Origin of the sequence: Myxococcus qinghaiensis (assembly GCF_024198215.1) — a bacterium.
Taxonomy (GTDB): Bacteria; Myxococcota; Myxococcia; order Myxococcales; family Myxococcaceae; genus Myxococcus; species Myxococcus qinghaiensis.
Genome location: NZ_JAKCFA010000036.1, coordinates 1 through 87,855 on the forward strand (window position 1 = coordinate 1; position 87,855 = coordinate 87,855).

General features: G+C 68.1%; 69 protein-coding genes and 1 pseudogene. 35 read left to right on the forward strand and 35 right to left on the reverse strand.

The genetic code is table 11. The annotated features are described in order from the left end of the window. Positions 1-8: 8 nt before the first annotated feature. From LZ199_RS47050 to LZ199_RS42095, 6 genes and pseudogenes are all read left to right on the forward strand, one after another. A pseudogene (locus LZ199_RS47050) lies at positions 9-221 on the forward strand (Ig-like domain-containing protein); the annotation flags it as partial. 225 nt (positions 222-446) lie between these two features. Beyond that, positions 447-1,367 (forward strand): hypothetical protein, encoded by a 921-nt coding sequence (locus LZ199_RS42075; RefSeq protein ID WP_253999452.1) that lies wholly within the window; start codon positions 447-449, stop codon positions 1,365-1,367. A 133-nt stretch (positions 1,368-1,500) separates the two neighbouring features. Continuing rightward, positions 1,501-3,027 (forward strand): PEGA domain-containing protein, encoded by a 1,527-nt coding sequence (locus tag LZ199_RS42080; RefSeq protein ID WP_253999453.1) that lies wholly within the window; start codon positions 1,501-1,503, stop codon positions 3,025-3,027. A gap of 69 nt (positions 3,028-3,096) precedes the next feature. Then, positions 3,097-4,515, forward strand: a complete 1,419-nt coding sequence (locus LZ199_RS42085; RefSeq protein WP_253999454.1) for an IgA Peptidase M64 — start codon at positions 3,097-3,099, stop codon at positions 4,513-4,515. 153 nt (positions 4,516-4,668) lie between these two features. Further along, positions 4,669-7,536, forward strand: coding sequence for an Ig-like domain-containing protein (locus LZ199_RS42090; RefSeq protein ID WP_253999455.1), 2,868 nt, complete (start codon positions 4,669-4,671; stop codon positions 7,534-7,536). 162 nt (positions 7,537-7,698) lie between these two features. Then, complete coding sequence (locus tag LZ199_RS42095) at positions 7,699-11,046, forward strand: putative Ig domain-containing protein (RefSeq protein WP_253999456.1); 3,348 nt, start codon at positions 7,699-7,701, stop codon at positions 11,044-11,046. Between the two features lie 168 nt (positions 11,047-11,214). Here the strand turns inward: LZ199_RS42095 and LZ199_RS42100 are convergent, their stop codons facing one another. Continuing rightward, on the reverse strand, positions 11,215-11,757 hold the full coding sequence (locus LZ199_RS42100; protein ID WP_253999457.1) for a hypothetical protein: 543 nt from the start codon (positions 11,755-11,757) through the stop codon (positions 11,215-11,217). A 426-nt stretch (positions 11,758-12,183) separates the two neighbouring features. Between LZ199_RS42100 and LZ199_RS42105 the strand changes: the two genes are divergently transcribed. Beyond that, positions 12,184-12,990: a tetratricopeptide repeat protein gene (locus LZ199_RS42105; RefSeq protein WP_253999458.1), complete on the forward strand. Its 807-nt coding sequence runs from the start codon at positions 12,184-12,186 to the stop codon at positions 12,988-12,990. 67 nt (positions 12,991-13,057) lie between these two features. On the opposite strand, the gene LZ199_RS42110 is transcribed toward LZ199_RS42105, so the two are convergent. From LZ199_RS42110 to LZ199_RS42130, 5 genes are all read right to left on the reverse strand, one after another. Next, the gene (locus LZ199_RS42110) at positions 13,058-13,834 is read right to left on the reverse strand and encodes an SDR family NAD(P)-dependent oxidoreductase (RefSeq protein WP_253999459.1); all 777 of its coding nucleotides are present in this window, start codon (positions 13,832-13,834) and stop codon (positions 13,058-13,060) included. Beyond that, complete coding sequence (locus LZ199_RS42115) at positions 13,834-14,505, reverse strand: SDR family oxidoreductase (RefSeq protein WP_253999460.1); 672 nt, start codon at positions 14,503-14,505, stop codon at positions 13,834-13,836. Before LZ199_RS42115 ends, LZ199_RS42110 begins: the two co-directional genes overlap by 1 nt. A gap of 166 nt (positions 14,506-14,671) precedes the next feature. Then, entirely contained in the window at positions 14,672-16,462 is a 1,791-nt protein-coding gene (locus tag LZ199_RS42120; RefSeq protein ID WP_253999461.1) for a hypothetical protein, read from the reverse strand. 946 nt (positions 16,463-17,408) lie between these two features. Next, positions 17,409-18,152, reverse strand: coding sequence for an SIMPL domain-containing protein (locus tag LZ199_RS42125; protein WP_253999462.1), 744 nt, complete (start codon positions 18,150-18,152; stop codon positions 17,409-17,411). A 144-nt stretch (positions 18,153-18,296) separates the two neighbouring features. Continuing rightward, complete coding sequence (locus LZ199_RS42130; protein WP_253999463.1) at positions 18,297-18,935, reverse strand: hemerythrin domain-containing protein; 639 nt, start codon at positions 18,933-18,935, stop codon at positions 18,297-18,299. Positions 18,936-19,369: 434 nt separating this feature from the next. On the opposite strand from LZ199_RS42130, the gene LZ199_RS42135 reads away from it, so the two are divergent. Beyond that, positions 19,370-20,353: a PDR/VanB family oxidoreductase gene (locus LZ199_RS42135; protein WP_253999464.1), complete on the forward strand. Its 984-nt coding sequence runs from the start codon at positions 19,370-19,372 to the stop codon at positions 20,351-20,353. Here the strand turns inward: LZ199_RS42135 and LZ199_RS42140 are convergent. Continuing rightward, positions 20,304-24,473, reverse strand: a complete 4,170-nt coding sequence (locus LZ199_RS42140) for a two-component regulator propeller domain-containing protein (protein WP_253999465.1) — start codon at positions 24,471-24,473, stop codon at positions 20,304-20,306. The two genes, LZ199_RS42135 and LZ199_RS42140, sit on opposite strands and share 50 nt — an antisense overlap. Positions 24,474-24,984: 511 nt before the next feature. On the opposite strand from LZ199_RS42140, the gene LZ199_RS42145 reads away from it, so the two are divergent. Further along, a complete protein-coding gene (locus tag LZ199_RS42145) occupies positions 24,985-25,659 on the forward strand; it encodes a hypothetical protein (RefSeq protein ID WP_253999466.1) in 675 nt (224 codons plus the stop codon). 18 nt (positions 25,660-25,677) lie between these two features. Here the strand turns inward: LZ199_RS42145 and LZ199_RS42150 are convergent, their stop codons facing one another. Next, the gene (locus LZ199_RS42150; protein ID WP_253999467.1) at positions 25,678-28,218 is read right to left on the reverse strand and encodes a serine/threonine protein kinase; all 2,541 of its coding nucleotides are present in this window, start codon (positions 28,216-28,218) and stop codon (positions 25,678-25,680) included. A 472-nt stretch (positions 28,219-28,690) separates the two neighbouring features. Here LZ199_RS42150 and LZ199_RS42155 point away from each other — a divergent pair, with 472 nt between their 5' ends. Further along, on the forward strand, positions 28,691-30,427 hold the full coding sequence (locus LZ199_RS42155; protein WP_253999468.1) for a S8 family serine peptidase: 1,737 nt from the start codon (positions 28,691-28,693) through the stop codon (positions 30,425-30,427). A 167-nt stretch (positions 30,428-30,594) separates the two neighbouring features. Then, positions 30,595-31,287, forward strand: coding sequence for a hypothetical protein (locus LZ199_RS42160; RefSeq protein WP_253999469.1), 693 nt, complete (start codon positions 30,595-30,597; stop codon positions 31,285-31,287). Between the two features lie 85 nt (positions 31,288-31,372). Here LZ199_RS42160 and LZ199_RS42165 read toward each other — a convergent pair whose 3' ends face one another. Beyond that, on the reverse strand, positions 31,373-31,831 hold the full coding sequence (locus LZ199_RS42165) for a DUF2267 domain-containing protein (protein WP_253999470.1): 459 nt from the start codon (positions 31,829-31,831) through the stop codon (positions 31,373-31,375). 411 nt (positions 31,832-32,242) lie between these two features. Here LZ199_RS42165 and LZ199_RS42170 point away from each other — a divergent pair, with 411 nt between their 5' ends. Both LZ199_RS42170 and LZ199_RS42175 read left to right on the forward strand, forming a co-directional pair. Beyond that, on the forward strand, positions 32,243-32,653 hold the full coding sequence (locus LZ199_RS42170; protein ID WP_253999471.1) for a hypothetical protein: 411 nt from the start codon (positions 32,243-32,245) through the stop codon (positions 32,651-32,653). Positions 32,654-32,809: 156 nt separating this feature from the next. Then, a complete protein-coding gene (locus LZ199_RS42175; protein WP_407667339.1) occupies positions 32,810-34,012 on the forward strand; it encodes a cytochrome-c peroxidase in 1,203 nt (400 codons plus the stop codon). A gap of 55 nt (positions 34,013-34,067) precedes the next feature. Here the strand turns inward: LZ199_RS42175 and LZ199_RS42180 are convergent, their stop codons facing one another. The 4 genes from LZ199_RS42180 to LZ199_RS42195 all read right to left on the reverse strand — a co-directional run bounded on the left by LZ199_RS42180 (position 34,068) and on the right by LZ199_RS42195 (position 37,821). Next, on the reverse strand, positions 34,068-35,480 hold the full coding sequence (locus LZ199_RS42180) for a M24 family metallopeptidase (RefSeq protein WP_253999472.1): 1,413 nt from the start codon (positions 35,478-35,480) through the stop codon (positions 34,068-34,070). Positions 35,481-35,653: 173 nt separating this feature from the next. Next, complete coding sequence (locus tag LZ199_RS42185) at positions 35,654-36,016, reverse strand: hypothetical protein (protein WP_253999473.1); 363 nt, start codon at positions 36,014-36,016, stop codon at positions 35,654-35,656. Positions 36,017-36,072: 56 nt separating this feature from the next. Then, complete coding sequence (locus LZ199_RS42190; RefSeq protein WP_253999474.1) at positions 36,073-37,323, reverse strand: Kelch repeat-containing protein; 1,251 nt, start codon at positions 37,321-37,323, stop codon at positions 36,073-36,075. Between the two features lie 171 nt (positions 37,324-37,494). Beyond that, positions 37,495-37,821 carry a DUF2171 domain-containing protein gene (locus tag LZ199_RS42195; protein ID WP_253999475.1) on the reverse strand — a complete coding sequence of 109 codons (327 nt, stop codon included), beginning with the start codon at positions 37,819-37,821 and terminating at the stop codon, positions 37,495-37,497. Between the two features lie 203 nt (positions 37,822-38,024). On the opposite strand from LZ199_RS42195, the gene LZ199_RS42200 reads away from it, so the two are divergent. After that, the gene (locus tag LZ199_RS42200; protein ID WP_253999476.1) at positions 38,025-38,222 is read left to right on the forward strand and encodes a hypothetical protein; all 198 of its coding nucleotides are present in this window, start codon (positions 38,025-38,027) and stop codon (positions 38,220-38,222) included. Between the two features lie 149 nt (positions 38,223-38,371). Then, positions 38,372-38,887, forward strand: coding sequence for an aminoacyl-tRNA deacylase (locus LZ199_RS42205; protein ID WP_253999477.1), 516 nt, complete (start codon positions 38,372-38,374; stop codon positions 38,885-38,887). Here LZ199_RS42205 and LZ199_RS42210 read toward each other — a convergent pair. After that, a complete protein-coding gene (locus LZ199_RS42210; RefSeq protein ID WP_253999478.1) occupies positions 38,884-39,903 on the reverse strand; it encodes an ABC transporter ATP-binding protein in 1,020 nt (339 codons plus the stop codon). The two genes, LZ199_RS42205 and LZ199_RS42210, sit on opposite strands and share 4 nt — an antisense overlap. A 390-nt stretch (positions 39,904-40,293) precedes the next feature. Here LZ199_RS42210 and LZ199_RS42215 point away from each other — a divergent pair, with 390 nt between their 5' ends. The 4 genes from LZ199_RS42215 to LZ199_RS42230 all read left to right on the forward strand — a co-directional run bounded on the left by LZ199_RS42215 (position 40,294) and on the right by LZ199_RS42230 (position 43,305). Continuing rightward, positions 40,294-41,364: an RCC1 domain-containing protein gene (locus LZ199_RS42215; RefSeq protein WP_253999479.1), complete on the forward strand. Its 1,071-nt coding sequence runs from the start codon at positions 40,294-40,296 to the stop codon at positions 41,362-41,364. A 141-nt stretch (positions 41,365-41,505) separates the two neighbouring features. Further along, on the forward strand, positions 41,506-41,805 hold the full coding sequence (locus tag LZ199_RS42220) for a hypothetical protein (protein ID WP_253999480.1): 300 nt from the start codon (positions 41,506-41,508) through the stop codon (positions 41,803-41,805). 109 nt (positions 41,806-41,914) lie between these two features. Then, entirely contained in the window at positions 41,915-42,904 is a 990-nt protein-coding gene (locus LZ199_RS42225; protein WP_253999481.1) for a C2 family cysteine protease, read from the forward strand. Then, positions 42,901-43,305 (forward strand): hypothetical protein, encoded by a 405-nt coding sequence (locus LZ199_RS42230; RefSeq protein ID WP_253999482.1) that lies wholly within the window; start codon positions 42,901-42,903, stop codon positions 43,303-43,305. Before LZ199_RS42225 ends, LZ199_RS42230 begins: the two co-directional genes overlap by 4 nt. Here LZ199_RS42230 and LZ199_RS42235 read toward each other — a convergent pair. Continuing rightward, a complete protein-coding gene (locus tag LZ199_RS42235; RefSeq protein ID WP_253999483.1) occupies positions 43,302-44,165 on the reverse strand; it encodes an SDR family NAD(P)-dependent oxidoreductase in 864 nt (287 codons plus the stop codon). The two genes, LZ199_RS42230 and LZ199_RS42235, sit on opposite strands and share 4 nt — an antisense overlap. A gap of 71 nt (positions 44,166-44,236) precedes the next feature. Here LZ199_RS42235 and LZ199_RS42240 point away from each other — a divergent pair, with 71 nt between their 5' ends. The 3 genes from LZ199_RS42240 (at position 44,237) to LZ199_RS42250 (ending at position 46,117) form a co-directional block, all read left to right on the forward strand. Continuing rightward, a complete protein-coding gene (locus LZ199_RS42240) occupies positions 44,237-44,938 on the forward strand; it encodes a TetR/AcrR family transcriptional regulator (protein WP_253999484.1) in 702 nt (233 codons plus the stop codon). Between the two features lie 57 nt (positions 44,939-44,995). Then, complete coding sequence (locus LZ199_RS42245; protein WP_253999485.1) at positions 44,996-45,337, forward strand: DUF2845 domain-containing protein; 342 nt, start codon at positions 44,996-44,998, stop codon at positions 45,335-45,337. 186 nt (positions 45,338-45,523) lie between these two features. Beyond that, a complete protein-coding gene (locus LZ199_RS42250) occupies positions 45,524-46,117 on the forward strand; it encodes a biotin transporter BioY (RefSeq protein ID WP_253999486.1) in 594 nt (197 codons plus the stop codon). A gap of 15 nt (positions 46,118-46,132) precedes the next feature. Here LZ199_RS42250 and LZ199_RS42255 read toward each other — a convergent pair whose 3' ends face one another. Together LZ199_RS42255 and LZ199_RS42260 are read right to left on the reverse strand one after the other, a co-directional pair. After that, positions 46,133-46,861, reverse strand: coding sequence for a YopT-type cysteine protease domain-containing protein (locus LZ199_RS42255; RefSeq protein WP_253999487.1), 729 nt, complete (start codon positions 46,859-46,861; stop codon positions 46,133-46,135). A gap of 272 nt (positions 46,862-47,133) precedes the next feature. Further along, positions 47,134-47,670, reverse strand: a complete 537-nt coding sequence (locus LZ199_RS42260) for a carboxymuconolactone decarboxylase family protein (RefSeq protein ID WP_253999488.1) — start codon at positions 47,668-47,670, stop codon at positions 47,134-47,136. Positions 47,671-47,785: 115 nt separating this feature from the next. On the opposite strand from LZ199_RS42260, the gene LZ199_RS42265 reads away from it, so the two are divergent. Both LZ199_RS42265 and LZ199_RS42270 read left to right on the forward strand, forming a co-directional pair. Continuing rightward, positions 47,786-48,358, forward strand: coding sequence for a MarR family winged helix-turn-helix transcriptional regulator (locus tag LZ199_RS42265; RefSeq protein WP_253999489.1), 573 nt, complete (start codon positions 47,786-47,788; stop codon positions 48,356-48,358). Positions 48,359-48,465: 107 nt separating this feature from the next. After that, the gene (locus LZ199_RS42270; RefSeq protein WP_253999490.1) at positions 48,466-49,671 is read left to right on the forward strand and encodes a hypothetical protein; all 1,206 of its coding nucleotides are present in this window, start codon (positions 48,466-48,468) and stop codon (positions 49,669-49,671) included. A gap of 171 nt (positions 49,672-49,842) precedes the next feature. Here the strand turns inward: LZ199_RS42270 and LZ199_RS42275 are convergent, their stop codons facing one another. Beyond that, a complete protein-coding gene (locus LZ199_RS42275; RefSeq protein WP_253999491.1) occupies positions 49,843-51,507 on the reverse strand; it encodes a carboxylesterase family protein in 1,665 nt (554 codons plus the stop codon). Positions 51,508-51,696: 189 nt separating this feature from the next. Between LZ199_RS42275 and LZ199_RS42280 the strand changes: the two genes are divergently transcribed. Beyond that, positions 51,697-51,993 (forward strand): hypothetical protein, encoded by a 297-nt coding sequence (locus tag LZ199_RS42280; RefSeq protein WP_253999492.1) that lies wholly within the window; start codon positions 51,697-51,699, stop codon positions 51,991-51,993. A 336-nt stretch (positions 51,994-52,329) separates the two neighbouring features. Here LZ199_RS42280 and LZ199_RS42290 read toward each other — a convergent pair whose 3' ends face one another. Then, a complete protein-coding gene (locus LZ199_RS42290; protein ID WP_253999493.1) occupies positions 52,330-53,985 on the reverse strand; it encodes an FAD-binding dehydrogenase in 1,656 nt (551 codons plus the stop codon). A 45-nt stretch (positions 53,986-54,030) separates the two neighbouring features. After that, positions 54,031-54,558, reverse strand: coding sequence for an ureidoglycolate lyase (locus LZ199_RS42295; protein ID WP_253999494.1), 528 nt, complete (start codon positions 54,556-54,558; stop codon positions 54,031-54,033). A gap of 167 nt (positions 54,559-54,725) precedes the next feature. Between LZ199_RS42295 and LZ199_RS42300 the strand changes: the two genes are divergently transcribed. Beyond that, positions 54,726-56,909 (forward strand): S9 family peptidase, encoded by a 2,184-nt coding sequence (locus LZ199_RS42300; RefSeq protein ID WP_253999495.1) that lies wholly within the window; start codon positions 54,726-54,728, stop codon positions 56,907-56,909. A 56-nt stretch (positions 56,910-56,965) separates the two neighbouring features. Here the strand turns inward: LZ199_RS42300 and LZ199_RS42305 are convergent, their stop codons facing one another. From LZ199_RS42305 to LZ199_RS42320, 4 genes are all read right to left on the reverse strand, one after another. Further along, positions 56,966-58,375 (reverse strand): M16 family metallopeptidase, encoded by a 1,410-nt coding sequence (locus LZ199_RS42305; protein WP_253999496.1) that lies wholly within the window; start codon positions 58,373-58,375, stop codon positions 56,966-56,968. Positions 58,376-58,388: 13 nt separating this feature from the next. Beyond that, a complete protein-coding gene (locus tag LZ199_RS42310) occupies positions 58,389-59,828 on the reverse strand; it encodes an insulinase family protein (RefSeq protein ID WP_256569826.1) in 1,440 nt (479 codons plus the stop codon). 92 nt (positions 59,829-59,920) lie between these two features. Then, complete coding sequence (locus LZ199_RS42315) at positions 59,921-60,229, reverse strand: hypothetical protein (RefSeq protein ID WP_253999498.1); 309 nt, start codon at positions 60,227-60,229, stop codon at positions 59,921-59,923. 136 nt (positions 60,230-60,365) lie between these two features. Further along, on the reverse strand, positions 60,366-60,923 hold the full coding sequence (locus LZ199_RS42320; protein ID WP_253999499.1) for a tenascin-X: 558 nt from the start codon (positions 60,921-60,923) through the stop codon (positions 60,366-60,368). 323 nt (positions 60,924-61,246) lie between these two features. On the opposite strand from LZ199_RS42320, the gene LZ199_RS42325 reads away from it, so the two are divergent. From LZ199_RS42325 to LZ199_RS42335, 3 genes are all read left to right on the forward strand, one after another. Then, positions 61,247-62,608 (forward strand): KamA family radical SAM protein, encoded by a 1,362-nt coding sequence (locus LZ199_RS42325; RefSeq protein WP_253999500.1) that lies wholly within the window; start codon positions 61,247-61,249, stop codon positions 62,606-62,608. A gap of 304 nt (positions 62,609-62,912) precedes the next feature. Then, a complete protein-coding gene (locus LZ199_RS42330) occupies positions 62,913-63,407 on the forward strand; it encodes a helix-turn-helix domain-containing protein (RefSeq protein WP_253999501.1) in 495 nt (164 codons plus the stop codon). An 18-nt stretch (positions 63,408-63,425) separates the two neighbouring features. Continuing rightward, a complete protein-coding gene (locus LZ199_RS42335; RefSeq protein WP_253999502.1) occupies positions 63,426-63,998 on the forward strand; it encodes a PIN domain-containing protein in 573 nt (190 codons plus the stop codon). Here LZ199_RS42335 and LZ199_RS42340 read toward each other — a convergent pair. From LZ199_RS42340 to LZ199_RS42355, 4 genes are all read right to left on the reverse strand, one after another. Next, a complete protein-coding gene (locus tag LZ199_RS42340; RefSeq protein WP_253999503.1) occupies positions 63,982-64,866 on the reverse strand; it encodes a DMT family transporter in 885 nt (294 codons plus the stop codon). The genes LZ199_RS42335 and LZ199_RS42340 overlap by 17 nt on opposite strands. Positions 64,867-64,979: 113 nt before the next feature. Then, positions 64,980-65,750: an aldo/keto reductase gene (locus LZ199_RS42345; RefSeq protein ID WP_253999504.1), complete on the reverse strand. Its 771-nt coding sequence runs from the start codon at positions 65,748-65,750 to the stop codon at positions 64,980-64,982. After that, entirely contained in the window at positions 65,747-66,373 is a 627-nt protein-coding gene (locus LZ199_RS42350) for a hypothetical protein (protein WP_253999505.1), read from the reverse strand. Before LZ199_RS42350 ends, LZ199_RS42345 begins: the two co-directional genes overlap by 4 nt. After that, positions 66,363-67,532 (reverse strand): NAD(P)/FAD-dependent oxidoreductase, encoded by a 1,170-nt coding sequence (locus LZ199_RS42355; RefSeq protein ID WP_253999520.1) that lies wholly within the window; start codon positions 67,530-67,532, stop codon positions 66,363-66,365. Before LZ199_RS42355 ends, LZ199_RS42350 begins: the two co-directional genes overlap by 11 nt. A 260-nt stretch (positions 67,533-67,792) precedes the next feature. On the opposite strand from LZ199_RS42355, the gene LZ199_RS42360 reads away from it, so the two are divergent. The 3 genes from LZ199_RS42360 to LZ199_RS42370 all read left to right on the forward strand — a co-directional run bounded on the left by LZ199_RS42360 (position 67,793) and on the right by LZ199_RS42370 (position 72,086). Next, on the forward strand, positions 67,793-69,379 hold the full coding sequence (locus LZ199_RS42360) for a hypothetical protein (protein WP_253999506.1): 1,587 nt from the start codon (positions 67,793-67,795) through the stop codon (positions 69,377-69,379). 449 nt (positions 69,380-69,828) lie between these two features. After that, the gene (locus tag LZ199_RS42365) at positions 69,829-70,395 is read left to right on the forward strand and encodes a hypothetical protein (protein WP_253999507.1); all 567 of its coding nucleotides are present in this window, start codon (positions 69,829-69,831) and stop codon (positions 70,393-70,395) included. 344 nt (positions 70,396-70,739) lie between these two features. Next, positions 70,740-72,086, forward strand: a complete 1,347-nt coding sequence (locus LZ199_RS42370) for a hypothetical protein (RefSeq protein WP_253999508.1) — start codon at positions 70,740-70,742, stop codon at positions 72,084-72,086. A 120-nt stretch (positions 72,087-72,206) separates the two neighbouring features. Here LZ199_RS42370 and LZ199_RS42375 read toward each other — a convergent pair whose 3' ends face one another. Together LZ199_RS42375 and LZ199_RS42380 are read right to left on the reverse strand one after the other, a co-directional pair. Beyond that, positions 72,207-74,387, reverse strand: coding sequence for a M4 family metallopeptidase (locus LZ199_RS42375; protein ID WP_253999509.1), 2,181 nt, complete (start codon positions 74,385-74,387; stop codon positions 72,207-72,209). A gap of 109 nt (positions 74,388-74,496) precedes the next feature. Then, positions 74,497-75,999, reverse strand: coding sequence for a hypothetical protein (locus LZ199_RS42380; RefSeq protein WP_253999510.1), 1,503 nt, complete (start codon positions 75,997-75,999; stop codon positions 74,497-74,499). A gap of 163 nt (positions 76,000-76,162) precedes the next feature. Here LZ199_RS42380 and LZ199_RS42385 point away from each other — a divergent pair, with 163 nt between their 5' ends. Beyond that, positions 76,163-76,750 (forward strand): GAF domain-containing protein, encoded by a 588-nt coding sequence (locus tag LZ199_RS42385; RefSeq protein ID WP_253999511.1) that lies wholly within the window; start codon positions 76,163-76,165, stop codon positions 76,748-76,750. Positions 76,751-76,835: 85 nt separating this feature from the next. On the opposite strand, the gene LZ199_RS42390 is transcribed toward LZ199_RS42385, so the two are convergent. Further along, positions 76,836-77,603 (reverse strand): polysaccharide lyase, encoded by a 768-nt coding sequence (locus LZ199_RS42390; RefSeq protein WP_253999512.1) that lies wholly within the window; start codon positions 77,601-77,603, stop codon positions 76,836-76,838. Positions 77,604-77,889: 286 nt separating this feature from the next. Between LZ199_RS42390 and LZ199_RS42395 the strand changes: the two genes are divergently transcribed. Continuing rightward, positions 77,890-78,687 (forward strand): ABC transporter ATP-binding protein, encoded by a 798-nt coding sequence (locus LZ199_RS42395; RefSeq protein ID WP_253999513.1) that lies wholly within the window; start codon positions 77,890-77,892, stop codon positions 78,685-78,687. 6 nt (positions 78,688-78,693) lie between these two features. On the opposite strand, the gene LZ199_RS42400 is transcribed toward LZ199_RS42395, so the two are convergent. The 4 genes from LZ199_RS42400 to LZ199_RS42415 all read right to left on the reverse strand — a co-directional run bounded on the left by LZ199_RS42400 (position 78,694) and on the right by LZ199_RS42415 (position 86,652). Next, entirely contained in the window at positions 78,694-80,226 is a 1,533-nt protein-coding gene (locus tag LZ199_RS42400; RefSeq protein WP_253999514.1) for a putative metal-binding motif-containing protein, read from the reverse strand. A gap of 101 nt (positions 80,227-80,327) precedes the next feature. After that, entirely contained in the window at positions 80,328-81,872 is a 1,545-nt protein-coding gene (locus LZ199_RS42405) for a putative metal-binding motif-containing protein (RefSeq protein WP_253999515.1), read from the reverse strand. A 102-nt stretch (positions 81,873-81,974) separates the two neighbouring features. Further along, entirely contained in the window at positions 81,975-83,615 is a 1,641-nt protein-coding gene (locus LZ199_RS42410) for a putative metal-binding motif-containing protein (RefSeq protein ID WP_253999516.1), read from the reverse strand. Between the two features lie 235 nt (positions 83,616-83,850). After that, positions 83,851-86,652 (reverse strand): hypothetical protein, encoded by a 2,802-nt coding sequence (locus LZ199_RS42415; RefSeq protein WP_253999517.1) that lies wholly within the window; start codon positions 86,650-86,652, stop codon positions 83,851-83,853. A 309-nt stretch (positions 86,653-86,961) separates the two neighbouring features. On the opposite strand from LZ199_RS42415, the gene LZ199_RS42420 reads away from it, so the two are divergent. Beyond that, the coding region (locus LZ199_RS42420) for an AraC family transcriptional regulator (protein WP_253999518.1) at positions 86,962-87,855 on the forward strand (894 nt) is incomplete at its 3' end.

Genomic DNA, 87,855 nt, shown 5'->3' on the forward strand with positions numbered 1-87,855 from the left:
TCCAGGCTGTGTTCTCCGAGCCGATGAAGTTGGACACCGTGACGAGCGCCTCCGTGCGACTCACCGTGGGCGGTGTGGACGTGGTTCGGACGGCGTCACTGTCGGGGGATGGGAAGACGATGACGGTGGTGCCGGGAGCCGCCATCTCGGCACCTGCCTCGGCGGCGATTGCGCTCACCTCGGCAGTGACGGATCTGGCGGGGAACGCAGTGAGGAACCCCTCGGAACCATGGAATTGGGCCTTGCCCTACTGGATTCCGTGGGGAGGAACCAACGTCCCCCTGCCTCTGGGACTCCACGACACCGGCGTTCACCGCATTGATTCATCCGGCAGACTTCTCGCGACGTGGTCCCTTCACACAGACCCTTCGGGAAGACCTCAGTTAAATCGATGGGGCGGCACTGATTGGGAGTTCTGGGGCGGAACCTATATCGACAGCGCCATCATGAGCCGCAACGAAGGTCCTCCTCTCTTGCTGGACAATACAGGCAATCCTGTCGTCGCCTGGGTGAGTGCCTACACTCATGACAAGACCCTGATTCACATCAGGCGATGGAACACTGGAGTCTGGCAGCAACTTGAATCCCCTACACCCGAAGTAACAGGTCTGCCACTCAAAATGCACCCCACTCTTCAGTGGACTCCTTCCGGCCAGCTCGCCATCGCCTGGGTCGAACACAACGCGACCCAAAGGAAGGTGTGCGTCAGCATCTTGAACGAACACCAATGGACCCCATTGGGAGAATGCCTTGCCGACACACTCGCAGGCCCTCTCAATCCGCATCTATCTCTGAACTTCACCTCGATGGGCATCCCGGTGGTGGCTTGGCTTGGAGAGGGATCCACTTCCGCTGTCACGGAAATCAAGATTCACTACCACTCCGAGGGGAAGTGGCAGGCTATTGATGACGACCGCGACACCGACTCAGGTAAATATATTCTCACCCATCCGGGGCCCAACAACAGCCTGTACCTTGTAGGATTCTCACCTCGTGCGACCCCTGCGACGTATGACCTGCATACTTATCACTATGCGCTGGAGCCCGACGCAAATGGGGGTGCCATCGGCGTCTTCCAGCCGGCATCGGAAACCGCCTCCATTCGGAACTTCTCGATCATCACGGACAAGGACGAGCGGCTCGTCATTGCTTGGGAGGAGGAGGTTCCTCAAGGCGGCACAAAGCTTCACCTCCGCCGCTGGTCTCATACCTCCTGGGACTCTCTAGAAGATGTAGCCCCCTTAGTAGGTTCGATCACGGTCCTACCCTCCTCTCTCCAGACCACACCTGATGGCAGCTTGGTCCTGAGCTGGATTGAGCAGACGCAGTCTGACACACGCATCCGCATCAAGCGATTCAACGAATGAGCCCAGCGTCTTGGCGAACAATCGTCCACCTCCGAACCGCAGTTGAGAATACGTCGACTCGACCACTAGCGTTCCCATGGCCCATGCACGCTCGCAGAACATCCGAGCAAACTCACCTTACGAAACCACTCCAATGACAGATTTTCGAATCATTGTTCTTCTCCTCGCGACCCTTCCGACACTCGGGCTCGCGGCACCTCGCCGTCTGGTCGTCGCGAGCGGAGACTGCAAGGACGCGGAGCTGGGCAGCCAAGCCAATGCGTTCCTCGGTGCCCTCGTCTCCCGCCCGGAGCAGGATGTCCTGAGCGCGTCTGGTTTCAGCGAGCGGCTCTTTCCACAACCTACGAAGAGCTACGAGGACCTCCAGCGGCAACTGGACTCCTCTCAGGACCACTTTTACGAGAGCCGGAACGGCAAGGCCGCCGTGGCCATCGACGAGGCCCTCCAGCAAATCAATCGACTGCCCGTGGGCGATGCGCGCTGGAAGCTCTACGTGAACGCCCAGCTCCTGCATGGCCTGAACTACCGCGCCATGGGCAAGCAGAAGGAGAGCGACACCGCGTTCCGGAATGTGTTGCGGCTCCAGCCCGCATACGAGCTCGACCCGGACTACTTCGCACCCTCGGTGCGCCAGGGGTTCGAAAAGCTGCGACGGGAGCTGAACCTCGCCCGCAAGGTGAAGCTCTCGGTGAAGTCCACCTTGCCTACCTCGGACGTGTATCTCGACGGCATCAAGATGGGCCAGACGCCCCTGACGCTCGACGTGTTGGCGGGCAGCTATGACCTCGCCCTGGTGAAGGGCGAGGCCATCAGCTTCCCTCGGCAGATTCAGGCGCAGGGGGCTGACACGCCGCTGCTCGTGGACCTCGCTTATGAGGGCTCTGTCTCCGCCACGCCGTTCCCTTGCCTCTCCGTGCCCGAGGCCAGCATGGAGCAGACCCTCAGTCATGCCGTCCGACTGGGCGGCACGCTCGGTGTCGAGGAGGTCATCGTCGTCCGCCTGGAGCGTCCCAGCAGTGGCCCCAAGTGGTTCGCCGCCACGGTGCTCAATGTCGAGGGCGGCCAGAAGCTTCGCGAAGGAGGCTTCAAGACACAGGGCCTGGATGCCCCAGCGGAAGCACTCTCGGCCCTGGTCGACTTCGTGACCACGGGTCGGTCTCCTTCGAACCTGGTGGTGATGAATGCCAACGGGCGTGCCCCCTGGGAGCAGGTAGTGACCTCTGACAAGCCTGGCACCCAGCATGGCGGCGGCATGGACGTCAGCGCTCCGGACCTTCTCTCAGACGGCATTGCGGACGCCTCAGGCCGACCCACACCGGCACTTCGCGTGGCGTCCTATGTCCTGCTCGGCACTGGCGTCGCCGCTTTGGGCGGAGCAGGCGTGGTGAGGTTCCTGGCCCAGAAGGATGTGGATGATCTTGAGAAACGGTTCGAGAACGGTCGAATCCTCTCCTCGGACCAGGAGGCGCTGCGGCTTCGCAACTCCCTGGTCCAAAAGAGCAATCTCCTCACGGGACTCCTCGTCGGCGGAGGCGCTGCCGTCGCAACAGGGGCCGTGCTCTTCCTCCTGTCGCCCTCGCCCCAAGCACCGCCGCCTGTCTCGGTGGGCGTCGCCACGAATGGCGAGGAGTTCTCGGCCAGCCTCTCGGGCACCTTCTGACGTCCACGCCTCCTAGGGAATTGCTCACCATCCGCGCCGACACCCTCGCCGCCGCATAGAGTGCCGCACATGACGCGTGCCCTTCTTGCCTTGCTCCTGGCCATGAGCGCTTCCGCCGCGGCCCCTCGAACCCTCCGGGTGGATTACTTCCACACCGGCAATGCCACCGAGGAACGCTTCAGCCTCGACAAGGTAGTCCTCGAGCCGCAGCCCTGGCCGGGCCATGCGGCACGCGCGGTCGACGACACCAACCTCGGCAAGTACCTCTTTGAGGTGAGGGACCGGGACACGAACCAGGTCCTCTTCTCCCGGGGCTTCGCCTCCATCTACGGAGAGTGGGAGCTCACCACCGAGGCGAAGAGCCAGCACCGCACCTTCCACGAGTCGCTTCGCTTCCCCACGCCCGAGCGCCCCGTCCAGGTGCTCCTCAAGAAGCGCGACGCGCAGAACGCCTTCCGCGAGGTGTGGTCACTCATCGTGGACCCGAAGGACATGTTCGTGGACCCGTCCTCGCCGCCCACTCCGGGCCCGCTGCTGAAGCTGCTGGAGAGCGGGCCGCCGGAGCAGAAGGTGGACCTGCTCATCCTCGGCGACGGCTACACCGAAGCGGAGCGCCCCAAGTTCGAGAAGGATGCCCGGCGCATGGTGGACATCCTCTTCACCTTCTCGCCCTTCAAGGAGCGCAAGACGGACTTCAATGTCTGGGGCCTGATGCCGGCCGCCGCGCAGTCCGGAATCTCCCGGCCGTCCACCGGCATCCACCGGCGTTCTCCCGTGGGCACCACCTATGACGCCTTCGGCAGCGAGCGCTACATCCTGACCTTCGACAACAAGGCCTTCCGCGAGCTGTCCGCCTTCGCGCCCTACGAGTTCGTCGAAATCCTGTCCAACGGCAACACCTACGGAGGCGGAGGCATCCTCGGCCTCTACGGCACCGTGGCGGCCGACAGCCTGTGGGCGCCCTATGTCTTCGTCCACGAGTTCGGCCATCACTTCGCCGGCCTCGCCGACGAGTACTACACCTCCGAGTCCGTCTACGTGCCCAGCGCGGACCGGCTGGAGCCCTGGGAGAAGAACGTCACCGCGCTCAAGGACCCGGGGCAGCTCAAGTGGAAGCATCTGATGACGCCCGGCACGCCCCTGCCCACGCCGTGGAGCAAGGAGGCGTATGAGACACACTCCAATGACGTGCAGAAGCGCCGCCGGCAGGTGCGTGCCCAGCGCAAGCCGGAGTCCGAGATGGACTCCCTGTTCGTGACTCAGCGCGACTGGGAGGAGAAGTTCCTTTCCTCGCAGAAATACTCGAACAAGGTCGGGGCCTTCGAAGGGGCCAACTACGAGGCCCGGGGGTATTACAGACCCCAGCTCGACTGCGTGATGTTCACGCGGGACCGCGTGCCCTTCTGCGCGGTGTGTCAGGACGCGATTTCACAGGTCATCGACTTGTACGCGGGTCCGAGACCTCAGGCATCCCGCAAGTCTCCGTGAAAACCTGACATTTCAAGGGATTCCTGCGTGACATGGCGGTGTCACGGGGGCCCCGCAATGGACCCTCTCCAGGTTCAGGTGTAAGGGGGGCGAGTTACTACCTGCATCCCTGGAGGGGACCGCATGCAGAAGCGAAATTGGCTTGCAGCGCTCATGACCGCCGTGCTCGTCACGCTGGGCACGGGCTGTGGAGACGAGTGCGTCGACCAGTTCGACTGTCGCGCTGACAATGGCCAGCCAGACCCGGGCAAAGAGTGGGCGTGCAACGACGGAACGTGTGAGCAGAACACCATCAACGTTCCGACGCCGGACTCGGGCACGCCGGATTCGGGCACACCCGACTCGGGTACTCCGGATTCGGGCACCCCGGACTCGGGTACTCCTGACGCGGGCGTGACCTGTACCCCGGCGTGCGCTGCGGGCGAACTGTGCGACGTCAGCTCCGGTACGGGCGTGTGCAAGACCTGCCGCGACTCTGCCACTGGCATCAACCAGGACGAGGGTTGCTCGGCTGCGGCTCCTGTCTGCGACACCACGGGTGCCGGAGGCAAGGGCGTGTGCACCGCGTGCCGCGACACAGCGCAGGGTGGAGCTCAAGACCTGGGATGCTCCGCGGCAACGCCGGTTTGCGACACCGCCGCCAGCAACGGCGTGGGCGTCTGCAAGGCCTGCACGGATTCAGCGCTGGGCAACGCCCAGGACAACGGCTGCTCGCCCACCGCGCCAGCCTGCGATCCGGCCGCCAACAGCGGCGCGGGCGCGTGCAAGGCATGCGTCGACTCCGCCACGGGCACGGGCCAGGACGTCGGCTGCTCGGCGACGGCTCCCATCTGCGACGCCGCGGCAAACAACGGCGCGGGCGCGTGCAAGGTCTGCGTCGACTCGCAGACGAGCCCCGACTTGGGCTGCTCTTCACCCACCAACATCTGCGACCCGACGGGCAACAACGGCGCTGGTGAGTGCAAGGTCTGCAACGCCACCGAGGGTTGCCAGGGTGGGCAGACGTGCAACGCCACGGGCACCGCCTGCGAGGGCTGCGCGGACAACGCGTCGTGCGCTCCGGAGACGCCGGTCTGCCGCACGGACACCACGCCGACGGTGTGCGTCGAGTGTACCTCGGACAACACCGCCCACTGCGATGCGACCAAGCCGGTTTGCAACGCCAACTTCCTGTGTGGCTGCTCGGACAATGTTCAGTGCGCAGCGGTGCCGGACAGCGCGCGTGACTTCTGCGACCCCTTGGCCAACAACGGTCGCGGTCAGTGCGAGGTCTGCCTGACGAATTCCGAGTGCGCGAACGCGGACCCCAGCAAGCCCATCTGCAACAACAAGACGGCATGCGTGCAGTGTCTTACGAACGCGAACTGCGGCATCACCCAGGTGTGCAACACCACGACGTTCGCGTGCGAGTCCTCCGGCCCTACGCCGGCGGACACCACCGCGCAGATTCAGGCCATCCTGACGGCCGCTCCTGGAACCATCAATCAGGCAGTGACCGGCGCGTTCGTCACGGCCATCAAGGCCGCCGCCCCGGGTCAGGCGGCTACCGAGCCCGTGGGCTTCTTCATCCAGGCCGAACCCAATGGCCCCGCTGTGTTCGTCTCCGACGCGGCGGCTCTGGCGCAGGTTGCTGTGGGTGACCGCGTGAACCTGACCGCCACGGCGAAGGCGGAACCGAACCTTCAGAAGACCGTGACAGCCGTCTCCGACTTCTCTCGCATCAGTCAGGGGCACCCGGTGAAGAACCTGGCAACCCAGACCCCCGCGGGTCTCGCCGTGGATGTCTCTGGCGCAAATGATCTCGTGACGGCATTGGGGAACTACGAGAGCGAGATCGTCTCCATCAGTGGCACCATCGCCAACAGTGGCGGTGGCGTTGGGGCTGGGTTCACCGGTTTCCAGTTCACGACCACCGGCATGACCGCTGCCAACAACAACTTCCGGCTTCGGATGCCCATTGCCCTGGGTCAGACGCTGGACATCGTCCAGGGTTGCACGTTCACCTTCGTGGGCCCCATGTGGCGGTTTGATGCCGCTGCGCAGCCCTCCGCGTCCACGGCGGCTGACCTCACGCTGAGCTGCGTGGCGCCCAAGCTGCTGAGCGCCGCGGCGTCCTCGCTGACCACCGTGACCCTGACGTTCGACCGCAACATCTCCGAGGCGAGCCTCACCAACCTGGCAAGCCAATTCACCTTCACTGAGGGGCTGACGGCCACCGCCGCGCAGGTGACTGGCAAGCAGGTCTTCCTGACCACATCCACCCAGACGGCGGGCACCTCGTACACCCTCACCGTCGCGAACACGGTGAAGGATACAGCTGGCGGCTCCGTGGTGGCTCCGAACAACACGGATGAGTTCAAGGGCTTCCGCACCGCCGCTGTGGTGCGGATCACCGAGGTTCAACCGAACATGGCGAACAGTCTGGACCTGGTCGAGCTCCAGGTTCTTACGGCGGGTACCACGGACGGATTGGTGCTCCAGCAAGATGTCAACGCGGCCGTGGTTCTTCTGACGTTCCCCGACGTCAACGTCGCGCAGGGGGACATCATCGTCGTCCACATCAATGAGGCTGCCGCGTACCAAGGCGAGACCACCGCCAAGGACCAGTTCCCCAAGGCCACCGTGGCCGCCAACTACGACAACGCCTGGGACTTCAAGGGCGGCGCGACGGGCATCACCTTCTCCAGCCGCATCTTGCTGGTCAAGGATGCTGCCGGAACGATTCAGGACGCGGTCTCGTTTGCACGTACGAGCGGTACTCCTCCCGGCGCGTTCCCTGGCAACCTGCAGGCCATCCAGGCTGCTGGTCAGTGGCTGCCTGCGGACTGCGGCGGCGCGCCCTGCTCGACGACCTCAACGCCGACGGCTGCGCAGGTCTCGGCCGACTGGACCACCATCCCGTCGACCGCAGCCTCGGTGACGCCGGAGACGGACACCATTCGCCGCGTCAGCGCGACCGACACCAACGCGGCTGCGGACTGGGCCGTCGGTCCTCAGTCGTGGGGCGTTGCGAACCCGTAGTCTGACTCGGTCCTACTGAGACATCCTGGCCGCGGTCCCTTCGGGGGCCGCGGCCTTTTTCTTGGCCGCATTACCTGACGCGCGCTTGAGCTGTCGTCAGCGCCACGGATTACAGTGCCCGCTCTCACCTGGGGCCTCGGCCCCTACCGGTCCGGAGTCTCCATGCGGTTCCACAGCGCCCTGGCGCTGCTGCTCGCCCTCAGCCTCTCCGCATGTCCCGGCTCCAAGCCCATCACGCCCCTGCTGCCTGAACAGGACGCCGGTTCGACGCCTGCCGACGCCGGTCCGACTCCCACCGACGGCGGCCACAACTCGCTCACCTTCGAGACCTCCACCCTCTCCGACGCCTACGTCGGTGACGCGTACGCCGCGCCCCTCGCCGTCTCCGGTGGCTCGCCGCCCTACGCGTGGTCCCTCGTCGGCGGCGCCCTGCCTCCGGGACTGGCCCTCCTCGACTCCGGCCGCATCGAGGGCACCCCTTCCGCTGGTGGCACATCCACGTTCAGCCTCCGCGCTACCGACGTCCACGGCGCCTCCGCCACGCACGAGCTCTCACTCATCACCTACCTGCCTCCCGCGCTCGCTCCCGTGAGCCCTCAGCTCGTCTATGTCCGCGACAACATCGCTCGCGCACTCGAGTCCTCGGGAGGCAAAGCCCCCTTCGTCTTCACCACGCCGGGCCCGCTGCCCCCAGGTCTCACGCTCGCTCCCGAGGGACTCCTCCATGGACAGCCCACCCAGGACGGCTCCTTCACCTTCGAGGTCCTGGCTCGCGATGCCAATGACCGCACCACGGCGCGCTCCGTCACCTTCACCGTCGCCGCCCTGCCCTCCATCTCCACCCTGTCGCTCTCCGATGCGACGCTGAGCGCCCCCTATCAACATGTGCTCAGCGCCACGGGTGGCCGGGGCTCGCTCACCTGGACACTCGTCTCCAGCTCGCCGCCTCCTGGCCTCACGCTCTCGTCCCAGGGCATGCTGAGCGGCACCCCTTCCTTCAGCGGCACCGCGTCCATCACCGTCCGCGTCTCCGACGAGTACGGACGCACCGACCAACGCACCCTCGCGCTCATCGTCTACGCCCCACCCGCCATCACCAGCACCCTGGGCGACGGCTACGCCACCACCGCTTACACCGCGTCCCTCACCGCCTCCGGAGGACGCGCTCCCTTCACCTGGTCCGTCGCCAGCGGCACCCTGCCCTCGGGCCTCTCCCTCGCGCCGAGCTCGGGCATCCTCTCCGGGACCCTCGGCTCCAGCGTGGGGACACACAACCTCACCCTTCGCGTCACCGACAGCTCCGGCCGCAGCAGCACTCGCGCCGTCACGCTCTCCGTCTACTCGCTGCCTGTCGTCACCGGCGCGGCCACCTCGCTCGATGGCTACGTCACCGTCCCCGTGAGCGCGGTCTATGGGGCTTCCGGTGGAAAGCCGCCCTACACCTTCGACATCCCCAGCCCCTTGCCCTCCGGCCTCACGCTCTCCAGCGACGGACGCCTCACCGGCACGCCCTCCGTGCCCGGGCCCTTCTCCCTCCAGGTCCGTGCCACCGACGCCAACGGCCGCAGCGCCCTTCGCCCCCTCGCCCTCAGCATCTACGCGCTCCCCTCCATCACCACGAGCACCCTCCCGGAGGCCGACACCGGCGAGCCCTACTCCGCCCCCCTCTCCGTCTCCGGCGGGAAGGCACCCTTCGCGTGGAGCATCGTCTCGGGCTCGCTGCCCACCGGATTGTCCCTCTCCAGCTCAGGCACGGTGAGCGGCACCACCACCTCCGGCAGCACCAGCTCCTTCACCGTGCGCGCCTCCGACACCAACGGCCGCGTCGCGGACCGCGTGTTGTCGCTCACCGTGTACGTGCCCCCCTCGGTGACGACGGCCACATTGCCCAATGCCATCTCCGGACAGCCCTACTCCGCCACCCTCGCCGCGAGCGGGGGACGCTCGCCCCTCACCTGGAGCCACGTGGGCACGCTGCCCACCGGCCTGTCCCTCTCCTCGAGCGGCGTCATCTCTGGCACTCCTACCGTCCAAGGCACCCGGTCCTTCAGCGCCGTCGTCCAGGACGCCAAGGGCACCTCCGCCTCGCGCTTGCTGTCGCTCACCGTCAGCAGCTCGGGACAGGTGCTCACCGTGGGCCACTGGAACATCGAGTGGTTCGGCGCGGATACCCAAGGGCCGCCCAGCTCCACCTCACCTGGCGGCGCAGTCGATGACCTGCAGATTGCTCACGCTGGCGACATCCTCACGGACACGGGCGCAAACGTGTGGGGCCTCGTCGAGATGGTGGACAGCGCGGACTTCGAGGTCCTCAAGGCCCAGCTTCCCCAGTACGACGGCTTCCTCGCCAACGACTGGACCTACGTCTCCAATGCCAACTTCTGGTACTCCGCCGGCGAGCAGAAGCCCGGCATCCTCTACGACAGCAGCCTCGTCTTCCAACACGCGGAGCTCATCCTCACCGCGAACGACTACTCCTTTGGAGGGCGCCCTCCCCTGCGCGTCGACTTCACCACCGTCATCAACGGCGCCTCGACTCCCATCACCGTCATCGTCCTGCACATGAAGGCCTTCGCCGATGTGGAGTCCTATGCGCGCAGGCAGGAGGCCAGCAGCGCGCTCAAGGCCTATCTCGATGCACTGCCCACCGCGCGTGTGTTCGTCCTGGGCGACTGGAATGACGACGTCGACCTCTCCATCACCAGCAGCGGCGGCGTGAACCTGCCCACGCCCTTCGAGAACTTCCTCGACGACCCCACGCACTACACCTTCATCACCCAGGTCCTGTCGGAGCGCTCGGAGCGCACCACCACCGAGTACTCCGACACCATCGACCACACGCTCGTCAGCAATGAGGTCGCTGCCGTCTACGTCCCCAACTCCATCCGCGTCGTGCGTCCCGACATCGGTACTCCTCGCATCGACAACTACAACAACGTCGTCAGCGACCATTACCCCGTCGTCAGTCGCTATGACTTTGGCGGAGGCGGCGAAAGCACCGACGGGGGAACCTCGACACCTCCGGCGATGCTCATCAACGAGGTGCTCGCCAATGAGCCCGCCTTCCCCAATGCCGACGGCGGCACCGTGGCCGATCCCGACTACGAGTTCATCGAGGTCATCAACACCGGCGGCTCCACCGCGGACCTGTCCGGCTGGTCGCTGTGGGACTCCAACGGGGTCCGGCATACCTTCGCCACCGGGACGCTCGTCGCGCCCGGCCGCGCGTATGTCGTCTTCGGCGGTCTCCGAGGCTTCCCTCCCAACACACCCGACACCGTGCCCGCGTCCACGGGAACACTGGGCCTCAACAATGGCGGTGATGGCGTGAGCTTGCGCGACTCCGCGAGCGCTCTCATGGACGTGATGACCTATACGGGCACCGTGGACAACGTGTCCCTCAATCGCTCACCCGACGCGTTCCCGGGCACCGACTTCGTTCTCCACACCACGCTCAATCCCAGCCTCGGCTCGTCACCGGGACGTCGCGCGAACGGCAACGCGTTCTGACCCAAGGTCCCCGGCACCCCGCATGGTGGGTTGAGGCTCGCGGGCGGCTCGCACGGTTCACGCGCGTCGCCACACACCGGGGTGCGGCCCTGGTGCCCGGAGGGCAGCTCACGGACGCGCAGAGGGCGCCTCGTGCTCACACGCCGGACCTCTTGCTCCGTCGTAAGCTCACGGGCGCGCGGAAGGCTCGTCGTGCTCGCGCTCCCGGACCTCTCGCTCCGTTGGAAGCTTCGGTGCCTGGGGCACCACCACGTCGACCTGTCGCGCCACCCAACCTCCGGGGCCGTCGTCGTACGTGACTTCGACGGAGTCTCCCTCTCGCATCGAGGCAAGGCCCACTGGATTCCCGTTCAACCGCAGCAGCGAGTCCGGCGTCACCTCGACATCCCGCTCCTGTCCACCCGTGTCGCGGATGAGCAGCTCGTTGTCGCCCACCCACTCCACGCGTCCCGACACGCGCCCCGTGGGCTCGGGGCGTCCCGAGCCCCCCTGTCCCATGCGGCCCTGTTCGTCCGGACCTTTCAGCGCCTCGGGGTCCGGCGCGCGCTCCCGGGAAGCGACCAGGTCTCTCAACAAGGCCGAGCGCACCTCACGGTCGTCCGCCGACGGACTCTGCGTCGTCACCTCGTCCTCCTGCCGCTCGCAGCCGCTCCCCAGCACGCCCGCCGCGAGCGCCAGCGCCAACCGCGTTCCTTGGCGTGTGCGGTCCATCGTCCCCCCGTGCTCCCGCATGCGCGTCAGTGCCAGCAGGCCTGGGCGCGACGCGCCCCGCCCGTTCACCCCCCCGTCAACATGCGGACGCTCCAGGCAGCCGAGAACCCGGGGCACCCGCGCCCCCAGCCCCGAAGCACGATGGGCAGGCAGCCTGGCGCCTCGCCACTCGTGCGCCAGGGCAAGGCTTCAACTGGAGACGGCCCGCTGGGGGCTTCTCTGGGAGAGCGCCCCGAGGAAATCCCAGACAGGGCCCCTGGACATGGGCCTCGGGTCGCTGACACCGCGCGCTGATGGCCTTCGAGGCCGCGGTCAGGCTACGAGGACGCCGCGACCTTCGACTTGTGAGTCCCTGTGAATCCGCTTCCCCTTCCCAAAGAGCGCCACCTGAGGCCGCTTCCCTTCTTCTCGGCGCAGAAGGGCGGCATGTGGCTGTTGCTCGTTGTCGTCTTCGTCATTTCCTACAACGCCACGTCTCGCACCAGCTCGCTGCGCGAGTACCTGACTCCTCCGGTGCTGGCCATCGGCGGTGTCTCGCTGTTCCTCGCGCTGTTCGCCTTCTTCTTCTGGCGCGTTCGCAAGTGGAGCGTGGCCTACAACCAAGGCGTCTCCTTCTTGAGCGCGGGTGACGAGCGAGAAGCGGCCCGCTGCTTCGAGGAGGCAGCACGCCGCAGCACCCAGGGCGCCCAGCGGGCTGTCTCCGTCGCCATGGTCGGACAGTGCGTGCTGGCCTTGGGGGAGGCCCCACGCGCGCTCGAACTCTTCGGCTCGGCGGAGCGCTCCGGCGCGTTGCGCAGGCCCGTTCCAGCCATGCACCAATGGCTGCCCAATCTGATTGCCCTGGCCTGGCTCATCCAGGGAGAGCCGTCCCCCGCGCGCGAATGGTTGGAGGAAGGGCGCAAACGGGCTGGGAAGTTGCCTCCTTCGTACGCGCTGCTGCCCGAAGTCGTTCTGCGCTGCCACGAGGGACAGAACAGCGCCGCGTTGGCGCTGCTCACGGCCCGAGGGGGCGAGGCGGACGCACTGGGGGGACGTGATGCCCGCCGGCTCAAGCTCGTCAGGGCCTTCGTGCTGGATGCCCTGGGCCCTACCACGCATGCGGCGGACATCGAAGCCACGCTGACAGCGGCACGGCTCGGTCGCCCCGATGACTTCGATGCACTGTCGGCCCAGTGGCCGGAGCTGCGCGACTTCATGGAGCGCAAGGGCCTGAAGACCGCTGTCGCCGCGTAGGTGGTGCACCGAAGCGAAGCTGGTGTCCTGAAGCGAAGCCGAGGCATCCAGCCGTTCCGGGAATGAGTCAGAACGCGGGCAGGTCCGACGCCAGGTGCGCCGACAGGCCGCCGTCCATCACCAGGGCACTGCCGTTGACGTAGCCGCTGAAGGGCCCGACGAGGAAGGACACCATGCCCGCGACTTCCTCCGGCGTGCCGAAGCGCTTCACGGGGATGCGCTCCAGCAGCCGCGCGCGCACGGCCGGGTCCGCCTTCGCCAACATCTCCGTGTCGATGTAGCCCGGACAGAGCGCGTTGCAGGTGATGCCATAGGCGCCCCACTCGGCGGCGATGGACTTCGAGTACCCCACCACCGCGTGCTTGGTCGCCGCGTACGTGGACGACTGCGCGCCACCGAAGAGCCCCATGATGGACGCGATGTTCACGATGCGTCCGTAGCCCTGCGCCTTCATGCGCGGCAACGCCCAGTGACACAGGTTGCGCACACCCGTCACATTCACGCCGAACAACTGGTCCCACTCCGCGGTGCTCACCTCGTCCACGCGGTGGAAAGGCCCGCCCACCCCCGCGTTGTTCACCAGCACCCGAGGCACGCCCAGCTTCGCCTCCAGTCGCTCCATCGCCGCGCCCACCGCGCGCTCGTCCGCGATGTCACAAGCCAGCGGCCAGACCCGCCCACCGGCCCGCGTCAGTTGCTCCTCGAGTCGCCCCAGCGCCGCCACGTCCCGCGCCAGCAGCGCCACCTCGAACCCCTGCCTCGCCAGCTCCGTGGCGATGGCCGCGCCAATTCCACGACTGGCCCCAGTGACAATCGCGACAGGGGCCTTCGACTGCGTCTCCATCAGAGGACACCTCGGGGAGGAACGAGGCGCACCTCGTCCACCCGCACGTTCAACGGCTTGGTGGAAATCTCCCAGATGCATTGCGCCACGTCGTCCACGGAGAGCATGTCCTCGGGACTGAACTCCGGCCGGGACTTCCAGAACGACGTGTACACCGCGCCCAGCGACACGAGCGTGGCGCGGATGCCCAACGCCTTGCCTTCTTCGTTCAACACGCCCGTCAGCCCGCGCACGCCGTGCTTGGACGCCGCGTAGGCCCCGTTCATCGGCAACGTCAGGTGGTCACTCACGGACCCGATGTGGATGAGCCGGCCTCCGCCTTGGGGCTTCATCCGCCGGAACGCCTCGCGCGCGCAGAGGAACGTCCCTGTCAGGTTCACCTCCAGGCTCCGCCGCCAGTCCTCCAGGGACAGGTCCACGAGCGGAGTGAAGACGCCGACGCCCGAGCAGTTGACGAGGACGGAGATGGGGCCGAGCGCCGCCTCCGCCTTGTCGAACATCGACACCACGGAGTCCTCACGGGTGACATCCACGTGCACCGCGTCCGCGGTCTCCGCCGCCACGTCGTTCGCGGCGCACAGGACGCGCAGGCCCTCGGCGCGCAGCTTCCGCGTGACGGCCTGGCCGATGTCGCCCGTGCCTCCGACGACGATGACGTTCCTGCCGCTCACGTGCCGTGCCCTCCCTCGGGCTCACCCGCGCGAGTCACGCGGGGCGGGGAGTATGTCGGACCGGCGGCGGAAAGGGGGCGCTCGTGTCGCCCCCCTGCTCACTGTTCGTCGCTGGGAGTCACCCCGAGAGCGGGCCACTCGCTCCCAGGGAAGCCCTGGCCACCGCTCAGGCGGCGTTGCTGCGCTGGCTCAGCCGGGTGCCCTCGGGCGAGTTGTCGATGTGCACGCCCATTTCGTCCCGGAACACATCCAGCAGATAGGGCAGCACGCCGATGGTGCCCGCCCGCATGCGGTGGTGCAGCGCCAGGTCCTGGTTGGTGAACCGCCGCTCCGGGTGGGGACGCTGGAGCAGCGCGTTGACCTCACGCTGGACGTTCTCCAGCGCGAGCAGCGCCGAGCGCTCCAGCGTCAGGTACTCCGCGGTCGCATCCGCGATGGCGTCCGCCTGCTCCATCCGAGGCCCCGAAGTCGCACCCGCGCGCTCGCGGACCAGGGCCCGGAGCTGCTCGCGCGTGGACTGGTACACCGCGTCGTGCACGGGCGTGAAGATGTCCTTCAGGCGGACCAGCGACTCCTCCTTGAAGTTGCTCATGCCCCGCTGGGCGCGGTCGAACATCTCGACGTAGCGCTCCTCCGCCCAGTCACGCTGCGTCGCCGTATGCAGGCGCGTAATCTTCATCATCGACCAGTCGTGCTCCACCCGCTCCTTCATCCGACTCCAGAACCCACCGGGCGCGTCCTCCACCTGGCCCACCGCCGAGCGGATGTGCCCATAGGCGCGGCACATGTAGCTCCACAGGTTGAACTGGAGCGAATAGAGCTGGAGCCCGAGCTGCCCGTAGTCCACCCCCGGCACGATGTCCTTCGCCCACGGGAAGTCCGACGACGGAGCACCCACCACCGGCCTGCCGTCCATCACCGTCTGGAAGTACTCCTCCATCAGGTTCGGCGGACCGGCGCACACCCCGCGCGAAGACAGGTAGTGGTTGTCGCGGTCCGACACATAGAGCAGCTCCGCGGAGGAGATGGGCGTCTCGTACGTCATCGGCTCCTCCGGGAGGAAGAGCATGTACGCCGCCACCATCCGCACGCCGTCCGTCACCCGGTAGATGTTGGAGAGCACCGGGTCCAGCGTGCCGTTGGGCACCGGGTCGTTCGCGCGCATCAACATGTAGGACGGCACCGCAAGCACCGCGCACGCCACCGCGTGCAGGTCTCCCAGCCGCCAGCGTCCATCCGGAAGCACCGTGTCGGGGCGGAGGAACGCCTGCCGCACCGCGAGCACCGCCTGCATCATCGGCTTCCAGTGCTTCATCATCGACTTGAGCGCCGTGACGTTCATCGGCGCGTTGTTCCGGTAGCGACTGCCCGGGAAGTGGCAGGCCTTGAACTCCGTCTCCACCTTCATGCGCATGGACTCGGGGAAGGTGTTGCTCTCCCCGATGTGCCGACCCTCCGCGTCCAGCGCCGGGTGGGCGATGCGGTACACCGGGAGCACCGCCTCCATGAAGCCCAGCTCCAGCGGACTCCCCGAGAGCCGCTTCATGATGCTGGCCGAGTCCGGGTTCCACCACAGCGGCTCGGTGGGCGCGTCGCGCCTGGCCTCCGCCTCCAGGTACTTGCGGTGGCTCTCGCTCTCGAAGGTGAGCGTCGGGGCCTCCCGGGTGACGATGCCTTCGGCCAGCAGCGCCTCCAGCAGCTCCTTCATGCGCTCCCAGGGATAGGGCTCGCCCGGCGTCCACCGGGTGGCGGCCCCCGCCATGAAGGAGTCCTCGAGGCAGAGCTGCTCTCCGAAGGAGTGCAGGTCCTGCTCCTCGATGTAGATCTCCTTGGTGCCGTAATAGATGTGCAGCTCGGGCTGGCCCTCCGGCGAGTTCAGGTACTCCTTGATGAAGCGACGCCGCATGGGCACGTACAGCGTCTCATGGGGGTCCACCGGCACCGGTTCCTGACTCACGTGGAAGCTCCTGGAAGGCCTTGAATGAAACAGTCGCCAGCGAGCCGGTTCTCGGCCCACCGGCGACCGGTGTCAGCTCACCACTGGAAGACTACTCGAGCGGGGTGGCGATGATGACGCCACCGGCACAGCCACGGCCGCCACCTGAGGGCGCCGCAATCGGACCTGCACGAACGCGAGTCTTGATCTTCATGGACTGCTCCTTGTGTGAGTGAGGACTGGATGTACGAACGAGACGAGCAGACTACTCGAGCGGGGTGGCGATGATGACGCCACCGGCACAGCCACGACCACCACCGCTGCCAACGCCAGTATCCATCGGACCTGCACGAACGCGAGTCTTGATCTTCATGGACTGCTCCTTGTGTGGGGTGAGGATTGGCTGCTCCGCTTCACGCAAGGAACAACCCATGCGGAAACGGAGTGACAATTGAAGCGGGATTGCTTCTGCCGGTCAAGCTGCGACAGTTACGTGAGTTTCAACTCAACACCCGTGACTGTAATTATTGCATCGCGGTTTCAGGCTGGGAAATGGCGCAATGCGCCACATTCCCTTCGCGATACACGCACCGCGGCATCGACGTCCAGACTACTCGAGCTCGACGGCGACGATGACGCCACCGGCACAGCCACGGGCTGGGCCAGCACGAACGCGGGTCTTGATCTTCATGGACTGCTCCTGGGTGAGAGAGCACTGAAGCTCCGGTTCACGCGAGGAGCAAACCTCACGGACTCGGAGAAACAATTGAACCGGGATAAGTCCGCGAGGTCAAGTTGGAGTTCACAGCGCTTTCGCCGGAATTCCCGTGTCATGGATTCAAGCTCCCGGGGAATACCACCCAGCGGGTGATATCGAGACAATGACACGACCCGTCGCAATGCCTCTCCAATCCATCCGCCTCACAGCGAGGGCCCGCCGCAAGCAGGCCCTCGCGAGACGTCTGACTCAGCGCAGCGGTTCGATGACGTAGATGAGCGTCACCTTGGCCTGCACGGTCTGCTCCTCCGGCTGGATGGGCGTGGCCACGCGGGCATCCGCGGACTCCGCCATCGCGAAGCGCGCCGGGTAGAGCTGCGGCGACTCCGTCACCGTGCTCGCATCCACCACCGCGCCCAGCTTCACGTTCAGCGCCGCCGCCAGGACTTCGGCCGACTTGCGCGCGCGCGCCACCGCCTGCCGCAGCGCCTCACCCTGGACCGCGTCCTGCTTCGCCAGTCCGAAGCGCACCTGGTCCACCCGGTTCGCCCCCGCCGCCAACGCCTGGTCCAGCAGGCTGCCCACGCGCGACAGCTCCGTGAGGTGCACGCTCACCAGGTTGCTCACCCGGTAGCCCCTGAGCTTCGGCTCCGTCTCGTTCGGCGCCGGAGGCCCGTAGTCCGGGTACACCGAGTAGTTGCGCGTCTGGATGTCCTTGCGCGCGATTCCCGCCGACGTCAGCGCCGCAATCACCTTCTCCATCTTCTTCGCGTTCTGCTCGCCCGCCGTCTTCGCGTTCGGCGCCAGCGTCTCGACGGCCAGGTCGATGAAGGCCTCGTCCGGCTGCGCCTTCACCTCGCCCGTGCCCTCCACGCGCAAGGTCCGCACCGCGGGGTCCAACGGCGGGCGCGGCTGGGACTGCGCGGACGCGCCCAGCGCGGTGAACAGCACGGCGGTGAGCAGCAGGGAACGAACGGACTTTGCGTGAAGCATGGTGCCTCCTCGGGCGGGATTCCGGTACGGCGGGGGTCGTGATGCCGCGGCCATACTCCTCGGGACGGGCCCCCACCCCCGACATTCACGCCCCCCTCGGCACGAGAGGGCGGAGCACGCCCCGCCCTCTCCCGGGAGCCGACGTCACGGACTCGCGGCGTCCCCTGCCTCGTACCCGGGGGCCGGGGGCTGCTTCGCGCCCCGCCCCGTGACTTCCCGCACCTTCGTCGTCGCCTTGCGCCGCGCGGCCCTCAGCGCGTCACGGCCGATGTCCATCACCGCCGACATCGCGCCCGCCACCAGGTTGCCCGGCGGCGTGTCCGGAGCCAGCGGGTGCGGCCGGGTGGGCGCCGCCTGCTTGGCGCTCTCCAGCAAGGCCCCCAGCTCCCTCAGCTCCTGCGGCTTGAAGGCCTTCTTCACCGCCGGGAAGAGCGTGGTCTCCTCCTCGAGCACGTGCGCCCGCACGTTCTCCATCAACACGTACACCTTGGCGTCGAAGCGCTCCGCCTCCGCGGGCAGCTCGTCCAGCTCCGACAGCACCCACTTCACCACGTGGTGCTCCTCCAGCGAGCGCAGCACCTCCTCCTTCATCGACTCCGAGCGCGTGCGCACCGCCGGGTAGAACACCTGCTCTTCGATTGCGGCGTGCACCGACAGCTCCAGCACCATCTGCTCCACCAGCTTGCGCTTGAGCTTGTGGGCATTGGCTCCCGCCTTCTCGAACCTGCGGAAGAGCTGCTCCACCGTCTTGTGGTCCGTCTTCAGCAACGCGATGGCATCCATGATTGATTGCCTCCCTGAGGTCCTGGGGGCCGCGCATCCCCTCCATGGAGCGCAAGGCTCCTGGCGCGACATGTCCTGGATGGTGGGGATGACCTCGCCACGATGCCGAAGCGACGTGGGGAAGGCCCGCTCCCCCGCGACCCCGGCAGGCGGCCAGGAGGTCCGCGCCCTGGAGAACGAGAAGGGCCACGAAGGCTCCCGCGCGAGAACTTGTGGGAAGGTTCTAGCCCCCCGACAGGAGAACCTGTTGCCCAGATGAGGCAGCGGCGCTCCCTGGGAGACACCTCCGCGCCCCCCCGAGGTCCAACCAGCGTCGGGGAAGCGACGCACCGACCGCCCCCTGGTTCAATCCCACGCGGAACCACCCCTGCTCAATCTCTCGTCGCGGTGGGTGATGGACTCGTCGCGGTCGCGGGAAGGGAAGAGGGGACGCAGTGAACACCTTGATGAATGATGCTCAGCGCGTGCGCGTGGCTCGGATTTCAAACGAGGCCGAGGCCGTCCTGTCGTACGAGCTGGTCGCGGAAGAAGGCGGGGCGCTTCCCCCGTTCGAACCCGGCGCCCACCTGGACGTGCGCGTCCCCGGCAAGGACTCCGTGCTGCGCTCGTACTCGCTCTGCAACGACGCGGAGGAGACGCACCGCTACGTCATCGCCGTGCAGAAGGACGCGCGAGGACGGGGCGGCTCACGCGGCATGCACGAGCGCGTGCGGGAAGGCGACGTGCTGGTGGTGAGCGCCCCGCGCAATGACTTCCCCCTGCTGTTCGCGCGCAGCTACGTGCTGGTGGCGGGCGGCATCGGCATCACCCCGCTGTTGTCCATGGCGCGCCAGCTCCAGCGGACCGGCGCGAACTACATGCTGTACTACTGCGTCCGCACCCCCGAGCGCGCCGCGTTCCGCGAGCTCCTGTCCACAGCGCCGTTCGCGGACCGGGTGCGGTTCCACTTCGACGGCGGAGACCCGGACAAGGGGCTGGATGTGTCGGGGCTGCTGGCCACGCGAGGCGCCGGCACGCGGCTGTACTGCTGCGGCCCCTCGGGCTTGATGAAGGCCGTGCGAGAGGCGACCACGAAGCACCGCTGGCCCTGGGAGAAGGTCCACTTCGAGTCCTTCGGCGCCGAGTGCAACGTCGCGGCCCTGGGCAAGGAGGACACCGACTTCGAGGTGACCCTCCGCAGCACGGGGCAGGTGCTCAGCGTGCCCAAGGGACAGTCGCTGCTCAACGTGCTGCGCCGCAATGGCGTGCGCGTGGCCAGCGACTGCGAGGCCGGCTCCTGCGGCACCTGCGTCACCCGCGTCTGCGAGGGACAGCCCGAGCACCGCGACACCTTCTTCCAGCAGGAGCCCGCCGGAGACGAGCGCATGCTCATCTGCGTGTCGCGCGCTCGCTCCAAGCGGTTGGTGCTGGACCTGTAACCAGGCGCGCACGGGCGACTTCGGCCCGGACCACTCCTCTGAGGGCCTCCGGGTCGAAGGGCTTCTCCACGCGCGGGTTCTCCACCCGCTCCAGGAAGGTGCGCGCCGTCGGCGTGAAGGCCCCGCCGGTGATGAAGACCATCCGCTCCGCCACGTCGGGCGCGGTGCGCACGAGGGCCTCGTAGAGGTCCATCCCCGTCATCTCCGGCATCATCAAGTCGCACAGCACCACGTCATAGCGCTGGGGCTCCAGGCCATTCAGCCGCTCCAGGGCCTGCCGCGCGCTCACCACCACGTCCACGTCGTTCTCTCGCGCCAGCGTGCGACGGATGGCCCCGCTCACCAGCGCATCGTCGTCCACCACCAGCACCCGCCCCCGCACCGGAGGCGGCGGGCTCTCCACGCGCGGGGCATCCGTCACCACCGCGCTCGTCCCCGGCAGTACGCCCGCGTCACCCACCGGCTCGGACCTCCGGGCCATGGACTCCAATGCAGCGGTGTCCACGCGGGAGGCGCGCGCCTCGGTACCCGGTGTCCCGGCGAAGGACGGTGGACCCGGAGCTCGCGAGGAGCCCCCGTCCAGCACACGGCTCGCGGCCGTGACGCTCGGAAGGGCGGTGCTGGAGGACTCCAAGCCGCTGGACGAAGCCGGACGCTCCGTCCCCCACCTGGCTTCAGGCGGCGGCTCCCACTGGGTCGGCGCGCTGATGGGCGACGCGGGCCGCTCCGCCGCGGGCCTCACGTGCACCGTCGGGAAGCCCAGCGGAGAGGTGTCTCGCTCCGACATGGGCCGCGAGTCGGAGGAGATGGTCGGATAGCCCGAGGGTGAGGAATCCCGCTCCGTCACCGGCCGTGCTCCTGGCGTTGACTCGGACACCCCGTCGCGCGTGCGCCCTCGTGCCTCCGACGTCAACGCCGCGCCCGCGTCCCTCGCGCGGCGCAGCGCCACCCGGAACACGGAGCCCTTGCCCAGCTCGCTCTCCACGGAGATGGTGCCGCCCATCGCCGTCACGTACGCGTGGCACAACGACAACCCCAGCCCCGTGCCCACGCCCACCGGCTTCGTCGTGTAGAACGGGTCGAAGATGCGCCCGAGCGACTCCGGCGAAATCCCACTCCCCGTGTCGCGCACCTCCGCCAGCACCCAGCCGTCCGGGCCGCCGCGCGTCACCAGGCGCACCTCGTTCTCCTCAGCCCGTCCCTCCGGCAACGCCTGCGCCGCGTTGATGAGCAGGTTGAGGAACACCTGCGCCAGCCGCGCCTCGTTCCCCTCCACCCGCGTCACGTCGCCGTAGTCGCGCACCACCTTCGCGCGCGGACGCAGCTCGCCCATGGCGATTTTCACCGCCGAGTCGAGCACCGCGCTCAAATCCACCGGCCCCTGCTTCTCATCGTCCGGCCGGGAGAAGGTCTTCAAGTCGCGGACGATGCGGCGCACCCGGTTGGCGCCATGCAACGCCTCGCGCAGCGCCTGCCCCACCTCGCGCAGTCGCGTCCCCGCGTTCCGCGCCTCTCCCAGCTCCTTCGCGAGCGCGTCCGACTCCTCGCTCGCGTGCTCCAGGTTCGACACGATGTACGCCAGCGGGTTGTTGATTTCGTGGCCCACGCCCGCGGCGAGCTGCCCCACCGCCGCCATCCTCCCCGCCTGGACGAGCTGCGCCTGCGTCTGCCGCAGCGTGCGCACGTTCGACTCCAGCTCCTCGTTCGCCCGCGCCAGCTCCCGCGTGCGCTCCTGCACGCGCGCCTCCAGCCACCGCTCGCGCGCCTTCAGCTGCCCTACCCGCAGCAGGTACACGCTGACGCCCAGCATCCCCAGCCCCAGCACGAACAACACCCAGAAGTCCGTGCGCTGCCAGAGGCTCGGTTCCAGCAGCACGTCCAGCGACACCGGCTCCGTCCAGCCGCCGTCCCGGCCCTCCGCCTGCACCTCGAAGCGATAGCGCCCGGGCCGCAGCCCCGTGTACGTCGCCCGGCGAATCTCCGCGCGCACCCAGCCGTCGTCGTGCCCCACCAGCCGGTAGCGGAACGGCAGCCGCACCGCGTCGCCTGGCGTGAAGGCCGTGAAGCGGATGTCCAGGCGCGAGCCATCCGGCCGCAGCTCCACCGGGCCCGTCACCGGCACCAGCTCGCCCTGTACCCGCACCTCCTCGATGCGCACCTCGGGAGGCTGCCGGCTGGCGCGCACGCGCACCGGGTCCACGACGATGGCGCCCTGGATGGTGGTGAACCACAGCCGCCCGTCCCTGCCCCGCCACCCCGACGGCTGCGTGTTCCCGTTGCACTCCGCGGTGCGCATGCCGTCAATCTGGTCGAACCCCATCACCGCCAGCCGCGAGCGGCGCCCGTCAGCCACCTCCTCCAGCTCGCGCAGCGACACCCGGGACACGCCCTTGTTGCTGCTCATCCACAGGTGGCCGTCCCCGTCCGGGACGATGCTGAACACCGCGTCGTCATAGAGCCCGTGCTGCGACACCGAGTAGCGCGTCCACGCGCCCTCCTTCCACCGCCCGAGCCCCGTCTCCGTGCCCACCCACACCGTGCCGTCCGGCTCCGCCAGCAGCGCCAGCACCACCTCGCCGGGCAGCCCGTCCTTCACCGTGAAGCGCTGGGGGCCCTTGCCCTCCTCGATGCGCCACAGCCCGCCCTCGGAGCCCAGCCACACCGCGCCCGTCGCGTCCTCGGCCATGACGATGATGGGCTCGGCCGACAGCCCCTGCTTCGTGCCGAACACCGTGACGTCGCCGCCGCGCACCCGCGCCAGCCCCTGCCGCGTGCCGAACCACTGCGTCCCGCGCGAGTCCACCAGGATGGACGTCACCACGTGGTCCGGCAGCCCCTGCACCCGCGACGACTTCGCGAAGCGCTGCCCGTCGTAGCGGAACGCGCCCGCCTTGGAGCCCACCCACAGCGTGCCGTCCGGCGCCTCGTGCAGCGCGGTGATGACCGGGTCCGTGCCTCCCTCGAAGTCCTCCATGCGGCGGATGTGCCCGTCGCGCAGGTAGAACAACCCTCCGCCCACCGTGCCCAGCCACACCGTGCCGCGCTTGTCCTCCAGCACCGTGCTGACCGTCTCGTTGTGCAGTCCCTCGGGGATGCCGTACGTGGCGAACGGGCCGTCACGCAGGCGGAACAGCCCCGAATAGGTGCCCACCCACAGCGCCCCGTCGCGGTCCTCGAGCAGCGAGAGGACTTCCGCGTCCGCGAGCCCCGCGCCGTGCAGCGGTGAGCTGAAGCCGGCCACCTCCCGCCGCACCAGCCCGCCGCGCCGCGTGCCCACCCAGAGGTTGCCCTGGCTGTCCGCCAGGAGCGCGGTGACGGTGGCCGGCAGCCCGTCCGTCGCCGTGAAGCGCGTGGCCACCACGCCATTCCACGAGACGAGCCCCGTCTCCGTCCCCATCCACAGCGTGCCGGCGACGTCCTGGAAGAGCGCGGTGACTTCCGGTCGCTCGTCGGGGCCCGGGACGGGAAAGGGCGTGCGCCGCACCTGCCCGCCCTCCAGCAACGCCAGGCCCGCCTTGGTGCCCACCCACAGCCGGTTGTCACCGCCCGCCCGCGCCAGCGCGGTGATGAAGGAGCCCGGCAGTCCGTCGGCCTCCGTGTACTGACGCGCCAGGCCCTCGCCCAGCGGCACCTGCCAGAGGCCCCCGGTGGTGCCCACCCAGAGGGAGCCCTCGCCCACGAGCAGCTCCTCGACGCGCACCCCCTCCAGCGGCGCGGAGGCACCGGGGGCGCGCTCGAAGCGGCCGTCCACGTAGGACACCAGCCCCTGGTCCGTGCCCACCCACAGCACGCCGGAGGCATCCTCCGCGAGCGCCTTGATGGTGTGGTTGCGCAGCTCCGGCGTGTTGCGCTTGTCGAAGACGACGAAGCGCGCGCCGTCGAAGCGCACCAGGCCCTCCCAGGTGCCGAGCCACACGTAGCCGTCTCGCGTCTGCGCGAGCGCCAGCAGGCTGTTCTGCGGAAGCCCGTCGTCGCTGCGCCACGAGTCCTGGCTGTACTGGGACACCCAGCGCTGAGGGTCCAAGGCGAGGCCCGGCCGCGCCAGGACGACCCCGGCCAGCAGGAAGATACCCACGAGCCCGCGCCAGACGGCGCGGAGCCGATGCCTCGGGACGGACATGACGTCCCCCAGTGTCCGGCAGAAACGCCCCAGAGGCCAAACCTCGGGCATTCACCCACAGTGGAACGTTGGCCGTTAACGGCCTCGGCGACAGCGGCGGGGGACGACCTGCCCCCCCACGACTCCCAAACTTCCCCCCGCCGCTGTCGCCTCGTACGCCACCACCGCCGGCACCCAAGAGCCGTGCTCCCGGGTGACCGGGGCCATGGCCCAGCGCTCCTCGCTTCGAGACCCCGGTGGTGGGTGGGGTCTCGCCGCATCGCGCTGAAACCAAGATGGGAGCCACCTGTGTCTCGCGCCACTGCGGGAAACAGACAGCAGTCACGTCCCGCGGTCGCCCCAGGGCAGTCCGTGGGCGCCTGTCCTCCCGGCTGGCGCCGCGCCATGAAACACCCCGAGCCCGCCTGCTCTCGCGGTGGCTTTCCGGACGAAGTCCAGGCGGCGGACAAAGGTGCATGACCCTCCGAGGTCCCCGAACGTCTATGCTCCGCGCGCCGAAGAGCGAGGGTGGATGAGCGACGGGGCGTTGTTCTCGACGGACACGGTGAGCACCGAGGCGCGGTACCAGTGGCAGCTGTGGGCCGCGGACGTGCTGGATGTGGCGACGGCGGCCCTGGTCGGCTGGGCCGCGCTGCGGGCGCTGGAGCACGAGCGGACGCCGGGGGCGATGGTGCTGGCCATGGTCCTCGCCTGGCTGGCGTGGTCCCTGGTGGGTGGGATTTGGGGACGGACGCTGTGGCGGCAGCTCGCGGGCGTGTGGCTGGTGCACAACGGAAACGCGCCGGGCGCGCAGCGGGGGCTCATCAGGGGCTTCACCACGCCGGTGGACCTGCTGGTGGCGCCCGTGCTGCAGCGCCGGCCCTTCGACGCGATGCTCGGGCTCTACGCGGAGCCGGTGACGGCGGGCGTGGGGCCCCGGCTGAAGGGCCTGGCCTCGCAGCTCCCCTGGCTGGCGGTGCTCGTGGGGGCGGTGTGGCTGCTCGTCACGCCCACGCGCGCGGAGACGCTCAAGTACCTGGGGCGGACGTTGACGGGCTGGCACTGCTGCCACGGCACGCGGGACGTGACGTGGGAGTGCCGCACGTCCCTGAACCGCGCGGTGCGCGAGGCGAGCTCCGGCCACGAGGACGTGCGCGCCGTCGTGGCGGACTGTCCGGTGGCCTCGGAGCGACTCGCGAAGCCGTGAGCCGGAGCGTGCCGGGGGTCAGCGCAGCGTGGTGATGAACTGCCCCTCTTCGCAGAACACGCCCACCTTGCCCTCCTCGACGAAGTGCTCGGCGCGGGTCGTGAAGTTCTTCACGGTCCGCTCCTTGCCGGCAAGCAGGTTGCCCAGCCTGCCCCGCTGACGGCGGTCCTTCACCACGGAGCAGTCGGTCCAGTCGAAGTCGTCGGTGTTGCGAACCAACACGTCGCCTCCGCCAAACGGGCCGATGCCACCCGCCTTCTTCACGATTCCCTTGAGCGTCTTGGACGGGGCAATCATCGGCGGTGCGGCAACGGCCGCGGGCCCCGCTGGGTCGGGTTCTTCGTCGGGGTATGACTCTAACTCGTTGCCCTGGTTGCTTCGGGTGCCGGACTCCGGCGTCGCGATGAAGGCATTGGTCTTCATCGTCTTGGTCTTGGGGTCCAGGGTGGACATGGCGGCGATGGCCGTCCTGGCCTTTGCGTTGATCTTCAGCAGGGCCGTGGTCTTACCAGCCTTGCCATGCACGAAGGCATTCCCGAGCAAGACCCGCTTCCCGTCGCGCCTGGGAGCACTCACGACCTGGAACTTCTGCTCGGGCTGCACGTTCAGGACCTGAGCGCCGGAGACGAAGAACCCACGGCCATCCTTCTGCACGGGAAATATCCCGCCGGTGGGCGAGACATAGATGACGCCCTTCTCGGACGCGGGCGTAGGCGCCTCGACGACGGCCACCGGCTCGGGCTCGGGCTCCGGAGCCGGCTTGGGGGGAGGCTTCGCCACGGGCGGCTTGGGCTTGACCGTCTCGCGGATCGCCACCTTCTCCGGCTCCGGCTTGGGCGCCGGCTTGTCGGGGGGCGGGGAGACCGGACGCACCTCGGCGGTGGTCGGCGGAGCGGGCTTCTTGTCAGGAGGAGCTGGCGGAACCGGCTTCGTGTCCGGGTTGGGGGGCGGCGGGTTCGTGGAGACAGCAGGCGGAGGCGTGGGAGCCTCGGGGCCGCCCGGACCCTTCACGAAGTGGGCCGTCGTCACCGCCGTGCCCACCATCAGCAGCAGCACCGTGAGCGCGATGACGAGCATCGTCGCGGTCTTCTTCCGGGAGGAAGCGGGCCGGGTGGCCACATCGCTCGCGGACTGGGAGACGGACACCGGCGCCACCGGGCCCGACGAGGCCGCCTGCGCCACCGGCCCCGACGATGACGCTTGCTGCGCCGCCGACTCCTGCACCACCACCTTGGCGGGTGACGGGTCCACGGGCCCCGAAGAAGCAGCGCTCGCGGAGGCCGCGGCCACCATGGCCCCACCCGCGACGGCTCCAGCTCCGGTGCCGGGACGCAGGGTGGTGGCGTCATTGCCCATCGCATCGTCGGCGGACGGAACATCCCGCCGGGCCATGCCGGCCACGCGCCGCTCGCTCGTGGGAGCAGCAGCGGGAGTCTCCGTCGGCGCGCGCATCATCGTCGGCTCGAAGCCTGACGGCGCGGTGTTCTCCGGAGCGGCCTGCGGCCCCGTACCGAACGCGCCCGTGCCCGTGCCACCGGCCAGGATTGGCATCGGCGTGGGCGTGCGGTGGTGGCTCCCGGACGACGTCACCTTGGAGATGAGCTGTCGCTGCGCGGCGAAGGCCTCCGGGCACAGGGCGCGCACGAAGTGGCCCACTTCCTCGGCACCCACGGCCGCGCCGGAGCGCACCAGCTCTCCGTTGAGCGCCCGCGCCAGCTCGTCCGCGCGCGAGTAGCGGTCATCCGGCTTGATGGCCAGCGCGCGGCGCACGACGGCGTCCAGCGTCGCATCCAGGTCACCACGCAGCCCCGTCAGCGGAGGAATGGTGGGCTGCGACATGGCCGCCATCATCTCCCCCACCGTCCCATGGGGGATGAGCGAGCGACCCGCCAGCATCTCCCACAGCACCACGGCGCACGAGTAGATGTCGCTGCGGTGGTCCAGCGCCTCCGCGCGCACCTGCTCCGGCGACATGTAGCCCAGCTTCCCCATCACCGTGGCGGGCAGGGTGTACTTGCTGCGCGCCGCGGACTTGGCCAGGCCGAAGTCGATGACCTTGACCTCGCCCTCGTACGACACCATGACGTTGTGGGGCGACACGTCGCGGTGGACGATGCCCAAGGGCGCGCCATCCGGCCCCACCTTGCGGTGCGCGTAGCCCAGGCCCTCCGCCATGCGCTGGCCCAGGAACAGCGCCACCGGCACCGGCACCTGCGCGCCCTGCATCCGCGCCTGCTCCAGCAGGTACGCCAGGTCCACGCCGGCCACGTACTCCAGCGCCATGTAGTACGTCCCGTCCGCCTCCCCCATGTCGTACACCTGGGCGATGGACGAGTGGACCAGGTGCACCAGCACCTTGGCCTCGTGGTGGAAGCGGTCCAGGAACTGCCGGTCCTTCAGCAGCGTGGGGAGGATGGTCTTGACGATGCACGGCTTCTCGAAGCCGGCCGCGCCGCTGATTTTCGCCAGGAACACCTCGCCCATGCCGCCCTGGCCCAGGGGGTGGACGAGCTCATAGCGCCCGAGGAAACGGGAGGACTCTGTAGGTGCGGTGCTCATGGCTTCTCCTGGCAGCGAAGCACCCGGACACACACGGAATCAAGCTGTCGAGCACCCTTCTCGCGTCTGTCCGACACCGTACGCCCCCGGAACATCCCGTCAACGGCCCCGGCCAGCATGTCAGACCGGTGGGGCACAACGGTGGGTGAAATCACCGCCTGGCAATACGGCCGAGCCCGCGCCTCGTTGATCGCCTCGGGCGCGGCAGTCCCGGGCCCATCTCCGACGAAGTGGGCGGGAGGAGCGGGTTTCGGGACAACAGCCCCCCACGCGGCCCGGGACGACAGCCAGTTTGAGACAGGCGGGCCACACAGGATGTGAACCCGCGCACCTCCCGCCGCCGCGCGCCCGGCACGGCCGTTGCCGCCGCGAAGGGGGATGCACTTCCTGGGGACAGATGGGGTCGACCGGCTGGAAGCCCTTCGGCCTGGCACCGCGATGTCGCCCGGGTGGTGACGGAAGGAAGTGGCTCATGAAGCGCTGGGGAGTCATCGGGCTGTTGACCTTGTCGGCCTGCATGCCGGACGAGTCCTCCGAGCGGGATGCCCAGCAGAACGTCTGCCCGGGCATCACCGCGGGCATGCTGCCAGGACAGCCCCATGGGAAGCTCGCGAACCGGGCGACGACGGACGGTGACGGACGTGAGCCGGTCATCATCCGCTACCGACGCCAGGGCGAGCTGACGGCGGGCCGGGTTCGCCAGCTGGGCGGACAGGTGACGGCGACCTTCAAGAACGTGCCGGCGGTGGCCGCGCGCGTGACGCCCGAGGAGCGGCGCGAGCTGGAGTTGGATCCGCTGGTGGAGAGCATCGAGCCGGATGCGGAGCTGCACTCGCTGGGGCCCTCCCTGCCGTCGGCGCTGGCGCTGGCGGGAGTCCTCGCGGGCACGGGCGCCACCGCGGAGTACACGCCCGAGCTGCGCCGGGTGCAGGCGCCCGAGGTCTGGGACCGGAACTCGGACGGCGTGCTGGACCCGGGGGCGGTGACGGGCGAGGGCGTGAAGGTGTGCGTCATCGACAGCGGCATGGACCTGGACCACCCGGAGCTGCGGGACGCGGTGGTGGCGGCCCGGGACTTCCTGGATGGGGACGACACGCCCAGCGACAGCCGCGAGGGACGGTGGGGCTCCGGCCATGGCACGCACGTGGCGGGCATCATCGCCGCGCGGCCGGGCCTGGGCGGCCAGGGCGGGCCGGTGCTGGACGAGCGCGGGCTGATGGGCGTGGCGCCCGGAGCACAGCTCATCATCGCGCGGGTGTTGGATTTGGAAGGCCGCACCCACATGAGCCTCGTCATGAAGGCGCTGGAGTACTGCATGGCCGAGGGCGCGAAGGTGACCTCGCTGTCGCTGGGAGGCGGCCTGGCCTCGCTCACCACGCAGGACTCGTTCAAGGCGGCGCTGGACGGCGGGATGCTGGTGGTGGCGGCGGCCGGCAATGAGGCGCAGGGCCTGGTGTCCTATCCAGCCTCGGACCCGTCCGTGCTCGCGGTGGGCGCGCTGGACAACCAGGACAAGCGCGCGGTGTTCTCCTCCTATGGAGAGGACCTGGCGCTGATGGCCCCGGGCGTGGACGTGCTGTCCACCTTCCCGCAGGGACGGGGCTCGCTCTCCGCGCTGGAGGTGGGAGGCAACCGGCCCACGTCGCGCTCGCTGCTGTATGCGCCCACCGGGGACACCGGGGGCTCGCTGGTGGACTGCGGTGACGGCAAGGGGCTGGACTCGTGCGGCGAGGACAGCACCTGCCGCGGCTTCGTCGCCTACGTGCACCCGAGCCCCTACGTGCGGCCCGACAAGGCCATCGTCAACGTGATGATGCAGGGCGCTCGCGCGGTCATCTTCGCCAGCGAGCTGATGGAAGGCGGCGCGGAAATCCTCTCGGTGCCGCAGCAAGGACACTGGGTGCCCGCCGTCACCATCACCCAGGCGGCCAGCACGCTGATGGAGCGGCAGATGGGCGCCACCGCGAAGCTCAGCCTGCATCCGGCGGACTACGCGTACATGTCCGGCACCTCCATGGCCACGCCGTATGTCAGCGGTGTCGCCGCGCTCCTGTTCAGCGCGCGTCCCAACGCCACGCCCGCCGAGGTGAAGGCGGCGCTCCTGAGCAGCGCGAAGGACCTGGGCGCCGGCGGCTTCGACGAGCAGTACGGCCACGGGATGGTGCAGGCCCGGCGGGCGCTGGAGGCGCTCATCGGCCCGCTGCCCTGAGTCTTTGAGCGTGCCCGCCCCACCCTCCGGGGTGGGAAGGACAACAGAGCGACGTGTCCACCGCCCCGCCGAGAAGAGGACGGGCGGAGGGCATGGCCCCCGGGAACATTGCCGGGATGGACCGCGGACTCCACGTTGCCTTCCGGACGCTCGGAAAGGAGTCCGACATGAAGGCATTCGTGCGTATCGCGGGATGTGTGGCGGCGCTGTGGGGATGCGCCGTGGGAGCCCAGGAGGACTACCGGCCCAGCGCGGAGCGGGCCCCCGGCAACCTGGAGCCGGTACAAGTCGAGGAGTCCAAGAAGAAGTCCTCATCGAAGCACGCCGACACCGGCCTGTACGCGCAGCTCGGCGGAGGCGCGGAGGGTTACACCGGGCAGCTGGCGCCGCGGCTCGACGCGGGGTTCACGTACGGCGCCGCCATCGGCTACCGGCCCATGGACTTCCTGGCGGTGGAGCTGGGCTACAACGGCAGCGTCAACAACGTGGACGTCGACGGGAACGGGCGGGCGGGCGGTCTGGGCGATGGCCCGGACGTGGCACGCAACGGCGGCCAGGCGCTCGTCATCGGCAACTTCACCGACACGCGGCTCCAGCCCTACGCGGTGACGGGCCTGGGCATCGACGACTACAACATCCGCCACGACGTGGTGGGCCGTCAGTTCGGCTTCCAGGACGACACCAGCGGCTACGTGCCGGCGGGCCTGGGCCTGCGCTACCAGATTGGCAAGCTCATCACCGCCGACGCACGCGTCAGCTACAACTTCCTCTTCGACCAGGACTTCGCGCCCACCTCCGCGACGCCCAACGCCCTGGACGGCCGCTACATGGGGATGCTCCAGCTGGGCGGCACCTACTAGCAGGCGGCACGACGTGAAGAAGCGTCCGGACCCGATGCGGGCGTCCGGACGCTTCATTCGTCCCACGAACGGACACGGCCTCGACTCAGGAAGGCCGGTCGATGCCCAGGCGCGACGCGGACCACGTGCCCTGGAGCCAGCGGGGCAGCTGGCTCTCGATTTTGTCCGCCTCCTGCTCCGTCACCTGCTCGCGCAGCGCCGCGAAGACGCCGTGCAGCACCAGGCGCACGTTCTCCGGCTCGGCGTTCAGGTGGTTGGCCACCTGGAGGTAGAAGTCGTCCCGGTCCACCTTCCCGCGCGTGCCGTCCGGGTGGCGAGGGCACGCATCCACCAGTCCCCTCAGGTCCTCGGGGAGCTGCTCGCGCAGCTGCCGCATCAGCCCGTCGGACAAGAGCTCCGCCAGCCCGCAGAACACCGCCTCCGCCGCCTGCTCCGCCACGAAGTCCGGGAGCTGCGCGGATACCGCGTCCATGAAGGACTTCCGGTCCGTGCCCACCCCCAGCCCCGACCACGACTGCGTCGCATCCTGTTTCTGAATCGACATGCGCGTCTCCTCTCGCGCTTTCACCGTGGGGGCGCGACGAGTGTCCGGCAGCAGGCGACAGGCCTGATTCCCGGCCGCACGCTCCGCGTCAGGGCTTGCATCCCCGCATTCCCACACATGGGATTCCCGTTCGCTCCTGGGACGTCCCAGCAGCCCTGCGCAGCGCGGTATGTCTGCCTTTGATTCGACCGATGAACTGGACTCATGGCACCCCACTCCAAGTCGTGGATATCGGCGACAAGGCGTCCGGAACCGCACGGAACTCCAGGAGATTTGCAGAAAACCCGGCACTTTCAGCGGGCGGGGAATGGGTGGAATGAAATCCCGTCGCAATTGTAGTGAGCGCGCGACGTAGGTCGCCTGTGCGGCAGTCGAGCCGCCTTCTCTTTCCCCCAAGAAGTGAGGATTTTCATGTATCGCATCGCCGTTGCCGCCCTGATTCTTGCCGCCACTGGTTGTGCCACCACGGGCGCTGGGAGCCGCGAGGGCAACGCCACCGTCGCCGGTGTCATCAAGCTGCCGGAGAGCGGGCTCGCGCAGGCGGGCAACCCGTGTGACCAGCTCCGCGTCATCGTCGCTCACGCCGCCAGGCCCTCGGAGGCCCTGGGCCACGCCATGGTGAAGTCCAGCCGTGGCAACCGCTGCTCGTTCACCATCTCCGGCGTGCCGAGCAACACCGACCTTCAAATCAGCGCGGCCGCGGAGTCCGGCCTGAAGTGCGACAACGGGTCCGCGCCCGCCATCACTCCGGAGCCGTCCACCATCAAGATGGTGAACTACGGCACCGGCACGAAGGACTTCACGGTGAGCTGCGGCGCCTGAAGTCGAAGTCGAAGTCAATGTCACGTCCCCCTTCGCTCATGTCCGGAGCGGAGGGGCCGGGCAGCCCCAGGACGTCCAGGAATTCCGGATTGATTCGCGCACAGAGGGGCGCGAAGCTCTCGGCAGACCGCCCGCGGGGCGGCACGAGGTACCGGAGTGGACCGGGCCGCGAAGGATGCGAAGAAGGACGACCCGGTGAAGATTCCAAGCAGTTGGCGCGCCGCCACGCTTGCCCTGAGCCTGGGCGGGCTGGGGCTGGCGTGCGAGTCGGAAGAGCCCTTTCCCACCCTCGACGAGTTGGACCAGCTTCGCAGCCTGCACTCGCTGTCGAGCCACCCGCGCCTGGACGCCACCAACAAGGTGGACGGCCTGCCGGTGGCCCAGGAGCTGGGGCATGACTTGTTCCGGGACACGGGCCTGTCCCGCTGCGGCACGGTGTCCTGCGAGAGCTGCCACTCCGGTGACGGCCGCACGGTGGAGACGGCGACGGCCGAGGGCTGTGGCGGCCAGCGCACGGAGCGCAACCCGCCCACGGTGCTGAACGTGCGGCACAACCGCTGGTTCATGTGGGACGGGCGGGCGGACTCGCTCTGGTCCCAAGCGATTCTGCCGCTGACGAATCCGGTGGAGATGGACTCGGACGCGGAAGTCGTGCGGGCGCGGCTGGTGGCGGAGGAGTCCTACCGGACGCGCTACCAGACGCTCTTCGGCGTGGAGCCCTCGGGCGTGGCCGCGCCGGTGCTGATGGCCAACGTGGGCAAGGTGATGGCGGCGTACGAGCGGGTGCTGATGCAGGTGGACGCGCCCTTCGACACGGACGTGAAGCGCTTCATCGCCGCGGTGGAGGCCGGCACGGCGGAGAGCGACCCGGCGTTCCTGGGGCTGAAGACCTTCGTGCGCAAGGGCCAGTGCATCGTCTGCCACAAGGGCCCCTCGCTGACGGACGAGCTGTTCCACAACGTGGGCCTGGAGGACCGGGGGCCGGGCGCGGGGGGACAGTGGGCGGTGCTCCCCCAGCTGCTGGACTGGGAGTTCAACGCGGCGGGCAGGCACAGCGACGACCCGAACGGCACGGACGCGATGCGGCTGCGCACGCTGCGCACGCAGGCGAAGCAGGAGGAGCTGGACGGCGCGTTCCGCACGCCGTCGCTGCGCAACGTGGCGCTGACGGCGCCGTACATGCACACGGGCGCGCAGGCCACGCTGGAGGAGGTCGTCGACTTCTACAACGACGGCGGCAACCCGGACGGCACCTTCACCGGCAAGCGCACCGTCACCATCGTCCCGCTGGAGCTGACGGACGCGGAGAAGCGCGCGCTGGTGGAGCTCTTGAAGTCGCTGACGGGCACGCCGCGCTGATTCACCCACTCCGGGCTCCCGCGTCCTTGTAGAGGGCGGGAGCCCGCGAGCCGCTTCAGCGCACCAGGTGGAACTCCGTCTGGCGCTTCCAGGCCCAGTGCACGCGCCCCTCCGCGTCGATGGTGATGTCCTCTTCCTGGGCAGAGCGCACGCGCTGGTTGTTCCACTCGGGCACGAGGCTCGTCGCCTGGAGCTCAATCGAGTACCACATGTTCGCCATGACCTTGTGGTCGCCGTTGCCGGGCACGCCCTCCTGCCGGTCCCACAGGCCCACCATGGCGCCCGCGCCGTGGCCGTGCAGGCCAATGGGGTGCGAGTAGATGGTGCCGTCGATGCCCTCCGACGCCATGCGCTGACGGGAGCTCTTGAGGACCTCGTTGCCGGTGCGGCCGGGGCGCAGCTCCTCGAAGACGATGTCCTGCAGGCGGTTGGACGTCTTGAGCGCGGCCTTCAGGCCGGCGGGTACGTCCTTCTCACCCTCGCGCAGCACGTAGCCCATGTGCTGGGTGTCGGTGTTGAGCCGCAGGGCGGTGACGCCGTAGTCGCAGTGGAGCACGTCGCCGCGCTGGATGACGGGGTCCTCGCCGAGCTGCTCCTCGGTGGCGCCCTGACGCTGCACGTCCACGGACGGCTGGAACCAGGTGTCCAGGCCCAGGTCCGCCAGGCGCTGGCGCATCCACCACTCCACATCGGAGATGCGGGTGACGCCGGGGGTGATGACCTGGTTGGAGAAGGCCGTCTCGATGATGTTCCAGGCGAGCTTCGTCTCGTCCTCGTAGAAGCGCACCTCGTCGGGGATGCGCCACGCGAGCAGGTCCACGGGCAGGCCTTCCGCGGGCTTGAAGCGCCTCACCCAGTCGGGGCCGAGCGCCTGGGCCATGCCCTCGTACTCGCCATGGGAGAGGCCGTCGGCGAAGGCGAACGTGCGGGAGACGTCGAGCGCGATGCTCTTGGGCTGGCGCTCCTCCAGCACCTGCTTGAGCACCAGCCACTGGTCCGGGCCCCACAGCTCCGCCTGGCGCAGGCCCTCTCCGCCGTGGTTCACCTGCTGCTGGGCGCGACGCGGAACATAGACGCCGCCCTGCGGTCCACCGCCGAGGGCCAGGCGCTCCACGCCCTTCTCCGGGCCCAGGTCATGGAACACGTAGATGGTGCGACGGCGCGCGGCGAACGTGGTGGGTGACACGAGCGCCTTGAAGACGGGGTCCTCGTTGTACTCGCGCATGGGGACGACCCACAGCTCGATGCCGTACTTGCGCATGAGCTGGGGGAGCGCCGTGTCCATGCGCTCGCGCAGCCAGGCCTGCTGACGCTCGGCCTGCTCACGCAGGGTGCCGAAGGGACGCTCCGGCACGGAGTCCTTCGCTGTCGCTGTCGCTGCGGCGGTGGCGTCCGGAGCTTGTGAGGAGACGGAGGCACATGCGGTGCTCAGCATGAGCGGTGCGAGGAGGCGGAGGCGGGTTCGCATGGGCGCGCAGTCTGGCATGCACGGACGGGGGCGTCTCGGCTGGTTGACGTGCGCGAGGGCCGGGGGCTTCGTGGCTTGCGAGGCTTTCCGCGCGAGGGGTGCTCAGCCAGTCACAGGAGGTTTCGCGCGGGGGATGGGCTGGCGCGATGCGCCACGGCTCTCACGCACGCAAGTCAGGGCGCGCCGGCACAGGCCTGCCGCTCGGGCCCACAGGCCGCGTCGATGCGCGCCGTGTCCATGGGTTGGCACTGGTTGGAGAGTGACGCGTGCTGCACCTCCATCCGGATGCGCATGCACCGCACGCAGCCGGCCTTCGCGCCCGAGCCCGCGTTCAGCACCGGCTCCACCTGTTTGTAGCGCTCATAGACCTCGGTGGTGCAGACCGCCTGGGCGCGCGTGTCTCCCAGGCACGCCACCGAGTGGGCACACTGCGCGGTGGCGGCGCGACCGGCCCACTCGTCATAGGAGGGCTCCGAGACGGCATCATCGCCACAACCGAGCCACGCCAGGGACATCGCGAACAGAAGCCAACGCATGGCCGCATTTGAGCGAGAATCGGCGGGACTGTCACCCGCGTCACGGCCGGCACCGCTCAGCGCTGCGTCAGTCCCCCGGCGCGGCACTGCTGGGCATCACAGCCCTCCACGACGCAGGGTGAGCACTCGAGCATCCCACCGCAGCCATCCGGCACCGCGCCGCACGCGTCCTCCCGCGACTCGCACGTCGCCGGGACGCAGCCCGTGGACAGGTATTTCTCGCTCGAGTCGAGCATGCCCGCTGCCTCGTTGGCACCGCCCACCAGCAGCACCGAGCCGTCGCGCAGCGTCAGCGCGCCCGGCAGGCCCCGAGGCTCCGTCAGCGTGGGAGCGGACACCCAGTGGCCCGTCATCGGGTCAAAGCGCTCCACCGACGCGAGCGCGCCCGACGTGAAGTGCTCGCCGCCCAGCACCAGCACCTGGCCCTCTGGCGTCACCACCGCGGCATGGTGCTCGCGCGGCACCGACGGCGCCGCCACCAGCGTCCACTGGCCCGTCAGCGCGTCGTACACCTCCGCCGTGCTCGACGCGCGCGCGGTACCGCCGCCCACCACCAGCACGCGCCCGTCCGGCAGCAACGTCACGGTGTGCCCCTGTCGATGCGTCCCCGCCGCGCCACCCGCGAAGCCCGCCTTCTCCCAGCGGCCGGTGGCCACGTCGTACAGCTCCGCCTGCAGGCCACTCACGAAGAGCGCCTTGCCCGTGGCCAGCATCACCGCCGAACCCGCGCCACCACGCACGAAGCCCGGTGGCATCGCGGGGGACCACGTGTTCGTCACGGGGTCGAACAGCTCGGCCGAGCGCAGCGGCCTGCGGTCCGCGTCAGTGCCGCCCGCCACCAGCACGCGGCCATCGGGGAGCAGCACCGCGGCCGGATCATTCCGGGCCTCGGCCATGGGAGCCACCTGCGTCCAGGCGCCCACCGTCGGCACATACACCTCCGCGTCCGCGAGCGCGCCCGGCGCCACCACCTGAGTGCCGCCGAGCACCAGCACGCGCCCATCCAACAGCCGCACCGCCGCGTGGTTGCGACGCGCCTTGTGCATGGAACCCGTGAGGTTCCACATGCCCGTCTCGGGCTCGAACACCTCGCAGCTCGTCAGGGTGCGCTGACCATCATGGCCTCCGGCGGCGAGCACGCGCCCGTCCTCCAGCGTGACGAAGGGCAGCAGCTTGCGCGGCGTCGTCAGCCTCAGGGGCTCGACGCTCGTGTCCAGCGCGCCCCCGTCCGCGCGCGGACCGGAGTTGCACGAGAACACGAGCGCGAAGAACGCCACGCCGAGAAATGAGGTCTGGACACGTCGCATGAGCTCCACTCGCCTCGCTGGTCGGAGGGAGCCCGTGTAGCCTGACGGTCTGACATTCCTGGGATGTCCGACCTGAGTGATTCCGGACGCTTGAGCTGCGTACCGGGTCGGAAATCCCCCACTCGCGCGGAGCCCGCACCGGCGCCGCCGAATCCTCGGGACGAGGGGTGCTCAGTGGCGCACGGAGTCCTCGTCCGACAGGGTGGAGTCGTTCACCGGCTCGGTGTCCATGCCGCGCGAGTGGCGGGGAGGCAGCGCGCCGCCATCGTCATCCACCTCCAGCGTCAGCAGCGGGTGGTCGGCGCGGGACAGGTGGACCTCGTCGCCGCTGACATGGTCCACGTCGCTGAACTCCACCAGGTAGTCGTGGCGGGGAATGGGGACCAGGCCCTGCTCCAGCTCGAAGTGGATGTCACCGACAGCGGCGACCCGGCCCACCTCGCGGCCGTTGGAGTCCTTCACCGTCATTCCCTCGCGCACCTCGCCGGACTGAATCATCACGACCTCCTCGCGGCTGCATGACGCCCGGAGCACCCGGGCCCTCGTCAGGAAGAACCTGCGGGCTTGGCGCGCGTGACGACAGTCCGACGGAGCAGGCAGGGAAGCGCTCGTCGTCCTGGCGCGGGCGAAGGGAGGCGCTGGGGCGGGTGGGCGGCTTGAGCGGAGTGGAGTGCCTAACATTCGCGACAGGAGGTGGCCGCATGTTGCTGGAACTGTCCGCGGAGGAAGCCCGCGAGCTGAAGCAGGCGCTGGACACGGCGTTGCTCGAGCTGCTGACCGAGATTTCCCACACGGACCAGCGCGCGTACCGCGACTTGCTGCGTGAGCGGTATGACAAGCTGGACCATCTCAACCGGCGCCTGGAGATGTCGCTGGAGGGCAGTCAGGTCTACGCCTGAGGTGGGGCTCGCGCATCGTCTGGGAGGACGGGGCGAGGGAGCCGGGCGCCGGGGTGGCGGCTCGCGAGGCGGGCGCGCGTGAGGCGGGGCGTGGTGTGCGAGCACGCGTGTACGCACCTTCTTCCGCGAGCACCGACGGAGGCCGCGCCATGATTCCGGAGAACATCATCCAGTACCTGGAGGGACACAACGTCCCCTTCGACCGCAGGCCCCACCTGCGCGCCATCACCGCGCAGGCGCTCGCGGCGTCACTGCACGTCAGCGGCTTCCAGGTGGCCAAGTCGGTCATCTTCCGCTCGGATGACTCGCTGTGGATTTGCGTGGTGAGCGCGCCGGACTCAGTGAACCTGGACCGGCTCGCGGAGGTGACGGGCGCGAAGAACCTGCGGCTCGCGGAGGAGTCGGAGTTCGCCCCGCTCTTCCCCGAGTGCGAGGTCGGCGCGGAGCCGCCCTTCGGCAGGCTCTACGGAGTCCCGGTGGTGGTGGATGAACACCTGCGCCACGCGGAGCGACTGCTGTTCCGCGCGGGCTCCCACGCCGAGGCCCTGGAGATGCGCTACGCGGACTTCGAGAACCTGGAGGCCCCCTTCACGGGACTCATCGTCCATGACCGCCAGCGCGAGCAGCTGCGCATCGAGAACGACAGCTTCTCGCTGCAGCCCTAGCCCTGGGCCCGTCCCGTCCGCGCATCGAAGCGTCGCAGCTTCGATGCATCGAAGCGCAGCGACACAGGGGTGCCCGAGGCGGCGCGGAAGTCACCGGGTGCACGGGCCACGAGCTGCTCGCCCGCCACGTCCACCGTCACCCAGCTCTCCGCGCCCATGGGCTCCACCAGATACACGAGCCCCGTCAGCGCGCCCGGTGACGTGGAGTCCCGAGCCATCACCTCCAGGTGCTCGGGACGCAGTCCCAGCACCACGTCCTCGGCCTCCAGGCCCAGCGTCCGGGGCTTCACCTGGTTGATGCGCGGTGAGCCGAAGAAGCCCGCCACGAACAGATTCGCGGGCGCGTCGTACAGCTCTCTCGGCGGCGCCACCTGCTGCACCTCGCCCTGGCTCATCACCACCACCCGGTCCGACAGCGTCATCGCCTCCGACTGGTCATGCGTGACGTAGATGAACGTGGCCTGGAGCCGCTCGTGCAGCTTCTTGATTTCACCGCGCATCTGCGTGCGCAGCGCCGCGTCCAGGTTGGACAGCGGCTCGTCGAACAGGAACACCTTGGGCCGCCGCACCAGCGCGCGACCCAGGGCCACCCGCTGCCGCTGACCTCCCGACAGCTCCTTCGGCCTGCGCGCAAGCAGCGCCTCCAGCCCGAGCACCGCCGCCACCTCGCGCACCCGCGCCTCGATGTCCGCGCGCGACAGTCCGGCGACCTCCAGCGGGAAGGCCAGGTTCCTCGCCACGTCCAGGTGCGGATAGAGCGCGTAGCTCTGGAACACCATGGCGATGTCGCGCTCCTTCGGCGACATGCCGTTGACCACCTCGCCGTCGATGCGCAGCGTGCCGCCGGACAGCTCCTCCAGCCCGGCAATCAGGTTGAGCGTGGTGGACTTTCCACAGCCGGACGGGCCGACCAGCGACACGAACTCACCGTCGGCGATGTGCAGCGTCACGCCCTTCACCGCGGCCACGCCGCCTCGATACACCTTGCGCACGTCCTCCAGGGACACCGTCGCCACGCGGCTACGCCTCCCCGGAGCCCGAGCCTCGGGCCCACCACGCGCGGGTTCTCTCCATCGAAGCTGTCTCTCGGATGATGCGCATGGCAACAGACAACCCCCACGCCGCCGGGCACGGCAAGCACCATGTCACGCCGCCGTGCACCCGCTGACAACCCGCGCCTGCAGCGCCACCGTCGATGACGAAGGCGGAGCCCGTCCGCCAGGGAGGGTCGTCGGAGGAAAGCCGCAGCACAGCGTCCGCCTCACAAGCGCCGCCGCATGACGCACCTGCCCAATCCCTGGCGTGAGCAGGATTATCGTCATGCAAGGGGTTGAGCATCTCAGGACACCTGACCCAGACTCGCCGCGCGCAACCCCTTGCGCCCCTCCCCCACGAAGAGGCCTCTGATGCGAAGCCCTCTGTTGCGGTCACCTCGATTCTGGCTGTTGAGCGCGGCGGTGGTCCTCGGAGGTCTGGGTTGTGGTGAGAGCGACGTGGGCTTGGGGTCCCCTGACTTCGCTTCGTCTCCCCGCGCGCTGGTCTCCCGCAATGATGTGGTGGCCGCGGGCGACGGACACATGCTGAGGCTGGGCCTCCTTGGCACCGTCGGGGCCTCGGGCTTCAATGCCGTGGGCCAGCTCGGGGACGGCACCCTCGTCGACCGGAGCACCGCGGTCCTCGTCCCAGGGCTCTCCGGGGTGGTGTCCATCGCCGCGGGCGCGCATCACTCCCTCGCGCTGCGCTCCGACGGCGTCCTCTGGGCCTGGGGCTTCAATGCCTTGCGCCAGCTCGGAGACGGCACGAGCACCGACCGCGCCTCGCCCGTCCCCGTGTTCGCGCCGGTGATGGGAATCGCGGCGGGCTACCTCCACTCCCTCGCCGTGCGTCCCGATGGCACCGTCTTCGTCTGGGGCGACGGATACTGGCGCGCGCCCGTCACGGGACTCACGCAGGTGGTGGACCTGGCCGCCGGAGAGGGCTTCTCGCTCGCCCTGCGCGCCGACGGCACCGTCTGGACCTGGCCCACCAGCACCACCACGGCCACCCAGGTCCCCCACCTCACCCAGGTGTCCATCATCGCCGCCGGAAGATGGCACTCCCTGGCCCTGCGCGCCGATGGCACCGTCTGGACCTGGGACGCCTCACGCCCGCTCACCCAGGTCACCGGCCTCTCCAACGTGGTCTCCATCGCCGGAGGCGAGGGCTACTCGCTGGCCACCCTCGCCGACGGCACCGTCTGGGGTTGGGGCGCCAATGGCTGCGGCCAGCTCGGGGACGGCACCACCACCGACCGCCTCACCCCTGTCCAGGCCGTTGGCCCCCGCTATGTCGTCGCCGTGGAGGGAGGCTGGCGCCACTCCGTCGCCCGGGCCTCGGATGGCACCCACTGGGTCTGGGGCTGCGATGACTGGGGTCAGCTCGGAGACGGCGCGAGCAACACAGCGCGTCATCTCCCCGTCCAGCTCCCCGCGTTCTAGGGCCACCCCCAACCACACGCACTCACAGTCAAAGCCATACGGCCCGCGCAGGGGCCCATGGTAGCGTCCACCCACATCATCCAGGGCGAGGACTGCTCCACGCGGCCTCGCCCTTCCTGACGACCCGGGGGAAACAGTCACATGGCATCCGACACCATCACACTCATCAAGGGCCAGGGGCCCGTCGCGCTTCCGGAGAAGCCCCACCTGCGCGTGGCCAGCGGCAACTTCTGGCCCGAGGAAGTGGAAGCCAAGGGGGGGCGCGAGAAGCAGCTCACCGCCGGCCTCTTCATCATCGACACCCGCACGTCGCCCTCGAAGCAGGAGCATGTGCGCGTCCACGCGTCCCAGGTGGTGGAAGTGGACGGAGCCTCGCTCGAAATCCTCGAGGTCAGCGGCGCCGAGGGCACCGAGCCCGCCATCCACCTCAAGGTCCGCTGAACGCCGCACGGACAGTGCGGGCACGAAGCAACTTTTGCGCTGACATCGCGATAATCCAGACATGCACTACTGACGCCCTTGGGGGGGCGACAGTCCAAGGGGAACATCCATGAGCTTCAAGATTGGGAATGAGGGGTCCCGCGTCACCCAGACCCTCCCGAAGGCCACCGAGACGGTCCAGCCGCAGGTCAAGACGCAGGAGGCCCGTCAGCAGCAGCCCGAGTGGGCGAGCGCCCGGACGCAGGACGGCATGATGCCGCCCAGCCGCCGCGAGCAGTTCGCCGCCGCGCTGTTCGGCGCCACTCCGCAGACCAGCGGCGCGGAGAGCCCGAAGACGAAGGACCCGAAGGCGCTCGACACCAACGTCACCTACGGCCCGGTGAAGAACGGCAGCCTCTTCGAGGCGGGCACCGACGGCGTCAACGCGCACTGGAACGACGTGCAGCAGGGGCAGATTGGTGACTGCTACCTGATGACGTCCATGGGTGCGATTGCGCGCGCCAACCCGGCCCTCATCGAGAACATGGTCAAGGGCCCGGACGCGTCCGGCAACTACAACGTCACCTTCCAGGACAAGGGCAAGCCGGTGACCATCACCGTCACCCCGGACCTGCCCCTGAACTCCAGCGGCAACCCGGCCTACGCCGCGACGCCCCAGGAGGGTGGCAAGGCGGAGCTGTGGCCGGCCCTCGTCGAGAAGGCCTATGCCCAGTGGAAGGGCGGCTACCCGAACATCGTCCATGGCAACAGCGCCAACGCGATGGAGGCCATCACCGGCAAGAAGAGCAGCAGCCTGGACGTCGGGGGCGCCACGCTGGCGGACCTGGAGAAGCGGCTGAACGCGGGCGAGGCCATCACCGCGGGCACGCACGACGACATCAAGTTCCTCGGCATCGACCTGCCGGACGGCACCGACAAGCCGCTCTACAAGAACGGCACGCTGGTGGCGGACCACGAGTACTTCGTCTCGGGCGTGGACACCAAGGCGGGCACGGTGACGCTGCGCAACCCGTGGGGCTCGGGCACGCTGGACATCGTTCTCACGGAGGCGCAGTTCCGTGAGTCCTTCCAGTACGCCAACACCAACCCGACGAAGTGAGTCGACGGGCGGCGGGCACGCGCGGGTGGACCGGACTGGCACTGGCCCTGGGGCTGGTGCTGTCCGGGTGCGCCCGTGAGACGCCCGCCGTGGCGCCCGCCTCGGCGGAGCAGCCCGGCACCTTCACGCTGACGAAGAACCACGGCCCGCTCCAGGTGACACCCCACCTGAGCCTGGCCACGGGCAACTTCTGGCCCGAGGACACGGATGCGGGCGTGCGCGGGTCCACCGCCGCCCTCTTCATCTACGACTCGCGAGTCGTTCCACCGGAGCAGCGGCACGTGCGCGTGCACGTGGGCCAGACGGTGGAAGCGGCCGGCGAGGTGTTCGAGGTCCTCGAGGTCATCGACCGCGGGGACGAGCAGCGCCTGCGCGTGAGGCTGCGTCCGCGTCAGCCCTAGACGGAGCGGGCGGGCAGCGCGGGGGCTTCACGCGGCTTCAGCATCCCGGCGGCCATGCGCACGGTGAAGGCTCGCGGCGCGAAGCGCGGCAGGTTGGCCTGGAGCCAGTTGCGCCAGCCGGCGATGAGCGAGGCCTTCCCCTGCTCCAGTCCTCGGAGGCCCGCGAGGGCCACCTGCCCTGCCGTGGCCACCGCCCCCACCGCCACCTGGCGGGTGCCCACCACGTCGAAGAAGGCGGTCTCCACGGGCCCGGGGCACAGCGCGAGCACCCGCACGCCCCGCTCGCGGTTCTCCGCCCAGAGCGCTTCGGAGAAGGACAGGACGAACGCCTTCGTGGCGCCGTAGATGGCCATGTACGGCAGGGGTTGATACCCGGCGGTGGACGCCACGTTGATGATGCCGCCGAGCCCCCGGGCGACCATGTCCGGCAGGAACAGGTGGCTGGCGTCCACGAGCGCGGTGACGTTGAGCATCACCTGCTCATGCTGTCGGGCCAGGGGAACGGCCTCGAAGGCGCCGTGGGTGGCGAAGCCCGCGTTGTTGATGAGCAGGTCCACGTGCAGGCCGCGCTCGCGGCACTGCGCATGGAGCTTGCGCGCGGCGCCCTCGTGACTGAGGTCCAGGCTCAGCACCTCCACCTGGACGGCGTGCTGCTTCACCAGCTCGGCGGCCAGGGCGCGCAGCTTGTCTTCCGAGCGGGCCACGAGGACCAGGTTCATCTTCCGCGCCGCGAGCAGGCGGGCGAAGGCCTCGCCGATGCCGGAGGACGCGCCGGTGATGAGCGCCCGGCGGCCCTGGTAGGGGAAGGGGCCCGAGGTGGGCGCGGGGGAGACAGTGGAGGATGTCGAAGCGGTGTGCATGGGTCCAGAATGTGAGCTAGGACTCACGTTCGCAACTCGCGTCGGTGCTCACATTTGAAGGAGGAAGGGTCATGCCACGCCGTCCCCCCGTTTCCCGTCGGAGGAAGCCCCATCAGGACCGGGCGCAGGCCACGTGTGACGCCATTCTCACGGCGGCTGCTCGCGTTCTCGTCAAGAATGGCTATGAGGCCGCGAGCACCAATCGCATCGCCAGCGAGGCCGGGGTGAGCATCGGGTCGCTCTACCAATACTTCCCGAGCAAGGAGGGTCTGGTGATGGCGGTGATGGAGCGGCATCGCACGCGCTCGCTCGAGGGCTTCGAGGCGGAGCTGGTGCGACTCGCGAGCCAGCCATTGCCCCAGGCGATTCGGGCGCTGGTCCGCCAGCTGCTGACCACGAAGCTGGAGAACCCCCGACTGCACCAGGTGTTGCATGAGCTGGTGCCGAGGATGCGGCAGTTGGGACAGGTGGACCCGCACGAGCAGCGGCTGTTCCGCCTGGTGCGCGCCTTCCTGGCGCCGAGAGTCGCGGCGCTGCGTCCCAGGGACCTCGACATGGCGGTCTTCATCCTGGTGCACTCGGTGGAGACGCTGTGCATCAAGGCGGTGTCGGACCGGCCGGACTATCTGACGAACGAGACCTTCCTCGACGAGCTGTGCGCGCTGATGCAGGGATATCTCCAGCCAGTGGGGGAGTCCGTGCGGCCCGCGCCGAAGCGGGCGACGGGACGGGGGAGAAGCCCGGCCTCGCGGGAAATCTCCCCGCGCTCTTGAATATCCTGGGCGCGCCTTCGTCCGTCGCACACCCCCGCTTTATTGGAGCTGCCCCGCATGCGTACCCTCCTTGCCGGCCTCGTCCTCGCCTCCCTCATCGTGCCCTTCCGTGGTGAAGCGGCGTCCATGCGCTGTGGCAGCAACCTCATCGCGGATGGCGCCACCCCGTCCGATGCGCGCATGAAGTGCGGAGAGCCCATGAGCACGCACGTCCGACAGGAGTCGACCTCCACGAAGAACCGGGTTCGCGAAGGCAAGGAGAACTCCTCCACCACGCAGACGGTGACGGTCCAGGTGGAGGAGTGGACGTACAACTTCGGGCCCAACCGCTTGATGCAGGTGGTCACCTTCACCGACGGCAAGCTGACCGACGTGCGCAGCGCGGGCTACGGAAAGTAGAAATCCGCACCGCCAGGGTGGAGACCACGTCCGGGCTCACCACGAAGCCGGACTCCGCGTCGCGAGAGCGAAGCGCGGAACGCTTCGCGACCTTGCATCAGCGTGCATCCTCACCGAGCATCGGTCCGTGTCTCCCCTTCTCTCCGTGTCGTCACGCGGCTCGCACTTCTCGCTGGTGGGCCGGCGGTGAGCGCGGACGCCCGTCCCTCATCGCACCGCGTCCTGGCTGACGTCTTCGTGCGCACGCGAGGCCAGGAGGCGGCGCTCGTCCTCGGCGCGGCGCTCTTCACGGCCTTGCTCGCGCAGGTCGCCATCGCGGCGCCGGGGTCGCCGGTGCCCGTCACGGGCCAGACGTTCGCGGTCGTCCTCACGGCCGCCGCGCTCGGGCCCGGGCGTGGCGTGGCCGCGCAGCTCGCCTATCTCCTGTTGGGAGCCGTAGGGCTGCCCTTCTACGCGAAGGCGGCCAGCGGCTGGGTCGCGCTCATCGGGCCGACTGGCGGCTACCTGGTGGGCTTCCTCCCCGCGGCCTTCCTCATGGGCCTCGCGGCGCGCCACGCCTACGACAGGCGCCCGAGGACGGCGGTGCCCCTCTTCCTCGTGGGACAGCTCGTCATCCTGGTCATCGGCGTGTGCTGGCTCAGCGTGGTGGCCTCGCTCGACCTCGCCACGGCCATCCACAAGGGCTTCGTACCGTTCATCCCCGGGGGACTGCTCAAGGCCGCCCTCGCTGGGGTCGTCACCGCCTTCGTCTGGCGACTCGTACAGACTCGCGAAGCCTGACCTCCCCCAGGAAGGTCATTGGCAGTGCAGCAGGTTCCACCGGTTCGTCTTGTAAGGACAGTCCGGGCCCATGAACTTGTTGATGACAAACGCCGCGTCCTCCTCGGTGGAGGCGAAGACCTCGCCGAAGTTGGGATCGAAGATGTAGAAGTAGGTCGAGAAGACTCCGCTCGAGCGATAGATGGCCAGGGCATGCTCCGAGGAAGTCGTGCCATGCATGGGCGTGACGACATAGGCGGACTTCTTCTTGATTTTCTCCGAGGCAATCGTCTGGGCGGCTTCGGCGTTCGTGACCGTGACGTTCGTCAAATCCGAAGGGGGGACCTTCAGCTTCTTCATCACGAGCAGCGCGCTCTTCTGAAGCTGGATGCCCTCCACGTCGACCGTGGAGAAGCGCTCCATCCTCTTCTCGTTCCCTCCCAAGAACTGAATCAGAGCGCTTCGCTCCTCCATGAACCCTGACTTGCCCACGAGGATGAGTGCTTCCTGCATGTGGACCATGTCCATCACCTTCTTTTGGCGGGCCACGTATCTCTGGTGGAGCGCGTGCAGCTCGATGGCCTCGTCCGTGAGCAGTTGGAGTCGCGTGTCCACGGCCTGCTTGGGGACGTCCCACTTGTCCTTGTCGCTGTCGAGGATGTGCCTCACCCAACGGCTGGCCAGGGCGAGACAGAACCCGCCAGCAGCAAGCCCCTTGCTCAGCGCGAGCTTCTTCTGACTGAACTCCGTCAATTTCCTGGTCATGGGCCGCCCTTGGTAAACCGACACCAAGAGAGCAACCCCTATGCCAATGCGCTCACGGGCGCGGACCACCCGGGGAGCTTCCTGACCTGTGTTTGGACGTCCCCGGGAGTGCGTTCGGAGACAACGGATGTGCGTCCTGGGGGGAAGCAAACCCGTGCTCGCGGCGCGGCAATCCCATCGACGTGCGAGCGTGGGAGCATCGACCCATTCCGCGGCAGGGTGTCTGAAGCCCCCGGGCGCCGCGACCGTGCCGGCGCCCGGCGCGTGGAGGCTCAGGCGACGCGAGGGAAGTCCACCTCGGTGCCAGCCACCACGTTGAGGTAGTTGGTGAGCACGTTCTGCGCGACGGCGGCCACCACCTCCACCAGCTCCGCGTCACTCAGCCCCACCTTGCGAGCCTGCGCGAGCTGCGGGCCCACGTCCGCCGCCCGCGTGCGAGCGATGGCGACGGCGAGGTCCAGGATGGCCTGCTCGCGAGGGTCCGCCGAGCGGCCGGTGCGGAATCCCGTCAGCTCATCCGCCTTCACGCCGTGCCCCTTCGCCAGCGCCGTGTGCGCGGAGAGGCAGTAGGTGCAGCGGTTCAGCTCCGCCACCGCGATGGCGATGGCCTCCTGCGTGCGCGGAGACAGCTTCGCGCCGCCCATGGCGTTGAAGTAGCCCGCCACGGCATCGAGCGCCGCGGGGGAGTGCGCGAAGGTGGAGAACATCTTGGGGACCGTCCCGAACTTCGTCTTCAGCGCGGCGAGCGTGGGCTCGGAGGCGGCGGGCGTGTTCGAGGGGCCAACAGGGGCGATGGTGGGCGTCGTCATGGGGTGCTCCTGGAGACAGCGGGTTGAGCGGCAGGTTGATTAGTATCGATTCGAAACTAAATGCGCCCGCCACCTCCGCTTGTCAAGTCAGTATCGACACGATACCTTTGTACCCATGGGTGGTGACCGTCTCTACGCATTGCTCGAGCGACTCGGGAACCTGCTCCGCACGGAGGAGCGGGCGGCGGGGCTGCCACACGGGTTGCAGCCGGTGCACCTGCAGGCGCTGCGCTACTTGCAGTCGTGCAACCGCTACAGCAACACGCCCGCGGCGCTGACGGAGTACCTGGGGCTCACCAAGGGCACCGTGTCCCAGACGCTGCTGTTGCTGGAGGAGAAGGGTCTGCTGCGAAAGCAGGCGGATACGGAGGACCGGCGCGTCATCCATCTCCTGTTGACGGAGGCGGGCCGCGCGGTGCTGAAGCAGGCCTTGCCGCCGGAGCTCTTCAAGCGGGCGCTGGCGAAGCTGCCGGGTGATGGCGCGGCGCTCGACGAGTCCCTTACGGAGCTGTTGCGCGCCCTGCAGGCCGCGAATGCCCAGCGCAGCTTTGGCCCGTGCGGTACCTGCAAGCACTTCCAGCGAGAGGGCTCGGGGCGCTTCCGCTGCGGCCTGACGCAGGAGCCGTTGTCGCGCGAGGACAGTCAGTTGCTGTGCCGGGAGCACGAGGGCATCTCTCCCGGTCACTGACGTCCGGCGAGCACCGCGTGCTCGGCCTCATGAAGGTGCGACAACTCCAACCCACCTCCGTTCTCTCATCACGATGAGCTCTCCGAGGAGCCCATTGCTGAAAGCTCATGCCCCAACGCCCCGAGCCCTCGTTGTCCCCCGATGACCTGGAAGCGCTGAACGACGCCAACATGTGGGTCGAGAAGCTCCGACACCTCGCCAACATCGAGGTCGAGCACCCTTCGTACCGTCCCGACTCCGCCGAGGGGCAGATTCCCACGCACAGTCAGGGTGTCTTCCATCACCTGGGCATCCGCCACCTTCGCTGGCGCGCCACGGATGGCTCTGGACATGGAGGTGCGCTCGCCCTCCTCCGGGGCCGGTGGTTCGAGAAGGACGCGGCCTACGATTTCCCGCCCGACGTCCACGCGATGATTGTGGACGTGCACAATGACCAGGCCATGGCCTTCCTCTCGTACAAGAAGGACGAGGACGTCGACCAGGCCCAGGTGGTGGCCGCCGCCGCGGGCGAGGAAGGCTCCGCTGTCTCCATCGCCCGGAGCATGGGTGAGTACCTCCGAAAGGCCGTGGCGGCCCGATTCTCCAACTACTGGTTCCTGGAGCCGGACCTGGGGAGAGCCACACGGGACTGGGTGGATGCGCAGCCGCTGCGCGACGAGCCCAACTTCGAGGTGAAGGTGGAGGCCGTGGAGCCCGCCGACGCAGGCGCGCTGCGGGCCCAGATGCTCGACTGGCTCTCCAGCCGAGGCCGCAAGTCCATCGCCGTCGCCGCGGGCTACGAGGGCACGGATGGAGCTGGCCTGTCGCGAGCCATCGAACAGGTGCTCGCCACGGGCAAGCCCGCGGCCCAGAAGAAGCTGACGGCCCGGCTGTTGAAGGATGGCGGAAATGACTATCGCCGGGACTTCTTCCTGGACCCGCTGCCCGAGGGGCTCTTGGCGGTGCGTCTGTACACCACCCGGCTCCGGTCGGCCCACCTGGACCCCTCGCGCTCCACGCTGTCTCCCTGGCCGCTCCAGCTTCTCCTGGATTGCTCGGGAGCGGAGGCGCTGCACCAGGCGGTGGGGAACCTCGACCACGTCCGCTTCTCCTCGGCGCGCTTCTTCGACATCGCCGAGCGGTTCATCGTGAACGCCTTCGCCAGGCAGCCCGAGAAGACGCTGCCCCAGGGGCGGGTCCATGGCCAGTTGCATCTCGTGGCGCTGCTCCCTCGGGCGCTGCTTCCCACGGGCTGCGAGCCAGGCGCGACGTTCCACTCCATCGCCCCCGCTGGCGACGGTACCTACGACGGCAAGGTCCTGAAGAGCATCTGAGCGCCTCGACCGTTCTGTCGCGAGCCTGTGGGCGAGGACCTTCAGTCTTCCCAGCAACCAGGACATGGGGGAGTCGCGGAGGTGGAGCATCTCCGGCGAGGCGCGCCTGATTCGCTGAACTCGTGCGCCCTGGGCGGCCATTCGTCAGGGGCGCCCAGGGCAGAACGGGCCTCAGGGCCTCCGCTGTGCGAGCAGCCACTCCCAGACCTTGGCGTCCTTGTAGACGGTGTCCCAGATGCCATGGCCGCCGGTGTTGTAGAGCGTGAAGAGGACCGGGTGCGCCGGCCCCGCGCCCGTCGTGTCCACGGACGTCTGTCCGCTGAGCCACTCCCACTTCTTCGTCGCGGGACGGAAGAAGGCCGTCTGCGCTTCGTTGGGCGCGGTGTAGGTGCTGAGCACGCCGCTCGTCCCGCCCATGGCGGTGCCGAACTGGTCGAACCAGGCGGCGGTGGCCGTGTAGCGGTACTGGCCGTCATTGACGGCGTGGAACGCCCAGACGCCGAGCCCCGAGGCAATCATCCCATTCGCGTAGGCCTGGTCTCCCGGCCAGGACGTCGGGCACGCGGCGACGACACCCGCGAGCCGCGAGGGGAACGTCCTGGCATAGGAGAGCGAGCCTCCGCCGCCGAGGCTCAGGCCCGTCATGTACACGCGGCGCGGGTCGACCTTGAGCTGCGAGACGATGTGGTTGAGGAAGGGGTGGAGCAGGTTCTCTGCCTCCCACGGACTCCAGGTGCTGCCGTTCGACGCCTGGGGCGAGACAAGGATGAAAGGAAAGTCCTTCCCCAGGTTGTCGATGTAGTTCTGCGGCCCATGCGCGCGGACCCGCTTGAGCTGCGTGGGCCCTCCGTCCCCTGTCTCCGTCTGTCCGTGGAGGAAGAAGACGATGGGCCAGTTCGAGCCCTCCTGATAGCCGGGCGGCAGGTACAGGACGTACCCGTAGTTGCCGGGCGAGGACGCCGTCCTGTAGACCTCCGTCGTCGTTCCGCGGCCCGTGGGCGCCGCAATCACAGTCACCGTCGTCTTGTTCGACGTGCTGGCGCCGTCGTCATCCGTCGCGGTGAGTTCGAAGATGTACGTCCCGGCCACCAAGCCCGAGACGCTCGTGGTGAGAGAAGTGGGGGTCGTGAGCGTGGCGGTGTTGGGGCCCTGCGTCTGGACCCACTGGCGCGAGACGATGGAGCCATCCGCGTCGCTGGCGGTGCCTGACAGCGTGGCTGTCGTCGTGGGCAGCGTCACCGTCTGGTTGGCGCCGGCGGAGACGGTGGGGGGCGTGTTCGCCGGGCCGCTCGGGTCCACGGGGCTGCCGTAGATGACCAGCTCGTTGGTGGCGCCGTACAGCGTCCGGGTGAAGCGCAGGTAGCGGGTGCGCTGGGTGATGGGGAAGAGCTTCCATTGCTCCCACAGGTTCGTGCTGAACGTGACGACGGGCGTCCACGCGCCGGGGGCTCCGACGTCGAACTGGATGGTCCCCGTGTCATACGTGTCGAAGACACCCAGCTCCGTGAGGTCGTGGGCCTCGCCCAGGTCAATGATGAAGCCCATGGGGTAGGCGCTGGCGTTGTAGACGACGTTGGCCCAGCTCGTCGCGGGCTTGAAGCTGGAGCCGCTGCGCGGGTCGCCGATGGCGGCCTGTTCGTCATAGAGCGCCGCGTAGTTGCCCACGGCGGGACGGACGTCATCCACCCGCACCATGGAAGGGGTGATGGGAATCTTCACGCTGGTGGCGAGTGACTGTGCGTGGGTTTGTGGCGCGGGAGTGGCGTCATCACTGGGGGCTCCGCAGCCCATGCTCCACGCCAACAGCGCCACGGCCTTCCACGAAGCGGTTCTCATCCGGGTGTCTCCTCGCAAGGGGAGCGCCCCGAAGAGGCAATGATGATGCCACTCGTGGATTATTGTAATTTCATGGATTTATGGGCGGGACCCTGAGGAGTCCACCCCGCATGATGAGGGGCCCGCCCCCAGCAGACAGACGCCGCCTGGTGCATGATTGGGTTCTCACTTCAAGCCAAGGAGTCGAGCATGCGTACGTCACGTCTTGTCCTCGCGGTCGCCTCGCTTTCCTGTTCGTGGCTCATGGCGTGTGGCGGTGATGATGCCCCCAACGGTGGAGAGCCGATTCACGAAGCCGTGGGCAATCAAAAGGAGGCGCTCTATCCGGACTACGACCCGAGCATTCACTGCCTGGTCAGTTCGGCCTACGTGCCCTGCGGCGATGGCCTGTACATGTACGCGTACTCGAGCAGTTCCTGGGGTTACTACATCGAGCGCAACGTCTGCGCCTCGCACCAGGGGCCCATCATCTGCCCGTATGATTGACGACGTCCATCCTGCTCGCGGAAGGTCTGTCGTCAGCGCGATGTTCGTGAGCACGTTGGCCTGACACCGAGGGCCTCGTAGGCTCGTCCACGAGGCCCATTCGGAAGGCGCCGCAAAGTCCAAGTGGCCATGGCTCTGAGCCAATGGTCAGCCTACAGCCCCTTGACCCATGAAGAGCGCCTCCGGCAGGCCAGTGCCGCGCTCCTCGCCACGCCTCCACCCGCCGGCTGGCGCCCGCTCAGCCACGACGACGAGTTCCTCCGCACCCTCCTCCCATACGACACCGCCTGCCCCACAGGCCCACGGCGGCCACACCGCCGAGGGCCCCCACACGCTCTACACGGTCTTCACCAGCGCCCGACCCGCCGCCCGACCCGAGAAGATGCACCCACCGAGGAACGTGCCCTCCAGCGCCCGATACCCGTGCACCCCTCCTCCACCGAACCCGGCCACCTCACCGGCCGCGTAGAGGCCGGGAATCACCTGTCCCTGCGCCCCGAACACCTGGCCTGACAGGTTCGTCTCGAACCCGCCCAGCGTCTTGCGCGTCAGCACGTTCAGCTTCACGCCGATGAGCGGCCCCGCCTTCGGGTCCAGGATGCGGTGCAGCTTCGCCGTGCGCACCAGCTGGTCCCCACGGTACCCGCGCGCCTGTCGAATCGCGGCAATCTGCAAGTCCTTCCCGAACGGGTTGTCCAACTGCCTGTCCCGAGCGAGCACCTCGCGCTCCACCGTCGCGAAGTCGAGCACCTGCTTCTCCGTCTTCGCGTTCATCCCCTCCACCAACGTCCGCAAGTCATTCGCGACGACGAAGTCCGCGCCGTGCTCCTTGAACGCCTCCACCGGTCCCATCGCCTTCTTGCCCACCGCCCGGTTGAGCACGCCCTTCCAATCCTTGCCCGTCAGGTCCGGGTTCTGCTCGGAGCCCGAGAGCGCGAACTCCTTCTTCAGAATCCACTGGTTCAACACGAACCACGAATACTCGTACCCCGTCTTCAGGATGTGCTCGAGCGTCCCCAGCGTGTCGAACCCCGGGTACAGCGGCGGAGGCAAGCGCTTGCCCGTCGCGTCCAGCCACAGCGAGCTGGGCCCTGGAAGAATCCGGATGCCGTGCCGAGGCCAGATGGGGTTCCAGTTCCTCAACCCCTCCGTGTAATGCCACATGCGGTCGCGGTTGATGAGCCGTCCACCCGCCGCCTCCGTAATCGCAATCATCCGCCCGTCCACGTGCGCCGGCACGCCCTGCACCATGAACTTCGGCGCGGGCCCCATGCGCTCGGGCCAGCTCTTGCGCACCAGCTCGTGGTTGCCGCCAATGCCTCCCGACGTGACAACCACCGCCGAGCCTCGCAGCTCGAAGTCCCCCGCCGTCTCCCGAGGGCTGCTCACCCCACGCTCCACGTCCGAGGGCACCAGCTTCATCCCTCGCACCCCCACCACCGCCCCCGCCTCGACGAGCAGCTCGTCCACCCGGTGCCGGAACAGGAACGTCAGCGTCCCCTTCTCCCGCGCCGCCTGCGCTCGCCGGATGAAGGGCGCCAGCACCCCCGGCCCCGTCCCCCACGTCACGTGGAAGCGAGGCACGGAGTTGCCATGCCCCACCGCGCCATAGCCACCGCGCTCGGCCCAGCCCACCACCGGGAACCAGCGCATGCCCTGCGCGTGCAGCCACGGGCGCATCTCCGTCGCCGCGAAATCGACGAAGGCCTCCGCCCACTTCCGGGGCCAGTGGTCCTCCTCGCGGTCGAACCCCGCGGTGCCCATCCAGTCCTCGAGCGCCAGCGCGTGCGAGTCCTTGATGCCCATGCGCCGCTGCTCCGGCGAGTCCACCAGGAACAACCCGCCGAAGGACCAGAACGCCTGTCCTCCCAGGTTCTGCTCGCCCTCCTGGTCGACCACCGTGACGCGCTTGCCCGCCTCCGCGAGCTCCGTCGCCGCGACGAGCCCCGCGAGCCCACCACCCACGACGATGACATCCGCCTGCTGTCCCATCCGGAGCCTCCCAGGTCCCAAACCAACGGAGGCCGGATGATAGCCTCAGTCGTCGACCTGGACGCGCACCCTCGACGCCTCGGCGAACTGACGCACCACGCAGTCCCCCGCGCTCCCGTCCTCCCAGGCCAGCATCGCGAACTCCGCCGGGGAGTCCAACGCGATGATGGGGTGGTGCCACACGCCCCGGTGGTAGTTCACGCCCTCCCCCGGCCCACACACGAAGGCCTCCAGCTTCTCCACGTCCGGGCCTCCCTCAGGCAGGCTCGGCGCGACACACACCAGGTACCGCTCGCAGCGCATGGGCAGGAACGCCTGGCTCGAGTGCGGATGGTGCTCCAGCAGCTTCACCGTGAAGGGCAGCCCCTGGGGCACCGAGCGGAACACCGCGAGGTTCGGCTTCGCCGAGTCCCGCCCGTTCTCCAGCCGCGCCGACCAGTCGAACCGCACCGCCGTGCCCTGATTCGCCGACGCCCCCGGCCCCAGCCCCGCGGAGACGACGTCACCAAAAGGGGCGAAGCCTTCCGGCGACAACTTCCGCGCGACGATGACTCGGGGCTCGTGCTCACTCATGCCTGAAGCATAGCCCCGGGGCCCCTCGACATTGCCATGGGACTGTCATGGTCAACCCCTCTCCACCCGACGTCCCGAGTGGTCTCCACGTCAAAGGGGACTTCATCTTTCGTTTACATCGCCATGGCATCTTGCACGAACTCAGAGCCGCCACGCCGAGCCCCCCCATGCGAATCCTTGTCGCCGCACTCGTCCTCCTGAGCGCCCCCGTCCTCGCGCAACCCCAGGCGCCAGCCAAACCCTCCAGCTTCTTCCGTCAGCTCCTGGAGACGCGCTACTTCAACGCCGGTCGTCCCGTCGGCGTGAATGTCACCCCGGACGAGCAGACGCTCTTCTTCCTGCGCAACCCCGCCACCTCCAACGCGCTCTCCCTCCACGCCTTCGACGTGGCCACCGGCCAGACACGGGAGCTGCTCACGCCCGAGAGCCTCCTCCAAGGCGCCGAGGAGACCCTCACCCCCGAAGAGAAATCCCGCCGCGAGCGCATGCGGATGACCGCGCGAGGGTTCACCTCCTACGCCCTGTCCGAGGATGGCGAGAAGCTCCTCATGGGCCTGTCCGGCAAGCTGTACGTCGTCGCGCGAGCCACCGGGAAGGTGACCGAGCTCAAGACAGGCCCCAGCGTCATCGACCCGCGCTTCTCCCCGGACGGCACCCAGGTGGCCTACGTCCGCGAGCACGACGTGTATCGCCTGGACCTGGCCACGAACACCGAGCGCCGAATCACTCAAGGCGGCACAGAGGAGAAGACCCACGGGCTGGCGGAGTTCATCGCCCAGGAGGAGATGTATCGCTTCAACGGCTTCTGGTGGAGCCCGGACGGCAAGGCCCTGGCCTACACGGAGTCCGACACGAGCGGCGTGGAGAAGCTCTCCCTCACGGACGCCCGCAACCCCGAGCAGGGCGCGCAGCAGCTCTCCTACCCGCGCGCCGGAAAAGCCAACGCCAGGGTGCGGCTGGGCGTCATCCCCGTCACCGGCGGGAAGACGACGTGGGTGAGCTGGGACGCGGAGAAGTATCCGTACCTCGCCACCGTGCGCTGGCCGGCGAAGGGCCCGCTGACACTCCTGGTCCAGAACCGCGCCCAGACGGAGGAGCTCCTCCTCGCCGTGGATGTGAAGACAGGGCGCACCCGCACCCTGCTCGTGGAGCGCGACGAGGCCTGGCTCACGCTGGACCAGACCTTCCCCTGGTGGCTGGACGACGGCAGCGGCTTTCTCTGGAGCACCGAGCGCAACGGCTCACCGGAGCTGGAGCTGCGCGACGCCACGGGCAAGCTCGTGCGCTCGCTCGTCCCGCCCGACGCGGGCTTCGAGATGCTTGCGGGCTACGTGGAGAAGGAAGGCACCGTCTACTTCCTGGGCGGCGCGAACTCCACGGAGCGCTACCTGTGGCGCGTGAAGCCGGGCGACAAGCCCACGCGGGTCACCACCGGAGGCCCGGCGCTGGAGTCGGCCCGCATCTCGAAGCGGGGTGGCTTGCTCGTGGTGACGTCGGAGGGCCCCAAGAGCATGCGGAATACCGTCGTCCTCAAGTCGGATGGCACCCGCGTGGGCGAGCTGCCCTCCGTCGCGAAGGAGCCGCCCTTCCAGCCTCGGCTGGAGGTGCGCCACGTGGGCAAGGAGCGCTACCCCACGGCCCTGCTGCGCCCGCGCGACGCGAAGCCCGGGGTGAAGCTGCCCGTCATCGTCGAAATCTACGCGGGCCCGGGCACCGCTATGGTCCGCCAGAGCATGGCGGCGAACCTCACCGCGCAGTGGATGGCGGACCAGGGCTTCCTCGTCGTGAAGCTGGACGGACGCGGCTCCTCGTCCACGGCCGACGCGAAGCTGCGCAAGCCCAAGTACCACTTCGCCCAGACGCTGATGGACGAACAGGTGGCGGCGCTGCGCGCGCTCGCGGCGGAGGTGCCGGAGCTGGACTTGAACCGCGTGGGAATCACGGGCGCCAGCCACGGCGGCTACATGTCAGCGCTCGCCGTGCTCACCCGGCCCGACGTCTTCAAGGCCGCGGTGGCGGTGTCGGCGGTGACGGACTGGCGCGACTATGACACGCACCTGACGGAGCGCTTCCTCGGCCTGCCCGACGAACACCCGGAGGCCTACGCCCAGAGCTCCCTGCTCACCCACGTGAAGCCGGGCCAGCCCATGGGCAAGCTCCTCGTCATCCACGGCACCGCGGACGACAACGTCTTCTTCTTCCACGCCCTCAAGCTGTCGGACGCCCTGCTCCGCGCGGGCCAGCCCCATGACTTCCTGCCACTCAGTGGCATGACACACATGGTGTCGGACCCGCTGGTGGCGGAGCGCGTGGGGGAGGCCACCGTGCGCTACTTCAAGCAGCATCTGTGACGGGCCCTGGGGGCGGAGGCGACAGCAGGCCTCCGCCCCAGCAGCACTCAGTCAGCTCAGCGAACCGGAGGCGGCAGCACCTTGAGCTGCGGCTTCACGACCTTCAGGTCGCCCACCACCACGATGGTCATCGCCTCGCGCGAGAGCGACTTCGTGGCCATCTGCCGCACCTGCTCCGGGGTGACGGCCATCACCGTCTGCACGTAGTCGCGCAGGTACGAGTCCGGCAGCCCGTGGAGGTCCACGAAGCGCAGCTTGCCGATGATGCCGTTGCGCGACGAGTTCTGGAGCAGGAAGACGCCCGCCAGGTAGTTCTGCACCTCGCGCAGCTCCTCCGCGGAGGGCGGCGTCTTGCGCAGCGTGTCCACCTCCTTGAGCACCTCCTTCAGCGACTCCCCGGTGACGGCCGTCGTCACGTCCGCGTTCTGCACCCAGGACGCATCCCCCACGTGCACGGAGACCGTGCTGTAGGGCGAGTACGAATAGCCCTTCTTCTCGCGGATGTTCGCGGTGATGCGCGAGCTGAAGTAGCCACCCAAGAGCGTGTTCATCACCTCCTGCTGGACGTAGTCGGGGCTCGTGGCCGGCAGCGCCTTCACCGAGACGCGCACCGTGGACTGCACCGCGCCGGGCCGGTCCAGGTACTGCACCGACTTCGCCACCTGCTGCGTCGGCGGGTTCTGGACTCGCGCGGGGCCCGGCTTCCAGCCGGAGAACGCCTCGCGCACCGCCTTCTCCACCGAGGCCGCATCGAACAGGCCAACGATGTAGAGCCGGGAGCGGGCCGCGCCGATGTTCGCGTCGTAGAACCCGCGCACGCCCTCTCGCGTGTAGCCCTTCAGCATCTCCTCCGTCGGGAAGAGGCGGCCATAGGGATGGTCGCCATAGACGGACTTCGCCAGCAGCTCGTCGGCGAGCACCTGCGGCTGGCTCCGGTAGATGGCCACGTCACGCAGCAGGTTCGCCTTCACCCGCTCCACCTCCGTCTGGGGGAAGGCCGGGTTCTGGATGACGTCCGCGATGAGCGCCACCGCCTGGGGCGCCGACTCGGAGAGCACCTCCAGGCCGACGAACGTCTGGTCCGTCGTGGTTCCGACGTTGAGCTGTCCGCCCAGGCCGGCGGCCGTCTGCGCCACCTGCTCGGCGGAGCGCGTGGTGGTGCCCTCCACCAGCAGCTTGCCCGTCAGGTCCGCGAGCCAGACCTCGTTGGCCTTCTCGTGGATGTTGCCCGTGTCGATGGCGAGCTGGATGGCGACCTTCGGCATGTCGCCGTAAGGCAGCAGGGAGACCTCCAGCCCGTTGTCGAGCTTGAACTCGGTGCGGACGGGGACCTTGAACGGCTTGGGGGCCGCGGGAGCCGGAGGGGCCTCCTTGGCGGCGGGAGCGGCGATGGCGGGCGCGTGGAGAAGCCCGAGCACCATCAGCGCGGGAGCGACAAGACGGCTGCGAAGTGAGCGCGTGTTCATGGGTCGCATGTCCTCAGCGGGCCTGGGCCTTGGTGGGGGCGGGAGTCACCGTGAGCACCGTGCGGTTCTCACGGCGCAGGTACTCGCGCGCCGTCTTCTGGATGAGCTCGGGTGACACCTTCATCAGCTCGTCCTCGAGCCGGTTGATGCGCTCCGGGTCGTCGAAGAAGAGCGCGAAGGAGGCCAGCAGGTCCGCGCGGCCGAAGCCGAGGAACGACTCCACGTGCTCGTACAGCCGCGAGCGCGCCTTCACCCGCGCCCGCGCCAGCGTCGCCGCGTCGATGGGCTTCTCTTGCAACTGCGTCACCACCCCGTCGAACTCCTGGAGAATCGTCTCCGTCGTCGTGCCCGCGTCGTGGAACAGATAGGCGGTCCACTGCATGGGGCCGTTGTAGTTCCACTGGTTGCCCAGCTCGTTCACCCCACCCTGCAGCTCCCCGGTGAGGCCCTTCTTCTGCACGAGCTGCTGGTAGAGCGCGCTGTCGTTGCCCTTGAGGAGCACCTCGTCCACCAGCGCCATGGCGTAGTACTCGGGCGTGCCCACCGCGGGCATGTGGTAGCCCACCGCGAGCGCGGGACGCTCGGCCAGCGGGTCCTTCTTGTCGTGGCGCTTCTCCTTCTCCTGGCGCGGCTCGGAGATGTCAGGCTTCTGCGGCTGCGCCACCGTGGGCAGCGGCCCGAAGTACTTCTTCACCCAGCCCTTCACCTGCTCGGGCTCGAAGTCGCCGACGACGACCAGCACGGCGTTGCTCGGCGCGTAGTACGTCTTGAAGAACGACTTCACGTCTTCCAGCGTCGCGGCCTCCAGGTCCTTGAGGTCGCCGTAGAAGTTGTGCGCGTTGTACCAGTTGGTGTTCGCCACCTGCGGCATGTCCAGCCACGGGAAGCCGCCGTAGGGCTGGTTGAGGACGTTGACCTTCACCTCGTTGGCCACCACGCCCTGCTGGTTCTTGAGGTTCTCCTGCGTCACCTCCAGGCCGCGCATCCGGTCGGCCTCCGCCCAGAGCATCGTCTCCAGCGCGTTGGAGGGGACAATCTCGAAGTAGTTGGTGAAGTCGAAGCGGGTGGAGCCGTTGAGGATGCCGCCGTTCTTCTGGATGAGGCGGATGAACTCCATCTTCCCCAGGTTCGTCGAGCCCTGGAACATCATGTGCTCGAACAGGTGCGCGAAGCCGGTGCGGTTCCTCGGCTCGATGCGGAAGCCGATGTTGTAATAGACGCCAATCGCCGTCTTGGGCGCCGTGGTGTCTCGCGAGAGCACCACCTTCAAGCCGTTGTCGAGCTTGAAGTAGTCCACCGGCACCTGGAGCTTCGGCGTCTCGGTCGGGGCAGGTGCAGCCACGGGCGTCGCCTCGGCGGGGGCCGGTGATGGGGCTTCTGGCTTCTGGGCTTCATGTGATGCCGCGCACCCGAGGAACGCGGCGGCTGTGAGCGCTCCAAATACTCTTCTCATCGACCCCTCCCAGGGACCTTGGCCATGTGTCGAAGGACGCCGACCCTTACGGCGAGCTGCGACCATCGATTGCGAGAACGTGCGGGCGACTTCTAGGCCACCATGAAGGGGGCCGAGCAGTAGGAGCAGACGACCTTGTCGCCTGGAAGAACATTGTCAGCGCCCACCAGGCCCAACACCCCGTGCGAGGCTTTCTTCCCGTCCTCCGGTGAGACGATTTCCATCACGCTCGCCACCAGCCCGAAGACCCCGAACGCCGCGCCCGCGACGCCCACCCACGCGACCACCAGGCCCACGGCCCTGCCGAGCCACTCGAGGGCGCCCGAAGCCCCACCGCGCACGGCGGCGGGCGGCAAGGCCACGGAGGTCAGCGGGGAGTCGTGACGACGAGGGGTGTTCATGGAGTCTCATGAGCCGCGGGTGCAACCCCGCATTCTATAGAGGCCACCCCGGCGTCGGTGTCCCAAGAAATCCGCCCCACCGGGCCCGGACGCACTCCGGGCACGGCGAGGTTGTCACTCAGAGAAGCTCAGCCCTTCAGCCCTGAGGCTCCTGCGGGCACGACGGGCACATGGGCGGGCAGTCCTGTGGGCACCACGTCGGCTCACCCGCGGAGCAGATGAAGTCACCGCACGGGGGCGTGTTGGGGCAGTCGATGGGGCAGGACCACGCATGCTCACCGATGTCGCAGACACTGTTCCCGCAGGAAGGGCTGCCGCAGTCGCCGGGACACGACACGCTGGTCTCCCCGTTGTTGCAGATGGCATCGCCACAGAAGGGCGTCGGCGCGCAGTCGGCGGGACACGTCCACTGGGTCTCCCCGTTGTTGCAGATGGCATCGCCACAGAAGGGCACCGAGGAGCAGTCCTCGGGACACGTGGAGCTGCTCTCCCCATGGGCGGTGTCACAGAAGTTGTCGCCGCAGATGTAGGCGCAGACCTCGCACGACGGCCAGCTGCCTCCGCACGGGCACTGCTCCAGCCCGGCCTCCACCTGTCCAGGCTCCGCCACGCGGGAGTCGGGCGATGACGCGCCACACGCGGAGAACAGTCCCAGCGCCAGGCTTCCCACGACGACCAACAGACGAGACTTCATGGACGGCTCCTTGAAAAAGGGGGTGTCCACGGTAACCCAGAATAACGCCGCAATAACAAACACAGACGATGGGTGACTGCGCAAGGCGTCATGGACGCGCGCTCTGCGAGAGGGCCCACGCCTGACACCCGGACACTCCGCAGGGGTCTCCCCTCACCCCGCAGCGTCGTTTGACGTTTCTTCGCTCGGGCGGGGTGACAGGTCCGCGTGCCGTGTGTTACCCCGAAAGACCACCTCCTTGGTGGTCAAACGGTACGTCTGGTTACCGACAGCCCCACTCCCTCCAGGGCCATGTCCGCGGAGCCATCGCGGAGGGCCCTGCCATGCCCGAAGCGAGGAACCGCGTGAGCGCTACATCCAACGCGGTGCGGCCCCTGTCCCTGGGACAGCGGTACCGTGCCTACACCCACAGGAACCTGGACGAGCTGACGGCGAGGGCACGCCTGTCATCGGACGAAAGGCTCGCCGTGCAGGCGGTGGCCCAGGTGCTCCCCTTCCGCGTCAACACGTACGTGGTGGACGAGCTCATCGACTGGTCCGCGGCGCCCGACGACCCCATCTACCGGCTCGTGTTTCCCCAGGCGGACATGCTGCCCGCCGCCGACGTGGCGCGCCTCGTCGACCTGATGCGCTCGGGAGCGCCCAGCCTGGAGCTGGCGGGCGTGGTGAGGGACATCCGCGCGAGCCTCAACCCGCATCCGGCCGGGCAGATGCAGCTCAACGTGCCGAAGCTGGCCAACGAGGAGCCGCTGCCGGGGCTCCAGCACAAGTATCAGGAGACGGTGCTCTTCTTCCCCAAGCAGGGACAGACGTGTCACGCCTACTGCACGTATTGCTTCCGCTGGGCGCAGTTCGTGGGGGACGCGGACTTGAAGTTCGCCTCGCGCGACATCGCCCCCATGGTCGACTACGTGCGGGAGCATCCGGAGGTCACCAACGTGTTGTTCACCGGTGGCGACCCCATGGTGATGAGCGAGGCGGTGCTGGCGCGCTACATCGAGCCGCTGCTGGAGATTGAGCACCTGGAGGCCATCCGCATCGGCACCAAGGCGCTGGCGTACTGGCCGCAGCGCTTCGTCACGGACCCGGACGCGGACGACACGCTGCGCCTGTTCGAGAAGGTGGTCGCCTCCGGCAAGAGCCTGGCCTTCATGGCGCACTTCTCCCACCCCAACGAGATGGTGCCGGATATCGTGCAGGAGGCGGTGCGCCGCATCCGCTCCACGGGCGCAATCATTCGCACCCAGGCGCCGTTGATTCGGACCATCAACGACGACGCGGCCACGTGGGAGCGCATGTGGCGTACGCACCTTCGCCACGGCATGGTGCCGTATTACATGTTCGTGGAGCGGGACACGGGGCCGCAGGACTACTTCGCCGTCCCGCTCGCCTCCGCCTACGACATCTTCCGCACCGCGTACCGGAATGTCTCCGGCCTGGCGCGCACGGTGCGGGGCCCGTCGATGTCCGCCACGCCCGGCAAGGTGTGCGTGGATGGCGTGACGGAAATCGCGGGCGAGAAGGTCTTCATGCTGCACTTCATCCAGGCGCGGGAGCCGGAGTGGGTGGGCAAGCCCTTCTTCGCGAGGTACGACGAGAAGGCGACGTGGCTGTTCGACTTGAAGCCGGCGCTGGGTGCCACGCACTTCCCCTGGGAGCTGCCCTCCAACGCCAGGACAAGCTGAGTTGCTTGTTCGCAACCGACCAGGTTGACCATCGGCACCGCACGACTTGTGAGGCAGCCACAGGAGGCCGCGCGCCAGGGCGCTCGCCCTCATCGGGTGGTCCATCGAGGCGCCCCCCCCCTCCCTCTCGCGGGAGCCAGGGGACACCCCATCGACGCATACACCCAAGCAAGCCGCACACGCCTAAGCATCTGAATTCACTATGATTCCATAGGCCGTCAGGTGCCGACGGGGTTGCGTTTGGGTCGAATATTGGTTGCGTTTGGGTCGACTGAGGCCTACCTTGAACCAAGGAGGTTCCAACATGACGACCGCTGCGGCGCAGCTCCTGGAAGACCGTATCCGCCGGATGACGCCCGTATCAGCCCCTCCGGACCAGCAGGCCGAGGTCGTGGCGCTCTCACGCCTGCTTGGTGGTGCCAACGCCCAGAGAAAACCAGCGACCCAATGCAAACTGGTTGGCCCGACAGGCGAGCATATCGCGATTCCTGAATCTGTATTCTACGTGCTGGAACGTGTCGTCGAGGTGATGGCACGCGGAGATGCAATCACGGTTGTACCCGTCGGCAAGCAGCTGACGACACAACAAGCCGCGGACCTGCTGAACGTGTCGCGGCAATACCTCATCCGCCTGCTTGATGAGAAGAGAATCCCCTACACGAAGACAGGGAAACATCGGCGGCTACGAATCGAGGATGTCCTCAGCTTCAAGGAAAAGCAGTCCAAAGCGCGCGGGGCAGCTCTCGATGAACTCACTCAGTTGAGCGAAGACCTGGGCGGATACGAAGAGCTGGATTAAATCGGCTCGCGGATCCGCATGATTCCTGCTCCCTTCAAAGTCGTTCTGGACGCGAACGTCCTCTACCCATTCTCGCTGCGCGATACGCTGTTACGCGCAGCGTCTGAAGGGTTCTTCCAGGTCTACTGGTCAGCAGAGATTCTGGATGAAGCGCTCCGTAATCTTGTCGGGACCCGCAACATGACTGAGCAACAAGCTGAACGGCTCCGGGCTGCGATGGACAGAGCGTTCCCGGAAGCGATGATCACGGGTCACGAGGACCTCATTCCCGCGATGAAGAACGACCAGAAAGATCGGCACGTCGCCGCGGTCGCGGTGAAGGCTGGGGCTCAAGTCGTTGTAACGAGCAACCTGAGAGACTTCCGCGATCTCCCAACTGGGATAGAGGCTCAATCGCCGGACGACTTCCTGGTCCACCTCTTTGACCTCAATCCCGACGGCGTGGTCGAGTTGGTGAAGGAACAGGCCAAGGCGCTCCGGAACCCGCCTCGCTCTTTCGAGGAGCTGCTTTCGGGCCTGACCAAAATGGTTCCCGACTTCGCTGCGGCTGTCCGCATGCATGCGAAGCAACGGTCTACCCTCCCAGGATGAGGATGGCCATGCCGAGGATGAGCACGGCGATCATCCCGGACTTCAGCAAGACATTGGCCTCGCGAAAGAAGAGGGCTGACAGGACAAAGCCCACGATGAGGCTCGTCCTGCGCAGCACCGACAGGTGCGTCACCATCGCCTCCGGCTCGGTGATGGCGACGAAGTAGATGAGCTCGGCCGCCACCCACGAGCAGCCCACCAGCGGAATGCCCCAGCTCCAGGTGAGGCCCAGGCCCAGGCCGCCTTTGCGCTGCATGTACGGCACGAAGACCAACGCGGAGAGGATGCAGCGCTGGAACGCGGAGCTGGCTTGCAGCTCCAGCACGGGCAGGCCCAGCCGCGAGACGAGGAACTTGTCATACACCGTGGTCGCCGCCGACAGCGCGGTGGCGGACAGCATCCACCACACGGAGCTGTTCTTCGACAGCACCAGCCCCTCCTTCCGGCCGACGATGGAGAGCACGTAGTACGAGCAGACCGTGAGCATCAGCCCGAGGAACTGCACGGGCGTCAGCAGCTCGCGGAACATCAGGAAGCCGCCCGCCAACGTCCACAGCGGGCCGGAGGCGCGCACCGCTCCGGCGATGGAGATGGGCAGCTCGCGGACCGCGTAGTACGCGAGAATCCACGACGCCGTCATCGCCACGCCCTTGGGCAACAACCACGCCTGTTCCTGCCATGTCAGGCCGAACGGCTCGACGTGGATGGGCAGCGCGCCCGGAATCAACACCGGCACCCAGCACAGCGCGCCGAAGAGAGAGGACCACATCACGACGGGGATGACGCTGTTGCCCGTCATCGCCTTCTTCGTCCAGACATCGTAGAGGCCGAGCATCACGCCCGCGCCCAGGCCATACGCAATCCACATGGTTGAGGTCTTCGAGGCAAAGAGGTGCCCGCCCGGGGCCACGGCTTCGCGGACCCCAGGTCAGGAGCACGGCGGAGCCACGACGAGGCCCCGCCGGCGAGAGAGTCTTCCCGTCAGCCTTCGAGCGAGCGGAAGGCGTCCAGCGTCTGCCGCAGGTGCTCCGGAGACTTCGTACCCGTCAGCACGTAGCCGGAGAAGCGCTGCTGGAGGATGTGTGTCAATGACTCGCGCATGGACAGCCGCGTGTCCCTCCCCTCCTCCTGGAGCAACTGGCCCATGGCGAAGGGCCGGTTGACCAGGACCCGCAGCCCATGTCGCGCCGCCAGTTCGAAGGCCGGCTCCAGCGCCCGGTGGAGCAGGTTGTACGGAAACTGGAGGAAGGAATAGACGCCCGCGGCACAGGCCGCCTCGGCGCCAGCCCCATCACTCACACTGGCTCCCACGCGGGAGATGCCAAGCGTCCCCGCGTACTCGAGCACGCGCAGCACGTCGGGCGAGCCCACGTTGGCGGCCGTCGCCTTGTGCACCTGGAGCAGGTCGATGTGCCCGAGCAGCCGCACGCTCTCGTCCAGGCTCCGCCGTAGCGCGTCGGGCGAGTGGTCCGTGAAGGACGTCTGCCGCTCCGCATCCCAATGTTCCCCCAGCTTGGTGGCCACGAAGACGGAGCTCCGCGCGGAGCCGAGCCCCGACAGGAACGCACCGAAGCGCTGCTCGCTGGAGCCATACGCGGGCGCGGTGTCGAAGCAGCGCACGCCCAACTCCAGCGCGGTGTCGAGCAGCCGTCGCCCATCGGCCTCCGACGGAGGCGGCTCGGAGCGGTAGCCCCACGTGCGCCCGAGCGAGAGCAGTCCAAGCCCCAGCTCCACGGGCCTCGCGCCGCTCATGACTTCACCTTGGGGTGATAGAACGCCTGCGGCTTCACGTCCTCGGCGCGGAAGCCGCCGTTGCCCAGGATGACCTGCCCCACGCCCAGCACAAGGCCCCGCGCCGTGCCCGAGCCCTTCAGCACCGCCGCGCGCAGGTCCGGGTCCGGGTCGCTGAAGGCCGCTCCCGCCGCGAGCTGACAGCTGTCCACGGTGATGGCCCCGAGCACCTGCGTCCCGGAGCCAAGCACGCTCTCTCCGAACACGGACGCCCCGCCCAGATACCGTCCCCCGTCGCCCACGGTGATGCGCGCACCGGCGCGGTTCGCCTTCGCGGTGAAGCCGCCCTCTCCGAACTGGTTGCCGTCACCGACGACGATGCTGCCCGTCTCCGCCGCCAGCAACGTGCCGGTGTGGAGGATGTTCCGACTGCCCAGCTGGAACTCCGCCGTGGGCGCACAGGTGAGCGTAACACACGGATGGATGACATTGCCCTCGCCGATGCGCAGGTGCCGCGAGATGAGCACGGAGAACGGGTCATAGATGACGTTGCCGGAGTCCGCGAGCGCGAGGACCTCCTCCACGGTGAGCAGGCCCGCCGAGCGCCGGGGCGCATCCAGGGCCGCGAGCAGGTCAAGCCGCATGGGTGGCCTCCCGCACGAGGGACGTGAGGCTCGCGTGCAGCACGTCACACGGCCGCTGCGCGATGAGCCCATCCTCCAGTCGCTCATAGAGCCGCGCCGTCAGCACGTCCGTGAGGAACGGCGCCTCCGTCATCTTCCCAGGGAGGATGCAGATGTGGCCGGGCACCGGCTCGTGGATGGCGATGTTGAGCGAGCGCGCGGAGCCCGCGTCGGGCGCGAAGTCCACCTTGGTGCAGGCCACGTCGCTGTGAGGCCCCGCGTTGCGCCAGCCCGGCACCAGCCGCTCCAGCGCGCGGTGGAGGTTGTCCGCCCGCTCGGGCACGACGTTGTAGTCGGGATTGGCGCACAGGAGCGCGTCCTCGTTGAGCCCCACGACGCTGTAGTCACCGTGGTGCATCATCGCCGCCTCGTGCGGGTCCACGTAGAACAGCCCGTGCCCGCCCAGGCGCGGCACCACCACCAGGTGGCTCTTCCAGTAGCGGATGGGCAGCTCCAACCCGAAGAACTGGCGGAACAAGTCCCGCGCCCCGAAGCCCGTCGAATAGACGAACAGCCGCGATTCAATCTGGAGCGACTCCCCGTCGGCGGTGATGACCGTGGCCTCCGAGCCGCTGACGCGCTCCAGCCGCGAGCCCGTGAGGACCTCCGCTCCGCCCTGCTGCGCGGACGTGTACAGCTTGCGATACAGCATCCGCGTGTTGATGCTGACGTCCGCCACTTCGAACACGGCGGACGCGCGAGACAGGTCCGCCGACGGGAAGCGCGCCTTTGCCTGCGCCTGCGTCAACGGACGGTGGATGACGCCCGCCTCCTCCCAGCGCGAGACGAGCTCCTGGAGCCGGTCCGCGTCCCGAACCAGCACGAGCGGAGGCCGGTCCGCGTCCTCCACCGCCTCCGGCGCGAAGGCGCGAATCTGCTCGTGCCCGTAGATGCACCGCCGCGCCACCTGGATGGCCGCCTGCCGGTCCTTCACGGAGCCGGCGTGATAGCTGCCCCGATGCAGCCAACCCTCGTTCCGCGTCGACGGGCCACTGGCCAACGTCGGCTGCTTCTCCAACAACAACAACCGCAGGCCGAGCCGCGCCAGCTTGTGGCTCGCCATCAACCCCGTCACGCCTCCGCCCACCAGCACCACGTCATATCGACGGATGTTTCGCATCACGTAGCTCTCCCCATGTCCTGTCACACCGTCACGAACCCCCCGTGACAGAGAATTTTCACAATCGTGACTTTCATGATTAACTTGATTTGCTACTATTGACGCTTTGCGTCTGACTTAGGAAGGACGCGCCGGGTGTGGCGCCACGGGGGGCGGGAAGCACCATCCCGGGTGGGCTCGCGTGAAAGTCCCCGAGCGAAGGTCACCGAAGCAAACTCGCGAGGGGCGTTCTCCTGGAAAATCATCAGGAGGCTGCAACCGTGCGACGGATGTTCAGGCTGCTGTGCTGTGTGGGAGTGCTGGCGGCGTGTGGTGGCCCGGAGACGGACGAGGAGCTGGAGCAGGAGAGCGACCCGGGCACGCGGCTGGCCAGCGTGAAGCTGTCGGACGGCCAGTCGGTGACGTTCTACGAGGTGCCTGACTACGGCATCGTCACGGTGGTGAAGGGCCCGCGGGGCACGCCGATGCCGGACGCGTCCGCCTTCGACGGCATGCCCATCCCGGACATCTACCGCAAGCTGTCAGGGGGCGAGGAGCCGCCCGCCGCGCTGGTGGAGGCCGCCGGCCGCGTGCCGTCCGCCCTGGCGCAGACGTCCGTGCGCGAGGCGAGGGCCCCCGAGGGCACCGCGCAGATGTCCCCGCCTCCCTCGGGGAACGGCGTGAGCCAGCAGGCGGTGCCGGACACCGCGTGGTGGTCCGCCAACTTCTGCCAGGGCCTCAACACCGAGTACGACGAACTCTGGTGCCCCCTGAATGTCTACAGCTGGGCGCACACCGGCTGGGGGCCCGTGCAGAAGTACTACCAGGCCTGTGCGACGACGGGTGAGGCCACGGGCTCCCTGTGGATGGACAAGTGGGCGAGCGGCGCGTGGCAGCGCCTGCAGACGGCCACGCTGCCCAAGTGGTGGTGGACGTGCGTGTGGGGCGTGGGCGCGGCGCAGTACCGCTCCGGCCTGGACGCGACGGCCAACGCGCTCTTCGTGGCGCGCTCCCGCTACGCCATCCCCAACATCATCGCCAGCGCGACGGACTTCCCGGCCGACCGCAGCTACTCGAACTTCTCCGACAACCTCCAGGGCATCACCCACAACTACACGCACTGGTTCCAGACGCGAAACAGCACCAACTTCTGGAAGGACGAGGCCACGAACGGACTCATCGCCAAGCAGCCGATGACGGCCCTCAACGAGAACCCGCCCGAGTACTACTTCATGCCATCCCCCTGGTACAACGCGGGCTTCCGGCACTACGGCGACCTGGTGCACGTCAATGGCTACCTCTACATCGCCATGGATGGACCGAGCCAGGGCGGCGCCGTGGGCGTCTTCAACACGAACATGCAGTACATCGGCTACGCGTCGCTGCCGAACTGGTCCGGCGGCGTGGCGTTCCTCGCGCACAACCCGCGTGACGGCCTGTTCTATGCGGCGACGAACGCCTTCGGGGCGACCTCGCTGCGCGCCTACTCGATTGCCCTTTCGGGCAACACCGTCACCGTCACCCACAAGCGCACGCTGACGCTGTCGAGCAGCATTCCGGTGGGTGCGTGGATTCAGGGCGGCAAGATTTCCGCGCGCGGCAACCTGTACATCAGCGTGGGCGGCGGCGGACAGACATCCGGCATCTACATGGTCGACGTGGTGAACGGCTACGTGCAGACGTATTACTACGTGCCCTATGGCTCCGCGGACGAGTTCGAGGGCCTGGACCTGTGGGATTTGGACGCGGACCAGCGCATCGGCGCCCGGGGACAAATCCACATGCAGAAAATCAACATCGACCTGCCGGGCTTCGCCGACGACTACTGGCTGTCGCACTACCGCGTCGACGACCCGAGCAAGCTGTAGGTCTTCAAGACTCACGGACGACGACACAAACAGACATCCGTGACGTCGGTGCAAAGGGAAGCCGGCGGCTGGAAGGTCTCACCCTCTGATATTCCGCGCCGGGAGGAAACTCCCGGCTGTTTCGTCGACTGGAGGCCTGGAGACACGAGCTTCCCGAACGGGGCCATTCATGTGTGTGCATGTGATTATTCCCCCAAGGACCCGGCGCCCCAGTACAGTTAGGGAATGGGATTTGCTGCCTCTGAGTCTTCGCGCTCGCGTCCAGCCCTCCCTCCTTCCCGGGGCTCCTCATGAACTTCCACGCACCCACACTTCTCATCACCTGCTTCGTGACCGCTCTGGCTTACGGCTGTTCCGAGCGGCCTCAACCCTCTTCGAATCCACCTGCACCGGCCGCCACGGCACAGGCTCCTCTCACCGACAGCCTCACAGGCATCTGGGTCGGCACCATGGCCATCACCGGCTCCACGTCCGCGTCGATTCGCTATGAAATCACCGACAACAACGGGCAGCTGTCAGGGATCGCCTTCGACCTGGAGCCCAGCCGGAATCAGTTCATCAAGACGGGGACCCTGACAGGCACTCGAACAGGCACCTCGGCGCAATGGACGAGCGGAGGGGACACCGTCTCCGGAACCCTGAGCGGCAACACCTTCACGGGCACGCTCGTCGTCGCGGCGGAGGGACCGGACGCGTCCCTGACGGCCCAGGTCGCGCTCGAGCGCACCGCCTGTGTCGCCGAATCCGACGCGGCCTTCTGCACGCGGGTCAACGCCAACTGTGGCCAGAAGGCGGACGCAGACAACTGCGGCGTCCGGCGCGTGGTCGACAACTGCGGAACCTGCACGAGCGGAACCTGTACGCTGAACCAATGCCAGCCCGCGGCATGCTCCGGGACGACCTCGACCACCTGCAACGGGGAGTCGGGCTGCAGATGGAACTCCAACTGCTGCGGTGGCCTGTGCCTGAACTTGAGCCAGTCGTGCCCTATCACCTGCCCGCCCAAGGAAGGGTGAGCCAGCGCACCCCGCGTTGAAACGGACCGGCGCGGCGGCGCCTCCCCCTTCGCCGCCACGTCGTCTGCATCGCCATGGATGGACCGAGGCTCGGTGTCGCCGTGGGCATCTTCAACACGAACCCGCAGACCACCCCGCACGGCGAGGGCCTGAGGCTCGACCCCGGAGCCAACGGCCCCGCCCATAATGAAACACAGGCCCTTCGCGCCGTCGCCCCCCGGACACCCCTTGTTCGGGGGCGCTGGTGATACAGGAACAGGGGAAGCGAGTCTGCCGGCGCCGCATTCAGCGGATGAATCGCAGCGGAGTGGCTGTCTATGAAGTGCGTCGGATTCAGAGTGTTCGTGAAGGGGCTGACCCTGGGGTCTCTGCTGTGGATGACGGCATGCAACGTGCCCATCGAAGCGGAAGAAGAGGCCGGGGAGCTCGTGTCTCTAGAAGAGTCGTCCCAGGAGTCACCGCTGGTTCCCGGTGTTCCGTGCGCCGACGGAACCATGGAGCAGATCTTCTCGGGGGGCATGGCGGGATGCGCGGGCAGGGTCTCCTGGGGCAGCCGCGCCTCGCTCTGCGCGCCAGGCTTCCGCCCCGCGAGCGCGCGCGAGTGGGACACGCTGTTCAATGGACTCGCGCCCGCGCACAACTACTGGACCAACGATGACCTGCGCTACAGCGGCGTGTCGGGGACCTGTAGCGTCGCATACGTGACGGGCACCGCCTGTCCCGCGGGTCAGCCCATGCGCGTGTGCACAGCCGCCGGCACCGACGCGGAAGGCAACACCTGCAACTGGACCGGGTGCGGCCTGCTGGCGAACAGCCCCAACCGGTTCTTCGGAGGCTGTGCCGGCAACGCCACCGCGGGCACGCTCTGCGTTCCCCGGGGATGCGCGGATGGTTCCATCGAGCAGACGTTCTCCAACGGCATGGTGGGATGCGCCGGGAGCATGACGTGGGCGGGGCGCGCCGCGCTGTGCGCCTCCGGGTACCGGGTGGCCACCGCCGCCGAGTGGGTCGGCCTCCGCGGCGGGAACGTGCCCACGCACCACTACTGGACCAACGACGACCTCCGGTACACCGGCTCGGCGGCGTCGTGCTACGTGAGCACGACGGTGGGGACCGCGTGCGCCGCGGGGCAGCCGATGCGCGTGTGCCGGTCCACGGGCACCGACGCCGAAGGCAACACGTGCAACTGGGTCAACTGCGGGTACGGCGCGCTGCCCCCGCCCAACCAGTACTTCGGCGGCTGCGCGGGCAACCCCACGGCGGGTGCGCTCTGCGTGCCGACGCGGGGCTGCGCCGATGGCTCCGTCGAGCAGGTCTTCACCAACAGCCTCGTGGGCTGCTCGGGTGTGGTGACGTGGCCCAACCGCAATCAACTGTGCGCCCCGGGCTGGACGGCGAGCGCCGCGAGCACCTGGACCAGCCAGCACGGCGCCGCGGCCCCCCGGTACAACTACTGGACCAGCGACAACCTGCGGTATCTGGGCACGGGCTCGTCCGCCTGCGCGGTGTCGACCACGTCCGGAACGGCCTGCACGGCGAACCAGCCCATGCGCCTGTGCACGCCGACCGGGACAGATGCCCTGGGCAACCAGTGCACCTGGACCCACTGCGGCTACCAGACCAACACCCCCGACCATTACTTCGGCGGCTGCAACGGCAACACGACGGCCGGAACGCTGTGCAGGCTGTGACCCACGGCCCCGTGTAGCCCCTTGAAACGGACCGGCGCGGCGGCGCCCCTCCCGTCGCCGCCGCGGCGTCAGTCCCCCGGGCGCGAAGTCAAAGTCGCGCCCGGGCCCTGAACGTCTGGACTACTTCACACCGACGGCGGTCCAGCTCTCCTTCACCTTCGCCACCTCGGTGGAGTCCGCGCCGTAGAGGTCCGTGGCCGCCTGGATGGTGGCGGTGCGGGCCTGGGCGAACGTGGTGCTCGGCGTCATGTAGTGGGCCAGGGCGCGGTAGTAGATCTTCAGGCCCTTGTCCATGCCGACGCCGTCCTTCACCTCGAGCTTGGACGTGCGGTTCGTCCCGCCGTTGGCCAGCAGGTAGAAGGCGTTGTTGGCGATACCGCTGGAGCCGTGCACCTCCGTCTGCTTCGGGTAGTCCTTGTAGTTGTCGATGGAGTACCCGTCCTTCGTGGGGTCGTTCATGTAGCGAAGGCCGTCGTTGGGGTCGCCGTTCGTCGGCGTCCAGGCCGTCTCGCCAATCGTCCAGTTGAACTTCACCTCGGGGTTCTTCGTGGACGCGTACCACTCCACGCCCGCGCCCATGATGTCGCTCATGGCCTCGTTCAGACCACCGGACTCGCCGCGGTAGACCAGACCGGCGGTGCGCTCGGTGAGGCCGTGGGCGATTTCATGGCCCGCGATATCCAGCGCGGTGAGCGGACCGGAGTCCACGCCGTCGCCGTCGCCGTAGGACATCTTCTCGCCGTCCCAGTACGCGTTGACGTAGTTCTCGCTCACGTGCACGTAGTTGACGAGCTTCTCGCCCTTGCCGTCGATGGAGTCGCGGCCGAGCACGTCCTTGAGGAAGTCGTACGTCATCGCCGCGCCGTAGTGCGCGTCCACGGCGGCCTGGTTGCGCTTCGGGTCCGTCGCCTCGCCCCAGACGTTGTTGTCGTCCTTGAAGGGCGTGGTGCCGCTCGCCTCTTCCTGGTTCTTCGCGTCGTAGGTGGAGATGCCCTTGCCGCGGGTGTTGTCCTCCAGGGTGAAGGTGCCGTCCGAGCCCTGCTTCGTCTTCAGGTCCACCTTGCCGCTGTAGAGCGAGGTGTCATCCGCGGTGCCACCGGGGACGGGCGGCTTCGGGGGCTCGGTGGGAGGCTGGGTGGCCTTGGGCGAAATCGCCAGGCCCCAGCTGTTGAGCTTGCCGCTGTCGCCCTTGGCGTTGTCCTTCACCGTCAGCGTCCACTCGCCCTTGGCCTTCTCGCCGGCGAAGGCGCTCAGGTCGAAGTCGCCCTTCACGTTGTCCGTGCTGCCGCCGGTGCGGTTGTGCACCACCGCGCTCTTGCCGGAGGGGCTCGTCAGCGTGACGGACAGGTCGCCCTTGTACGTGTGGCTGATGTTCAGCGACAGCTTGAGCTTGTCGACGGTGACGTCGTCGGCCACCTTCACCTTGGAGGTGACGGTGGCGTTGTCCTTGATGGCCGCGTTCGGCGTGGTGGAGACCTTCACGTCCGCGGGCGTGGCGGCGGCGGCCTTGGTGCTCGTGCCCTTCGCGGCGGCGGTGTCACCCGTGCCGTGCGTGGCGCAGGGGCAGTTCTTGAAGCCGTCGATGGTGTTGAACTTCTCGTAGATCTTCCCGCTGTTCGCGTCGACCAGGTAGTTCATCCGGCGCGGGTTGTCGGTGCCGTTCACATTGGCGACCTCGACGCGGTAGGCGGAGCGGTACTCGCCGGACGGGTCCTTGTAGATGACCCGCTCGGAGTTCGGCTGGCGGTCCGGCTTGCCCGCGAAGTCCTTCAGCGCGATGTCCAGCACCTGCGCATGCGACAGCTGGGGCTTCTGCGTGCCCAGGCCGGCGGGAATCGTGGACTGGTCACCGGTGACGCTGCTGACCTTGCCGTCCTTGCCCAGGTGGGACACCACCTGCTCGGCGTAGACCTTCACGCCCTCGTGCTGCCGGTCCAGGCGCACGTGCGTCATCCCCAGCTCGTCGCGCTCCACGTTCTTCGGGACGAAGGCCGGGTACTGGATGCCGCCGCGCAGGCCCTGCGTCGCGGGCTTGCTGGAGGCGGGGGTGAGGTGCTCCAGCGAGGTCTGGATGGCGGACTGCGCCTCCTTGCTCTCCAGCGACAGGCGGCCCACGGGCGCCGGCAGCGGCTTCAGCGTCTGCTCGGCGCGCGCCAGGTCGGTGGTCTTCGCCGCGGGACCGAAGCCGTCCTTGATGACGTTCGGAGCCGTCGGGGTCTTCGCGGTGTTCTTCGGCTGAGCCTCAGCGGAAATGGTGGGGAGGACCGTCGGCTTCGAACCATCAGTGCGGCGAATGCTCATGGGTCTCAGGACTCCGTACGAGGTGGCTAAAGAGTTATCGCCACAGTGTACCAGGAAGTTACCGGTTGATTTCCACCCCACCCCCCCTGGAGCCATGTGTCTGAATGTTTCAGTCCGCGAGCCAGCGCGCCGAGGAGACCTTGTCTCCGAATCCCCAGGAATTGAGATTCACTTCTCTGAGTGAACCATCGCCGATGAGGTCCTGAGTCTTGCCGCTGTAGTTCGAGTCGGCGTGGAGCCGCACGCGGTGTCCGGGCGGGAGGCACCAGCGCACGGCGGAGACCTTGTCGTTGAGCCCGTCGATGTCCTGGAAGCGGGCCCAGTTCTTCGCGCCCCGGTCGGCGAAATCGAAGATGAAACCCCGGTCGCTGAAGTCGGAGTCGTCGTAGAAATCGACGAAGGCGCTCGCGAGGTGGGTGCCGCAACCGTCGTTCGCCCAGATGTTGCGGAACTCCACCATCTTCACGGAGCCCGAGGGCCCGTCATCGGCGTGCTCGGTGGCGTAGAGGATGAGCTTGCGATCCGCGCCCACGAAGACGCCGCCGGCCGCGTCGAGGTTGCACTGCCGCGCGCCGTCGTTGCTGCAGTACAGGTGTTTCGCGGCGACGTGCTCCAGGCGCAGGTGGCCGTCCAGGCTGACGCGGTAGAGGTGGGCATGGTCGTCGCTGACGGGGCCCCAGCGCAGTCCGCCGAGCAGCGTGCCCACCAGGTAGAGCTGACCGTTCTGGCAGTCGGTGACGAAGTTGAGGTTCTGGAAGGGGCCCCAGGTATCGGAGGGGATTTCCTCGCGGGCCCACTGGTCCACGCGCGTCCACGCGTTCATCGGTGAGCGGAGGTCGGTGGTGGTGGAGAGGAAGACCTCGAGCACCTTCGCGTCGTACTGGCCGAGGAGCAGCAGGTAGCGCCTGTCCGACAGGCGCGTGAGGGACGCGGTGCCCGCGTTCGCGGAGGCACCGTCGATGAAGGCGAAGGGCTCGGGGGACAGGCCCTGGTTGAAGTCATACAGGGCGATGCGTCCGGGGCCGGAGCCCTGCTCCATGGGGAGCGCGACGATGTTGCCCACGGCCTGCATGCCACCGCCGTGGGCGTAGCCGTCGACGAGGGGGAGCGCTGTCACCGCGCGGTCGTCGATGGGTGGGGCGGTGTCCTCGGGCTGGGAGATGGAGGGGGACAGCCGGTTGGAGCGAAAGCGGAGTCCCTCGCCGTTGCGCGAGGGCAGGTGCACCACGTGGCCCACGTTGCCGTTGTCATTGCCGTCCCGCTTGGACACCACGAGGTAGCGCCCGGAGCCGAGTGACAGGCGTTGAATCCCCTGCCAGTGATTGTCACCGGGATAGGCGACGTTGAAGTTGAACGGGCCGGGGCGGAAGCCGAGCACCTCGCCGTGGTCCCTGAGCTCATTGAAGCGCGCGGGGACATCGGGGACGCAGAGGTTGCAGTCCGGGCTTCCCCAGGCACAGGAGGTGTCTCCCTGGAGGGGGACGAGCGCCGTTGACGCGGTGGTGTCGGTGGGCTCGGTGGGCGTGGGCGAGGGGCCGCAGGCGGTGAGTGACAGGATTCCGGCCAATGCGCGGACCCACGTCAGGGAGGAGGTGCGGGGATGAAGGGGCATGGTTTCCTTGGGGAGACAGTGGGGCGGCTCGAAAGCAACGGAGGGTGTGGAACAGGTGCGTCCAGGAGCATGGCTTGACCCGAGGGTGCGGTGCCATGAGACGCTTTCCTTCTCGCGCTTCCCCCGGCGCGACAGGCCCGTCCCCCCTCTGGAGTTCTCCTTCATGGCCTCGCAGGCGTACGCCGCCCTCATGGATGTCTCGCGGTTGTTGTTGGACAAGGGCTTCGAGCCCGGGAATGTCTCGGAGGCGCTGGGACAGGTGGGCGCCGCGCTCGATGTCGACCGTGTCTATGTTTTCGAGAACAGCAGGGGCGCCGACGGGACGCTCTTGTGCAGTCAGCGCTACGAGTGGAACGCGGCGTGTGCCTCCGCGCAGCTCGACAACCCCGAGTTGCAGAACGTGCCGTACGACGAGGTGCTTCCGTCGTGGGTGCAGCCGCTGTCGTCTGGGCAGGTGGTGAAGGGAAGTCCGCGCGACTTCGCGTCGCCCGCGAGGGAGCTGCTGGAGAGCCAGGACATCCGCTCGCTGCTGGTGTGTCCCATCACGCTGGGCGGCGAGTGGTGGGGGTTCGTGGGCTTCGACGACTGTCGGACGGAGCGCGCGTGGCCCACGGCCGAGAGTTCGGTGCTGCAGGCGCTGTCCAACGCGCTCGCCGGCTCACTGCGACATGCGCGACTGCGCAGCGCGCTCACCGGGGTGCAGGCGCAGCTGCGCGCAATCATCGACCGCTGCGCGAGCACGACGTCCTGAGCGGTGGACGGCCTGGACCCTGGCTGTCCGCTTTGAAGCCCCCCGTGACTCCGACCACGAGTCACGGGGCTCGCTCAGTCGCTGACTACCACTGCGCGGGGTCGGCGTCGGCGAAGGTCGTGCCCACGCCAATCTCGTCGAACCAGATGCTCCGCGTCCCCTGGCTGCCCTGCATGTACCCGTTGTCGTACCAGCCATTGGCATACAGGCCGACGCGGAACTGGAAGTAGCGGTCGTCCGCGATGGTCGTGTTCAGGTTGTACTGCTCCAGGACCTTCGTCCCGTCGAACCACAGCTTGAAGAAGCCCGTCCCGTCCGTGGCCCACTTCGCCTGAATCACAATCTTGTGCCACTCCCCCGCCGTCACCGTGGCCAGATTGCCGAACGTCACCGTCTTCTGACTGCAGATGGTCCCCTGCTTCACCCGCGTGAAGAGCTGGTTGCCCGAAATCCACACCATCGTCGACGGCATGTAGTCGTCACAGCCCGTGTCGGAGAAGTCCGCGATGAACTGCGCGATGTTGTACGACTGCGGCTGGAACTGCCAATCCGCCTGCAACCGGAACGCGAAGCCGTAGAAGCCCGTGTCCCCTCTCCGGTACACATTGCTGCGCATCACCTCCGAGTGGTACCGGCCGCTGTACGCCGGGTCGTAGGTCTGCATCATCTTCAGGGCCGTCGGTCCTTCGTAGGTGACGTTCGTCACCTCGTTCACCGAACCTCGGTGCTCCCGATTGATGGAGTTCCAGCCAGACAACGTGCCCGTGTTGCTGAAGAGGGACGCCGCTTCGGCGACCAGCCCAAACGCCAACAACGTGGCACCGGCGACGACACCCAGATTCTTGGTTTTCATTGTGCTCGGGGGTGAGGGGTTCGGGGCCCGAGCCTGGCTCGGCCCCAAAGTCCTCTTAACCAGGAAAACGAGATAGCGCATGCCTTGGTGAACGGGACGTCATCTTTCGAGCGCTCGACCGCGGGGAAGCGGCGAGGGCCCACCAGGAGGCTGCATCAATCCAGGCTGGGTGGTGATTTCGCCGGGGCGCCGGGCAGGGGGACGAGGTGCCGCCTGGTGGTGGGACAGCGTGGGCGTGCGTCTTGGGAGGGGCGGAGTGGAGGGGCTCGCACTATGGTGAGGAGCGATGAGTGAATCGGGCAGTCAGGCGGCGGCGAAGCTGGTCATCGAGGTGAAGGACCTCCACAAGTCCTTCGGCGACAACGCGGCGCTGCGCGGGGCGAACCTCGTCGTGCCCGAGGGCACCACCTGCGTGCTGATGGGCGTGTCCGGCTCCGGCAAGTCCGTGCTGATGAAGCACGTCATGGGGCTGATGAAGCCGGACAGCGGCTCGGTGAAGGTCAACGGCGAAGAGGTGTCCGAGCTGAGCGAGAAGGCGCTGGACCAGATGCGCCGTCAGCAGGGCATCCTGTTCCAGGCCAACGCCCTGTTCGACTCGCTCAACGTCTACGACAACGTGGCGTTCCCGCTGCGCCAGCGCACCCGGATGTCCGAGGAGGAGATTCGCCAGACGGTGGACAAGACGCTCGCCAGCGTGGGGCTGTCCCACGCGACGACGCGCTTCCCGGGCGAGCTGTCCGGCGGCATGCAGAAGCGCGTGGGCTTCGCGCGCGCCGCCATCCTCCAACCGAAAATCCTCCTCTACGACGACCCCACGGCCGGCCTGGACCCGCTCACCACGGCCTCCGTCAACGAAATCATCTTCACCGGCAAGCAGCAGCTCGGCGCCACGTCGCTGGTGATTACGCCCGACGTCGCGTCCGCCTTCGGCATGGCGGACCACCTGGCGCTGATGCACGAGGGCCGCGTCGTCGAGTACGGCCCCCCCGACGCCTTCCGCGAGTCCCAGCACCCCGCGGTGAAGGCCTTCCTCAACAACTACCTCCGACGCCGCTCCCAGCGCGGACGCACCGCCGGGAGCTGAAGCGCTTCACGGCGTGCAGTAGCGCACGGCGTCCAGGGAGCTGCCGTCGGGCGTGGTCGTCATGTAGAGCGCGCCCATGCGCCGGGGCTCCAGCTTCTCCAGCAGGACCCACTGGGCATACCGGTGCAGTGGCAGGGCTTCGGAGTCCGGAGACCTGTCCACCGCGGCCTGCCCCTCGTCCAGCGTCCACAGGCGTCCATTCCACCCGAGCCAGTCATCGCCACCCGGCGGCGGTGCCTGATGATCCTTGAACACGGAGAGCCACCCCAGCCGCAGCACGCCTTCGTCCGCGAGTGCGCTGTACCAGAGAATCTCGTTCGTGGGCGCCTCCGCCCACGTCTCGGGCTGCCCTCCGTTGAAGAGATTCTGGACCACTTGAAGCTTGTTGATCCAATCCGGGGCGCTGCTCGCACGCATCACCAGGACAGGCGACTCCAGCGGCCCACCACGAGTGGCCCCCAGGTCCACCAGGCGCGGGATGGGTTCATTCGTCGTATCGAAGGACCGCTCGCCATCCACCGGATCCAGGTTCGCATCGAAGCGGCGCAATCGCACGGTGAAGCTGAACCCGTGCGACTTCTCGTCACGGATGACCGCGAGGACTTCTCCATTGCGCAACCAGAGGGCATTCGAGGAATACGGCACGGAGTCTGTCGCGCTCGAGAACAACACCTTCGGCGCGGTGACCACCTGCCCCTGAGCGTCCGTCACCATCCCCATGACCTGCCTTGGCGGTGACCGTTCGGTCCCCGAGTTCCAAGTCACCAACAACCGGTCGCCCATCGAGGAAGCCGCGACCTGGGTCCCTCCTCGTTCGAGCGGCCTGTCGAAGAGCAGGTGTTCCACCAGGCCCTCTTCGGGCTCCGGGATGGGTGCACCCTGATTGTCGAGCGGGACAAGATAGGCCCGAAGTGGCGCATCTGAAGAACGCGAGGTGGTGGAGTAGTGCAGTGCGAGCCTGTCCCCCATGCGTAGAAGCTTTGCCGTCAGCAGGCTCCCCTCAGTCGCTCCCGTCCGAATCCACGGCATCGACACGCTCGCCGTCCCCTGGATGGACAACTCCGAGCTCAATCGCAGGATGAGGACCCTGTTGCCGTCTCCAATGCTCACGAACACGCCGCTGTCCGTCTTGAGACTGGAGAAGCGCCCGTACGCCGTCTCCAGGCTCGTGACGCGGGACCAGCTCGGAGGGTCCGTCACGCCATCGCAGTCGTTGTCGAGTCCGTCACAGCGCGTCTCCGCCGCTTCGTAGTCGGCGCCATACGAACGCGCCGTGCACTCTGGTTCGTAGGCCCCGTCCACCCACGCCCGCCTCGCTCCCGCGCAGACGCCCTGTTGCTTCTCACAGGCCAGCGGCTCCACCCCTGCATCCGAGCCACCATCGTCCGTCCCTGGACCTGCGTCCTCCCCCGAACCCGCGTCCTCCACCGCCGGGCCCGCGTCGTCCCGAGGCTCGTCCTTCGTGCCCGAGGACTCGCACCCCGCGACCATCACCAGCAGCAGGAGCCCCCATCCCGCCTGAATCCACTGTCGAGTCATGTCCCGCAGGGTGGCACAGGCCTCTCACCCAAAGCCAACACTACCTCGTGGGGATGGGCTCACTGTCTGTGTGACGAACCCAGGCAGGAGCCCCGTGAGCTTCACGGCGTGCAGTAGCGCACGGCATCCAGGAAGGTGCCGTCCGTGGTGGCGGTCATGTACAGGGTCCCCATGCGCCGGGGCTCAAGCTTCTCCAGCAGGACCCACTGCGAATAGCCGTGCAGTGACAGGGGTTCTGCCCCCGCGAACCGCTCCACCTGAGCGTGCCCCTCGTCCAGCGTACTCAGACGGCCACTCCACCCGAGGTTGATGTTTCCCCCCGGCGACGGCGCGCTGAAATCCTTGTACGAGGAGAGCCACCCCAGTCGCAGCACACCTTCATCCGCGAGCGCGCCGAACCAGGCGACATGGGGCGGAGGCGTCACAGCCCAGTCCTCCGGGACTCCTCCCGAGAAGAGGTTCTGGACCACCTGAATCCTGCGAATCCAATCGGGTGCGCCAGCCATGCGCATCACCAGGACGGGCGACTCCAAGGGCCCACCCCGAGCGGCCCCCAGATCCACCAGCAAGGGCATCGCTGCATAATACGCAGTCGTTTCAAACGACCGTTCCTCGCCGATGGGGTCCAGGTTCGCGTCGAAGCGGCGCAGACGTACGACCTCCCCCAGATACCCATTTCGCACATCCACCATGACGGCGAGGACCTCCCCATTGCGCAGCCAGATGACACTCCCCAACTCCAGACGGGAGTTCTCCGTGTGAGTGAAGAGCACCTTGGGTGCGGTGAGCACCTGTCCCTGGACATCCGTCACCGTCCCCATCACATCGATCGGCGGGGACTGCCCGGAACCCGAGCGCCAGAGAATCGCCAGCCGGTCACCCGTGGGAGAAGTCGCCACTCGCGTGGACTCCTGGTCGAGCGGCCTGTCGAGGAGCGGGTACTCCACCAGTCCACCCTCGGCCAGCGGTATCGGTGCGCCCAGGTCATCGAGTGGAACGAGATAGGCACGAAGCGGCGCCCCCATACTGCGCGCCAAGGTGGAGTAGTACAGCGCGAGTCCATTCACCGTGCGCACGAGCTGGGTGCGATAGAGCGCCTCGGGGGTACCTCCGGTCCGCATCCATGGCATCGGCACGCGAGTCGTGGCCTGGAGCACCAGCTCCGAATCCAGCCGCAGGATGCGGACCTCATCGAGGCTCGCCACGGTCATGAAAACACCATGCGCTGTCTTGAAGCTCGATGCGTTCGACGCGAACGACGGCGCATCCAGACGCGTGACGCGAGACCGGACCTCGGGGTCCGTCACGCCATCGCAGTCGTTGTCGAGCCCATCGCAGCGCGTCTCGGCGGCTTCGTAGGCGGTGCCATAGGAGCGCCCGGTGCACTCCTGCTCATAGGCGCCATCCACCCACGCACGCCTCGCACCCGCGCAGACGCCCTGCTGCTTCTCGCAGGCCAGCGGATCCACCCCTGCGTCCGAGCCACCATCGTCCGTCCCTGGACCTGCGTCCTCCACCGAACCCGCGTCCTCCACCGTCGGGCCCGCGTCGTCCCGAGGCTCGTCCTTCGAACCTCCAGACCGGCACCCCGCGACCACCACCAGCAGCAGGAGCCCCCATCCCGCCTGAATCCACTGTCGAGTCATGCCCCGCAGGATGGCACAGGCTTCTCATCCAAAGCCAACACCACCTCGCGGGGAGGGACTCACTGTCTGTGCGTCAAACCCCAGACAGGAGCCACGTGAGCGTCACGGCGTGCAGTAGCGCACCGAGTCCAGCGAACTGCCGTCCGGCGTGGTCGTCATGTACATGGCTCCCACGCGGCGGGGCCCGACCTTCTCCATCAGGACCCACTGCGCATACCGATGCAGTGGCAGGTATTCAGAGTCCGGGGACCTGTCCACCGCGGCCTGCCCCTCGTCCAGCGTCCACAGACGCCCGTTCCACCCGAGCCAGTCATCGCCTCCCGGGGGCGGCGCCTGAGGGTCCTTGAACTGAGCGAGCCACCCCAACCGCAGCACGCCTTCGTCCGCGAGGGCGCCATACCAGATGGTCTCTGTCGTGGGCGCCTCCGCCCACTTCTCCGGCAACCCACCGCCGAAGAGGTTCTGGACCACCTGAAGCTGGCGGGTCCAGTCAGGCGCGTAGCTCACTCGCAGCACCAGCACGGGCGACGCCAGCGGCCCACCGCGCGCGGAGCCCAGGTCCAGCAACAAGGGCATCGACGCATAGGAGGTTTCGAAGGAACGCTCGGCACCCACCGGGTCCAGATTGGCATCGAAGCGACGCAGCCGCACGGTGTCGCCCACGAGCCCCGACCGCTCGTCGCTCATGGCCACCAGAATCTCCCCGTTGCGCAGCCACAAGACATTCGCCAGCCTCTGCGTGACGGACCCCTCGCTCGTGAAGAGTGACTTGGGCGCCGTGAGCACCTGTCCCTGGGCATCCGTCACCGTCCCCATCACCTGCATCGGCGGGGACTGCGCGGAACCCGAGAGCCAGATGACCACCACCTTGTCCCCCGCGACGGACGTCGCCGCACGGGTGCTTCCACTGTCGAACTCCCTGTCGAGGAGCGGGTACTCCACCAGCCCTCCCTCGGGCAGCGGAGTCGGCGCCCCTCGGGCATCGAGCGGAACCAGGTACGCCCGGAGCGGTGCCGCCCGATTGCGCGCCACGGTGGAGTAATGCAGCGCGAAGCCGGCTTCCGTGCGCACAAGCTGGGAGGACTGGAGCGTCCCCTCGGGAGCTTCCGTCCGAAGCCACGGCATCGACACGCTCGCCGTCCCCTGGATGGCCAACTCCGAGTTCAACCGCAGGATGAGCACCCTGTTGTTGTCTCCAATGGTCACGAACACGCCGCTGTCCGTCTTGAGACTGGAGACCTGCCCGAACGCCGTCTCCAGACTCGTGACGCGGGACCAGCTCGGAGGGTCCGTCACGCCATCGCAATCGTTGTCGAGTCCGTCGCAGCGCGTCTCCGCTCCCTCCTCGTAGTCCGCGCCATACGAACGCCCGGTGCACACCGGCTCATAGGCGCCGTCCACCCAGGCCCGCCGCGCCCCCGAGCAGACGCCTCGCGTCTTCTCACAGGCCAGCGGCTCCACGCCGCCATCCGGCTCGGTCGTCCCTGCATCCTCGGGCGTGCCGGCATCCTCAGGCGTACCGGCGTCCTCGGGCGTGCCGGCATCCGGCTCGGGGGGGCCCGCGTCCTCGGGCCCGCCACCATCCGGTCCACCGTCGGTGACGGTGCCACCGCCATCCTCGCGCCCGCCCCCATCCCCTCCGGCGTCCTCCACCGCGCTCGGACCCGAGTCCCGCGTCCCCTCATTCTTCGAACCCGATGAGCCACACGCCGCCGCCATCACCGCCAGCAGCAGGAGCCCCACCCCCGCATGAACATGCCTTGCTTGCATAGCGGATAGGATGACACGGCGCATTCCAGGAAAGCCATGACCCAGACATGCACCGTGCAGGATGCTTTTCTCACGCAAAGATTTCACGAGGCGAGGTCAGGCGTTCCTCCCCATCCACGTCCCGTGCGCGGACTTCCGCACGGTGCGTCACCCTTTCGAGGCCCGCGAGGAGCCGGGATGCCTCCTCGCGGGTGAGCCCCTCCGACTGCTAGCGATTGAGGCCGATGCGCGGGCCCGAGCCCGGCGGCACACAGGTGTAGGTCACCTCCTGGCCCGCCGTCTTCGCGTAGTTGCGCAGCGTCGCGTCCGTCACGTTCGCCGTCGCCCCGTCATCCGGCGTGAAGGCATTCGCGGCCGGGCTGAAGAGGAAGCCCTTCACGCGGCCCCCCAGCGCCACCTTCGCCACCAAATCACACTCCGTCACCGCCCCTCCCAGGACCTTCGAGGTGAACGGCGTGCGCGCACGCTGCAACAGCAGGTCGACGCGCGGCCCCGCGCTCGCGGAGTTGGTGTTCGTCAACGTCACCTGCTGACCGACAATCGGCGCCAGGTCCGTGTCGAACGCGAGCAACAGCTGCTCCACGTCCCGCCGCGTCGCATCCGGGTTGTTCAACGGGAAGCCTACGCCGAGGCTCGGGATGAACACGATGGCCGACAGGAACCGCGCCGCGGTGTCCACCGCGCCGTCATGCACGAAGCCAAAGCCTCGCACCTGGTCCCCCTGCCACCCACTGTCCGGCGCCAGGAAGAAGGGCGTCGTCGCGTTCCCGAACATGCCGACCTTTTGATAGAGGTTGCGCAGGTGGGGGATCTTCACAATCTGGGGGATGTTCTCGAAGCTCACCCGACCATCCGTCCCGAAGAAGCCCTGGGATGCGTCGATGCGGTGACACCCTTCACACGTGAAGCCCAACCCCTCTCCAAACGGAATGCCGTCCGAGCGACGCGTGCCCGAGTAGAAGTTCAGGCCCCGCTGCTGCGCCGCCGTCAGCGTGTTGTCCAGGTTGCGCACCGGGTTCGGCGGCAACTGCACCTGCAACTGGAAGTCGGTGAAGCGCTGCATCTCCGCCACCGTGGGCATGCTCGCCCGGCCCAGGAGACCCTCGAACGCGACGATGAAGTTCATGAAGGAGAGGTTCGGGTCCAGCTGCCCCACGCCGAAGAAGCCATTCGAGCGGTCCCCGCGCCAGTGCATCGCACCGGAGTTGACCATGCCGCGCAGCGTCTGCGTCGTCATGGGGCCCTTCATCGGGTGGAAGTCCTCCACGTTGCCGGAGCCGTTGATGTGCGGCTTGAGCAGCTCCGCCGCACCCAACAGGCGCCCCTGAATCGGGTTCACCGTCACGTCCTCGTCCGGATTGCCCAGGTCCCACGCGAGGTCATCCATGTCGCCGAAGATGTGGCAGCTCGCGCACGAGGCCTCGCCGTTGGCGGAGAGCGTCGTGGCGTCGTAGAGCACCGGGCGCCCCTGCACCACCGACGCGGGCTCCGGGTTGGCCAGCACCTGCTTGCCCAGCTCCGCGCGCGTCGCCAGGTCGATGACCTTCACCGCGTTGTCGAAGCGGGTCATCACATAGAGCCGGTTGCGCGTCTCATCCAGAATCAGGCCGCTGGGCCCGCCGCCACTCACCGGGATGTACGCGGCGCTCGCGACCTTCGGGTTGAAGCTGTCCGCCTCCAGCGCCTGCGTGTCGAACACGCCCACCTTGCTGGAGCTGTACGCGGCCACGTAGAGCGTGCGGCCATCGCGGCTCACCACCATGTCCAGCGGCATGGAGAGGCTGTGCGCCTTCGCCGCCGGGTCGAACCCGGGCTCGTTCGCCAGCTTCGTGTAGTCCAGGTGCTTGTTCAGGTGCCGGGGCAGCACGCTGCCGCCGAGGATGGCGGTGATGCGCGTCTCCGCCAGGTGGCCCTGCACCGTGGTGCCGCCGTAGTTGCCGGGCCCCTCGAAGCGGACGTGGTTGAACGCCTCCGTGTTGGACACGTACACCGTGCCCGTCACCGGGTTGGTCACCATGTTGAACAGCGTGGTGCCCACGTGGGGATAGGCCGCCTTCTGGCCCAGCGTGTTCGCGTCGAGCGCGAAGACGTCCTGGTCCGGCAGCCGGAAGCGCACCGCGTTGTTCCAGTTGCGCCCCAGTTCGTCCCGCCACTGGTTGACCTGGTTGTTGTACTTCACGATGAGCGCGACCTCGGGCGCGCGCACGCCCTGGTGGTTGGTGGCCGGGCCCGGGCTGCCACCTGGATAGATGGAGCCATTCACCAGACAGGGCAGATAGGGATTGAAGCCCTCACACACCGTCTCCTCCAGGAGGGAGGTCGTCTGGTTGCCGGACTTGAACACGGCCGCGTACACCGTCTGTCCATCCGGGCTCACCGTCAGCGCCCGAGGCGTGTCACCGAACAGGTTGAGGATGCGCACCGGCGTGCCACCCAACGTCGTGCCCAGATTCGCCGGGTCGAAGACCCAGACGTCCGCGCGCCCCACGCCCGGCGTGGTGAGCTGCGGGTCTCCCGCGCCCGGCACCGCCGCAATCGACGAGTGCGTGCGGTGCTGTCCCCGGTGCGCCGTGGTGATGAACGCCCGGCCCCCCGTGCCCGCGAAGACGAGGTCGCGCGGCTCGTCGCCCACCAGCAGCGTGCGCACCACGCGCGGCGTGCCCGTGAGCGAGACGACGCTGACACTGTCCGACAGGTGGTTGACCACCCAGACCTCGTTGTTGCCTCGCGGCGCCACCGCGACGGGCTCCAGTCCCACCGGAACCTTCGCCTGCAACGCGAGCCCCGTGGCCCCCACCGTGAAGATGGACAGGCTGTTGTCCGGCGTGTTCACCGCGAACAGCCGCGTGCCATCCGGTGACAGCGCGAGCGGACGGACATGACCGCTCTCGAAGGCGAGGAAGGAGGGCGGCGCCGCTTCCGCCGGCGTGAAGGCCGACGACATGACAGCGAGCAGCGACAGGGCCGCCAGCACGGACTTCTGGATGCTTCTGAGTCTCGGGGGAGTCATGAGAAAGCCAGACCTCTGGGTATGACGAGGGGGACGACGCACACGCCGACCAAGGCGAGGCGGGGCAGCTGCCGACGGACGGGTGAAGCCGGAATGTGAGCGGGGTGGAAAAGCGTGGAGCCTTTGAACCGCTACGCTTGAAGCGGTCTACAGACAGACATAATGCGACGCGTCACAAAGAGGGCACACGAGGCGAGAGCAGGCATCCTCACCTCCGACATGGCAGGATTCTCAGGAAGACAAGGTACCGGGGGACGCGCCTTGGGTGCTTGCTCCGTTCCGCCAATTCCTTTGACCAAAGGCGACAACATGAGCTCTCCGGCGACCATGTTGACGAGCTGGGCGCTGGCGCTCCACCGGACGCTGGAGCTGCGCGGCGTGGACTCGCATGCGCTGTTCGTACAGGCGGGATTGAATCCAGGGCTCTTGGGAGACGCCAACGCGCGGTATCCGCAGGTCGGGATGACTCGGCTGTGGCGACTGGCGGTGGAGCGCTCGGGGGAGCCGGCCATTGGGCTGGAGATGGCGCGGCAGGTGAGCCCCACCACGTTCCACGCCGTGGGCTACCGGCTCAATGCGTCCAGCACGCTGCGGGAGGCGTTCGAGCGATTGGTGCACACGGTGGCGCTGGTCTCCGATGCGTTCCGGCCGGCCTTCACCCGAGATGGGGACTGCTATCAGGTCATCCTCTACGACGGGGGCGGTGGGCCGCACCTGTGCGAGGAGGAGACGGATGCGGTGGCTTACCTGCTCGTGCGCTTCTGCCGGGTGGTGTACGGCAAGGAGCTTTCACCGCGCGAGGTGCTGCTGCGCCGCCCGGCGCCGGCGGAGCTGACACCCTACGCGAAGTTGTTCCGGTGCAAGGTGACCTTCGGCGCGAACGCGGACGTGCTGGTGTACGAGCGGGCCCCGTTCGAGGTGACGCTGCCGGGAGCGAACCCGGAGCTGGCGCGCATCAATGACGAGCTCATCACCCGGCACCTGGCCCGGCAGGCGGGACAGGACGTGGTGGCCCGGGTGCGCGCGGTGCTGCTGGAGTTGCTACCTCAGGGTGAGCCTTCACAGGAGAAGGTGGCGGAGCGGCTGCACATGAGCGCGCGGAGTCTGCAGCGACGGTTGGTGGACTCGGGCTCGGGGTTTCGTGAGTTGCTCGCGGAGACTCGCCGGACGCTGGCCCTGTCGTATCTCTCCGAGCCGGGGCGG

Bases quoted from the DNA above. Each gene is read 5' to 3' on its own strand.
- LZ199_RS42270 (WP_253999490.1), top strand. From the start codon at position 48,466: ATGCCCCAACGCCCCGAGCCCTCGTTGTCCCCCGATGACCTGGAAGCG.
- LZ199_RS42075 (WP_253999452.1), top strand. From the start codon at position 447: ATGAGCCGCAACGAAGGTCCTCCTCTCTTGCTGGACAATACAGGCAAT.
- LZ199_RS42310 (WP_256569826.1), bottom strand. From the start codon at position 59,828: ATGAGAAGAGTATTTGGAGCGCTCACAGCCGCCGCGTTCCTCGGGTGC.
- LZ199_RS42140 (WP_253999465.1), bottom strand. From the start codon at position 24,473: ATGTCCGTCCCGAGGCATCGGCTCCGCGCCGTCTGGCGCGGGCTCGTG.
- LZ199_RS42275 (WP_253999491.1), bottom strand. From the start codon at position 51,507: ATGAGAACCGCTTCGTGGAAGGCCGTGGCGCTGTTGGCGTGGAGCATG.
- LZ199_RS42330 (WP_253999501.1), top strand. From the start codon at position 62,913: ATGACGACCGCTGCGGCGCAGCTCCTGGAAGACCGTATCCGCCGGATG.
- LZ199_RS42195 (WP_253999475.1), bottom strand. From the start codon at position 37,821: ATGATTCAGTCCGGCGAGGTGCGCGAGGGAATGACGGTGAAGGACTCC.
- LZ199_RS42095 (WP_253999456.1), top strand. From the start codon at position 7,699: ATGCGGTTCCACAGCGCCCTGGCGCTGCTGCTCGCCCTCAGCCTCTCC.
- LZ199_RS42280 (WP_253999492.1), top strand. From the start codon at position 51,697: ATGCGTACGTCACGTCTTGTCCTCGCGGTCGCCTCGCTTTCCTGTTCG.
- LZ199_RS42400 (WP_253999514.1), bottom strand. From the start codon at position 80,226: ATGACTCGACAGTGGATTCAGGCGGGATGGGGGCTCCTGCTGCTGGTG.
- LZ199_RS42235 (WP_253999483.1), bottom strand. From the start codon at position 44,165: ATGCACACCGCTTCGACATCCTCCACTGTCTCCCCCGCGCCCACCTCG.
- LZ199_RS42245 (WP_253999485.1), top strand. From the start codon at position 44,996: ATGCGTACCCTCCTTGCCGGCCTCGTCCTCGCCTCCCTCATCGTGCCC.
- LZ199_RS42105 (WP_253999458.1), top strand. From the start codon at position 12,184: ATGTGGCTGTTGCTCGTTGTCGTCTTCGTCATTTCCTACAACGCCACG.
- LZ199_RS42320 (WP_253999499.1), bottom strand. From the start codon at position 60,923: ATGAAGTCTCGTCTGTTGGTCGTCGTGGGAAGCCTGGCGCTGGGACTG.
- LZ199_RS42205 (WP_253999477.1), top strand. From the start codon at position 38,372: ATGATTCCGGAGAACATCATCCAGTACCTGGAGGGACACAACGTCCCC.
- LZ199_RS42390 (WP_253999512.1), bottom strand. From the start codon at position 77,603: ATGAAAACCAAGAATCTGGGTGTCGTCGCCGGTGCCACGTTGTTGGCG.
- LZ199_RS42350 (WP_253999505.1), bottom strand. From the start codon at position 66,373: ATGCGGCTTGACCTGCTCGCGGCCCTGGATGCGCCCCGGCGCTCGGCG.
- LZ199_RS42385 (WP_253999511.1), top strand. From the start codon at position 76,163: ATGGCCTCGCAGGCGTACGCCGCCCTCATGGATGTCTCGCGGTTGTTG.
- LZ199_RS42260 (WP_253999488.1), bottom strand. From the start codon at position 47,670: ATGACGACGCCCACCATCGCCCCTGTTGGCCCCTCGAACACGCCCGCC.
- LZ199_RS42290 (WP_253999493.1), bottom strand. From the start codon at position 53,985: ATGGGACAGCAGGCGGATGTCATCGTCGTGGGTGGTGGGCTCGCGGGG.
- LZ199_RS42200 (WP_253999476.1), top strand. From the start codon at position 38,025: ATGTTGCTGGAACTGTCCGCGGAGGAAGCCCGCGAGCTGAAGCAGGCG.
- LZ199_RS42145 (WP_253999466.1), top strand. From the start codon at position 24,985: ATGAGCGACGGGGCGTTGTTCTCGACGGACACGGTGAGCACCGAGGCG.
- LZ199_RS42255 (WP_253999487.1), bottom strand. From the start codon at position 46,861: ATGACCAGGAAATTGACGGAGTTCAGTCAGAAGAAGCTCGCGCTGAGC.
- LZ199_RS42415 (WP_253999517.1), bottom strand. From the start codon at position 86,652: ATGACTCCCCCGAGACTCAGAAGCATCCAGAAGTCCGTGCTGGCGGCC.
- LZ199_RS42090 (WP_253999455.1), top strand. From the start codon at position 4,669: ATGACCGCCGTGCTCGTCACGCTGGGCACGGGCTGTGGAGACGAGTGC.
- LZ199_RS42125 (WP_253999462.1), bottom strand. From the start codon at position 18,152: ATGCTTCACGCAAAGTCCGTTCGTTCCCTGCTGCTCACCGCCGTGCTG.
- LZ199_RS42220 (WP_253999480.1), top strand. From the start codon at position 41,506: ATGGCATCCGACACCATCACACTCATCAAGGGCCAGGGGCCCGTCGCG.
- LZ199_RS42345 (WP_253999504.1), bottom strand. From the start codon at position 65,750: ATGAGCGGCGCGAGGCCCGTGGAGCTGGGGCTTGGACTGCTCTCGCTC.
- LZ199_RS42340 (WP_253999503.1), bottom strand. From the start codon at position 64,866: ATGTGGATTGCGTATGGCCTGGGCGCGGGCGTGATGCTCGGCCTCTAC.
- LZ199_RS42395 (WP_253999513.1), top strand. From the start codon at position 77,890: ATGAGTGAATCGGGCAGTCAGGCGGCGGCGAAGCTGGTCATCGAGGTG.
- LZ199_RS42185 (WP_253999473.1), bottom strand. From the start codon at position 36,016: ATGCGTTGGCTTCTGTTCGCGATGTCCCTGGCGTGGCTCGGTTGTGGC.
- LZ199_RS42150 (WP_253999467.1), bottom strand. From the start codon at position 28,218: ATGAGCACCGCACCTACAGAGTCCTCCCGTTTCCTCGGGCGCTATGAG.
- LZ199_RS42405 (WP_253999515.1), bottom strand. From the start codon at position 81,872: ATGACTCGACAGTGGATTCAGGCGGGATGGGGGCTCCTGCTGCTGGTG.
- LZ199_RS42190 (WP_253999474.1), bottom strand. From the start codon at position 37,323: ATGCGACGTGTCCAGACCTCATTTCTCGGCGTGGCGTTCTTCGCGCTC.
- LZ199_RS42335 (WP_253999502.1), top strand. From the start codon at position 63,426: ATGATTCCTGCTCCCTTCAAAGTCGTTCTGGACGCGAACGTCCTCTAC.
- LZ199_RS42240 (WP_253999484.1), top strand. From the start codon at position 44,237: ATGCCACGCCGTCCCCCCGTTTCCCGTCGGAGGAAGCCCCATCAGGAC.
- LZ199_RS42300 (WP_253999495.1), top strand. From the start codon at position 54,726: ATGCGAATCCTTGTCGCCGCACTCGTCCTCCTGAGCGCCCCCGTCCTC.
- LZ199_RS42155 (WP_253999468.1), top strand. From the start codon at position 28,691: ATGAAGCGCTGGGGAGTCATCGGGCTGTTGACCTTGTCGGCCTGCATG.
- LZ199_RS42100 (WP_253999457.1), bottom strand. From the start codon at position 11,757: ATGGACCGCACACGCCAAGGAACGCGGTTGGCGCTGGCGCTCGCGGCG.
- LZ199_RS42215 (WP_253999479.1), top strand. From the start codon at position 40,294: ATGCGAAGCCCTCTGTTGCGGTCACCTCGATTCTGGCTGTTGAGCGCG.
- LZ199_RS42130 (WP_253999463.1), bottom strand. From the start codon at position 18,935: ATGGATGCCATCGCGTTGCTGAAGACGGACCACAAGACGGTGGAGCAG.
- LZ199_RS42380 (WP_253999510.1), bottom strand. From the start codon at position 75,999: ATGCCCCTTCATCCCCGCACCTCCTCCCTGACGTGGGTCCGCGCATTG.
- LZ199_RS42305 (WP_253999496.1), bottom strand. From the start codon at position 58,375: ATGAACACGCGCTCACTTCGCAGCCGTCTTGTCGCTCCCGCGCTGATG.
- LZ199_RS42265 (WP_253999489.1), top strand. From the start codon at position 47,786: ATGGGTGGTGACCGTCTCTACGCATTGCTCGAGCGACTCGGGAACCTG.
- LZ199_RS42375 (WP_253999509.1), bottom strand. From the start codon at position 74,387: ATGAGCATTCGCCGCACTGATGGTTCGAAGCCGACGGTCCTCCCCACC.
- LZ199_RS42170 (WP_253999471.1), top strand. From the start codon at position 32,243: ATGTATCGCATCGCCGTTGCCGCCCTGATTCTTGCCGCCACTGGTTGT.
- LZ199_RS42295 (WP_253999494.1), bottom strand. From the start codon at position 54,558: ATGAGTGAGCACGAGCCCCGAGTCATCGTCGCGCGGAAGTTGTCGCCG.
- LZ199_RS42355 (WP_253999520.1), bottom strand. From the start codon at position 67,532: ATGCGAAACATCCGTCGATATGACGTGGTGCTGGTGGGCGGAGGCGTG.
- LZ199_RS42180 (WP_253999472.1), bottom strand. From the start codon at position 35,480: ATGCGAACCCGCCTCCGCCTCCTCGCACCGCTCATGCTGAGCACCGCA.
- LZ199_RS42110 (WP_253999459.1), bottom strand. From the start codon at position 13,834: ATGGAGACGCAGTCGAAGGCCCCTGTCGCGATTGTCACTGGGGCCAGT.
- LZ199_RS42365 (WP_253999507.1), top strand. From the start codon at position 69,829: ATGGCCATCACCGGCTCCACGTCCGCGTCGATTCGCTATGAAATCACC.
- LZ199_RS42315 (WP_253999498.1), bottom strand. From the start codon at position 60,229: ATGAACACCCCTCGTCGTCACGACTCCCCGCTGACCTCCGTGGCCTTG.
- LZ199_RS42080 (WP_253999453.1), top strand. From the start codon at position 1,501: ATGACAGATTTTCGAATCATTGTTCTTCTCCTCGCGACCCTTCCGACA.
- LZ199_RS42225 (WP_253999481.1), top strand. From the start codon at position 41,915: ATGAGCTTCAAGATTGGGAATGAGGGGTCCCGCGTCACCCAGACCCTC.
- LZ199_RS42085 (WP_253999454.1), top strand. From the start codon at position 3,097: ATGACGCGTGCCCTTCTTGCCTTGCTCCTGGCCATGAGCGCTTCCGCC.
- LZ199_RS42325 (WP_253999500.1), top strand. From the start codon at position 61,247: ATGCCCGAAGCGAGGAACCGCGTGAGCGCTACATCCAACGCGGTGCGG.
- LZ199_RS42165 (WP_253999470.1), bottom strand. From the start codon at position 31,831: ATGTCGATTCAGAAACAGGATGCGACGCAGTCGTGGTCGGGGCTGGGG.
- LZ199_RS42160 (WP_253999469.1), top strand. From the start codon at position 30,595: ATGAAGGCATTCGTGCGTATCGCGGGATGTGTGGCGGCGCTGTGGGGA.